The sequence below is a fragment of the Microbacterium sp. KRD172 genome (assembly GCF_017168295.1).
Taxonomy (GTDB): domain Bacteria; phylum Actinomycetota; class Actinomycetes; order Actinomycetales; family Microbacteriaceae; genus Microbacterium; species Microbacterium profundi.
Map to the genome: position 1 here is coordinate 1544101 of NZ_JABFAS010000002.1, position 114275 is coordinate 1658375.

The following is a 114275-nucleotide window of genomic DNA, read 5'->3' on the forward strand; positions in this document are numbered from 1 at the left end:
AGCCACGGCTCGATGGCGAACACGAGACCTGAGCGCAGTGGGAAACCGCGGCCGGCGCGGCCGTCGTTCGGGATGTGCGGGTCGCCGTGCATGATACGGCCGACGCCGTGTCCGCCGAAGTCGGTGTTGATGGAATAACCTTCGCCGTGCGACACCGCGGCGATCGCCGCGGAGATGTCGCCGATGCGGTTGCCGATCGTGGCGGCGGTGATCGCAGCATCCAGCGCCCGCTCGGTGGTCTCGATGAGGCGGAGATCCTCGTCGCGCGGCGTGCCGACGACGAATGACACGGCGGAGTCGGCGACCCAGCCGTCCACGGAGACCGCGAAGTCCAGTGTCACGAGATCGCCGTCGCGAAGCGTGTAGTCGTGGGGGAGTCCGTGCAGGACTGCATCGTTGATGGAGGTGCAGATGACCTTGCCGAACGGGCTGGCACCGAACGAGGGGTGGTAGTCGATGTAGCAGGATTCGGCGCCCTGCTTGCGGATCATGTCATGCGCGCGGCGATCGATCGAGAGCAGATTCGTTCCGATCTTGGTCTCATCGCGCAGCGTCGCCAGGGCCTCGGCCACGAATCGTCCGGCCGCTCGCATCTCGTCGATCTCGGCAGGGGTGCGCAATTCGATCATGGTGTTCCTCTCGTCTGTTCCATTCTCCCCGATGCGCGCAGCCTGTCCGATCCGCGCAGTCCATGCTCACAGCGAACACCCGCCGTGCGCGCAGGAGAGCGTCGTACGATCTCAGCATGTGGTTGCGACGCGCGTTCTATCGGTGGCTCATGCCTGCGGCTGTCGTGCTGCCGTTGTGGTTGCTGATCGGCTGGGGCATCTTCAACGCCGGCGGGTGGGCATTCCTCTGGGTGCTGTTCATCGCGATCCCCTCCGTGTTCATCGGTCAGCTCGCCCTCACTCTGCTGGTGCGCGCCCGTGCATCGGTGCGCGAGACCCGCATGCTCTCGTGGTGGGATGTGCTGGGCTTCGGTGTCTGGCACGCGTTGACGATCGCCGTCGGCTGCTATCCGCAGACGTGGTTCCCGCTGCTTCTGACCGCCGCCATCGCGGTGGCGCTGGGGCTGTTCTGGCTCGCGCTGCGACAGCTGTGGAACGAGGCGCGCGGTGCGGGCGGGGGCATCCGCGTCACGATTCCCACCGTCGGTGCTCCGCAGCCGGAGGCTGAGACCGAACGCCCCCGTCGCGCGCCCGCCGACAGCGAGGTGTTCGTGATCCGGGAGAAGCCCGCCTCCGAGCGCTGATGCGTGTTTTGGTGCCGTGCCGGATCCATGGCAGAATGGATCTTTGTGCCGTTACCGGCTCTGCCTCAGGGGAGCCCGCGGTCGCATCACGCGCCGTCAAGCACACATTCTCGTAATCCTTCCATCCCATGCATCCGACCTGAGGCGAGTGCAGAGAGAGACGATCATGCAGATCCTGGATGCCGTCGACGCGGCTTCGCTCCGTTCCGACATTCCTGACTTCAACCCCGGTGACACCGTCAAGGTGCACGTGAACATCACCGAGGGCACCCGCTCCCGTGTCCAGGTCTTCCAGGGCATCGTCATCGGCCGTCAGGGCGATGGCGTGCGCGAGACCTTCACGGTCCGCAAGATCAGCTTCCAGGTGGGCGTCGAGCGCACCTTCCCGGTGCACAGCCCGGTGATCGACCACATCGAGGTCGTCACCCGCGGTGACGTGCGTCGCGCGAAGCTCTACTACCTCCGCGAACTCCGCGGCAAGAAGGCCAAGATCAAGGAGAAGCGCGGCTGATCGCAGCTTTTCGCAGAGCACCCCGGGACACAGCGTCCCGGGGTGCTTTCGTTCACCCCGGAGTGTGCGAACCTAGATGGTGCCGTCAGAGCGCGGTGCGAAGACCCTCCTGAAGGAATGCGATGACGACTGAATCCGCCCCCGACGTGCGCCGCAAGAGGCGACGCGGATTCCTGATCTTCCTTCGAGACGTCCTGGTGATCATCGTGATCGCCGCGCTCGTGTCCTTCCTCGTGAAGACATTCGTCGTGCGCTCGTTCTACATCCCCTCTGCCTCGATGGAGCGCACACTCCTCGTCGACGACCGGATCCTGGTCGATGAGCTGACGCCGAACTGGACGGGGTACTCGCGAGGCGATGTGGTCGTGTTCGAGGATCCGGGGGGATGGCTGCCAGCGCGCGTGCAGGAGCCGGCCGGTCCGCCGCTGATGGAAGCGATCGATTCGGCACTCACCCTCATCGGACTCTCCGCCTCGGACAGCGAAGATCATCTGGTCAAACGCCTGATCGGCCTGCCCGGGGACAACGTCGTCTGCTGCAATTCACTCGGACAGATCGAGATCAACGGCGCCCCGATCGACGAGCTGTCGTACCTGAATCTGCCCGAGGGCGACACGGCGGCATCCAACGAGCCGTTCGATGTGACTGTGCCGGAGGGCTCGCTCTGGCTGATGGGTGACAACCGGGACCGTTCTCAGGATGCACGCGCGCACCAGGATCTGCCCAGCGGGGGATTCGTCCCTCTGGACAACGTGGTGGGCAAGACGTTCCTGACCACCTGGCCCCTCGACCGGATCGGCACGGTCGACGGCCATCGCGAAGTGTTCAACGGCGTACCTGATCCACAGTGATGACTGTCGTCGCGCCAACGCTCAGGCTCGAGCGCAAACTGCTCGCCGAGTTCGACCTCATCATCTCGCTCGACGAAGTCGGTCGAGGCGCGCTTGCAGGTCCCGTCGCGGTCGGCGCGTCGGTCATGGACGCTGCCGGCTGCCGTCGTCGCGTCCCGGAGGGGCTGCGCGACTCGAAACTCGTCACCGAGAAGCGCCGACCCGAAGTGGCCGCCCGCGCCGCGGCCTGGGTACAGGCATCCGGTGTCGGCTGGGCGAGCGCCGCCGAGGTCGATGACGGAGGCATCATGCGTGCGCTGGGACTCGCGGCATCCCGTGCGATCGATGCCGTCGTCGCACTGGGCGCCTCGCTCGACGGCGCTCTGGTGATCCTCGACGGCAACCACGACTACGTCTCGCGTGTGCACTCCGCGCCGCTGCAGGTGCGCTCGGTGATCAAGGGCGACCGCGACTGCGCCTCGGTATCGGCGGCATCGGTCATCGCCAAGGTCGCACGAGATGACCACATGAGCGCACTTCACGTCGATCACCCGGCGTATCAATGGGACCGCAACAAGGGCTACGCGAGCCTCGAGCACCGCGCGGCGATCCGCGAATCGGGGCTCTCGCCGTTCCACCGTGCGTCGTGGGCGATCGCCGATGCCCCCACTCTCTTCTGAACTCGTAGGATGGACTCATCATGGACGAAGAGGCATTCGACGATTACGACCGCGAACTCGAACTCGCACTGTTCCGCGAGTATCGCGACGTCGTGGGGCAGTTCCAGTACGTCGTCGAGACCGAGCGCCGGTTCTATCTCGCGAATGAGGTGAACGTGGTCCGCCGCGACACCGAGCACGACTTCTACTTCGAGATCTCGATGACCGATGTCTGGGTCTGGGACATCTACCGCGCCGATCGCTTCGTCAAGGCCGTGCGGGTGCTGACGTTCAAGGATGTCAACGTCGAAGAGCTGCAGCGGCGTGAGTTCGAGCTTCCCGAGGAGCTCTCGCTCGACGGCAAGTGACTCTGTCGGCACCGAAAATCATTCCCTTACCGGATCCCCAGGTCGCGTGAATCACGCTGATCACGGTTCTATCATCACGCGCATGCTGTCTCCATGGCAGCCAAAGACGACCTCGGACGTGCGGGTGAAGACCGCGCCGCACAGCACCTGGCGACGCACGGGTATCGCATACTCGACCGCAACTGGCGCTGCGCGCAGGGCGAGATCGACATCGTCGCCGAGCTCGACGGCATCCTCGGCATCGTCGAGGTCAAGACCAGGCGCAGCACCGGATTCGGCCATCCGTTCGACGCGATAGACGAGCGCAAGAGGCAACGGCTCTGGCGGTTGGGATACGCGTGGGCCGGTGAGCATCGTGATCTCGCGAGACATCGGATGCTGCGCCTCGAGATCATCGGGATCGTCGGCGCCGACCCCGCCACCGGCACGCTCGAGCACTTGGTGGATCTGCGATGAAGACGGCGCGAACCTGGGCAGTCGCTCTCACCGGTGTCGACGGGCACCTCGTCGAGATCGAGGCGGACGTGTCGAACCAGACACCGGGTTTCAAGATCGTCGGCCTGCCGGACAAAGCGCTGGGCGAGGCCGCGCAGCGCGTGCACAACGCGGTGACGAACGCGCACCTGGAGCTGACTCGTCGCAGGCTCACGGTGAATCTCTCGCCGGCGAGTCTGCCCAAGCACGGCAGCGGATTCGACCTCGGTATCGCGATCTCCGCGGTCGCGACCGGGGGAGTGCTCAACGCCGGGTCGATCGCGCGCACCGTGCATATCGGCGAACTCGGCCTCGACGGCAGGGTGCGTCCGGTGCCGGGCGTGCTCCCCGCCGTCTTCGCCGCTGCACGCGCGGGGTTCGAACAGGTGATCGTGCCCCACGCGAACGCGGCGGAGGCGCGACTCGTGCCTGGGATACGGGTGCGCGCCGCGACCACGCTTGCGGAGGTGGCGATGTGGCATGGTGCCGACCTCGCACCCGTCGAGGTCGAACCCGTGACTGCCGCGGTCGCGCCGCCTCACGAGCCGGAGAGCCTCGATCTGGTCGATGTCGTCGGACAGGACGAGGCAGTCGAGGCGCTGATCGTCGCTGCTGCCGGGGGACACCACCTGCTGATGAGCGGTCCGCCAGGGGCGGGGAAGACGATGCTGGCGCGCCGGTTGCCGGGCATACTCCCGCCGCTGGACGAGGATGCTGCGCTGGAGGTCGCGTCCATCCGATCGCTTTCCGGTGCAGCCGTCGACGTTCTCGACGCCCTGCCGCCGCTTGAGGCTCCGCATCACAGTGCCTCTGTGGCGGCGCTCGTCGGAGGGGGATCGCGGGCCGTCAGGCCGGGGGCGATCGTGCGGGCGCATCGCGGGATCCTGTTCCTCGACGAGGCGGCGGAATTCTCGCGCGTCGCACTCGATGCGCTGCGCCAGCCGTTGGAGACGGGGAGCATCGAAATCGACCGCGCCGGTTTCCGTGCGCGTTTCCCCGCACGGTTCCAGCTCGCTCTGGCGACCAACCCGTGCCCGTGCGGAAACTACGGCGTGCGCGGAGCGGAGTGCATCTGCCCGCCGATCGCGATTCGGCGATACTCGGCACGGCTCTCCGGACCGCTCAGGGATCGCATCGACATCGATCTTCAGGTCGCACGCGTCGCGGCCTCTCGGGCGACAGCGTCCGAGCGATCGGGGACGACCACGGCTGAAGCACGAGGTCGGGTGCAGGAGGCGAGACGGCGAGCCGGCTTGCGATGGGCGCAGACGCCGTGGACCGTGAACGCCGAAGTCGCCGGCTCGCATCTGCGGCAAGGGGCTCTGCGATTGCCGTCAGACGTGCGCGCACCGCTCGACCGGGCGCTTGAACGCGGGCTGCTCACGCTCCGCGGTTACGACCGTGCGCTTCGCCTCGCGTGGACCATGGCGGATCTCGCCGGAGTGGACCGCCCGGGACACGACGAACTCGGGCGAGCGCTCTTTCTGAAGAAGGGACTGATCTCATGATGGATGCTCTGCTGGGAGACGCCGAGGTCTGCGCCGTGGCACGCAGCGCTCGACCGGAGAGTGAGGCGGCCGATACCCTGGCACGGGTCGCATGGGGAGTGATCGCCGAGCCGGGTGACGGTGTGGCAGGGGCTCTGATCGCGCAGCTCGGCGCCGAAGAGGCGATGCGTGTCGCGCTGGACGACTCCCGTTTCGCCCTGTCGGACCGTGTCATCGGTGAAGCTCAGCGGCGGTGGCGACCACGCGCGCGACCTCGCGCCGTTTCGGAATCGCTCCACGGCGCACAAGAGGTGCGAGCGCGACTGCTGCTGCCCGGTGACGAGGAATGGCCCGAGTCGCTCGACGACCTCGGGGACCATGCGCCGGTGCTGCTGTGGGTCCGAGGCGATGCGAGCCGACTGATCACGCCCGAGCGCGTGTCGATCGTCGGAGCGCGGGCGGCGACCGGCTACGGCGAATCCGTCGCGGCCGAATTCGCCGGTGATCTGGCGGCATCAGGCACGCTCGTCGTCTCTGGTGGTGCGTACGGGATCGATGGCGCTGCCCATCGGGCAGCGCTCGGAGTCGGGGGCGGGACCGTCGCATTCCTCGCGGGCGGCGTCGACCGCGCGTATCCGGCCGGACATCAGCAGCTGTTCGAACGCATCCAGGCATCCGGTGCGATGGTGAGCGAGCTCCCGTGCGGCGCGGCTCCGACCAAGTGGCGCTTCCTCGCGCGCAACAGGCTCATCGCTGCTCTCGGGATGGCGACGGTGGTGGTGGAGGCGGGCTGGCGCAGCGGATCGTTGAACACCGCAGGGCACGCAGCCGCGCTCGGACGGCCGTTGGGATCAGTGCCGGGACCGGTGACATCCGCCGCATCTGCCGGCTGTCATCGGCTGTTGCGCGAATATGACGCGCGTTGCGTCACGAGCACCGCGGAGGTGCGCGAGCTGCTCGGCCTCGACGCGAACGGCAACGGTGGTCGTGGTGGGGGAGAAGGGGTGCGTATCGACCCCGACCAGACCCGTCTCCTCGATGCCATGAGCACCCGCACCGCACGCTCATCCATCGAGCTCGCCCGGATCTCGGGGTTGTCGGAAGAACGTGTCCGTGCGCTGCTGGGGCTGCTGTCGTTGGATGAGCGCGTGCGGAGCGATGAGGCGGGATGGCGCCTCGGCGTCGCATGATCTCCTCTGGTCCTCCGTGCCGGGCTCCGGCAGCGCCACGGCGAGGCGCGGCGCACCTGCGACCCTGGAGGGCATGCTGGTCTCATGGATCTGAACGCCGCTGCGGATGCGTTCACCGCACATCTGACGCAGGTGCGCAGGCTGTCGCCCGCGACGGTGCGCGCGTACCGGTCGGATCTGCATGATCTCTCGGATGCCGTCGGAGAGAGTTCGCTCGCCGACGTCGATCTCGAGACGCTGCGGGACTGGCTCTGGCGCGCGACCCGACGCGGCGACGCGCGCGCCACGTTGGCCAGACGAGCGGCGGCCGCTCGTTCCTTCTTCGCGTGGGCGAAGGACGAGGAGCTGATCGGTCTGGATCCGAGCCTGCGACTGGTCGCGCCGAAGCGCGGCCGCACGCTTCCCGCCGTCGCATCGAAAGACGGCATGCGCGATCTCCTCGACGCGCGTCGGGAGACGGCAGCGGATGGCGACCCCATCCAGCTCCGCGATCATGCGATCCTCGAGCTGCTGTACGGCTCCGGCATGCGGGTCTCGGAACTCTGCGGGATCGACATCGACGATCTGGACCTCGATCGCGCCACTGTCCGGGTAGTCGGCAAAGGATCCAAGGAACGGGTCGTGCCATACGGCATCCCCGCCCGCGACGCGCTCGGCGCGTATCTGACACGGGGTCGCTCCGTGCTGGTCGCCCGCGCCGAACGAACCGCGCCCGCCGTGTTCCTCGGCGCGCGCGGCGGACGCCTCGGCCCGCGCGCGGTATACACGCTGGTCGCCCACGCGCTGGGTCCGATCATCGGCGCCGAGGCCGTCGGGCCGCACGCACTCCGGCATTCCGCCGCGACGCACCTGCTCGACGGGGGGGCGGATCTGAGAGCAGTGCAGGAGATCCTCGGACACGCGAGCCTGGGAACCACCCAGATCTACACGCACGTCTCTTCGGAGCGACTCACAGCGACCTACCGACTCGCGCACCCGCGAGCCTGAGCGAGTCAGGCGCACCGGTCCCGGTGCCCGAGACGCCGGTCGGCCCGCAGCACGGCAGGAGGATCGCCCGCGGCACCTCCCCGAACAACAGCATGGGGTTGATGTACACGTCGCGGTACCGCACGCCGAGGTGCAGCTCGCCCGCTGGGGTGTGACCGCCCCGCGCGACCGTGCCGATCTCCTGGCCCGCGACGACCACCGCACCAGGTGAGAGCGTCGATTCGAGTGGCTCGAACGTCGTCACGAGCCCGTCGCCGGTATCGAGTGTGAGCAGCGGCCGATCCACGACCACTCCGCGGAACGCCACGACTCCGTCCGCCGGCGCACGCACGACGGTGCCGACCGGGGCCGACATGTCGATCCCACGATGGCCGGGACCGTACTCGTGCGCGGGTGCGCGGAACGGCGTCGTCACGGTGCGCGCGCCGTCGACGGGCCAGGTCCACGGCGGGTCCGGCGTCGGTGGCCCGACAGCGGCACCGGGCAGCATCACCAGCAACAGCAGGAACGCGATCGCTCGTGGGACAGTGAAGTTCCGCCGGTCGCAACTGCTCTGGGCTCGCATCGGACCATCTTGGAGCATGCGTGAGTGATGCGCAGTGGGAAACCCGCGTCCGGGGGATAACGCCGGAGGACTGCGGCCTGTGCAGGAGCAATCGATGGCGACTGATCCTGTACACTGGAGGTCGCACCTCGAACTTCGGGGTGACTACGCGTGCCCAGAGCGATCGACGTCTGCAAGGACAAGGTCGTGGCATCCACTCCCTCAGGTCCTGCTCGCAAGAGCGGGTGGGCGTGTGCCGGGCGCCAGGCATGCCGATCACCCGATCGGCGACACAACCTCAACGGCGCTGAACGCGCCAGAACCAGGAGACGACCATGGCTGTGGTCACCATCCGCCAGCTGCTCGACAGCGGCGTGCACTTCGGACACCAGACCCGTCGGTGGAACCCGAAGGTCAAGCGCTTCATCCTCACCGAGCGCAGCGGCATCCACATCATCGACCTGCAGCAGTCGCTGGGCTACATCGACAGCGCCTACGACTTCGTCAAGGAGACGGTCGCGCACGGCGGCACCATCCTCTTCGTCGGCACCAAGAAGCAGGCTCAGGAGATCCTGGCAGAGCAGGCCACGCGCGTCGGCCAGCCCTTCGTGAACCAGCGCTGGCTCGGCGGACTCCTCACCAACTTCCAGACGATCTCCAAGCGTCTCGCACGCATGAAGGAGCTCGAGGAGCTCGACTACGAGGTTCCGGCCAACAGCGGCTTCACCAAGAAGGAACTGCTGCTCAAGAAGCGCGAGCTCGACAAGCTGCACAAGTCGCTCGGCGGTATCCGCAACCTCACCAAGACGCCTTCGGCTCTGTGGGTCATCGACGCGAAGCGTGAGCACCTCGCCATCGACGAGGCCAAGAAGCTCGGCATCCCCGTGATCGGCATCCTCGACACGAACGCCGACCCGGACGACTTCCAGTACCCGATCCCCGGCAACGACGACGCGATCCGCTCCGTCTCGCTGCTGACCCGCATCATCGCCGACGCCGCGGCCGAGGGCCTGCAGCAGAAGCACAACCCCGAGTCGGGTGACGCTGAGCCGCTGGCCGAGTGGGAGAAGGAACTCCTCGAGACTCCGGCCGACGCTGCTGAGGCTCCTGCCGCTGAGGCGACTGAGGCTCCTGCTGCTGAAGCGACTGAGGCTCCGGCTGAAGAGGCTGCCGCTGAGGTTCCTGCTGCAGAGGCGACCGAAGCTGCTGCCGAAGAGGCTCCTGCCGTCGAGGCGACCGAGGCTCCGGCCGAGGCAGCCGAGGCCGACGCCGCCAAGTAATTCCGCGTACACACACATCACGAAGCAAGGAGCCACCACACATGGCCAACTTCACCATCGCTGACATCAAGGCGCTGCGCGAGCAGCTCGGCACCGGAATGGTCGACACGAAGAAGGCGCTCGAGGAAGCCGAAGGCGACCGCGAGAAGGCCGTCGAGATCCTCCGCCTCAAGGGTGCGAAGGGCAACGCGAAGCGCGCTGACCGTTCCACGAGCGAGGGCCTCGTCGTCGCACGTGAGCAGGACGGCAACGTCACGTTGATCGAGCTCGCCTGCGAGACCGACTTCGTCGCGAAGAACGAGCGCTTCATCGCGCTGGCGGACAAGGTCGCCGATGCTGCTGCCGCAGCCAAGGCGAACACGGTCGAGGAAGCCCTCGCGGCATCCGCGGGCGACCAGAGCGTCGGTGAGCTGATCTCGGACGAGGCAGCCGTCATCGGCGAGAAGGTCGAGCTGCGCCAGGTCCGCACGGTCTCCGGCGATTCCGTCGAGGTGTACCTGCACCGCACGAGCAAGGACCTGCCGCCGCAGATCGGTGTCGTCGTCGCCTACTCGGGTGACGATGCAGCGACCGCGCGCAGCATCGCGCAGCACATCTCGTTCGCCAACCCGTCCTACCTCGACCGGGGCTCCGTCCCGGCCGACGCCGTCGAGAAGGAGCGTGAGATCGTCACCGAGATCTCGCGCAACGAGGGCAAGCCCGAGGCTGCTCTGCCGAAGATCGTCGAAGGCCGCGTCTCCGCTTTCATCAAGCAGGTCGCACTGCTCGAGCAGGACTACGCCAAGGACAACAAGCTCTCTGTCGCCCAGGTGGCGAAGGATGCCGGTATCACCGTGACAGACTTCGCACGCTTCAAGGTCGGCGCGTAGCAACCTGGAAGGGGTTCGGATCATTGTGATCCGAACCCCTTCTTCATGCCCACAAGGCACTATCTTGAATCGGGACGAGAGGATCACCCACCCATGACCGAACGCACCGGACGCCGTCGCGTCCTTCTCAAACTCTCCGGTGAGGCCTTCGGCGCTGGACAGCTCGGCGTCAATCCCGATGTCGTCGGCCAGATCGCACGAGAGATCGCGGCGGCCGTCGACCAGGTGGAGATCGCGATCGTCGTCGGCGGTGGGAATTTCTTCCGCGGTGCGGAGCTCAGCCAGCGCGGGATGGACCGGGGACGCGCCGACTACATGGGCATGCTCGGAACGGTCATGAACGCGCTCGCTCTGCAGGACTTCCTCGAGCAGGCCGGAGCCGCCACTCGCGTGCAGTCCGCCATCTCGATGACGCAGGTGGCCGAGCCGTACATTCCGCGCCGCGCGGAGCGGCACATGGAGAAGGGTCGTGTCGTGATCTTCGGCGCCGGCGCAGGACTCCCGTACTTCTCGACCGACACGGTCGCAGCGCAGCGCGCCCTGGAGATCGGGGCCGACGAGGTGCTCGTGGCCAAGAACGGCGTGGACGCCGTCTACACCGCCGACCCCAACAAGGATGCCACCGCGACCCGCATCGAGCAGGTCACCTATCGCGATGCGCTGCAGCGCGGCCTCAAGGTCGTCGACTCGACGGCGTTCAGCCTCTGCATGGACAACAACATGGACATGCGCGTCTTCGGCATGGAGCCCGCGGGAAACGTCACCCGCGCGCTTCTCGGTGAGGCGATCGGCACGCGCGTCTCCGCCTGAGGCGCGCCACGCCGGGTCCGAGCGCATGCCCGGATAGAATTACCGGAACACCACGTTGCTGGAACACCCCGACGATAGGAGTCACCGTGATCGCGGATGTCCTCGCTGAAACCACCTCCCGAATGACGCGTGCGGTCGAAGCCGCCAAAGAGGACTTCGCCACGGTCCGTACCGGACGGGCGAACCCGCAGATGTTCCAGAAGGTGATGGTGGACTATTACGGTTCACCCACACCCCTCGCGCAGCTCGCGTCGATGGCGAACCCTGAGGCACGTTCACTCGTGATCACGCCGTATGACAAGACCGCGCTGAAGGCCATCGAGCAGGCGATCCGCGACATGCCGAACCTGGGCGCGAATCCCACGAACGACGGCAACATCGTGCGCGTGACGATGCCCGAGCTCACCGCCGAGCGCCGCAAGGAGTACGTCAAGCTCGTGCGTACGAAGGGCGAGGACGCGAAGGTGCACCTCCGCGGCATCCGTCGCAAGTCCAAAGACGAGCTCGACGCGCTCAAGAGCGACGTCGGCGAAGACGAGATCTCACGTGGCGAGAAGGAACTCGACGCGATCACGCGCCAGCACGTCGACCTCGTCGACGACGCCCTCAAGCGCAAAGAGACCGAGCTGCTCGAGGTATAACCCAGGATGAGCGCCGCAGCCGGCTCCGCCGACGAGCAACGCCCGCTGACGCGGCGCGAAGCACGTGATGGAGCCACCCCGGAAGTCGACCTCCCCGTCGTGGACGAGGGGTCGATTCCGCCGCGTCCGCCGCTGCCGGCCGGGTCTGCGCATCCTGTCGATCCGACCGCCGCGATGCGGGAGCAACTGCGCCAGGCCAGGGGCGAGTTCGAGACTCATGTGACTCAGGCCAGGGAGCATCTCGATCAGGCGAATGAGCGGATAAAGGCGCGCACCGGCCGCGACCTGATCCTCGCGATCCTGGTCGGGCTCGGATTCGGTGCGATCCTGCTGGCCTCGCTGATCTTCATCAAAGAGCTGTTCGTCCCGATCGCCCTGGCGATCGCGGTGCTCGGGATCTTCGAGCTGGCACGGGCGCTGAGCGCTGCGGGCCGCCGGATCGACCTCGTCCCGCAGATCATCGCCGGCGTCGCGCTGGTGCTCGCCGGCTACTTCGCACCGCCGTGGCTCATCTGGGTCGCTTTGCTGGTCGCCGTCGTGTTCGTCGTCGTGTGGCGTCTTCTTGCGCAGATGATGTCGAAGGACGGCCGTACATACGGTGACGTGCTCACCGATGCCCTCGTCAGTGGCTTCGTCCAGGTGTACGTGCCCTTCCTCACCGGCATCGCTCTGCTCCTGCTCGCCCAGGAGGGCGGGCAGTGGTGGGTGCTCGCGTTCGTCGCGATCGCCGTCGCATCCGACACCGGCGCCTATGCTGCCGGACTTGCCTTCGGCACGCATCCGATGGCGCCGCGCATCAGCCCGAAGAAGACCTGGGAAGGCTTCGCCGGCGCTGTGGTCGCTGCCGTCGCCGCAGGCGTGCTCCTCGCGATCTTCCTGCTCAACCTGCCGTGGTGGGCGGGCGTGATCTTCGGCGTCGCCATTCTGCTCACCGCCACCCTGGGCGATCTCGCCGAGTCGATGATCAAACGTGACATGGGCATCAAGGACATGAGCTCATGGCTCCCCGGCCACGGAGGGCTCCTGGATCGACTGGACAGCATCCTTCCCTCGACCATTCCGGCGCTGAGCCTGTACTTCCTGCTCTCGCCTTGGATGACGCTTCCATGACTTCGGATACGGTGAACGGTGTGACTGAGATCGACGACGACAAGGCGGCGCCCGCCTTCGGACTGGCGAGTGGTCGCGAGCGCGGATACCACCGCGTCGCGGTGGACACGTTCTTGGCTGCGGCCCGTGACAGCTTCGAGGACGACACCGACGATCTGTCCGCCGCCGACGTGCGCGTGGCATCCTTCCCGCTCGTCAAGGGCGGATACGACATCGCTGAGGTCGATGCCGCTCTCGGGCGTGTGGAGGATGCGCTGGCCGCACGGCAGCGTGAGCGCGCCGTGCGCGTCGAGGGTGCGCAGGCATGGGTCGAGCACGCGCGCTCGGATGCGCAGCTCATACTCGACCATCTGGCGCGCAGCCGCCGGCACAAGTTCGCACGCACGGGCTTCCTGTCATTCGGATACCGCGTCGACGAGGTCGATCACGTCGCCGCACGGATCGTACGGTACCTGCGCGATGGTGATGAACTGTCGGTCGAACAGCTGCGATCGGCTGCATTCCGGATGCAGCGCGGCGGCTACCGCGAAGAGCAGGTCGATGCGCTGCTGGATGCCACGATCGACGTGATCCTCGCGGTTCGCTGAACGACCGTCCCGGCATTCGGATGGAGGTCTCAGGCGCGGCTGGTTACACTGAAGCTATTGTGACTTCCGGCACCGAGATCGATCCCGCCATCGCCAGCGATGCGCCGGTGAGAACCGCACCCAAGAAATCACCCGCGCGCACTCCTCGTCGTTGGTCGCGCAGGCGTGGTGTCGTCGGCGGCTTCGCGGCGTTCGGCGTCGTCGCCTTCGCAGCCGCGATCGTGGCGCCCACAGGCATGGCGCTCGCGGATCCTCCGGTGGCAGACGTGCAGACGCCTTTCTCGCTCGCAGTCCAGGACACGCAAGATCTGACGGTCACGGCCGAGGGCGCTACCATCGCGCCGGTCTCCCGCGGCGCCTACGACGTCTATGTGACACCGACTCCCACGCCCACTCCGACGCCGGAACCAGAGGTCGCGTCGACCGATTCGGATTCCTCGGATTCCTCAGGAAGCGCCGGCCCGCTGTACTACACGGGCGGCGGTGCACCGGCGGAGTGGATGGCGGCGGCCGGCATCGCGTCGAGCGACTGGGGCTATGTGGACTACGTCGTCTCCAAGGAGAGCGGTTGGAATCCGAACGCCACGAACTCCTCGTCCGGCGCGTGCGGTCTCGTACAGGCGCTGCCGTGCAGCAAGGTGCCGGGCAACGGCTACGACCCGGTCGACAACCTGCGCTGGGCGAACGGCTACGCGACAGGACGCTACGGCAGTTGGGCCGGGGCTTACGACTTCTGGATCAACAACAACTGGTGGTAATGCTCCGACATGCCACGCTCGCACAGGCGGCGCCAGGAGCGCCCTGACACTGACGACTCCTTCGACCGGCTGCTCTCGGGCTGGAAGCGCGCAGAGACGCGCCAGGGCCGGGAATGGACTGTGCAGCCGGTGTCGGGGCAGCAGGCGCAGAAGGAATACATCTGCCCAGGATGCGGCGGTACGATCGTCGCCGGCACTGCGCACCAGGTCGTCTGGCGTGCCGACGGTGTGCTCGGCGATGCGGCCGACCTCGCCGCGCGGCGGCATTGGCACACACACTGCTGGAGGATGGCGTGAGCCTGGAGATCCGCGGACCGCTGGAGCTGCCGGCACGGCGGGAGGCGATCGAACTGTCCACGGCGGATGAGTTGACGCTGGTGGGCGAATTGGCACTCCCCGAGACCGATGCACCCGTTGCGACGCTTGTGACGCTGCACCCGCTCCCGACCGCCGGTGGGTTCATGGATTCGCACATTCTGCGAAAGGCCGCCGCGCGCCTCCCCGCCCTGGCAGATCTGGCCGTGCTGCGCTTCAACACGCGTGGGACGACGTCGCCGCGTGGCACGAGTCAGGGGAAGTTCGACGGCGGCGAAGCCGAGCAGTTCGATGTGGCCGCGGCGATGGACTTCGTCCATGAGAGGGCTCTGCCTCGTCCGTGGCTGCTGGGCTGGTCGTTCGGCACTGAGCTCGCACTGAAGTACGGGCGTGAGCACGACGTGGAGGGCATCATCCTGCTCTCGCCCCCGTTGCACAGGGCGACTGCGGATGATCTCTCGGCGTGGGCGGGCGATGAGCGCCGGGTGATCGCGGTCATCCCCGAGCTCGACGACTACCTGCGCCCCGAAGAGGCTCGGGAGCGCTTCGCGTCGATTCCCGACATCACGCTGATCGATGTCGAAGGCGGCAAGCACCTGTGGGTCGGAGAGGCCCAGACGCGCCGCGTGCTCACCGAGATCGTCGCCGTGGTGAATCCGGATGCGCTGCCGCTCCCGAACGAATGGCCGGTCATCTCTCGTTCATGCGGGGGATGAGCACCTGACGGTAGATGATCAGGATGCTCGCTGCGACCGGAATCGCGATGAGTGCGCCGAGCAGTCCCAGCAGCGACCCGCCGGCGAGCGCAGCAACGACGACGACGGCCCCGGGAACCGAGACTGCGCGACTCATGATGCGCGGTGAGATCACGTACGCCTCGATCTGCATGTAGATCAGGTAATAGACGCCGGCCGCAATCGCCGTTGCCGGGGAGCCGACACCCGGAATCAGGCACGCGAGCACGATGAGCGTGGAGCCGGTGAGGGTTCCCACGAGCGGGATGAGCGAGAAGAAGAACGCGACCACCGCGAGCACGGCGGCGAACGGGTGGCCGATGATGCTGAGGAAGATCGCGCTGAGCACACCGTTGATCACGCCGAGCGTGACCTGGCCCATGACGTAGTAGCCGACCGAGTCGGTGATCTGCTCGGCCAGGTCGACGAAGCGAGGGCGTCGGGATGCCGGAACCAGCTGATAGACCGAACGCTTCAGAGACGGCGTCGACGCGGTCAGATAGATGGTCAGGATCAGCACGATGAAGGCGCCGAACAGTCCGGTCACGAGGTTGAGGCTCACAGCGATCACGCCGCCGGTGATGTCACCCATGTTCGCGAGCAACCAGTCCTGCGACTCGGTCAGGATGCGATCGATGTCCAGTGCCGGGAACACTGCTCCCAGCCACTCCCGCAGATCGCCCCAGATGTCGTTGCTCGACTGGACGAGCGCGGTGATCTGTTCCACGAGCTGGCTCACCTGGTCGATGATGATCGGCAGGACGATGAGCACGATTCCGGCGAAGATGCCGAGGACACCGAGGATCGTGAGGATGACCGCGAGCCAACGCGGCAACCGACGGCGCTCCAGGAACGAGATGACCGGATCGAGCCCGAGGCTGATGAACAGCGCGGTGCCGACGTAGAGCAGCACGGTGGAGAGCGATTGCACGCTGCCGATGAGCAGGATGCCCAGTCCCACTCCGAGCGTCGCCACAAGGGCCGTGCGGAACGGATTGTGAACCTTCATGGGCCCTCCTCGACAAGACTGATCTCAGGGTAGTCGGCAAGCGGCGGACGCCATCGACGACGTGCCGCTCGGGGAACGTTGCCGCCCCCTCGTAGTCAACACTCAGCCTGTTTCGATAGTCTGAAACGTCGAGCGGAGATCTGGGCGAGGCGCCCGGGTCACGTAAGGAGACTTTTCGTGCGTTTCGTATGGGCCGTCGTGGCCTTCGTCCTGGCCACGCTTCTCATCGGAGCAGGCATCGCTCAGCGAACCATCTTCATGGGTCCATCGGCCCAGCAGACGGAGTTGAGCGTCGAGGAGCCCGCGCCCTTCACGCTCGTGGACGGAGCGGTGCTCCGTGAGAATCCGGGCCAGCAGACGCTGCTGGTCCGCGGAGAGGGCGACATCTTCGTCGCCTATGGTCGCACCGCCGATCTCAAGGCATGGCTCTCCGATGCCGAGTACAACGCGGTCGCACTCGACTCCGACGGCGAGAGCGTCTCCACTCTCATCGAGCCGGAGGTCGCACCGGAGGACGAGAGCGGTGCCGCCGAGGGTGACACCGCCGAGCCGGACGGCCGCAACCCAGTGGGGTCGGATCTCTGGCTCGATTCCTTCAGCGAGGCCGATCAGCTGATCACCGACATGCAGCTGCCGGAGGGCATGAGCGTTCTCATCGCGAAGGACGGAACCCAGGACGCACCCTCGGATGTCGTCGTCTCCTGGCCGCTCGATCGGTCCACGCCCTGGGTCGGACCGCTCATCGCCGCAGGCGGCGCCGTGCTGCTGTTCGGCCTCGTCATGTATGTGCTGGCGATCCGCCATCAGCGCAGGGGACGCGGTCCGCGCCGCAAGGGGCCAGGTCCGATGCCGGCCACCGAACCCATCGACCTCGCCGTCGAGTCGGCACCCGTTCGCGAGTCGCTCGAGGCCACTGGCGACGCCGAACCCGCATCCGACGGCGCACCGGAGGAGAAGAGCGCGCCGAAGAGCGAGCGCCGTGCGCACAGCGTGCGCCGCAGGCTGCTGGTGCTGCCCGCATTCGGAGTGGCCGCGTTGCTGTTCGCCGGCTGCTCCAGCGACTCGTGGCCGCAGTTCGCAGATCCTTCGCCGACGCCGTCGCCGACGCAGACCGTCATCACACCGGAGGATCAGAAGCCACCGGCAGTCACAGAGGCTCAGGCTTCCCGCATCCTCAAGAGCATCGCCGGCACTCTTGAAGAAGCTGACGCGTCGCTCGACATCGACCTCGCCGGCACTCGTCTGGCCGGTGCCGCGCTTGCAGCGAGGAGCACCGACTACACCCTGCGTGCGACGCTCACCGACCGTGCACTGCCCGCCACCATCCCGACCGATGTCATCGAGGTGCTCCTGCCTCAGGCGACGGACGAGTGGCCGCGCACCGTTCTCGCGCTCAGCAAGAGCAAGAGCGACGACACTGTGCCACCGGTCATCCTCACCATGACGCAGGCCGATCCGTGGTCGAACTACCAGGTCGCCAACGTCGCCGAGATGCAGGCTTCTGCCGAGGTGCCGGAGCTCGCCCCCGCATGGCTGGGGACCAGCCTCATCACGGAGAACGCATCCGCGTTCCTCGCACTCGCACCCGAAGAGCTCGCGACGGCCTTCGCGGATGTGGTGGACAGCGGCGAGAAGAGCGAGTTCCGTTCGCTGTTCGATCCGGTGAGCATCACGCTGGCGGACTCCATCTCGGCGAGCCGCGCGGCCGTCACGCAGTCGCTCGTGGACAACGGCGCCGCCGAGACCTCGAGCACAGCGTTCGACATCGTGCCGGCCGACCAGCCCGCCGTGGCCTTGGCGACGCTGGACAGCGGAGCGATCGTGGCCGTGTCGATGGTCGACAGCGAGACCATCGCGCCGACGTCGACGGACGCGGTGATCAAGTTCGGGGAGAACCCCGAAGCGAAGACGCTCACTGGGGTCGAGGAGGCTGCCAAGGGCGTCGTGACCACATATGGACTCCAGCTGTTCTTCTCGGTGCCCGCCCAGGGGTCATCGGAGCAGATCCGCCTCCTCGCCGTGCGTCAAGACATCCTCAACGTGGAAGTGATCCAATGAGCGACATCTCACCAGCCGCCCTTCGTGGCGCCGTCGACCTCTCGAGCCTGCGCAACCGACCGGCGCCTCCCGCCGACGCCTCGCCGGCACCGGCGGGCGCCGAGACTCCAGCCGCGGGCGGATTCATCGTCGATGTCACGGACGCCACGTTCGGCCAGATCATGGAGCTCTCGCGCACCGTGCCGATCGTCGTCGACCTGTGGGCCGAATGGTGCGGGCCCTGCAAGCAGCTCAGCCCGATCCTCGAGAAGGTCGTCACGGAGCTCGGCGGACGTGTCGTGCTCGCCAAAGTCGACGTGGATGCGAATCCGCAGCTCGCGCAGAGCTTCCGCGCGCAGTCCATTCCGATGGTCGTCGCCCTGATCGCCGGGCAGCCGGTACCGATGTTCACCGGCGCGGTTCCCGAGGAGCAGGTGCGTCAGGTGTTCGATCAGCTGCTGCAGGTGGCCGCCCAGAACGGTGTCACCGGATCAGTCGCGGGCGCTGCGGCCGACTCAGGGGAACCGGGTGCCGATGACGCGGAGGAGCCGCAAGAGGCTCCGCTGCCGCCTCTGCACGCGGAGGCGTTCGCGGCGATCGAGGCGGGTGACTTCCCGGCGGCCATCACCGCCTACGAGAAGGCGCTCGCGGAGAACCCGCGCGACGAGGACGCTCGCGCAGGACTCGGCCAGGTGCGGCTGCTCGATCGCGTGCAGGGCCTCGATCTTCAGCAGGCGCGGGCGGCCGCAGCTGCTGCACCGCTCGACGTGCAGGCGCAGTTCGCCGTCGCCGACCTCGATATCTCCGGTGGCCACGTGGACGATGCGTTCGGAAGACTGCTCGATCTCTTCGCGGCCCTGCCGTCCGACGAGCGCGCCCCGGTGCGGGAGCGCCTTGTCGAACTGTTCGGGCTCATCGGCACCGGCGATGCTCGGGTGATCGCGGCGCGCAACCGCCTCTCATCGCTGCTGTTCTAGTCGCTCCGCGCGGTATCGCAGCCAGATCGTCGACAGCGCAGGCAGGGTGATCTTCGTCGTCGGAGTGCCGTGCTCGCCGTCGACATGCGCGGCGACGCGGCCGTAGTTGCCGATCCCGGAGCCGCCGAACTCCACAGCATCCGTGTTGAGGATCTCGTCCCACACGCCCTGCACCGGCAGGTGCAGCGGGAGTCCGGCGCGTTCGACACCGGCGAAGTTGCTGATCACCACGATGCGGCCGCCGTGTTCGTCACGGCGTTCGAAGGCGATCACGTTCGGATCCCACGACGGTGCGCCGAGGCGACGGAAGCGCGTGCTGTCGCCGTCTCGTTCCCACAGCGGAGCGCTGGCGCGGTAGGCGCCGTTCATCTCGGCCACGAAGTGCTGCAGCTGCGCATGCGACGGTTGATCGAGGAGCCACCAATCCAGCTGCCTGGACTCGGACCACTCCGCGAGCTGTCCGAACTCCTGACCCATGAACAGCAGGTTCTTGCCAGGGTGCCCCCACATGTACGCGAGATAGGCACGCACGTTCGCGAGCTTGTGCGCGTGATCGCCAGGCATCTTCGACAGCAGACTGCCCTTGCCGTGCACGACTTCGTCGTGGCTGATCGGGAGCAGGTAGTTCTCGCCGAAGGCGTACACGAACGAGAACGTCATCTCGCCCTCGTGGTGCGCACGATACATCGGGTCGCGCGCGATGTACTGCAGCGAGTCGTTCATCCAGCCCATGTTCCACTTGAACCCGAACCCGAGCCCCGCGTGATCGGTGGGACCGGTGACCCCAGGGAAACTGGTCGACTCCTCCGCGATCATCACGATCCCAGGGTGGGCCCGGTACGCGGTCGCGTTGACCTCCTGAAGGAAGCGGATCGCTTCGAGATTCTCCCGACCGCCGTGGATGTTCGGCTCCCACTCGCCGTCCTGTCGCGAGTAGTCGAGGTAGAGCATCGAGGCGACTGCGTCGACGCGGAGGCCGTCGATGTGGAACTGATCGAACCAGTACAGCGCGTTCGCGACGAGGAAGCCGCGCACTTCAGGGCGGCCGTAGTCGAAGATCAGCGTGCCCCAGTCCTGATGCTCTCCGCGGCGCGGATCCGGGTGCTCGTACACGGACAGGCCGTCGAAACGGGCGAGTGCGAAGTCATCCTTCGGGAAGTGGCCAGGCACCCAGTCGAGGATGACACCGATGCCGGCCTGGTGCAGGCGATCGACGAGATAGCGCAGGTCGTCCGGGGTCCCGAAGCGCGCTGTCGGCGCATAGTATCCGCTCACCTGATAGCCCCAGGAGCCGCCGAACGGATGCTCGGCGAGCGGCATGAACTCGACATGCGTGAACCCGGTCTCCAGCACATGGTCGATGAGCGGGTCGGCGATCTCACGATATCCCAGTCCGTTGCGCCAGGAGCCGAGGTGCACTTCGTAGATCGACATCGGCTGTGCGACGGCATGCGTCGCCGCGCGCCGGGTCATCCAGGCGCCGTCCTGCCACGAGTACGCGGAGAACGGGACGACCGATGCCGTCAGCGGCGGGACCTGCGTGCGGCGCGCCATCGGATCCGCCTTGAGGATCCAGCGACCGTCACGCGTCAGGATCTCGTACTTGTAGAGCGCTCCAGGGCTGAGGTCCGGGATGAACAGCTCCCAGAGCCCGCTCACGCCCATCGAACGCATGCTGTGGCCCTCGCCACTCCAGCCGTTGTGCTCGCCCACCACCCGGACGGCCCGGGCATTGGGGGCCCAGACGGCGAACGACACTCCGATCTCACCGTCGAGCAGATGCACGTTCGCACCCAGAACCTCCCAGAGGCGCTCATGGCGGCCTTCGGCGATCAGGTGCAGGTCGAGGTCGCCGACGGTCGGAAGATGGCGGTAGGGGTCGCCTGCCACCTGCTCGTCCTGGCCTTCGTACACCGTGGCGATCCGATACGGAACGGGTGATCCGTCGTGCTGCCCCTCCCATATGCCGTGCTCGGCATGGACGAGCGTCAGGCGCGTGTCGTCGCTGAAGACGGCATCCACTCTCTCCGCCAGCGGACGTCGCACGCGGATCGTGGTACGGGTGCGGCCGGTCGCGTCCTTCATCGGGTGCGCCCCGAGCACGTCGTGCGGAGCGTGATGCGCACCTGCCGCGACGGCTTCCCAGTCGTGTGATGCGACGACGTCCTCGATGTAGTTCATGACCGCTCCTTCACCTTGAGGATGTGCACCGGCTCGACGAAGGCGTCGAGTCTGACGAAGTTGTGATCGGACCAGGTCCATACCGCGCCGGTGACGAGATCCTCGACCTCGTACTCGGTACCGCCGTCGACGCCCCACGCCGATGTGTCCACGTGCACGGTGGTCTCACGCACCGAGTGGGGATCGACGTTGACGACGACGATGATCGTGTCGGAGGACCCGGTGCCGGTGAACGCGGCGTCGAGATGCTTGGAGTACACCAGGATGCTGTCGTCGTCGCTCCAGTGCACCCTGAGGTTGCGCAGCTGCCGCAGAGCCGGATGGGCTGCACGGATCTCATTCAGTCGCCGGAGGAAAGGAGCGAGCGAATCGCCGGATGCCTCAGCAGCGGCGAAGTCGCGCAGCTTGTACTCGTACTTCTCGTTGTCGATGTTCTCCTCGGACCCCGGACGCGCGACGTTCTCGTACAGTTCGAAACCGGCGTACACACCGTAGGTCGGGGCTGCGGTCGCGGCGATGGCCGCCCGGATGCGGTACGCGGCCCGACCGCCGAACTGCAGATACTCGGTGAGGATATCGGGGGTGTTCACGAACAGGTTCGGGCGGAGGAAGTCCGCCGTCCCGGTGGCGAGCCCGATGAGGAAGTCCTCGAGTTCGCGCTTCGTGTTGCGCCACGTGAAGTACGTGTAGCTCTGCTGGAAGCCTGCCGCAGCCAGGCCCCGTAGCGGGGCCGGCCGGGTGAACGCCTCTGCGAGGAACACGACGTCGGGATGCGCCGCGGTCACGCGAGCGATGAGCCACTCCCAGAACCGGAGCGGCTTGGTGTGCGGGTTGTCCACGCGGAAGATCGACACGCCCTGCGACACCCAGTGCTCGACGATGCGCAGCACCTCGGTCGAGAGTCCGTCGGGGTCGCCATCGAAGTTCAGCGGATAGATGTCCTGATACTTCTTCGGCGGGTTCTCGGCGTAGGCGATGGTCCCGTCGGGAAGGGTCGTGAACCACTCGGGGTGGGAGGTGACCCACGGATGATCGGGGGAGGCCTGCAGCGCCAGGTCGAGAGCGACCTCGAGACCGACCTTCCGCGCCTCGCGCACGAAGAATCGGAAGTCCGCCGGAGTGCCGAGATCCGGATGCACTGCATCGTGTCCGCCCTCTGCTGCCCCGATCGCCCAGGGCGAACCAGGGTCTGCGGGCGCGGCATCCAGGGCGTTGTTCGGTCCCTTGCGGTGCGTTCTGCCGATCGGGTGGATCGGTGGCAGGTAGAGCACGTCGAAGCCCATGGCGGCGACGCCCGGAAGGCGCTTCGCCGCGGTGCGGAACGTGCCGCTCCTGATCGTGCCATCGGCCTTGCGCTTCGCTCCCTCCGAGCGAGGGAAGAACTCGTACCATGCGCCCACGCCCGCGGTGGTCCGCTCGACGACCAGCGTCTGCTCGGCGGAGGCCGAGGTGAGCGATGCGAGCGGCCTGGCGGCGAACAGCGCGGCGAGGCCTGGATCCATGGCGACCGACAGGGCGGTGGCGGCATCCGCCCCGGTGAGCGTCGCAGCGACCGCTCTGAGACGCGCGCGCTCTGCCGCGGGTCTGGCCTTCTCGCCCGCGGCGCGCGTGAACAGCTCCCGGCCGAGGGCGGCCATCACTTCCACGTCGACTTCTGCCGCGATCTTCACCGCAGCGGCGTGGGCCCAGGTGGCGTGATCGTCCGCGAAAGCCTCGAACCGATACCGCCACAGTCCCTGCACATCGAGGGCGATCTCGGTGCGCCAGGAGTCGGTGCCGTCGTGAAGTGCCGCCAGGCGGTGCAGACTCTCCTCGCCGTTCGGCGCCGTCAGACGCACATGCACGCCGATCCGATCGTGGCCCTCGCGGAACGCGACGACCCGGAAAGGCACCACTTCGCCGACGAAGGCCTTGGCAGGGAACCCACCCGGCGCGGCCGGGGTCGCATCCGCGAGCGGGATGCGCCCGGTGAGCGTCTGCGTGAGGTGCGCCGGAGTATCCTTCACCCCGGTGCGTACCGTGACCTCTCGTTCATCCGCGGCACGGGGCCGCAGGGGGATCTGTGCGGGGCTTCGAAGCGCCGCGGGACGATTGCCAGAACGTGCAGCCACACCCTGAATGTACCCCGCCGCGACGAGACTCGACACCCGCCACCGTGCCGTGTCCGGGCAGCGTCACTCGACGCGGAAGAGACGCATCGATGTTCCCGGCGTCGTGAGCACATCGCCAGGCGCGAACGTCTCCGATTCGCCTCCGGGATGTTCGTCCGAGCTCGACCACAGCGACACGAATCGGCTCGCATCCTCCAGCGTGGGCAGCGTGATCTCGACGGGGGATTCGATGCCGTGCACGACGAGCAGAATGCGATTGGCCGGCTCGTCCACCGGCGTGGAAGCGGCGACGTACTGCAGTGTGCGGTTGCCCGGATCGGTCCACTGCTCCTGCTCCATCGTCTCGCCGTTCTGGTCGTACCAGTCCATGACCGAGGCATTGGGCGTGTGCTCGCCGAGACGCGCATAGCGGCTCGGCCGGAGCGAGGGGTTCTCACGGCGGAGTCTGGTGAGCGCCGAGACATGGGCGCGGAGGTCCTTCTGCCAATCCTCGTCGTCCCAGCTCAGCCAGGTGAGGTCGGAGTCCTGGGCATAGGCGTTGTTGTTGCCGCTCTGCGTGCGTCCGCTCTCATCTCCGGCCGTCAGCATCGGGATGCCGGCCGACAGCAGCAGTGTGCCGAGAAGGTTGCGCATGGCCTTGCGCCGTGCGGCCTCGACCAGGGGGTCGGTCGTGGGGCCCTCGACGCCGTGGTTGAACGAGCGGTTCGTGTCGGCGCCGTCGCGGTTGTCCTCGCCGTTGGCCTCATTGTGCTTGACGTCGTAGGTGACCAGATCACGCAAGGTGAAGCCGTCGTGCGCGGTGATGAAGTTCACGCTCGCGAGAGGTCCTCGATCTTCGCTGAAGGTGTTCGATGATCCGGCCAGTCGGGTCGCGAAGCCGCCGATGCCCACAGGTGCGGATGCGCGGCGCGCGTAGTCGATGTCACTGAGCCAGAAATTGCGCACGCGGTCGCGATAGCGGTCGTTCCACTCCAGCCACCCGTCGGTGAAGTTCCCGGTCTGCCAGCCGCCGAGACCGACATCCCACGGCTCGGCGATGAGCTTGACGTCCTGCAGGGCCGGATCGTCGCGGATGGCGAGGAGAAGCGGATGCTCCGGTGTGTACTCGTGGTTCTCGTCGCGGCCGAGAGCAGCCGCGAGATCGAATCGGAAGCCGTCGATCTGCATCTCCTGCGCCCAGTACCGCAGAGAATCCAGCACGAGCCGTGCTGCGGCATCCTTCGAGGTGTCGAGCGTGTTGCCGCATCCGGTGGTGTCGATGTAGACGCCGTCGGGCTGCTGACGGTAATAGTTGGCATTGTCGATGCCGCGCAGACTCGAACGGGGCCCGCCGATGCCCTCTTCCGAGGTGTGGTTGTAGACGACATCGAGAATGACCTCAAGACCCGCCTCGTGCAACAGCTTGACCATGCCCTTGAACTCGGCGAGCACGGCCTCCGGACCCTCTTTGCGAGCGTCGTCCGTGGCGTAGGCGTTGTGCGGTGTGAAGAAGTTGAGGGTGTTGTAACCCCAGTAGTTCGTGAGCCCGCGCTCGAGGAGACGCGGCTCCGGGACGAAGGCGTGCACAGGGAGGAGCTCGATCGAGGTGATGCCCAGCGAATGGAAGTACTCGATCATCGCCGGGTGGGCGAGACCCGCATAGGTGCCGTGAAGCGCCGGCGGTACGTCCGGCTGACGCTTGGTCACTCCCTTCAGGTGCGCCTCGTAGATCACCGTGCGATCGAGCGGGATGCGGGGCTTGCGCGATTCAGCCCAGTCGAAGCCGTCGACGATGACGACCGAGCGCCATTCCTCGTATCCGTCGCCCTGGGCAAGGCCCTTGGCGTACGGGTCGAGAAGCAGCGTCTCGGGATTGAATGTGTTGCCGGGGCCGTGCGGACCGCCGACGCGGACGGCGTACCTGGTCCCGGGCTGCAGCAGGTCGGTGGTGACCTCCCAGACGTCGCCCGTGCCACGCTCGAGGTCGACCTCATCGGTGACCCAGTCGAGGTCGGTCTCGTCGAAGATCACGAGTTCTATCGACGAGGCGTTCTGCGACCAGACGCGCAGGGTCGCGACGCCGTCGTGCAGACGCACGCCGAGGTCGTCGAGGGCAGCGCCGCCGGGCGCAGTGAAGTCTTGGGACTCGGGCATGAGTACACATTAGGCGGGATGTGTTGCAGTCTCATGACAGCGCGTACTCAGTTCCATGTGCCGTGTCGCGAGAAATGGGGGAGAGTTGAGGGATGAGGTTCTATCTCGATCACGCTGCGACCACGCCGCTGCGCCCTGAGGCGCGCGATGCCTGGCTGGATGCCACGGAAGTCGTCGGCAACGCGTCATCGACCCACGGCGCGGGTCAGGATGCCCGCAGGCTGCTCGAAGAGTCGCGCGAGCGGATCGCCGCGGTGCTGGGGTGCGACCCCATTGAGGTCGTATTGACCTCTGGCGGCACCGAGTCGATCAATACGGCCCTGCGCGGGGTCTGGGATGCGCGGGAGGCGGATGCCGAGATCATCGTGCTGCCGGACGGCGAGCACCACGCGAGCATGGACACGGCCGGTGCTCTTGCGGCCGAAGGCGCCGTGTTGCGTCGGGTACCGCTGACCGCGGCCGGGCGCATCGAGGCGGATGCGTTCGCACGCGCCTTGGCCGGCGCAGCATACGAGCGGGCTGCACTGGCCACGGCGCTCGTCGCGAACAACGAAGTGGGCACGATCAACGATGCCGCCGCTCTCGCGGGCGCGGCGGCGGCGGCTCGTGTGCCGTTGCACTTGGACGCAGTAGGCGCCTTCGGACATGTGGCGCTGTCGTTCCGGGACCTTCGAGCGGATGCCGGCGCGGGAGTGGGCCTGGTCGCGATGAGCGTCGCGGGGCACAAGATCGGCGCACCGGTGGGCGTCGGTGTGCTCGTGGTCGCTCGTACGGCCAAGCTCACCGGTCTGCTGCACGGAGGTGCGCAGCAACGAGGGCTCCGCGCCGGAACGCAGGACGTCGCAGGTGCTGCTGCCTTCGCGGTCGCACTGGAGCTCGCCGAGGCGGAGCGCGAAACCGAGGGAGCGCGGCTCACGGCGCTGCGTGATCGTCTGATCGACGGCATCCGCACCGCTGTGCCGTCGGCAGAACTTCTCGGCGATCCGGTCGACCGTCTCCCGAACAACGTGCACATGCTTTTTCCGGGGGCAGTGGGAGAGAGCCTGCTCTTCCTGCTCGATGTCGCAGGGGTCGCGGCATCCACCGGCTCCGCCTGCCAGGCCGGCGTCGCCGAGCCGTCACACGTCGTGATGGCGATGGGCCGCGGTGAGCGGGATGCGCGCAGCGTTCTGCGCTTCACGCTCGGGCGCACCTCGACCGACGCCGAGGTCGACGCGGTGCTCGGGGCGATCGCCGATGCGTATGCGCGAGCATCCGGAAAACTGAGCGCTCACTGAGCCTGCCGAAGCATCACGCTCGTAGACTGGACCAATGCGAATTCTTGCGGCCATGAGCGGTGGCGTGGACTCAGCCGTTGCGGCGGCACGCGCCGTCGAGGCAGGACACGACGTCACCGGGGTGCACCTCGCGCTCTCCAGGGCCGGCGGCACGCTGCGCACCGGCAGCAGAGGGTGCTGCACGATCGAGGACGCCATGGATGCGCGCAGGGCGTCTGACAAGCTCGGCATCCCGTTCTATGTCTGGGACTTCTCCGAGCGCTTCCGCGACGACGTGATCGATGACTTCATCTCCGAGTACCGGGCCGGCCGCACGCCGAACCCGTGCATGCGATGCAACGAGAAGATCAAGTTCGCCGCCCTCCTCGAGCGCGCGATCGAACTCGGCTTCGATGCCGTGTGCACCGGGCACTACGCGACCCTCGTCGAGGGCGAGGGGGGGCTCGAGCTGCATCGGGCATCGGACAACGCGAAGGACCAGTCGTACGTGCTGGGCGTGCTCAACGCCGAGCAGCTCGCGCACACCTATTTCCCGCTCGGCTCGACGCCGTCGAAGGCGCTCGTGCGTGCCGAGGCGGCCGAGCGCGGCCTCAGCGTCGCGCAGAAGCCCGACAGCCACGACATCTGCTTCATCCCCGACGGAGACACGCGCGGATGGTTGGCCGAGAAGGTCGGTGCGGAGCAGGGCGAGATCCTGGACCGTTCCGGCACCGTGATCGGTTCGCACGAGGGCGCGCACGCGTTCACTGTCGGACAGCGCAAGGGACTGAAGCTCGGAATCCCTGCAGCCGACGGCAAACCGCGGTTCGTGCTCGAGGTGCGGCCGGTGTCGAACACCGTGGTGGTCGGTCCCAAGGAAGCGCTGGCGATCGGTGAGATCTCAGGAGAGCGGTACTCGTGGGCGGGCGCTGTGCCGACGACATCGGAGTTCGAGTGCCACGTGCAGATCCGCGCGCACTCCGAACCGGTGCCCGCTGCTGCTCACGTGACGGTCGACGGGGTTCGCGTCGTGCCGGAGGTGCCACTCGACGGCGTCGCCCCTGGGCAGACGGCAGTGCTCTACATCGGCACCCGCGTGCTCGGGCAGTTCACGATCGACAAGACGGTCTCGGCGGTTCCGGTCGACGCGTGAGCCGCTCTCGGGTGGTTGAGCGAGCGCAGCTCTCGGGTGGTTGAGCGAGCGCAGCTCTCGGGTGGTTGAGCGAGCGCAGCTCTCGGGTGGTTGAGCGCGCGTAGCTCTCGGGTGGTTGAGCGAGCGCAGCTCTCGGGTGGTTGAGCGAGCGTAGCTCTCGGGTGGTTGAGCGCGCGTAGCTCTCGGGTGGTTGAGCGAGCGCAGCGAGACGAAACGGGTTGAGCGAGCCGCAGGCGAGCCGAAACCGCGTCCGGCGCCGTTCGGCTACGCGCCAACGCAGGTCTTGCTGGGCGTCGGATTGATCCTTCAGCTGGAAAGGGCAGAACTCGCGCGGAATCCGAAAAGCGGCATTCCCTGGCATACGCCAGAGGTGACCCGCGAGCCTTTGTCGGCAGAGGCCTGGTGGAATGCGCTTTCGGCAGTCTTCATCTCGGCGTATGCAGAGTGCGGAGTGGACCTGATGAAAGCGCTAGCGCATGCCGGCGGAGGGCGCGAGCCGGCGCTGAACCCGGAGAACTGCAGCATCTTCGGACAGGGTTGGCCGTTTCGCTCCGAAGTTAGTGCTGTTCTCCGAGCGAGGCGTATGCGGGTCGTTGACCGAGGGCAGCTCGAAACGGGGGAGCGAGCCGCTTCTGATGTCGGCGCCCGCTCATAGACTGAGACGGTGCCGGAGAACATCTCGCTGGAAGACGCCCGCGTCGAAGCCGAAGAGCTGACTACTCGCATTCTCGAGGCGAAGGACGCGTACTACGGACGCGACACCTCGGTCGTCGATGATGCGACTTACGACGGATGGATGCACCGGCTCGAAGAGCTCGAGCGACTGCATCCCGAGCTGCAGGGGCAGGATTCGCCGACCCAGATGGTCGGAGCCGCCGAGGCGACGGGCCTCGCCACGATCGAGCATGCCGAGCGGATGCTGAGCCTCGACAACGTCTTCTCGATCGATGAGCTGCGCGAGTGGGCGGCGAAGACGCAGTCGTCGTCCGGGCGCGAGGTCGCATGGCTCACCGAGCTCAAGATCGACGGTCTGGCGATCAACCTGCGCTATGAGAACGGCATCCTGACCTCGGCGGCGACGCGCGGTGACGGGCGCGTGGGTGAGATCGTCACAGAGAACGCTCTGCGTTTCGCCGACGTCCCCGAGAAGCTGACCGGTGAGGGTCATCCGCCGATCGTGGAGGTGCGCGGCGAGGTGTTCATCCCGGTCGCGGCGTTCGAACGGCTCAACGCCGCGCAGGCGTCGTTCCGCGACCGCGCGTACGCCGACACGCTGTCGCGGTGGGACGCACGAGGCGGCACCAAGAAGCCGTTCGAGGACGAGAAGGCACGGGCGGCCGCCGCGCGGCGCTTTCCCGCGTTCGCCAACCCACGCAACGCCGCGAGCGGTGGCCTGCGGCAGCAGATCGACAAGAAGAGCGGACTCGAGCTCGAAGCCGGGCTGCTGCGGGTGAACTCGCTGTCGCTGTACGTGCACGGAATCGGTGCATGGCTGAACCCGCCGGTCGCGTCGCAGAGCGAGATCTACGACCTGCTGGCCGCGTGGGGGCTGCCGATGAGTCCGCACTCCAAGGTCTGCCACGACATCGACGAGGTCATCGCCTTCGTCGGGCATTTCGGCGAGCACCGTCACGACATCGAGCACGAACTCGACGGCATCGTGGTCAAGGTCGACGAGTTGGCGCTGCACGACGAGCTGGGCATGACCAGCCGCGCCCCGCGATGGGCTATCGCCTACAAGTACCCGCCGGAGGAGGTGCAGACGAAGCTCCTCGACATCGTCGTCTCCGTCGGACGCACAGGGCGCGCGACGCCGTTCGCCGTCATGGCGCCAGCGCATGTCGCCGGCTCGGTCGTAAGACAGGCGACACTGCACAACAAGGACGTCGTGAAGGCCAAGGGGGTGCTGATCGGCGACACTGTCGTGCTGCGCAAGGCCGGCGACGTCATCCCCGAGGTGCTGGGGCCGGTGGTCGACAAGCGCGACGGCACGGAGCGCGAGTTCGTCATGCCGGTCGGATGCCCCGAATGCGGCACACCGCTGCGCCCCATGAAGGAGGGCGACATCGATCTGCGGTGCCCGAACGCCCGCTCCTGCCCGGCGCAGGTGCGCGGACGCGTCGAGCACATCGGCTCGAGGGGCGCTCTCGACATCGAGGTTCTCGGCGAGGTGACCGCGGCCGCTCTCACGCAGGCCGAAGCACCGGCTGTCGCGCCGTTGGACACCGAGGCCGGTCTCTTCTCGCTCACGCTGGAAGAGCTCGTCCCTATTTCTGTCGTGGTCAGAGACGCGGAAACCGGTGAGCCGAAGGTGGATGACGAAACGGGCGAACTTGTCCGGCGTGCGCCGTTCCAGAAACTCGGCCCAGCGCAGTATCCGCCAGGGACAGAGGGCTTGGACTCTGCTGAACGCCGTAGAAGCGGAATTCGCAAGAATCACCGCGAGACATTGCCGTCAGAGGCTGCGACGAAGCTGCTCGCCGAGCTCGAGAAGGCCAAGAAGAAGGATCTTTGGCGCCTGCTCGTGTCGCTGAACATCCGCCACGTCGGTCCTGTCGCGGCCCGCGCGCTCGCCCAGTGGTTCGGCTCGCTCGATGCGATCCGAGCTGCATCCCGTGAGGAGCTCGCCGCCGTCGAGGGCGTCGGGGGGATCATCGCCGACTCGCTGCTCGCCTGGTTCGAGGTCGACTGGCACGTCGACATCGTCGATCAGTGGACAGCTGCAGGAGTGCAGTGGGCGACACCGGGGCACCCGGGTCCTGGGGCCGCCGTGGTCGAGGGCGGGGTGCTCGAGGGGTTCACGGTCGTTGCGACCGGCTCGCTCGACGGATACACGCGAGACGGTGCGCAGGAGGCGATCATCAACGCCGGTGGCAAGGCCGCCTCGAGCGTCTCGAAGAAGACCGATTTCGTCGCGGCAGGTCCCGGCGCGGGCTCCAAGCTCGGAAAGGCAGAGGAACTCGGCATCCGCGTCTTGGATGCTGCGCAGTTCCACATCCTCGTCACCGAGGGGCCCGACGCGCTGGACTCCTGACCTGAAACAGGACCGACCACACGAAACAGGGAGTGGCACAGCCCGTTTCGAGCGGAAAGACCTGTCTCAGATGGTCGCGCGGATCTCGAATCCTCCTGACGACGACGCCGGCACGTCGGTCACCGTCACTTCGTCGACCTGCGCACCCGCTGGCCCCTGCTTCAGCGCGTCGAGGACGGCCTGCACGTCAGCATCCGCTCCGTGCAACTCGGCTTCCACCGTCCCGTCGCGGCGATTTCGCACCCAGCCCGTGACGGCGTGAGCTGCGGCCGCGTCCTGTGCGAACCACCGGTACCCGACTCCCTGTACACGCCCACGCGTGCTCGTTCGCACCGACCTCATGGCTCAACAATGCCAGGATCTCCCTCGTCACGTCCTTTGTCGTACCTATGTTCTAATCTCGATCGCACACAGAGCCGAGGAGGGCACGATGACGAACAAGCAGCCGACAGAGGCAGAGATCGACGCGTGGCGTGAGGAGGAAGACAGGTTCACCGGGCAGGTGATCCGGCGGCATGGCGTATTCATACAGTCCGTGAGCGGCGAGCAGATGTTTCGGATGACGTGTTTCGCATACACCGTGGGGCTGTTCGGCATGGGCCATCCGGAACTCCTCGTGCTCGGCATCTGCGGGAAGACTGCGCAGCGTGTGCTGAACGACGTGTCGGCGCGGGTGCGTAGCGGCGCCGATCTGACGCCGGGACAGACGATCGAGTTCGACGACTGGAACCATCGTCTGACGGTCGAGGTGCTGCCGAACCCCGCGCACATCCTGTTCGCTGCGAACTCGTTCTACCGGCGCCCTGATGAATTCTCCGTCCCAGCGTTCCAGCTCACGTACGACGACGAACAAGGACGCTTCCCGTGGGACGACGGCTACGCCATTCCCGCGTGGGTACAGCCGCGGCCGGGGGAGTTTCGTGCATGACAAGGCTACAAACTGCTACACAGGGCTACACTGGCCGCATGGTCGACGTTGCAGCGCGGGATCTGCGGAACAACACCGCAGCGGTGCTGCGGCGCGTGCAAGACGGCGAAGACGTGACGATCACCGTGCATGGGCACCCGGTCGCCAAGGTTGTTCCGATCGCGCACGAGCGGCGGTGGTTGCCAGCACGCGAGTTCATCGCGCACCTGTCAGAGTTCCAAGCCGACAGCGGACTTCGTGGTGAGCTTGCCGAACTGATCGACGAGACCACGGATGATTTGGCGGACCCGTGGGAACGGTGACGAGCGGTCTGCTGGATACATCCGTTCTCATCGCTGCCGAGTCAGGACGATCCTTGGACACTGAGGCCCTGCCGGCGGAGCTCGCGGCTTCGATCATCACCTTGGCGGAGTTGCGCACCGGGGTACTCACCGCTTCGAGTCCGGCAGAGCGCGCCACTCGACTGCGTTCATTGGAGAACGTCACCCGCATGAAGATCTTCGAAGCCGACGATCGCGCTGCAGCGCAGTGGGCGCGGTTGCGCGTCGAACTTCGCGACCGCGGTCGCCGAATGAACGTGAACGACCTCTGGATCGCAGCGATCGGCGCGGCGAACGACCTGCCGATTGTCACCCAGGATGCCGACTTCGATGCGCTCGAAGGCGTCCCGGGAATCGAACTGATCCGCGTCTGAGACTCGATTCGTGGCGGTACCGGCGGTCAGCGAATGCTTGCCCGACCGTGCACTTGTGCGCTGCGCCGGTTTGCGGCGGAAACACGAAACGCCGTGTGAACGAGAAGTTCCACGGCGTTTCGTTCCTGACATCCGAAGCAGTGCTCGGGCCAGGCAAGGGTCTCAGTCCTTGTGACGCGGCTTCCGGGCGGGCCTGTCGTCACGAGCCGGACGGTCGCTGTACGAGGGGCGGTCGCGGCGCTCGTAGCCGCCTCGGGCTCCGCCGTCGCCACCGCTGCGTCGCCCGGGGGCTCCGCGGTCGGCCTTGATCTCGATCAGACGACCGGAGATGCGGGTGTCCTTGAGCTTGTCGAGAACCGAAGGGCTGAGGTTCGCGGGCAGCTCGACGATCGAGAAATCCGGGTTGATCTTGATCCCCCCGAAGTCATCGCGGCCGAGGCCGCCCTCATTGGCCAGCGCACCGACGATCTGTCGCGGCTCGACCCGGTGACGACGGCCGACCTCGATGCGGTACGGCGCGTAGTCGCTGCGACTGCGTCGCTCGGTACGTGGTCCTGTTCCTCGCTCGGCACGGTCGCCGGAGTCGCGACGCGGGCGGTTGTCCGCCTCGACCGACCTCGCGAGCGGATCGTTGGCGGGGTCGAGCAGCAGTGGCGTCTTGCCCTGCGCGACGACGGCCAGCGCCGCCGCGACATCGCCCTCCGGCACATCGTGGTTTCGCACGTAGTGGGCAACGATGTCGCGGAAGGCCTCAATGCGGCTGGTCTCTGCAAGTGCTGCAGTGATGCCGTCGTCGAAGCGCGCGAGACGCGTGGTGTTCACGTCGTCCGTGCTCGGCAGCGTCATCTGCGTCGGCGCCTGGCGGGTTGCCTTCTCGATGCTCTTGAGCAGGTAGCGCTCGCGCGGCGTGATGAAGCTGATGGCATCGCCAGTGCGGCCTGCGCGGCCGGTGCGGCCGATGCGGTGCGTGTACGACTCGGTGTCGGTGGGGATGTCGTAGTTGACGACGTGGCTGATGCGCTCCACGTCCAGACCGCGGGCGGCGACGTCGGTGGCGACGAGGATGTCGAGCTTGCCGTCCTTGAGCTGGTTGACGCTGCGCTCGCGCTGCACCTGTGCAACGTCGCCGTTGATGGCGGCTGCGGAATAGCCACGCGCACGCAGCTTCTCGGCGAGGGTCTCGGTCTCGTTCTTCGTGCGGACGAAGACGATCATGCCGTCGAAGTTCTCGACCTCGAGGATGCGCGTGAGCGCGTCGACCTTCTGCTGGTACGAGACGACGAGGTAGCGCTGCGTGATGTTCGTGCTCGACGCCGTCTTCGACTTGACCGTGATCTCCTCCGCATCGCGCAGGTACTTCTGGGCGAGGCGGCGGATCTGCGGCGGCATGGTCGCCGAGAACAGGGCGACCTGCTTCTCGGCAGGCGTCTGAGCAAGGATCTGCTCGACATCCTCTGCGAAGCCCATCTTCAGCATCTCGTCGGCCTCATCGAGCACCAGGTACTTCAGCGCCGAGAGGTCGAGGGTGCCTTTGGCGAGGTGGTCCATGATACGACCGGGGGTTCCGACGATGACGTGCACGCCGCGGCGCAGCGCGGAAAGCTGCACACCATAGCCCTGGCCGCCGTAGACGGGCAGCACGTGCACGCCCTTCATCTTCGCTGCGTACGACTCGAACGCCTCACAGACCTGGAGCGCCAGCTCACGGGTCGGCGCCAGTACGAGTGCCTGCGGCGTCTTCTGCGAGACGTCGAGGCGTTCCAGCACCGGCAGCGCGAACGCGGCCGTCTTGCCCGTTCCCGTCTGTGCCATACCCACGACGTCGCGGCCGCCGAGAAGCGTCGGGATGGTGGCCGCCTGGATGGGCGATGGGGTCTCGTACCCGAGGCCGCGGATGGCGGCGAGGACGGGTCCGGTGATGCCGAGTTCCTCGAATCCGGGGGTCGCGGGGGATTCTTCGGTGGGCTCGTTCAAATCTGCATCTTCAGGGGTCACTACCTAAAGGTAGCGCGTCGGGTCGCCCCGCGCCTGTGAAGACGCGGCGTCAGCCGCCGTTCGTGAGAGTTTCGAGCTTCTCCTTGACCTGACGACGCAGCACCTTGCCGATCAGAGACTTCGGTAATTCGTCCACGACGAAGATCCTGCGCGGCACCTTGTAGGCCGTCAGGATGCTGCGGGCGAACTGTCTGATCGCCTCCTCATCGAGCTCCGCACCGGGATCGAGGACGACGGCAGCGACGACCTCCTCACCGGAGTGGTCGCTGTGCAGCCCCACAACGGCGGCGTCCGCCACGGATGGATGCTGCCGCAGCGCGTTCTCGACCTCGGTCGGTGCCACATTGAAGCCGCCGGTGACGATGAGCTCCTTGATGCGATCGACGATCCGCACGAACCCGGCGTCATCGATGGTCACGATGTCTCCCGTGCGATACCAGCCGTCGACGAAGGACTCCTCGGTCGCCTCAGGCTTGCCGTAGTACCCGCCGAACACCTGCGGTCCGCGGACGACGAGCTCGCCGGGCATACCGGGCTCCACGTCCTGAACTGGATTCTCGGGATCGACGACGCGGCATTCGGTGCCGGGGAGCGGCAGCCCGACGCTTCCCGGCACGCGGTTCTGCGCGACGGGGTTCGCGATCAGCACGGGCGAGCACTCGCTGAGTCCATACCCCTCGACGAGATATCCGCCGGTGGCCTCCTCGAACGGCACGACGAGCTCGTGCGGCAGCGCCATCGCGCCGGAGATCGCGACCTCCGTGCCGGCGAGCGAGATGCCCCTGGCCTCGGCGGCCTTGAGCAGCCGCTCGGCGATCGGGGGCACGAGCGGCAGGAAGGTCGCCGGATGCTTCTTCACGACGTCGAGCACCAGGTCGGGGTCGAACTTCGGGAACAGCACGAGCCGGGCGCCCATCGACATCGCGAATGTCAGACACAGAGTGAGGCCGTAGGCGTGGAACATCGGCAGCACGGCGTAGACGACGCATCCGTGCCCGCGTTGGATCGACGGCACCCAGGCCTTGGCCTGCCCCGCGTTCGAGAGCAGATTGCGGTGGGTCAGCGCCGCGCCCTTGGGAGTCCCGGTCGTTCCTGAGGTGTATTGGATGATCGCAAGGTCGTCGGTGGCCGGCTTCGGGTGCGACGCCGGCAGCGGAGCGGAACCGACGATCTGCTTCCAGTCGATCGCGCCGCGCACCTTCTCGGTGAGGGCAGCTCGTGATTCCCGCGCCTTCGCGATCGGCAGCGTCAGAGCGATTCGCGTGAGCAGCGGCATCGCAGTGGTGACATCCACCGATACCAGTGACGTGACGGCGAGGTCTGCGGGGAACTCCTGGACGGTCCCCACGACCTTGCTCCACACGATGGCGTGCTTCGCCCCGTGGTCCTCGAACTGCTTGCGCAGCTCTCGCGGCGTGTACAGCGGATTGTGCTCCACGACCACGGCGCCGAGGCGCAGGACAGCGTAGAAGGCGATGATGTGCTGCGGACAGTTCGGGAGCACGATCGCGACCGGGTCGCCGGCGCGAACGCCCAGATCGCGCAGCCCGGCGGCCGCGCGATCGATCGCGCTCTGCATGGCGGCGTACGTCGTCTCCTGCCCGAAGAACTGCAGGGCGACAGCATCCGGATAGTCGCGCGCGGATGCTGCGACGATATCGATCAGCGAGCCGTCGACGGCAGGGAGGTCTTCCGGAACGCCCTCGGCGTAACTGGCGACCCAGGGGCGAGGGGGATCGAACATCGTCATGTCGACAGCCTATTCCGAGAGTGCGGCGCCAGACGGAGCGGGGGAGTTGATGCGGCGAACTAGACTGATGTCGTGTCTGAAATCACCCCTGAGCTCGTGCGCCATCTCGGCGTACTCGCGCGCATCCAGCTGAACGACGACGAGGTGACGCGGCTCACGGGCCAGCTCGACGCCATCGTCGACAACATCGCGAAGGTGTCGGAGGTGGCGACGTCCGACGTGGCGGCCACCAGCCACCCGATTCCGCTCGCGAACGTGTTCCGTGCCGATGTGGTCGGCGAGACGCTGACCCATGAGCAGGTGCTGCAGAACGCACCGGATGCCGCGGACGGCCGTTTCCGCGTGACCGCGATCCTTGGTGAAGAACAATGACGGAGCGAGGAGCAGTGAGCGACATCATCCGCTGGACAGCCGCGGAGCTCGCGGACAAGCTCACCGCCGGCGAGGTTTCCAGCCGTGAGGCCACGCAGGCGCATCTCGACCGGATCGCCGCCGTCGACGGCGACGTGCACGCGTTCCTGCATGTGAACGACGGTGCTCTCGCCGCGGCCGACGCGGTCGACGACGCTCGGGCAGCGGGGGAGCGACTGCATCCGCTCGCCGGTGTGCCGCTTGCGATCAAGGACGTCCTGGTCACGACCGACCAGCCGACCACGAGCGGATCGAAGATCCTCGAGGGCTACATGTCGCCCTACGACGCCACCGTCGTCGCGCGTGCGCGCGCTGCCGGCCTCGTGCCGCTGGGCAAGACCAACATGGACGAGTTCGCGATGGGCTCGTCCACCGAGCACTCCGCGTACGGTCCGACCCGCAACCCGTGGGATCTCGACCGGATCCCCGGCGGTTCGGGCGGAGGCTCGGCGGCTGCCGTCGCCGCCTTTGAAGCGCCGCTCGCCCTCGGCTCCGACACCGGTGGATCGATCCGTCAGCCCGCACACGTCACCGGCACGGTCGGAATCAAGCCGACTTACGGCGGTGTGAGCCGCTACGGCGCGATCGCCCTGGCCTCGAGCCTCGACCAGGTCGGACCTGTCACGCGCACGGTGCTCGACTCCGGTCTGCTGCACGACATCATCGGCGGCCACGACCCGAAGGACTCCACCTCGCTCACCGACGCGTGGCCGTCATTCGCGGATGCCGCCCGAGAGGGCGCGCGCGGCGACGTGCTCAAGGGACTCAAGGTCGGCGTCATCAAGGAGCTGCCCGATTCGGGCTTCCAGCCCGGAGTCGCAGCATCCTTCCGTGCATCGCTCGACCTGCTCGAGGCGAACGGCGCCGAGATCGTCGAGATCTCCACACCGCACTTCGAATACGGCGTCGCGGCGTACTACCTGATCCTCCCGGCCGAAGCATCCAGCAACCTGGCGAAATTCGACTCAGTGCGTTTCGGTCTGCGGGTCACTCCCGACGGAAACCCCACGGTGGAGGACGTCATGTCCGCCACGCGCGAGGCGGGGTTCGGCGACGAGGTCAAGCGCCGCATCATCCTCGGCACCTACGCACTGTCGGCGGGTTACTACGACGCCTACTACGGCAGTGCGCAGAAGGTGCGCACGCTCATCCAGAAGGACTTCGACGATGCGTTCGCGCAGGTCGACGTCATCGCGACGCCGTCGGCGCCGACCACGGCGTTCAAGATCGGCGAGAAGATCGACGACCCTCTGCAGATGTACTTGAACGATGTCACGACGATCCCGGCGAACCTCGCCGGCGTCCCCGGCATCTCGATCCCGTCCGGCCTCGCGGAGGAGGACGGCATGCCCGTCGGCATCCAGTTCCTCGCGCCGGCGCATGAAGATGCCCGGCTGTACCGCGTCGGAGCTGCCCTGGAGGCCGCACTCGTCGACTCCTGGGGAGCTCCGCTGCTCAATCTTGCCCCCGCTTTGAGATCGGTTGCTGAGCCTGTCGAAGCACAGGAACCAGCAGGAGGAACCCGCTGATGGCTGCCGCAGCAAAGCTGATGGACTTCGACAAGGCCCTCGAGCTGTTCGAGCCGGTGCTCGGATTCGAAGTGCACGTCGAGCTCAACACGAACACGAAGATGTTCTCCGATGCGCCGAACCCGGCCAACGAGAAGTATCACGCCGCCGAGCCGAACACGCTCATCGCTCCGGTCGACATGGGCCTTCCCGGTGCCATGCCCGTCGTGAACGAAACGGCGATCCGCTCGTCGATAAGCCTCGGACTCGCACTGGGCTGCTCGATCGCGGAGTCCAGCCGCTTCGCCAGGAAGAACTACTTCTACCCGGATCTCGGCAAGAACTACCAGATCTCGCAGTACGACGAGCCGATCGCCTACCGTGGATCCGTCGTGGTCGAGCTCGAGGACGGCACTCTCGTGACCGTGCCGATCGAGCGCGCCCACATGGAGGAGGACGCCGGAAAGCTCACCCACATGGGAGGAGCGACCGGCCGCATCCAGGGTGCGGAGTACTCGCTGGTCGACTACAACCGCGCCGGCGTCCCACTGGTGGAGATCGTCACAGACATCATCTTCGGCACCGAACATCGTGCGCCGGAGGTCGCGAAGGCGTACGTCTCCACGATCCGCGACATCGTGCGCAGCCTCGGCATCTCCGAGGCGCGCCTCGAACGCGGCAACCTGCGCTGCGACGCGAACGTCTCACTGCGGCCGCGCGTCGCCGAGGGTGAGCAGCCGGCGCCGCTCGGTACACGCACTGAGACGAAGAACGTCAACTCGATGCGCTCGGTCGAGCGCGCTGTGCGTCACGAGATCCAGCGTCAGGCGCAGATCCTCGCCGACGGCGGCACGATCATCCAGGAGACCCGTCACTGGCATGAGGACACCGGCACGACCTCACCCGGCCGGCCGAAGTCGGACGCCGACGACTACCGCTACTTCCCGGAGCCCGACCTGCTGCCCGTGCAGCCGACCAGCGCCCTGATCGAGGAGCTGCGGGCGGAGCTCCCCGAGCAGCCCGTCGCGCGCCGCCGCAGGCTCAAGGCGGAGTGGAACTTCACCGACCTGGAGTTCCAGGACGTGCGCAACGGCAACCTGATCGACGAGGTCGAGGCGACCATAGCCGCAGGCGCCACGCCGGCCGCTGCACGCAAGTGGTGGACCGGTGAGATCTCCCGCCTCGCGAACGCGCAGGACAAGGATGCCGCGGGCCTGATCGCTCCCGAGAACGTCGCCGCATTGCAGAAGCTCATCGACGAGGGCACCCTCACCGACAAGCTCGCGCGCCAGGTGCTCGAAGGCGTCATCGCAGGCGAGGGTACACCGCAGGAGGTCGTCGACGGTCGAGGACTGGCCGTCGTCTCGGACGACGGCGCGCTCATCGCCGCGATCGATGATGCTCTCGCCGCGCAGCCCGACGTCATGGCCAAGATCAAGGACGGCAAGGTGCAGGCCGCAGGGGCCGTCATCGGCGCCGTCATGAAGGCAATGAAGGGCCAGGCGGATGCTGCTCGCGTGCGCGAACTCATCCTGGAGCGTGCAGCGCAGTAGGTGCCGCTGAAGCGCGGATGTCCGCGGCCTGCGCGAGAATGGAATCATGGGGCGCGGTGACGGACGAGGCAGACTCGTCTCTCCTGACGGTGCGGACGACACCGGTACACGCATCCTGCACGTCGACATGGATGCCTTCTATGCCGCGGTCGAGGTGATGGATGACCCCTCGCTGCGCGGACTGCCGATCATCATCGGGGCTCCTGACGGACGCTCCGTGGTCTCCAGTGCCTCGTACGAGGCGCGACGATACGGGGTACGCGCCGCGATGCCGGTCGGCCAGGCCATGCGGCTGTGCCCGACCGCCAAGATCGTCATGCCGCACTTCGACCGCTACCAGGCGGTGTCGCGCCAGGTGATGGCGGTCTTCGAGTCGATCACGCCCCTGGTCGAGCCGCTCTCGGTCGACGAGGCGTTTCTCGATGTGCAGGGCGTCAGGCGCCTGTGGGGGAGCCCGGGGCAGATCGCGCGACTGGTCAGGGAGCGCGTGCAGGCCGAGGTCGGCATCAGCTGCAGCGTCGGGGTCGCTGCGACGAAGCACGTGGCGAAGATGGCGTCGACCATCTCCAAACCGGACGGGATGCTGATCGTCGCCGCCGCCGACACGCTCGACTTCCTGGCGCCGCGCTCCGTCCGCACGATGTGGGGCGTGGGGCCGAAGGCGTCGGATGCGCTGGAAGCCCGCGGCATCCGCACGATCGGCGACATCCGTGATTCGCCGCAGGACATGCTCGACCGCGCCGTCGGTCAGGCGCTGGGTGCGCGCATCGCACAGCTCGCGCGCGGAGAGGACGCCAGGTCGGTCGAGACCGAGCGGGTCGAGAAGAGCGTCGGCCACGAGGAGACGTTCGACATCGATGTGAGCGATCGCGAGTTCCTCCGTGCAGAGCTGCTCAGGCTCGCGGATCGAGTCGCGGTGCGACTACGGAAGGCAGGGTGGGAGTGCGCTACCGTCGCGATCAAGATCCGCTTCGACGACTTCACCACCCTGAGCCGGTCCCAGACGCTTGCAGAGCCGACGTCCGTCGGGCAGAGGATCGGCGAGGCGGCGCAGAAGCTGTACGAGTCGATCGACCGGCGTGACCCGGTGCGGCTGGTGGGAGTGCGCGCCGAGAAGCTGCGGCCGGCCGGGGGAGCGGCGTTCGCGCTGTGGGACGATGACGAGCACTGGCGCAAGGTCGAAGGTGCTCTCGATGACGCTCGCGCACGTTTCGGCAGCGCCACGATCACGCGTGCCAGGCACGTGGCGCGCGGCGACGGTCGCGGCGCCGCGCGACATCCGAAGGATCACGGCGTCGATTGATCTCCCGAGCTGCCCGTCTGTCGACTAGCGTGGAGTCATGCCGAACATCGCACTGGACCTCGGAAAGCAAGTCGCCTCTTTCGGCGTGAAGAGCGCCTATGGCGAGCCTCAGGATGTCGATGGGGTGAGCATCACGCCGGTCGCCCTGACGTGGGCGGGCTTCGGCGGCGGCGCGGATCAGGAGGGCAACGGCGGCGGCGGTGGCGGTGGGGTGTCCATTCCGGTCGGCGTATACGTCCGTCGTGAAGAGGGTCTGCGCTTCGAGCCGAACCTGGTGGCTCTGCTGGCGGTGGCGATCCCGTTCGTGTGGGTCGCAGGCCGCGCGCTCTCGCGCGTGATCCGTGCCCTCAAGAAATGACGACCCGGTCGCGCAGGCTCTTCAGCGCGCGGCTGTCAGCATCATCGACGCGATCGTCGCCGTCGAAGCATCCAACCCTGTCGTCCTGATCGATGGCCGGGCCGGGGCGGGAAAGACGACCCTGTCACGCATGGTGGCTGCGAATTGGCCCGTGGCCGGACGACCGCAGCTCATCGCGCTGGACTCGCTTTATCCCGGATGGGACGGGCTCGACGCCGGCGTCGAACGCGCGCTGCACGACATCCTGCGCCCGCATGCGCGCGGTCTGCTCAGCACGTGGCGCCGCTGGGACTGGGAATCGGAGACCGACGCCGAAGCACACGCGGTGACGCCTGCCCTCGGAGTCATCCTCGAAGGCTGCGGCGCGGTGAACCCGGCGACCGCACGCCTCGCCGACGTCGGCGTGTGGGTGGAGTCTCCGGATGCTGCGCGCAAGCGACGCGCGCTCGACCGAGACGGAGAAGGGTTCCGTCCGCACTGGGACGGGTGGGCTGCACAGGAGGAGCGGCATCTGGAGCGCGACGATCCGCGTGCGCTTGCGACGTTGCGTGTCGCAGTCCCTTAACCGGCCACACCCGGTCGGTCTGGTGATGAGCTTCTCTACTGCGCGGAATACTCGTCGTGCGCATCGGCGAGGGCGATGAGGCCGTCGAGGCGGAAGCCCAGCCAGTCGTAGACACCGAAGCGCGGGTCTTCCAGATCGTGTTCATCGTCTTCCGCGGTGATGTCGAGGCGGGTGGCGATCACGAGGCGGAGTGCGGTGAGCGTGCGAAGCCAGGCATCGATATCGGATGCCGGGATCACGACATCCTGTCGGGCGAGCGCGTCGTCCTCGGCGAGGTCTTCGGCAGCGATGGTGAGAAACGGTGTCAGTCCGTTCCGCACCACGGCGGCGTCGGCTGTTCGCCGGTCGAGAAGATCGTCGTGGGTGGCTGCCGCGAATTCCGCGGAGGCCTCGGCGTCCTCCGGGTAGGGGTCCGGCGTGAGCCGGGTCAATCCTGGATCAGGCTCGCCGTCTGAGCCGGCGAGGACGTCGGTGAATTCCTCGACGAGACCCGCCAGATGAATCCCCTCGACGACGGCGAGCGGGAGGCGGATCACGGCGTCGGTCATTGCGGAGCCTTTCGAACAGTCGCCCACAGGCCGTAGTCGTGCATGGCCTGCGCATGCACCTCCATGGTCTCGCGGGGACCGGTGGCGACGATCGCGTGGCCGTCGTTGTGCACGGCGAGCATGAGGGTCGTGGCCTGCTCGGCCGAGTAGCCGAAGTAAGTCCGGAAGACGCGCGCGACGTAGCCCATCAGGTTCACCGGATCGTTCCAGACGACGACCTCCCACGGCTCCAGCGGAGTGGCCTGCAGGTCGGTGGCCTCGCCGAGATCGGGCGTGGCGATCGGAGTGCTCATGCCCATCCCATCTCGTGCAGCTGCGTGTCGTCGATGCCGAAGAAGTGTGCGATCTCGTGTACGAGAGTCGTGTGGACCTCTTCGCGGAGTTCCTCTTCATCATCGCACTCGGCGAGATGGGATTCTCGGAACAGGATGATGCGATCGGGCAACTCGCCCATGCCGTACTGGCCGCGTTCTGTCAGTGCGAGTCCGTCGTACATTCCGAGCAGATCGAGGCTCCCGTCCTCAGGACGGTCTTCGACGACGAAGATCAGATTCTCCAGGCCGTCGACCATCTCGTCGGGCAGTCTGTCGAGCTCGTCGACGACGAGCTGTTCGAAGGTCGCGGCATCCATTTCCATCATCGATCAGCCTATGGCCAGGGCGGCGTCAGTGGACGAACAGCAGCAGTGCGGCGACGGCGAGGAACAGCACCCCGAACACGGTGTTCAGGATGCGCTGGCCACGTGCGGTTCCCGTCACGCGCTGGAACGGCCGTGCCGCGGTCGCGAAGAAGCCCCACATCACGAGCACGTCCACTGTGACGACAGTGGCGATCAGGATCAGGTACTGGGGGAGGGCGGGCTGGTCGAGCCGGATGAACTGCGGGATGAAGGCGAGGAAGAACACGATCGCCTTCGGATTGAGCAGGTTCACCCAGAATCCGCGCCTGATCATCGACCAGCGGCTCGTCGGCGGCCGCGGTCCGTCTGCCGCTTTCTCACCGGCATCGCGGACGCGCGTCAGGATCAGCCTGATCCCGAGATACGCGAGGTAAGCCGCACCCGCGTAGCGGATCAGAGCGAACAGCACGGGCGATCGCGAGACGATGAGGCCGACTCCCGCCGCGACGATCACGACGTGCACGATCAGGGCCAGTTGCAGGCCGATCACGCCCCAGATCGAGCGCCGCCATCCTTCGGCGAGCGACGTCGACATCGTGTTGATGGCGCCGGCCCCGGGAGTGAAGCTGATGACGGCGGATGCCGCGAGCAGGGAGAGCCAGACCGTCAGTGACACCAGGCAATCCTATGGCGGCATTCACGCGTGCATTCGCGCACCCTTGAGCAGACGATCCACCACGTTCTTCGGGCTGCGCGGCGCGATGCTGTCCGATGCACGCGCACGGTGACTGGACCGTGCTGCTGATCGACATTCGTCTGATTGGCCCGGGAACCGCGGGTTGACCGATCGGCGATGGCCTTTCGCCTGCGGGGAGACCTACAGGTATCGGCAGACCTGGTCCGCGCTGCACGTGTCAGGGTCCGGGTGCGCGGCGTCGTGCCTGAGGTCGGCGATGGTGCCTTGCAGGGCGGTGAGCTGGGAGATCTGCTGCTCAATCTCGTTCAGGCGCGCGTCGAGGAGGTCGCGCACGTGCGCGCAGGGAGCGTGGCCGCTATCGCGGATGTCGAGGATCTGGCGGATCTGGGCGAGGGTGAGGCCCGCGGCCTGGCCACGGTGGACGAAGTCAATCCGGACGACAGCGTCGGGCGCGTAGTCGCGGTACCCGGACGGCGTCCGGTCGGCCGGGGGCAGCAGGCCCTGCTCTTCGTAGAACCGGAGAGTCTTCGAGGTGGTGCCCGCGCGTTCGGCGAGTTCTCCGATGCGCATAGCGGCCTCCGATCTCTTCGCAGGGGCCGCGCTTGACCTTCCTCTGCACTGGAAGGTCCAGTATGGCTGAAACGGAACAGAAGTCCAAACATTGACAGGAGCAGCAGCGATGCCGACGAAATACGACCTCGCCATCATCGGATCGGGCGGCGGAGCGTTCGCCGCCGCGATCCGCGCGACCACGCTCGGGAAGTCGGTGGTGATGATCGAGCGCGGAACGCTCGGCGGCACCTGCGTGAACACGGGCTGCGTGCCGTCGAAGGCCCTCATCGCCGCCGCCGATGCACGGCACGTCGCCGCCGACGCCGCCGATCGGTTTCCGGGGATCGCGACAACGGCGGGCCCGGTAGACATGCCCGCGCTGATCGCCGGAAAGCAGGCGCTGGTCGAGACGATGCGGGGCGAGAAGTACGCCGACGTCGCCGACTCATACGGGTGGCGGGTGCAGCGGGGAGACGCCACGTTCGCTGGCACCCCGGACGCGCCGATCCTCCACGTCGCCGGGAACGACGGGAGCGTCGAGACGATCGAGGCCGAGCACTACCTGGTCGCGACCGGTGCCCGGCCGTGGGCCCCGCCGATCGATGGCCTGGACGAGACCGGGTACCTGACCTCGACGACGTCGATGGAACTGACCGAGGTCCCCGAGTCACTGCTGGTGCTCGGCGGCGGTTACGTCGCCCTGGAGCAGGCGCAACTGTTCGCCCGCCTCGGCTCCGGGGTCACCGTGCTGGTGCGGTCCCGGCTCGCGTCGAAGGAGGAGCCGGAGGTGTCCAGGACGCTGCAGGAGGTGTTCGCCGACGAGGGCATTCGGGTCGTCCGCCGCGCGGTGCCGACCCTGGTGTCCCGAGACGCGGCGACCGGGCAGGCCGTGGTCTCCGCGGACGTGTCCGGCGGCTCGCAGGAGTTCCGCGCCGATCAGCTGCTCGTCGCTCTCGGACGCCGTCCCGTCACCGACGGCCTGAACCTCGACGCGGTCGGAGTGAAGACCGGGGAATCCGGCGAGGTGGTCGTCTCCGACCGGCTGCAGTCGTCCAATCCGCGGGTCTGGGCTGCGGGTGACGTGACCGGACACCCGGAGTTCGTGTACGTCGCCGCCCACCACGGCACCCTGGTCGCCGAGAACGCGTTCGCCGACACCGACCGGTCCGTCGACTACACCAAGCTGCCGCGGGTGACATTCACCGGACCGGCGATCGGCGCGGTCGGGATGACCGAGAAAGAGGTCGTCGCCGCGGGGATCCGCTGCGACTGCCGTGTCCTGCCCCTACATCACGTGCCCCGCGCCTTGGTGAACCGCGACACCCGCGGGTTCATCAAGATCGTCGTGGACGCCGACACGAGCGAGATCCTCGGCCTCACCGCCGTCGCCAAGGACGCCGGTGAACTCGCCGCCGCAGGAGTCCACGTGCTCGGCAAGACCATCGCTGAGGTCGCCGACGCGTGGGCCCCTTACCTGACCATGTCCGAGGGCATCCGGATCGCAGCGAAGGCCTTCACCACCGACCCGTCGCTGCTCTCCTGCTGCGCATGAAGGGCAATGCACATCGTCGCGCACACAGAATCGGAGTAACCCGCAATGTCTGACCTCAGCAGTACGAGCGGCAGTTCGGGTCGCTCTGCAACGCGCAGGAGCAGACGAACGCGTTGACTGGGCGGCTGCGGCACGCTCCAGGAAAAAGAAAAGTGGTGAGGTTCAGACCTTCGCGAGAGTGGAGACTCTCGCGAAGGTCTGAACCTCACCACATCAGGGTGGCTAACGGGGCTTGAACCCGCGACCCCCGCGACCACAACGCGGTGCTCTACCAACTGAGCTATAGCCACCATGTGCCGGCCGGAGCAGGCAACCAGACGATTCTATTACACGTCCGGGGTGAACGACGACACGGTGCGTTCCGAGATGGCGCGGGCCTCATCACTCGATGGCCCAGGCTCGGCCACGAACACCGCTTCGCGGTAGTACTGCAGCTCGCGGATCGACTCGAGGATGTCTGCCAGTGCGCGATGCCCGCCGTCTTTGGCCGGCGCCTGGAAGAACACGCGCGGGTACCAGCGGCGCGAGAGTTCCTTGAAGCTGGAGACGTCGACGTTGCGATAATGCAGCCACTGATCGATCTGCGGCATGTACTTCGCCAGGAACATGCGATCGGTGCCGATCGTGTTGCCCGCCAGCGGTGCCTTGCGCTCGAGCGGCACGAACCGCTTGATGTACTCGAGCGTCTGAGCCTCGGCATCCGCCAGCGAGACGCCGTCGGGGATCTCATTGATCAGACCTGACGACTCGTGCATCTTCGTGACGAAATCGTTCATGTTCGCGAGTGCCGAGGCGTTGGGTTTGATGACGACCTGGAACCCGGGGTCGAGTGGGCGGAGCTCGAAGTCGGTGATGACGACGGCGATCTCGACGAGTTCGTCAACCGAAAGATCGAGTCCCGTCATCTCGCAGTCGATCCAGACGAGTCGATCATTCTCGGACGCAGCTACCATGCGTTCAGTCTACTGAGCGCATGGACATCGCCCGGATCACGGTACCGTAGAGGTATTCCGCCTCCGTAGCTCAGTGGAAGAGCATCGGTCTTCTAAGCCGTTGGTCGCAGGTTCGAACCCTGCCGGGGGCACCACGCACCGCTATCAATGAAGAAGGGACTGCACCGCGTCGTCTGGTCGCCAGAATTCGCCCACGATGCGGAATGCGCCCGTCGCGAGATGCAGACGCTCAGCGCGATAGCGGAGCCCGAGCGGGTCGGCGACGATGCGCAGGTGACCCAGGATGCGGCCGGTGGCGTCTTGAACTCGCCACAGCTGTTCGGAGGCTCTGACGAGCTGCTCTCGTTTCGATTCGAGCTGCGGCGTGGCGTATCGCACCTCTGGCAGGTGCAGGATCTGTGTATCGGACATCTGGTTCTCCTTCCGATTCGAACATATGACCGACCACGGACATTGCGATGACAGGAGCGGCCGCATCCTTTCCTCCACTGATCAGGCTTTCGTCCCCTCTCTCCACCGAACGTGGGTTCTGCGCTGCGCGCGATGCGCGCGACGAGGCACTCTGGGGCGATCCGGGCGCGTCCCGGGCACTTGATGGAAGAGGAGATTGACATGAACGACAACGTGACGATCCTGGGGCGCGTCGGCGCCGATCCGAAACGAAGTGAGACCGCGAACGGGGTCGCGGTGGTGAACTTCCGCGTCGCCAGCCCGCAGCGCCGCTTCGATTCGAAGACGCAGACGTGGATCGAGACGGGCACCAACTGGTACAACGTCTCCGCGTTTCGCCAGCTGGCCGATCACGTGAAGTCCTCGCTGCACCAGGGCGATGGCGTCATCGTGACCGGGAAGCTGAAGCTTCGCGAGTGGGAGAACGCCGAACGCAAGGGGATGAGCGCCGACATCGACGCGGAGGCCATCGGGCACGATCTGCGTTGGGGCGCCAGCGCCTTCGCGAAGGCGAGCCGTCCCTCTGCTGCGGCGCACGACTCGACTCCGACCGATGTCGACCCCGCAACGGGAGAGGTTCTCGGTGCCGAGCCGGATGCAGAAGCCGATGACTCCGACAGCGAGCACGCGTCGTCGACGGAGCCGGCGATGGCACTCGTCGGTGGGCCGTGGTCGACCGAGGATTGACGCAGCCGGGCAGTCGCACTGCCTGAGCGCCCTCGCCACGCGGCGAGGTGGGGAGCACGACGGGAAACCTTTAGAATCAGAGCGTGCCCCGTCGACTCCCCGCCCTCCGTCTGCGTGGGCTGATGGGAGTGGTGCTCCTGATGGCAGGGCTCGCGCTGGCGGGCTGCGCCCCCGAATCGACCGTGACGCCGACGGCGAGTCCATCGGCGAGCGCGGAGTCGACGCCATCGGCCTCGACGACACCGGATGCGCCGGTCATCCAGCCGGATGGCTCCGCCGAGGACAACCTGCCGATCTTCTCCGCGATCACCGGCCAGGTCTGGGCATCTGAGAACCGCGCTTCCGATCGCGCTTACATCGACGCACTGATCGCGTCGGGATTCGACCGGACCGCGATGCAGGTGACGCAGGACCTGACGACGGTCGGCAACCCGGTCGAGAGTCTGCAGTTCTCGGTGCGGTGGGGTGAGGACGAATGCCTCATCGGTCAGGTCGGGCCATCCACAGGAGAACCCGTCACGGTGGTCGTCGACCAACTCGCTGAGGGACGCTGCCTGGTCGGCAACACCCGCCCGATCGACTGGTGATCCTTAGCCGGTAGGCTGGAGTGTCGATCTTCGACGCCTACAAAAGGAGCGGTTCTCAGTGGCTGAGTACATCTACTCGATGGTTCGTGCGCGCAAGGCGGTGGGCGACAAGCTCATCCTCGATGACGTGACGATGTCATTCCTCCCGGGGGCGAAGATCGGCATGGTCGGCCCGAACGGCGCTGGTAAGTCGACGATCCTCAAGATCATGGCCGGCCTTGACCAGCCGTCGAACGGTGAAGCGAAGCTGTCGCCCGGGTACACCGTCGGCATCCTCATGCAGGAGCCCGTGCTCGACGAGACGAAGTCGGTGCTCGAGAACATCCAGGAGGGCGTCGCGATCAAGCCGAAGCTCGACCGGTTCAACGAGATCTCCGCACAGATGGCGGATCCTGACGCCGACTTCGACACGCTGCTCGCCGAGATGGGCGTGCTGCAGGAGGAGATCGACGCGGCAGACGGCTGGGACCTCGACTCCCAGCTCGAGCAGGCCATGGATGCGCTTCGCACCCCTCCCGGAGACGCCGAGATCGCCCCCCTCTCCGGCGGTGAGAAGCGCCGTGTGGCACTGGCCAAGCTCCTGCTGCAGAAGCCGGACCTGCTGCTGCTCGATGAGCCAACCAACCACCTCGACGCCGAGAGCGTGCTGTGGCTCGAGCAGCATCTGCAGGCGTACAAGGGCGCTGTCATCGCCATCACCCACGACCGGTACTTCCTCGACAACGTCGCGGAGTGGATCGCCGAGGTCGACCGTGGCCGCCTGATCGGCTACGAGGGCAACTACTCGACCTACCTGGAGAAGAAGGGCGAGCGCCTCGCGATCCAGGGCAAGAAGGACGCCAAGCTCGCCAAGCGTCTCAAGGACGAACTCGAGTGGGTGCGCTCCAGCGCCAAGGGCCGCCAGACGAAGTCGAAGGCGCGTCTGGCTCGCTACGAGGAGATGGCGACCGAGGCGGAGCGCACCAGGAAACTCGACTTCGAGGAGATCCAGATCCCTGCGGGTCCGCGTCTCGGCAGCGTCGTCATCGAGGCGAAGAATCTCAAGAAGGGCTTCGGCGATCGCACGCTCATCGATGGGCTGAGCTTCAGCCTCCCACCCAACGGCATCGTCGGCATCATCGGTGCCAACGGTGTGGGAAAGACCACGCTGTTCAAGACGATCGTCGGTCTCGAGCCACTGGACAGCGGAGATCTCAAGATCGGTGAGACGGTCAAGATCAGCTACGTCGACCAGTCGCGCGCCAGCATCGACCCCGACAAGAACCTGTGGGAGGTCGTCTCCGACGGGCTCGACTTCATCACTGTCGGCAAGACCGAGATCCCCTCGCGCGCCTACGTGTCGAAGTTCGGCTTCAAGGGACCGGACCAGCAGAAGAAGGCGGGCGTGCTCTCCGGTGGTGAGCGCAACCGCCTGAACCTCGCTCTGACGCTCAAGGAGGGCGGCAACCTGCTCCTCCTCGATGAGCCGACCAACGACCTGGACATCGAGACCCTCGGTTCACTCGAGAATGCACTGCTCGAGTTCCCCGGCTGCGCCGTGGTCATCACTCACGACCGGTGGTTCCTCGACCGCATCGCGACGCACATCCTGGCCTACGAGGGCACGGACGAGAACCCGGCCCAGTGGCACTGGTTCGAGGGCAACTTCGAGTCCTATGAGAAGAACAAGATCGAACGCCTCGGCCCGGATGCCGCCAACCCGCACCGCTCGACGCACCGCAAGCTGACGCGTGACTGACGCTCCCACCGCGGTCGCGTCGAGGCTGCACGTTCCCATCCACCTGCGGTGGGGCGACCTCGACGCGTTCAATCACGTCAACAACACCTCGATGCTCAAGCTTCTCGAGGAGGCGCGCGTGCGCGCCTTCTGGAAGGCCGAGGAGGGGGAGACTGCGCCGCCCACGGCCGTGCTCAACTCAGGCATCGAGGCGGGGACGCTGACGCTGATCGCGCGGCAGGAGATCGAGTACCTCGCACCGGTGCCGTATCAGCGGCGCCCCCTCGAGGTGCAGATGTGGTTCGGCAAACTCGGCGGGTCAAGTCTTGAGGTCTGCTACGAGGTGTACACCGACCCTGCGAACGAGACGCGCGTGCTCTACGCGCGCTCGACCGCCGTGATCGTGCTCGTGGATGCGCAGAGCGGACGCCCGAAGCGCATCACTCCGGAGATGCGTGAAGCATGGACGCCGTACATCGGCGAACCGATCACCTACGCGCACCGCTGACGTTCGCGCCGACGGCGTGATCAGCAGGTGAGTTCGATCAGGCGTCCGGGACCCTGATCATGATCTCCTGCGTCACACTCGCCGCGAGGTCGCCGTCGTGCGTATAGATGCGTCCGGTGGCGAGTCCGCGACCGCCACGGGCATTCGGTGACTCCTGCACGTACAGCAGCCACTCGTCGACGCGCGCCGGACGATGCCACCACATCGCATGATCGAGGCTGGCCACTTTCAGCCCGGGCATCGCCCACGGCACGCCGTGGGCGCGCAGGATCGACTCCTGGATGCTCATGTCACTGAGATACGCGAGCGCGGCCCGGTGGAGGCGGGGATCCTCCGGCATCGGAGCGCGCATCCGCATCCACACGGCCTGCTGCGCCTTGCGTTCGCCGTCGGCCACGAGATACAGCGGGGACTCGACGTGACGCATGTCGACCGGACGGTCCGTCAGCATCCGCAGTGCCTGCGGGTGCCCGCCCTCGACGCGTGCTTCATCCGATGGGATGTCATCCGGTGCGGGGACGCCCCCCGGCATCGGCTGCGCGTGCTCGACGCCCGGCGCTTCGTCCTGGAACGACGCGATCATCGAGAAGATCGGCACGCCGTTCTGGTAGGCCTGCGAACGCCGTGTCGAGAAGGAGCGACCGTCATGGATGCGATCGACGGCGATCGTGAGTCCCTGCGTGGAATCGCCGGGGCGGAGGAAGTAGCCGTGCATGGAATGCACCGCGCGATCCTCCGGCATCGTCCGCTCGGCCGCGATGAGGGACTGACCCAGCACCTGGCCGCCGTAGATGCGTCCGGTGGGCATGCTGTGCGAGCGTCCGGTGAAGATGTCTTCTTCGGTGCGCGCCTGCGTCTCGTCCAGATCCAGCACCTCGAGCAGGTTGTCGACGGATGCCTGAGCCCGTGCCGCTTCGCTCATGGCTCTCCTCACTGCGACCGCACGGCCGCCTCGTTGGTAGTTTAGAACGCGTGCCCCCTCGTCTCGTTCTCTCCGATTCCGACACGGCTCGAGACGTTCTCACGTTCCTCGGCCGCGCGATGCGGGTCTCTGACGACGGCATCCGCCTGCAGGGCAGAAATGGCGTTCTCGCACTGACGGCGTCTGCGCTCGCGCCCAAGGGGCTGTTCGATCAGACGCCGACGGTCCTCGCGATGCGGATCGTGCATGCCGACCCCGAACTGGAGTGCGACATCGTCGTCGACGAACTCGCGCAGGATCAGGACGAGCGGATGCTGACACTGCCGGAGACCGGGCGTTCACCCGCGTGGGCCGGGGTGGCGCCGCCGCGCGGCGGGTGGGAGCCTGCCGGCCGACTGGACTCCGCGACGATCGCCCGCCGCGCGCAGTGGGGGATCTCCGCCGTCGCCCGTGGCGCGACGCCTGGTGCGGGCGAAGAGGCCGTCAGGGCGCTCAGAGCGGCGATCTGGGGTGAATCAGACGAAGACCTCGGGGGTCTCGTGCGCGGCATCGCGTTCGCGGCGCACGCGTTCGGATTCATCTCCGGAGAAGAGCAGATCCCGGTGACCACGTCGGGACGGTGGACACGACTGGCGTTCCGCCGGGGCCACGTGCTCGCCCGCGGTCCGATGGCCAGCGGACTCACCGCCGTGCGCAGCACGGGGACGCAGAACTAGAGCGTCCGCGCAGCCGCCCGGCCGGCCTGCCGCCCGGAGAACAGGCACCCGCCGAGGAACGTGCCCTCCAGCGCCCGGTATCCGTGCACGCCGCCGCCACCGAATCCGCTCGCCTCGCCCGCAGCGTACAGGCCGGAGACGACCGATCCGTCGGCTGCCAGAACGCGTCCGTCGAGATCCGTCTCGATCCCGCCGAGCGACTTGCGTGTGAGCACGTGCAGCTTCACCGCGATCATCGGGCCGGCGGACGCGTCCTGGAGCCGGTGCGGGCTCGCTGCGCGGATGAGCTTGTCCCCGCGGTAGGCACGCATGGATCGCAGCATCCCGATCTGCGCGTCCTTGGTGAAGTCGTTCCCGATCTCGCGGTCTCGGGCGATCACTTCGCGCCGTACCAGCTCCAGATCGAGCAGATCGCCTCCATCGGCCTTTCCCATCTGCTGCAGCAGCGAGTCGAGGTCGTTCTCCACGATGAAGTCCTCGCCTTCGTCGAGGAAGGACTGCACAGGGCCGGTCGGACCTTTCGCGAGACGTGACTTCAACAGCAGTGCGACGTCCTTGCCGGTGAGATCCGGGTTCTGCTCGCTGCCCGACAGCGCGAACTCCTTCTCGACGATCTGGCGCGAGGTGACGAACCAGGAATGGTCGTGTCCGGTCGCACGCAGATGCTGCAGCGTGCCGAGCGTGTCGAAACCCGGAAACAGCGGCACAGGCAGACGCTTGCCCGTCGCGTCCAGCCAGAGCGACGACGGTCCAGGCAGGATCCGGATGCCGTGCGCCGGCCACACAGGATCCCAGTTCTTGATGCCCTCGACGTAGTGCCACATCCGATCGCCGTTGATCAGGTTCGCCCCCGCACCCGCCGCGACCGGATACATCGACCCGTCGACGTATGCGGGGACTCCGGTGAGCATGTGCCCAGGCGGAGTGCCCAGCCGGTCCGGCCATGCCGCACGCACCAGGTCGTGGTTGCCGCCGATACCGCCGGAGGACACGATCGTCGCACCCGCGGTGATCTCGAAGTCGCCGACGACATCGCGCGCCGATGCCACTCCCCGTGCGGCCGGGTCTTCGACCAGCACGTCGCCTCTCGCACCGACCACCGCACCGTCGGTGACGATCAGTTCGGTGACGCGATGGCGGGGGAGGATCGTGAGGGATCCGGAATCCTCGGCGCGATGCGCGGCATCAGCGAACGGAGCGACGATGCCGGGGCCGGTACCCCAGGTGATGTGGAACCTCGGCACCGAGTTGCCTGGGCCGATCGCACCGTAGCCGCCGCGCTCCGCCCAGCCGACGACGGGGAAGAACCCGACGCCGCGTTCTCGCAGCCACGCACGTTTCTCGTCTGCGGCGAACTGCAGGTAGGCATCGGCCCATGCGCGTGGCCAGCGGTCCTCCTCGCGGTCGAACCCCGCATTGCCGAACCAGTCCTGCGTGGCGAGCTCGAGGGAATCCTTGATGCCGAGCCGGCGCTGTTCGGGCGAGTCGATCAGGAAGAGCCCGCCGAACGACCACCACGCCTGTCCGCCGAGGTTCGAGCGCGGTTCCTGATCGATGAGGATGACGCGTCTGCCTGCGGTCGTGGCCTCAACAGCGGCGACGAGGCCCGCCAACCCCCATCCGATCACGAGAACGTCTGCGGAAAGGGGCGTGGTGGTCATGGGGTCTCCGTTGAATCCTGACTGCTGCTGCGGGTCTCGAGGGTCGATCGCCCAGCGGGCGCCGGACCGATGCCCGACGGCTCCGTGGTGTTCACCATGGCATAAGCGGCGCGCTCCAGGTAGTCCCAGAGGGTGGCATCGTGCAGCGGGGACAACTGCACCTCGTCGAGCGACGTGCGCATGCAGCGAAGCCAGCGGTCGCGTGCATCCGGATCGACGTGGAACGGCATATGACGCATCCGCAGGCGCGGATGGCCCCTCGTCTCGCTGTACGTGGACGGACCGCCCCAGTACTGGGCGAGGAACATCGTGAACCGCTCTGCGGCCGGCCCGAGATCCTCTTCGGGATACATGGGGCGCAGCACCGGATCGAGCGCCACCTCTCGATAGAAGCCGTTGACGATCGTCTCGAATGTGGCGTATCCGCCGACCTCGTCGTAGAAAGTCATGACTCGTCCTCCGGCTTGTTCTTCGGGGCTGCCCTGGTGTCCTTCTTGCGCCAGATGCCGCGAGAGACCGGCGGCACGCCGGTGACGGCATTGGGCTTGGTGGTGGGCGGATTCGCGCCGCGCACGCGCCGTGCACCCTCTGGACCTGTGGGGACGACCGATTCGAGGCTGGGGATGGCGAGCCCCATGTCCTCGATCGCGACCTTGAGCCGCATGCGCAGCTCGCGCGCGACATCATCCTTCGCGTTCGCGCGGGTCTTCAGCACCACGCGGATGACGAGGGCCTCACCCGAGATCGATTCGAGCCCCCACACCTCCGGACGCTCTACGATGCGGGTGCGCCACTTGGGATCCTTCGAGAGACCCAGTGCGGCTTCCAGGAGGGCGGCCTCGACGTCTGGCACGACGGCATCCACCGGCACGCCGAGATCGATGATCGCGCGGGCCCAGCCCTGCGACATGTTCCCGATGCGCAGCATCTCGCCGTTGCGGACGTACCAGAGCGTTCCGTTCACATCGCGCACCTGCGTGACGCGTACGCTCACGTGCTCGACGACGCCGCTGGCGAGTCCGGTGTCGACGACGTCGCCGATGCCGATCTGATCCTCGGCGACGATGAACAGGCCGTTCAGCACGTCCTTGACGATGTTCTGCGCCCCGAAACCGAGGCCGGCGCCGATCGCGGCGGTGAGCAGGGTGAGAGACGTGATCAGATCAGGGGCGATCACCGCCATCACCATCAGCAACGCCACGATCACGACGGCGACGTTGATGATGTTGTGCAGGATGCTGCCGAGCGTGCGGGTGCGCTGGATCAGGCGCATGTCGGCGAGAGGGGATCGCTCGAGCGCCTGCGTGTCCTCGACGTTCGCCTTCGACTTGGCGGTGTCGACGATGCGGTGCACGACCCGGCGGACGACGAAACGGAGTGCCAGTCCGATGAGGAACGCGACCACGATGATGATCGCGATGGTGATCGCCTTGCCGCCGATCACCTTGAGGATCTCGAGGAATGACACCCACACCTCGTTCGCCGTGTCCGGCGCGGTGTCGGTCTCGAAGGGAAGCATCAGCACCCTCCGATCCTAGCGATCGGGCCTCTGCACCGGCTGGACGGCAGCGCGGCAGAGGCCCGATCGAAAGGGTGGGTCAGTTGTGCTCCTCGTCGCCTTCGGCGTCACGCGACTGCGCGGCGAGGGCACGTTCGACGTCGGCGAGTCCTTCGCTGACGAGGCGACGCAGAGCAGGAGCGGCGTCACCGTTCGCCGAGAGCCAGGACCGCGTCGCGTCACGCAGATCGGCGTTCGCCAGCGCCGTCGGGTACAGCCCGACGATGAGGTAACTGGCGATCTGGTAGGTGCGCGACTCCCATACCGGGAGCAGCATGTCGAAGTACTCCGGCACGAATTCGCCGAGTACTGCCGTGCTGTTCGGGTGCCCGAAGCCGAGCGCTGCGGAGCGCACGATCGTGTTCGGCAGGTTGTCGTCGTCGATGAGCGAGGTCCACGCCGCGCGCTTGTCCGCCTGGGTCGGCAGCGCGGCCCTGGCCTGAGCGGCGAACTCCCCACCCTTGGAGGTGTTGTCCGCGGCGAGGGCGGCGTCGATGGACGCGGCATCCGTCGCACCGATCGTGGCGAGGCCGACGAGCAGCTGCCAGGAGAGATCGGTGTCGATCTCGAGGCCCGGGAGCGTCTCCTCACCGGAGCGAAGGCGTCCGACGATACCGGCGTGCTCCGAGTTCACGAGAGTGTTCGCGAAGGCCGTGACGAACTGCAGCTGGCTGTCGCTGCCGGCCTCGGCGCCGTGCGCGAGATCCCACAGGCCGTCGGCGATCTTCAGACGCGCGGCGTCACGCTCGGACGGTGCGACGTACAGCGTCGCGGCCGTGCGCAGCTGCGCGAGCGTGGTGCGCACCGTCGTCGACTCGGACTCCCTGCCGATGTTGCGCAGCACGAGCTCGATGTAGTCGGATGCCGTGCTCTCGGCGTCGCGGGTCTGATCCCAGGCCGCACCCCATACGAGCGAGCGTGCGAGGGGATCGGCGATCGCGTCGAGATGATCGATCGCGGTCGCCAGCGAGCGCTCGTCGAGCCGGATCTTCGCGTACGCGAGGTCGTTGTCGTTGAGCAGTACGAGGTCGGGACGCCTGCGGCCCTGCAGCTCTGGGACCTCGGTGCGATCGCCGTCGACATCGATCTCCGCGTAGTGCGTGCGAGTGAGGGTGCCGTCTGACAGGTCGTAGAAGCCGATGCCCAGGCGGTGGGGGCGGATCGTCGGGTAGTCGGCTGGTGCCGTCTGAGTCACCGCGAAGCGCGTGATGACGCCGTCGGAGTCCTCGGCGATGACGGGGGAGAGCGTGTTCACACCGGCGGTCTCGAGCCACTTCTTGGACCAGGTGCTGAGATCGCGGCCGCTGGTGGCCTCGAGCTCGGTGAGCAGGTCGCTCACCTCGGTGTTGCCCCACGCATGCTTCTGGAAGTACTGCCCGACACCGGCGAAGAACGCGTCGATGCCGACCCAGGCCGCGAGCTGCTTGAGAACCGACCCGCCCTTGGCGTACGTGATGCCGTCGAAGTTGACCTGCACGTCTTCGAGGTCGTTGATCTCGGCGACGATCGGGTGCGTGGACGGCAGCTGATCCTGGCGGTACGCCCAGGTCTTCTCCATGGCGTTGAACGTGGTCCACGCCTCGGTCCACTCGGTGGCCTCGGCCGTCGCGATGGTCGACGCCCATTCGGCGAACGACTCGTTCAGCCACAGGTCGTTCCACCACTTCATGGTGACGAGATCGCCGAACCACATGTGTGCGAGTTCGTGCAGGATCGTGACGACCCGGCGCTCCTTGACGGCATCCGTCACCTTGCTGCGGAAGACGTATGTCTCCGTGAACGTGACGGCGCCCGCGTTCTCCATCGCACCCGCATTGAACTCGGGCACAAACAGCTGGTCGTACTTCGCGAACGGGTACGGGACGCCGAACTTCTCCTCGTAGTAGGCGAAGCCCTCACGGGTCTTGTCGAAGATGTAGTCGGCGTCGAGGTGCTGCCACAGGCTCTTGCGGCCGTAGACACCGAGCGGGATGACATCGCCCGAGGCGCTGGTCAGCTCGGAGAACGTGGACTCGTACGGTCCTGCGATCAGGGCCGTGATGTACGAGGAGATGCGCGGGGTGGGCTCGAAGCCCCAGGTGGCGGTGGCGTTCTCGTCGTGGTTGATCGGCTCCGGCGTCGGCGAGTTCGAGATGACCTTCCACGCCTCGGGAGCAGTGACGGTGAACTGGAACGTCGCCTTCAGGTCGGGCTGCTCGAACACCGCGAAGACGCGGCGCGAGTCGGGCACCTCGAACTGCGAGTAGAGGTACACCTCGCCGTCGACAGGATCGACGAAGCGGTGCAGGCCCTCGCCCGTGTTGGTGTACAGGCAGTCGGCGTCGACGACGAGGACGTTCTCCTCCTGCAGACCCGACAGTGCGATACGCGAGTCGTCGAAGACCTCGCTGGGGTCGAGCTGCTCGCCGTTGAGCGAGATCTCACGCACGTCGCGCGCGATCAGGTCGATGAAGGTGAAGCTTCCGGGAGTCGCACGGAAGTGCACGACGCTGCGGGAACCGAAGACCTCTTCGCCCTTCGTCAGATCGAGCGAGATCCCGTAGGACTGCGTGTCGATGAGAGCGCGTCGCTCCTGAGCTTCGATTCGAGTGAGATTCTCTCCAGGCACAGCTGATTCTCCCAGGGGTTCGGGGTCGGCACCGAGATCCGACGCGGCTGGCGCCGACGGCAACCATGACAGCCTACGCCAGGACCCGGGCGTTGTCGGTGCGCGGTGGTGGAAAGATGGACGTGTGACTGCATCCGCTCCTGACCTCGTTCCATTCGCATCCGCCGCTGCCGCAGACGGCCCCGAGTTCGTCGAGACGCCGGTGGCGTACGACGCCCTGGTGCTGGCCAGCTTCGGCGGGCCGGAAGGGCAGGATGACGTGATCCCGTTCCTGCGCAACGTGACGAGAGGCCGCGGCATCCCGGACGAGCGGCTCGAAGAGGTGGCGCACCACTACCGGCACTTCGGCGGGATCAGCCCGATCAACGCCCACAACCGCGAGCTGAAGACCGCACTCGAGGCAGAGCTCGCGCGCCGCGGCATCGATCTGCCGGTGTACTGGGGCAACCGCAACTGGGCCCCCTATCTCGACGATGCCTTCACGGCAGCCACCGATGACGGGCACTCGACGCTGCTCGTGCTGGCCACCAGTGCATACAGCTCGTACTCCAGTGACCGGCAGTACCGCGAGGACATCGCCCGCGCGATCACGGACGCGGGCCTCGAAGATCGTGTGACCGCCGACAAGGTGCGTCTCTACTTCGACCACCCCGGTTTCGTGCAGCCTTTCCAGGAGGGTGTGGATGCCGCGGTCGCCGGGTTCCTCGAGCAGGGGGTCGCGGCATCCGACATCCACGTACTGTTCTCGACCCACTCGATCCCGACCGCAGACGCCGAGCGCTCAGGCCCGCGGGATGTCGACTGGGGCGAGGGCGGCGCGTACGTCGCACAGCACCGTGCCGTCGCCGCCCACATCATCGAGAATGTGGCCGCGGTCACCGGTGGCACGACAGTGCCCTGGCAGCTGGTGTTCCAGTCGCGCTCCGGTCCTCCCACGCAGCCGTGGCTCGAGCCCGACATCAACGACGTGATCGCCGAGCTGCCGGCAGCAGGTGCGAAGGCGGTCGTGATCGTGCCGCTCGGGTTCGTCAGCGACCACATGGAGGTCATGTGGGATCTGGACACCGAGGCCATGGAGTCGGCCGCAGAGGCGGGCCTGCTCGCCACGCGGACGCAGACGCCGGGCGTGCACCCCGCGTTCGTCGCCGGACTGGTCGACCTCGTGATCGAGCGCGTCGAGGGGACACCGGCATCCGAGCGCCCGCACCTGACCGACCTCGGGCCCTGGTACGACGTGTCGCGCGCCGGGGACTGCGAGAACGTGCGGCTCGGTTTCAAGCCGGCCGCGGCCGGTCTCACGCCCTGACGCGGGCCGGCATGCAGACGCTTCTAGGATGGTGAGCATGCGCATCCACATCGCCACCGACCACGCGGGACTGGAATTCTCCACGAAGCTGCAGGACCACCTGCGAGCCGCGAATCACGAGGTCATCGACCACGGTCCGCTCGAGTACGACGCCGTCGACGACTATCCGGCGTTCTGCATCCGTGCGGCGCAGGGCGTCGTCGCCGATCAGGTTGCGGGCGTCGTGGCACTGGGCATCGTGTTCGGCGGCTCGGGCAACGGCGAGCAGATCGCTGCGAACAAGGTGCAGGGCATCCGCGCGGCACTCGTATGGAATCTGTCCACCGCCGAGCTCGCCCGTGAGCACAACGACGCGAACGTGATCTCGATCGGTGCGCGCCAGCACACGTTCGACGAGGTCACCGCGTTCATCGACCGTTTCATCTCGACGCCGTTCTCGGACGAGGAGCGCCATGTGCGTCGGATCGGCCAGATCGCGGATTTCGAACGCGACGGCTCCTTGCTCCCTGACCCCCGCGAGCTGTCAGACCCGCAGGCCTGACATGCCAGAGGGTCACTCCGTCCACCGGATCGCTCGGCAGTTCGAGCGCAACTTCATCGGCAAGCGGCTGCACGCCTCCAGCCCCCAGGGCCGCTTCGCGGAGGGAGCGGCGCTGCTCGACGGACGAGAGGCCGTCAGCGTCAAGGCCGTCGGCAAGCAGATGTTCCTCGAGGCCGAGGGCGACCTGTGGCTAAGGGTCCACCTGGGCCTCTACGGCGCATGGGACTTCGCGGGCGAGATCCTCATCGACCCGACCATCGCGTCCGCGAACGGACGCATGGGGCAGACGAATCAGCGCGGCACGGATCTGGACGCTCCGATCCTCGATGACGCCCCGATCCTCGACAGCGCGGGCGAGAACTCGCTGGCGTCGATCGGCGCGCCCAGGCGCGCGCGGGTGCACGTGCGCATGTCCGAGCAGACCAAGGGTCTCGCGGACGAGGGTTCGGAGTGGCCCCCGCCGATCGTGGGTCAGGTGCGGCTTCGCCTGATGACCGACATCACGGCGGCCGACCTACGCGGACCGACGGCGTGCGAGTTGCAGACGCCGGATGAGATGCTCGCCAGCGTCGCCAAACTCGGCCCTGACCCTCTCGTGGGCGACCCGATCGAGAACGAGGAGCGCTTCGTCCGAGCGGTGCGCAAGAAGCAGACCCCGATCGCCCTGTTGCTGATGGACCAGACGGTGGTGAGCGGCATCGGCAACGTGTACCGCGCCGAGATGCTGTACCGGGCGCGTCTGAACCCGCACACGCCTGGCCGCGACGTGCCGGAGGAGATCGTTCACCACCTCTGGCAGGACTGGGTGCGGCTACTCGCCATCGGCGTCGAGACCGGCCAGATGATGACCATGGACGACCTGTCACCGACCGGCTATCGTGCGGCCATGGCGAGCCGTGACGATCGGCACTGGGTCTACCACCGTGCCGGCCTGCCGTGCCGCGTATGCGGTACCGAGATCGCACTCGAAGAACTCGGCGCGCGGAAGCTCTACTGGTGTCCGAGGTGCCAGGCCTGACTAATGTGGTCCCATCGACTGCACCGACGCAGACAGGAGCATCATGGACCTCACGGGCTTGCAGAGCGCGTTAGAGACAATCAGCGGCTGGATCTGGGGACCATGGTTCCTCATCCCTCTTCTGCTGGGAACCGGACTGTATCTCACGATCCGCCTCGGCGGGCTGCAGTTCATCCGCCTCGGCTCCGCGTTGCGGCTGGGACTGTTCACGCGGAAGGATCCGGGCTCTGACGGCGACATCTCGCAGTTCCAGGCGCTGACGACGGCCCTCGCGGCCACGGTAGGAACCGGCAACATCGTCGGCGTCGCCACCGCCATCGGCATCGGCGGACCCGGCGCCTTGTTCTGGATGTGGGTGACCGGCCTTCTGGGCATGGCGTCGAAGTACTCCGAAGCTTTCCTCGGCGTACGGTTCCGCGTGACCGATGAGGCCGGCGAGAAGAACGGCGGGCCCCAGCAGTATCTCGAGCGCGGCATCCGCGGATGGTTCGGTAAGACGCTCGCGTTGTTCTTCTCGGTCGCCGCGTTGATCGCCTGCTTCGGCATCGGCAACATGACCCAGGGCAACTCGATCGCGACGAACCTCGAGTCGAGCTTCAGCGTGCCGCCGTGGGTCTCCGGGATAGTGCTGACCGTGTTCGCGCTGGTCGTGCTCGTAGGCGGCATCAAGTCGATCGGCCGGGTCACGGCAGGTCTCGTGCCGATCATGATCATCTTCTACGTACTCGGTGCGCTGTACATCCTTATTGCGAACGTCGGAGGCATCCCGGCGGCCATCGCACAGATCTTCACAGACGCCTTCACCGGAACCAGCGCCGTCGGCGGATTCGCAGGATCAGCAATCATCATCGCGGTGCAATACGGCGTTGCCCGCGGCATCTTCTCCAACGAGTCCGGCATGGGTTCAGCAGCGATCGCAGCCGCCGCCGCGAAGACGAGCCACCCCGTCCGACAGGGCCTGGTATCGATGACTCAGACGTTCATCGACACGATCATCGTCGTGACGTGCACAGGACTCGTCATCATCACGACCGGCGTGTGGAACCAGACCGACCCGGACACCGGTGAGCAGATCAGCCCGGCGCTGATGACTGGCGAGGCCTTCTCGAACGGACTACCCGGCGAATGGGGGCACTACATCGTCACGATCGGCTTGGTGCTCTTCGCCGGATCCACCATCCTCGGCTGGTCGTACTACGGTGAGCGCAATGCCGAGCGCCTGTTCGGACGCCGGGCGGTGGTACCGTTCCGCATCCTGTTCTCACTCGTCGTGTTCATCGGCTGCACGGTGCAGTTGGGGGTCGTGTGGGCCTTCTCGGATGTGATGAACGGCCTCATGGCGCTGCCGAACCTCATCGGCCTGCTGATCCTTTCCGGTCTCGTCGCCCGCGAGACGAAGAAGTACCTCGACAACGACCCGAAACTGCGGGCGACTCCGGAGGAAGTCGACGCGTTCATGGCGGGAGACAAGGCCTTCGAAGACTGGAAGACTCAGTCCATTCCGGTCGTGAAGACCGAGTGAGCGCAGGCATCTAGGCTGAGAGCATGCGTCAGAACCCCAGTTTCACTCTCGCCGACGTCGCCGAGATGCGACGTGTCATCGAGCAGAATCCGTGGGCGACGATCGTGAGCGGCGCGGCGGACGGACAGGTCGCCTCGCACTACGTGATGATGCTCGACGAGGACCGCGATGACCTCACCATCGTGGGGCATGTCGGGCGCCCCGATGACCTGATCCACGGCATGGGGGAGCGCGAACTCCTGGTCGTGTTCCAGGGCCCGCACGGCTATGTGTCTCCCGGCTGGTACGGGCCCGACACGCAGGCCGTGCCGACCTGGAACTACATCGCGGTGCACCTCTCGGGCGTGCCGGAGATCCTCAGCGACGACGAGAACCTGAGGGTGCTCGACCGGCTGGTCGAACGTTTCGAGGGACGTATGCCGGATCCGCGGCTCATGTGGGAGCGGCCGAACGACGAGGCCTTCGTGCGCAGGCTCGCCTCGGGCACGGTCGGATTCCGTCTGACGCCGACGCGAGTGGTGGCCAAGCGCAAGCTCAGCCAGAACAAGGAAGCCGCGACCGTCGAACGCGTCATCGCCGAACTGCAGGGCGATGGCGTCTATGCGAACCCCGCCTTGGCCGGCGAGATGCGCAGGGCTCAGGACGCTCGCCCCGGTCGCACGGCATGACGGAGGTCGGCACCCACGTCTCGGTGATCCGGAATGCTCGGGTCGCGGGGCCAGGGCGTGAGTTCCTCGTCGACGACGAGCCGGTCGACATCCACATCGATGGCGGCCGGATCGTCGACATCGCCCCTGCCGGCGCCCTGCCAGTAGGGGGCGAGACCATCGATGCCGACGGTGCATGGGTCGTACCCGGGTTGTGGGACAACCACGTTCACACCGTGCAGTGGGCTCTGGCTTCCGAACGGGAACAACTGGGCGCCGCTGTCTCAGCCGTCGACGCGGCCTCGCGGATGGCTGGCGTCGCACCGCTGGCCGACGGCCGACGCGTCGGCACAGGTTTCCGGGACGCGTTGTGGGCGGACTCCCCGTCTCTGCAGGTTCTCGACGCAGCGACGGGAGATGAGCCCACGTACCTGATCAACGCGGACGTGCACAGCGTGTGGCTGAATTCCACCGCACTCGCGCGAGAGGGATTCGTCTCTTCCGACGGGATGCTGCGCGAAGAAGACGCTTTCGAGATCTCGAAGCGCGTGAACGTGGTGGAGCCTGTGCACGGCGATCTCGCGGTGCGTGCAGCAGGCCAGGCCGCCGCAGCCAGGGGAGTGACGGGGATCGTCGACTTCGACATGGCCTGGAATGCGGATGCGTGGGCACGCCGCGCCAGTGCCGGCTTCAATACGCAGCGGGTGGAATTCGCGGTGTACCCGGCGGACCTTGCGCGCGCCATCGCGAGTGGTCTTCGAACCGGTGAGGTGCTGCCGGAGACCGGCGGGCTCGTGCGCGTCGGATCCCTCAAGATCATCACGGACGGGTCGCTCGGAACGCGTACAGCCGCGTGCTCGCACGCCTACCCCGGCGACGCCGCCGACTTCGGCGTGCTGAACATTCCGCCCGCCGAACTGATCGGACTTCTGACGGAGGCGGTCGGCTCCGGACTCGCCGTCGCCATCCATGCGATCGGCGACCGCGCGGTGTCGTCCGCTTTGGACGCGGTGACCGTGACCGGCGCATCCGGAACGATCGAGCACGCGCAGCTGGTGCGCCACGCCGACCTCGCCCGTCTCGCCCGACTCGGCCTCGCAGTCAGCGTGCAGCCGCAGCATGCGGTCGATGACCGCGACCTGGTGAAGCAGTACTGGGCGGTTCAGACGGCCGTGGGGTATCCGATGGCGTCGTTGCTGCGGGTCGGGGCCGAGCTGAGACTGGGTTCCGATGCGCCAGTGGCGCCGCTGGAGCCATGGCAGGCCATCGCGGCGGCGGTGCATCGGACGAACGACGAGCGCGAGCCGTGGCATCCCGAAGAACGGCTGAGCGTCGACGAGGCGCTCGCTGCGAGCGTCCGCAGCGCCGTCCGTCCTGGCGAGCCCGCTGATCTGGTGCTGTGCGCTGCCGATCCGCAGGATGCGGACCCGTCGATGCTGCGCGCGATGCCGGTGCTGGCGACACTGCTCGGCGGCTCGATCACGCACTTGACGTGATCGAGGGGCACCCGTCACCGCTTGGCGGTGCGCGTGATCTCAGCGTGCGCACGATACCGTTGTAGCCGTGAACTCCACAGCGCAGACTCCGGCTCCCACTCGGTCCCAGCGTCGACGAGACCGCTCACCGGAGCATGCGGCAACCTCGCGGTTCATCCCGCACGTGCAGGGACTCAGGGCGATCGCCGTCCTCTTCGTCGTGCTGTACCACTTCTGGCCCGCCCGCCTCAGCGGCGGCTACGTCGGCGTCGACATCTTCTTCGTCATCTCCGGCTTCCTTATCACCGCGCATCTCGCGAGGGAGCTCACCTCCACCGGAACGGTCAAGCTCGGACAGTTCTGGGCGCGCCGAGCGCGCCGTCTGCTGCCGGCCTCGCTACTCGTGCTGCTGTTCTGCGCGATCGTCGCGGCGGTCCCGTTCCTCACACCGACCTCGGCGCTGCCCGCTGAGGTCAAGGAGATCATCGCCTCCACGTTCTACGTGGAGAACTGGTACCTGGCTTTCAACTCCGCCGATTATCTGGCGCAGGCCGGAGACCCCACGACGGTGCAGCACTACTGGTCGCTCTCGCTGGAGGAGCAGTTCTACGTGCTGTGGCCGCTGATCATGCTGCTTGCAGCATGGGTCGCGGTCAAGTGGTTCCGCGGGGATCGACTGCGCGCCGCGGCGATCGCGATCGGCCTCGTCTCGGTGGCGTCATTCGTATTCTGCGTCGTATACACGATCACCGATCCTGCACCGGCGTACTTCGTCACCATGGGGCGCATGTGGCAGTTCGGCGTCGGTGCGGTCATCGCCCTCGTGCCGATGCTGCGCGTGCGCAATGCCGTTGTGAGCTTCGTGCTCGGCTGGGCTGGAATCATCGCGCTGCTGTACACGGCGTTCCGCTTCGACGGGCAGACCCCGTTCCCCGGATATGCGGCGTTGCTGCCGACGCTCGGGGCCGCCGCGATCATTGCCGCGTCGAACACCGATCGCTGGTGGTATCCGACCCGCCTTCTGTCGATACCGCCGATGCGCTTCACCGGTGACATCTCGTACAGCCTGTATCTCTGGCACTGGCCGCTGATCATCATCGCTCCGTCTGTGCCGTTCTGGGGCCTGACGATCTACCACCGTGTCGCGCTGCTGGTGATCTGCTTCGTGCTCGCGTGGCTCACCAAGCGGTTCGTCGAGGATCCGGCGCGCACGTGGAAGCCGTTGACGACGCGTCCACCGAAGGTGACGCTGTGGGCGGCTCTTGCCGCGATGATCCTGGTCGGTGCGGTGGCGGCCGGAGGCTGGGCGATCAACGCGCCGGCGTATCAGCAGGGCGTGCAGGCGATCGAGGACGTCCGTGAGAATCCGCCGGCCTGCTTCGGCGCGGCATCGGTGCTGGATGAGTCGTGCGCAGGTACTGAGCTCGACACGATCCTTCCCGCCCCGGGGTTCGCAGGCGTCGATCGTCCCTCGGATGAGCAGTGCTTCATCCAGTTGAACGACTCGCGGGCCAAGTCGTGCGAGTTCGGCTCTGACGACCCTGACGCCCCCCAGGTTGCCCTCATCGGCGATAGCCACGCCTTTCAGCTGCTGTCGACGTTCCAGGGGATCGCCGAGCGGGAGGGCTGGCACCTCACGACGTACTTCAAGGGCGCATGCCCGTGGAACGCCACGCCGCTGGCGACGGGCGGCTCCTTCGGTGCCGCGTGCTCCGACTGGAGAGCGGGTGTGGACGCCCAACTCGCGGACCGTGACTTCGATGTCGTCTTCACGTCTGCGATCTCGAACACGCCCTACTCGTCTGCCGGGTTCGAATCCGCTCACGAAGCCGCGGTGGCCGGGTATCAGAAGGCATGGTCGACCATGACCGATCGCGGCATCCCGGTGATCACGGTCGTCGACAACCCGGTGTTCGAAACCGACCCGAACAAATGCCTGCGTACACGCGATCAGGCGGAATGCTCAGGGGCACGCGCGGATGTGCTGCTCGAGGACGATCCGCTGCGTGATGCGGCCGAAGGCGCCGAGGATGTGACCCTGCTCGACTTCACCGACGTCTTCTGCGACGAGGATACCTGCAAGACGGTCATCGGTGGCGCGAACGTGTATCGCGACCAGGATCATCTGACGGTGACGTTCGTCGACACCCTGGCACCGCAGTACACCCAGGCGATGAAGGATGCGATGGTGGCCGCGGGCTGAGCTGCTGCATCCCGCGTGGGAACGAAGAAAGGCACCGGACGGATCCCGTGCCTTTCTTCGTGTGTCGTCCGACTACTCGGCGACGTGAGCGACGAGGAACCAGCGGTCCTTCTCGAGGCCGCGCATGATCTCGATCGCGACGTCCTGGCTCGTGAGGTCGATTTCGTCGAGACCGTCGATCGCGGCCTTCGTGTCGACGAGGATCGCGTCGATGTCGGCGACGATGTTGCGGATCAGCTCGGTCGACTGCGTGAACCCTGCCGGCACTGCCGATGCGGCGACCTTGGCGGCGACGGTGCTGAGCCGCGCGTCGATCGGCAGGCCCAGAGCGACGATGCGCTCTGCAGCGGTGTCGGCGAACGCGCCCGCGTGTGCGACGACCGAGTCGAGCAATTCGTGGACGCCGATGAAGTTGGCGCCGCGCACGTGCCAGTGCGCCTGCTTGCCGTTGACGGTCAGAGCCTGCAGCCCGAGTACGACGGGGGAGAGGAACTGTGCCGCGGCCGCGGCGACCGTCGGGTCGCTGGCGGTGGTGGAGATGGTCTGTGCCTTGTTCATGTTTCTTCCTCCAGAACGGCGAATTCGAACCTGATGGAGACAACGCTACTCAGACTGAAACATTCCGCAAGCAAGCTGAGGCTCGGCTCACTTCCGCGGAATGACGCGGAATTGAGGATAGTCTCGCCTCATGAGCATCTCGTCATCAGCATCCGTTCTCGCCCTCGGCACCAAGACGCCGCGCATCGCGGACGACGCCTTCGTCGCCGACGGAGCGCGCATCGTGGGCGACGTCACGCTGGAGCCCGGCGCGAGCGTCTGGTACAACGCGGTGCTGCGTGCCGATTCAGCGGGGATCACGGTCGGGGCCGGAAGCAACGTGCAGGACAACGTCTCGGTGCATGTCGACAGCGGCCATCCCGTCGTCATCGGTGCGAACGTGTCGATCGGTCACAACGCGGTCGTGCACGGATGCACGATCGGCGACGGCTCGTTGATCGGGATGGGTTCGGTGATCCTCAGCGGCGCGGTGATCGGCAAGGGCTGCCTGATCGCCGGTGGTGCGGTCATCCTCGGAGGCACCGAGGTGCCGGACGGATCGCTGGTGGCCGGCGTGCCGGCGAAGGTGCGCCGCGAACTCAGCGAGGACGAGCGGGCAGGGATCATCGCGAACGCCGAGATCTACCACTCGCACCTGGAGACGCACCGGAGCGCCACGGCGCTCTGACGCCGACCTGCACCGCTAGGCTGTTAACTCTGCGGGGCGGTGGCCAAGTTGGTTAAGGCAGCGGGCTCATAACCCGACGATTCGTGGGTTCAAGTCCCACCCGCCCTACTCTCATCCGCCGTCACAGCGGACGCGCGGTGATGGCCTCGTTGCCCAGATCCTTGCGGGCCGTGCGCAGGCACTTCGTGCACAGCAGCTCCACCGTGCGCGGATGGTTCTCGCCGCACGTGCAGTCGATCGTCACTCGCCACTTGGCGCGGCGTCCGCACGCTGCGTACGCCTCTTCGTCGCCATGGTCGCATTCGCACTCCAGCGGCACATCCGCGTCCCATCCGAGCGAGATGTCCTCGAATGCCTGGTCGACCGGATCGGCGGCCTTCGGCGTGGCCGGCGCATCGGTATGAGTCTTCTGTCGCATCACATCACGTTCCCGATGTAGGAGTATTTCACGAACACCTCGGCGGCGATACCCGATTCCTCCAGCACGCCCTGCAGCGCGCTCATCATGTAGTTCGAATCCCAGCCCATGTAGAGGAAGTTCTCGTCGTCCAGAGCATCCCACTGTCCCTTCCACGCCATCTCGTCGTAGATGGGACCGCCGTGGCTCCTGCTGTACGCGAGTGCAGACGGGCGGGCGTCGGTCCATGCGCGGCGGAAGACCCGGTTGAAGAGCGCACGCACGTCCTTCACCTCCCAGTGCTCGCCGCGGTACTCGACGTAATCGAACTCCCGGTCCCAGCCTGCGGGCCAGCCGCGCCGACGCACGGCGTCGAGCACAGGGGTGAGGGCGTCGTCGTCGATCTCAGGGAGGGCCGGTCGAGCCCAGATGCGCACCAGCCGTTCGGTGAGCCGCACCGTGCGCGCCGATATGGTCGCTGTGCCCCAGGAATCGGTGTCCACGAGGGCGCGCGTCTCCTCGACCGCGCTGCGTGCATACGCATCCCGCCGCTTGTCGTCATAGGAGGCGCCGAAGACGCGCTCTGTGAGGGACTGCTCGAGCAGCGTGAGGTTGCCGAGCGTCGGTGCGAGCGCCCTGTGGCTGTTGCGCTCGTCCTCCGAGTAATCGATCCAGGGCCGGGTGCCGTCGCCTGACCAGGAATCGCTGGGCACGAGCGGAACGATGTGCTCGACGTCGTGATCCGAGGTGTCCTCCACCTGCTCGAGGCGGCCGAGCACGTACGCCGCGTGGGGGAGTTCTGCATACTTCAGCACCGCGCTGACACGCTCGTCCGACGGGGTGATGCGCGCGAACGCCCGCATCAGTGCTTCGCGTCCTTCGGCACGTGCCCGGCAGAGCCGTGCGATCAATCGCTCAGCCGGCAGCCCGACCAGCGCGCGTCGCAGATAGAGGGCCTGAATCCACTCGAGCGTCTCGATCAGCTCTGCGCGCGGGATGAGGCCGCGCACGTGGTCGCTGTACGCGCTCATGGCCAGGGGATATGCTGCGCGTCCGAACGTGTTGATGTACCGGAGCTGCGTCCGGATCTCGGCATCCTTCTCGGAAGAAGGATCGAGCAGGACGGCGTAGATCTCGGCGTAGTGACGCCAGATGTCGGCATCCGCCTGCAGATGCGCCACATCCACGCGCGGGAAGGAATGCCGGAACGCGCTGTACACGCCGTGCTCGCCGTTCGCGGCGACCTCCCGGCCTGTGGTCATCACGAGGTAGTGGCGCCAGAATGCCCCGATCGTCTCGCCCGTGTGACGCTCGATCGGAAGCCAGTAGCGCTCCTCGACGTCGAGCTGCTCAGCGTGGGTGAGGCCCATCAGGATGTAGTTGTGGATGAGCTCGTGATCGCGCAGCGGCTCGCCGGTGGAGTTCAGGCTCTCGAAGATCTGCTGCGCGTTCGCCGCAGGTCCGAGTGTGATCGACACATGCTCGATCCTCTGCAGTCCGCGCCAGATCGTCGGAGCCTCGTCAGCATGCACCTGGCTGCGGAAGAAGGCGTAATTGTCGTCGAAGCGCGATTCGCGGTCGGCATCGTCACGCTGATCGAGAACGACCGACTCGTAGAGCTCGGCCCACGCATGGTGCGGGCGCAGCTTGGTGCGCGACGGGTCATCCGCTCGCACCAGTACCCGTTCGAGGTCCGCGGCCATGGCGGGGTCGGAATCACGGACCGCGTGATGCAGAGCGGCGACGAGCAGCATGAGCGTCGTGATGCGCTGCTGTCCGTCGATGAGGATCAGGTCGATCTCCGAGGCGTCCTGTGCGGAGAGGATGGAGCCGATGAAATGGCGGTGCGTGTCGCCTTCCTTGGCGACGGCGCGGATGTCGGAGAGCAGGCGCTCGCATCCGCCGATGTCCCAGCGGTACTGGCGCTGGTAGACCGGGACGACGATGGTCGTGTCCGGAGCAGAGAGCCACTCGATCGTGTTGACGGCGGTCGCTTCGACATTCGTGGCGGTTGCCATGTTCTTCGCTCTTGCTCCTCACGGCGGTGCGATCCCGCTACCCGCCGTGAAAGAGTCTAGTCGCCGGCGAATCGCCGGCGGTGGGCCACGCTGGTGCCGCAGAACACGCTGTTAGGCTTGCCTTATCAGGGCCTGTTAAAACGTGCTGGCCCCCGATGAAAGGACATGACCTAGATCATGGGATACATCAAATCCGCAGCCCTCGAGGAAAAGGGCTTCGTCGTCCTCGACAGCTACAACCAGGACCTCGATCCCAAAGAGTGGCTGGACATCGAGTACAACGACTGGAAGTCGTCGGGTGACACCCGTTTCGCTCCGCTGGCCAGTGCCTTCGGCGACATCGAGTGCAACGGCTTCTGGAACCACAAGCCGCCGCGCACCGACAAGGACGGCGTGTGGATCGACTCCCAGGTCGCTAAGGCCCCGAACCTCACGCGTCGCGCGCAGGAGCCGGGTGCCAATGTCGGCCGCTGCCGCGTGATCGAGCTGCAGCCCACGCCGTACGGCGAATGCCTCTACAACCTTCACCAGGACGACAACAACCGGTTGAACCCCGACGGCACCGGATGGGTCGTCCGCGGATTCTTCAACCTCAGCGATGACAAGGACAGCTTCTTCGTCCTGCGTGAGAACCGCACCGACCCGGCGGGCGAGGTTCGGATCGCGCTTCCCGCCGGGGCTCAGCTCATCATCGACACGCAGCGACTGTGGCACGCCGCGACCCACGTCGGATCCGAGCCCCGCTACAACCTCATCACGTCGTGGACGTCGGGTCCCGAGCTCGACGCCTACATCGACAAGTACAACGGTACCGACCAGGTCGAGAACTTCGAGGTCCCGCAGGACGTTCTCGAGGCCGGCTACGCGGAGCAGGCGCGCAAGGATGCTGCACGCGCCGCCTACTACGCCGCCAAGGGCCAGCAGGTCAAGCAGGCGATGAGCGAGGCGTAGTCCGCCTGATCACCGTCCTGAGAAAGCCCCGGCCCGAAGGCCGGGGCCTTCTTCATAATCACACGCTTGTGATTTCTGTCCGTCTGGGCGATAATCGGCGTATAACCGCATATTCTCGCCACACTTCGTTGGCTCAGGTCGTTGGGGAAGACGCACCTGAAGAAACGGAGAGATCATGGCGACGGCTTACGCACGCGGAGTGGTGTACATCCACTCTGCGCCTCGCGCGCTTTGCCCGCACCTGGAATGGGCGGTCGGACGCGCTATCGGTCGTGCGGTGAACTTCGAGTGGGCCGAACAGCCTGTACTCGAGGGATCTCGTCGTGCCGAGTTCTACTGGGACGGCCCCGTCGGCACCGGCGCTGCACTCGCGACCGCGATCCGCGGCTGGGAGCACCTGCGCTTCGAGGTGACCGAGGATCCGACGCCGCGCAGCGACGGCGGTCGTTGGCTGCACACCCCTGATCTCGGCATCCACTATGCGCAGGCCGACGCGGCCGGCAACATCGTCATCGGCGAGGACCGCATCCGCTACGCCATGGAGATCGCGGCCGGAAGCGCGCTCGAGTTGCAGCGTGAGCTCGATGTCGCTCTCGGCTCGGCCTGGGATGAAGAGCTCGAGCCATTCCGCCACGCCAGCGACGATTCCACGGTCGTGTGGCTTCACAAGGTCGGCTAGCCTCCGACCTCCTTCAGACCCGGGGCGCAGGAGGCGTCAGTATCGGATGCCGGTGAACCATCCCGGACTCCGAGAACGCGAATCCCGCCCCCGCACGACGAAGGCCTCGCTCCGAGATGATCGGAGACGAGGCCTTCGTCATGCGGACCTGAACGTGCTCAGTCCTCGTAGGACGCGAATGCGGCGACGGCGTTGTGCCCGCCGAAGCCGAACGAATTGCTGATCGCGAGCTGCGGGCCTTCACCCAGAGGCTGTGCATCGCCGGAGACGAGCAGCGGGATATCCGGATCCTGCGTCGTGAGGTTGATGGTCGGGGGTGCGACGCGGTTCTGGATCGCGAGGATCGTGAAGATCGCCTCGAGTGCGCCGGTGCCGCCGAGGAGGTGACCGGTGGATGCCTTGGTCGCCGACACCGGGATGTCGTGCACGCGGTCGCCGATGACGCTCTTCAGCGCGGCGTACTCATTCGGGTCGCCGACCGGCGTCGATGTCGCGTGCGCGTTGATGTGGGTGATCTCATCCGGTGTGCGGCCAGCGGCTTCGAGCGCGAGCGTGACGGCACGCGCTGCGCCCTCCGGAGCGTTGGCGGTGATGTGGAACGCATCGGCCGTGACGCCGCCGCCGACGAGTTCGGCGTAGATCTTGGCGCCGCGCGCCTTGGCGTGCTCTTCGGTCTCGAGGATGAGCACCGCTGCGCCTTCACCCATCACGAAGCCGTCGCGGTCCTCCGAGTAGGGGCGGGAGGCGGTGGCGGGGTCGTCATTGCGACGCGATAGGGCCTGCATCGATGCGAACGACGCGATCGTGATCGGGTGGATGGCCGACTCGGTGCCGCCGGCGATGACGACATCCGCGAGCCCTGACTGCAGGTGCTCGTAGGCGTTGACCAGCGACTCAGTGCTGGATGCGCAGGCGGACGCGACCGTGCGGGCGAAGGCGCGCGCCGTGAAGTGGAGGGACAGATTGCCCGCGGCCGAGTTCGGCATGAGCATGGGCACCGTCATCGGCATGACGCGGCGAGGGCCCTTCTCACGCAGCGTGTCCCATGCGTCGAGCAGGGTCCACACGCCACCGATGCCGGTCGCGAAGTCCACGCCGAGACGCTCGGGATCGACATCGGGCGAACCCGCGTCCTCCCACGCCTCCATGGCCGCGATCAACGCGAACTGGGAGGACGGGTCGAGGCGCTTGGCGACCGGACGCGCGAGGACCTCTTCAGGGCGCACGATCGCCTCAGCGGCGAATGTCACGGGGAGCTGAAGCTCTTCGACCCACTCATGTTCGAGGGTGCGGCCCCCGGACATACCGGCCAGCAGGTTGGTCCAGTTCTCCGGAGCCGTGCCGCCGATTGCGGAAGTGGCGCCGATACCGGTGACGACGATGCGCTTGGTCATTGGGTGTGGTTCCTGTCGAAGGGGACGAGAGCAGTCTCTGGAGAGGGAAGGCAGAGGATGCCACGCCTCGCGGTTCGCGAGGGTGGCATCCGTCAGGTCTTACGCCTGGCCGGCGACGATGAAGTTCACGGCGTCACCGACGGTCTTGAGGTTCTTGACCTCGTCGTCGGGGATGGTGACGCCGAACTTCTCTTCTGCGTTGACGACGATCGTCATCATCGAGATCGAGTCGATGTCGAGGTCATCGGTGAAGGACTTCTCGAGCGCGACCGCGGAGCCGTCGATGCCGGTCTCGTCGGTGATGAGCTCGGAGAGGCCGGCGAGGACCTCATCGTTGGTGAAAGCCATGTGGTTTTCCTCTTTCTTGCGGGTTGTATTCGGAACCGATGAACAGTTTAGGAGGTCGGCGGACGTGTTCAGGGGAGGACGACGACTTGAGCTGCGAATACCAGACCGGCGCCGAAGCCGATCTGCAGTGCGAGTCCGCCGGAGAGTTCAGGATGCTCGGCCATCAGCCGGTGGCTCGCGAGCGGGATGGACGCCGCCGAGGTGTTGCCGGTGGTCTCGATGTCGCGCGCGATCACCGTGGTCTCCGGCAGCTTCAGTTGCTTCGCGAACTCGTCGATGATGCGCATGTTGGCCTGGTGCGGAATGAATGCGGCGAGGTCTGCCGCTTCGATGCCGGCGACGTCGAGTGCCTCACGTGCGACCTTCGCCATCTCCCAGACCGCCCAGCGGAACACCGTGGGGCCCTCCTGACGGAGCGTCGGCCACGGCACCTCGCCGTCGCGGAACTGGGTGAGGGTGCCGTTCATGCCGACGGCATCCGCCTTCGAGCCGTCCGAACCCCAGACGGCCGGCGCGATGCCAGGCGTCTCGCTCGGCCCGATCAGGGCGGCGCCTGCACCGTCGCCGAGCAGGAACGAGATGCTGCGGTCGGCGGGGTCTACGACGTCGGAGAGCTTCTCCGTGCCGATCACGAGGGCGTAGCGCGCGGCGCCGGCGCGGATCAGCGCGTCGGCCTGCGCAATGGCGTAGGCGTAGCCGGCGCATGCGGCGTTGACGTCGTATGCCGCGGCCGGGTTCGAGCCGACGCGGTCGGCGACGATCGCCGACACCGAGGGCGACTGCTTCGGATTGCTGATGGTCGCCACGATCACGAGGTCGACTTCGGATGCTGCGACACCGGCCTTCTCGATGGCCTCGGCGGCCGCGATGGTGGCGAGATCGATCGCGTCGGTCTCCTTGACCGCGCGCGCACGGGTGATGATGCCGGTGCGCTGGCGGATCCACTCGTCACTGGAATCGATCGGCCCGATGAGGTCGTCGTTCGGGACCGCGTTCTCGCCGCGCGCAGCGCCGAACGACAGGATGCGGGTGAACTGCGGGCCGGTGGCCTGCTTCAGCGTGGCGGTCATGCGGCTGCTCCGTTCAGCAGCTCAGCCGCTGCGTCGAGGTCTTCTGGTGTCTTCACGGCTACGACCGGCGTGCCGCGCAGGCCCCGTTTGGCGAGGCCGGCGAGGGCTCCTGCCGGGGCGAGTTCGATGAGCCCGGTGACGCCGTTGTCGGCGAAGGAGCCCATGCAGAGGTCCCAGCGCACCGGCGAGGAGACCTGGTTGACGATCAGATCGAGGGCCGCGGCGCCGGACGTGACGACCGAGCCGTCCTTGTTGGTCCAGAGCGTGATCTGCGGGTCGCCGGGAACGACCGCGCCGATCGCCGCGCGCAGCGCCTCGACGGCCGGCGCCATGTACGCGGTGTGGAACGCGCCGGCGACCTGCAGCGGGATGACGCGGGTTCCCTTGACCGGCTCCTCGGCAAGTGCGGCCAAGGCTGGAAGAGCACCGGCGACGACGATCTGGCCGCCGCCGTTGTAGTTGGCCGGTGAGAGTTCGAGCTCGGCGAGACGCGCGAGCACTGCGTGCTCGTCGCCGCCGATCACCGCACTCATTCCGGTCGGGGTCTGTGCCGCGGCATCCGCCATCGCACGTCCGCGGACGCCGACGAGACTCATCGCCTGCTCTGCGGAGACGACACCGGCGCCGACGAGTGCGGCGAGCTCACCGACCGAGTGGCCCGCAGTGCCGTCCGGGGTGCGTCCGGCGCGCTCGGCGAGTGCTGCGGCGGCGATCAGTGACGCCGCGACGATGAGCGGCTGCGCGATGCGCGTGTCGCGGATCGTGTCGGCATCGGACTGCGTGCCGTGCAGGACGAGATCGACTTCGGCCGCCTCGGAATAGGCTGCGAGGCTGTCGGCGACGCCGTCCAGTTCGAGCCAGGGGGAGAGGAAGCCGGGGGTCTGTGAGCCCTGTCCAGGGCAGCAGGCGACAATCACCTACTCAGTCTGCCAACGTTCGAGCCAGAACGGTGGATGAACCATCACAAGATTCCGAGATTCCCTTGTGTGTGGCGCACAGCGTTCACCGGCTTGTCAGCGTGCGCGGCGGTTGGTCGGACGGCGACGCACCGGATCCGTGGCGCCGATCGAGCCGATGATCAGCGCCGTCTGCAGGATCAGCGCCTCTCGCGGACCCGTGGCATCCCAGCCGATGACCTCACTCACGCGCTTGAGGCGGTAGCGGACCGTGTTCGGGTGCACGAACAGTTCTCGCGCCGTCGCTTCAAGGGAGCGACCGTTGTCGAGATAGCTCCAGAGCGTCGTGACCAGGTCTGTCGAATGCGCCTGCAGCGGACGGTAGATGCGTTCGATGAGGGTCTGCTTCGCCAGCGGGTCGCCGGCGAGTGCGCGCTCGGGCAGCAGGTCGTCGGCCTCGACGGGACGCGGAGCCGTGCGCCATGCGCGGGCGACGGCGAATCCGGCGAGCGCGGCGCGTGCGCTCTGCCCTGCGTCCACGAGAGCCGCGACGGGCGGGCCGAGCACGACGTAGCCGGGGCCGAACGACGGCTCGAGACGCGCCGCGATGTCTTCGAACGCGAGTTCATCCGCGACATCTTCGCGACCGGGAACGCGCGCACGGCCGAGCACCAGGACGAGCCGCGAGCCCTGAACGCCGATGAGCACGTCGACCGCGAGTTTGCGCGCAGTGCGGCGCACGTGATCGACGTCGAACTGCGGGGGAGTCGTACCGACCAGCACGCACACCTCGCCATGACCGTGCCACCCGAGTGCCGCGATGCGGCTGGGCAGCTCCTCGTCGGCCTCACCGGTGAGGATGGAGTCGACCACCAGAGCTTCGAGCCGCGCATCCCACAGCCCGCGCGCCTCTGCGGCGCGGGCGTACACGTCTGCGGCGGCGAAGGCGACCTCACGCGAGTAGAGCAGGATGGCTTCGCGGAGCGCTTCGCCCTTGCCGGCGACCCGCTCCTCTGTGACTTCCACGGTCACCCTGATGAGCTGCAACGTCTGGGTCAGGCTGACGCTGCGCAAGAGCTCGCGCGGGGCTGCGGCGAAGATGTCCGCCGCGATCCACGGCGTGGAGGTCGGATCGTCGAACCACTGGATGAACGACGTGATGCCCGCCTGGGCCACCAGCCCGACCGCAGAGCGGCGGGCCGGTGGCATGTCGGCGTACCAGGGCAGCGTGTCATCGAGACGCTGGATGGTCGCCGTGGCGAGATCGCCGGAGATCCGGCGCAGCCAGGCGAGCGTCGTCGTCTTGTCCATCGATGCCACAGGCGATCCGGTCACACCGGGCTCAGCTCTCGCCGCCGGCGTTTCCGCTCGTGCCGGCGTTGACGTTGTGCAGGTCGTACTTCGAGATCGCCTGTGCGATCACGGAGCGCTCGACCTGGCCCTTGTCTGCGAGGCCCTGAAGCGCGCGGACCACCATGGAGGGACCGTCGATCTTGAAGAAACGACGGGCCGCCGCACGGGTGTCCGCGAAACCGAAGCCGTCGGCGCCGAGCGTGTAGTACTCGCCGGGAACCCACTGACGGATCTGGTCCTGCACCGCGTGCATGAAGTCGCTGGTCGCGACGAACGGACCCTCGGCTCCCTGCAGCTTCTGCGTGACGTATGCGACCTGCGGCTCTTCCTCAGGGTGCAGGAAATTGTGCTCGTCGGCGGCGAGGCCGTCGCGGCGCAGCTCGGTCCAGCTGGTGACGGACCACACATCGGCGGTGACGCCCCAGTCCTTCGCGAGCAGTTCCTGAGCCTCGAGAGCCCACGGCACACCGACGCCGGAGGCGAGCAGCTGGACGCGCGGTCCGTCGCCCTGGCCCTCGGAGACGCGGTGCAGACCCTTGAGGATGCCCTCGACGTCGACGTCCTCCGGCTCAGCGGGCTGCTTGAACGGCTCGTTGTAGACCGTGAGGTAGTACATGACGTCCGGGTCGGGGTGCGTTCCGCCGTACATGCGCTCGATGCCGGCCTGCACGATGTGGGCGACCTCGTAACCGTAGGCCGGGTCGTACGTCACCGTGGCCGGGTTTGTCGACGCGAGCAGCGGGGAGTGGCCGTCAGCGTGCTGCGTGCCCTCTCCGGTCAGCGTCGTACGGCCGGCGGTCGCGCCGATCACGAAACCGCGGGCCATCTGGTCGGCGGCCGCCCAGAAGGCATCGCCAGTGCGCTGGTAGCCGAACATCGAGTAGAAGATGTAGATCGGGATCAGCGGCTCGCCGTGCGTCGAGTATGCGGTGCCGGTCGCGGTGAACGCCGCGGTGGCGCCCGCCTCGTTGATGCCGACGTGCATGATCTGACCCTGCGGGCTCTCCTTGTAGGCGAGGAGCAGTTCGCGGTCGACAGCGGTGTAGTTCTGGCCGTTCGGGTTGTAGATCTTCGCGGTCGGGAAGTACGCGTCCATACCGAACGTGCGCGCCTCGTCCGGGATGATCGGGACGACCCGCTCTCCGAAGCCCTTGACCTTCATGAGGTCCTTGAGCATGCGGACGAACGCCATCGTCGTGGCGACCTCCTGGTTGCCAGAGCCCTTCTTGGGGAACGCGTAGTCCTTGTCCTCTGGCAGCGTGAGCCCCACGTGGGTGGTGCGCCGCTCGGGCAGGAATCCACCGAGTGCGTGACGGCGGTCCAGCATGTACTGGATCGTCTCGTCCTGCGCGCCGGGGTGGAAGTACGGCGGCTGGTAGGGGTTCTCCTCGAGCTGCGCATCCGTGATCGGGATCTGCATCGTGTCGCGGAAGAGCTTGAGGTCTTCCAGCGTCATCTTCTTCATCTGGTGCGTCGCGTTGCGCCCCTCGAAGTGCGGGCCGAGGCCGTAGCCCTTGACCGTCTTCGCGAGGATGACGGTCGGCTGGCCCTTGTGCTCCATGGCGGCCTTGTACGCGGCGTACACCTTGCGGTAGTCGTGGCCACCACGGCGCAGCTTCCAGATCTGGTCGTCGGTGTAGTCCTTGACCAGAGCGGCGGTGCGCTCATCGCGACCGAAGAAGTTCTCGCGGACGAAGGCGCCGCTCTCGGCCTTGTAGGTCTGGTAGTCACCGTCGGGGGTGACGTTCATGAGGTTGAGCAGTGCGCCCTCGGTGTCGCGGGCGAGCAGGTCGTCCCACTCGCGGCCCCAGACGACCTTGATGACGTTCCAGCCGGCGCCGCGGAAGTACGACTCCAGCTCCTGGATGATCTTGCCGTTGCCGCGCACCGGTCCGTCCAGGCGCTGCAGGTTGCAGTTGATCACGAAGGTGAGGTTGTCGAGACCCTCGTTGGCTGCGACCTGCAGCTGACCGCGAGACTCGACCTCGTCCATCTCGCCGTCGCCGAGGAAGGCCCACACGTGGGAGTCGGCGACGCTCTTGATGCCGCGGTTCTCGAGGTACTTGTTCGCCATCGCCTGGTAGACCGCGTTGATCGGGCCGAGGCCCATCGAGACGGTCGGGAACTGCCAGAAGTCGCGCATCATGCGCGGGTGCGGGTAAGAGGGGATGCCGTTCGGTGCGCCGGACTTCTCCTGGCGGAACGCGTCGAGCTGTGATTCGTTCAGGCGTCCTTCGAGGTAGGCACGGGCGTACATGCCGGGGGAGGCGTGACCCTGGTAGAAGATCTGGTCGCCGCCGGACGAGTCGTCCTGTCCGCGGAAGAAGTGGTTGTGGCCGACCTCGTAGAGCGAGGCCGCCGACGCGTAGGTCGAGATGTGACCGCCGACGCCGATGCCAGGACGCTGCGCGCGGTGCACGGTGATCGCCGCGTTCCAGCGGATCCAGTGGCGGTAGCGGCGCTCGAGTTCCTCGTCGCCGGGGAAGTCCGGCTCGTTCTCGGAGGCGATGGTGTTGATGTAGTCCGTCGTCGGAACCATCGGCACGTTGAGGTGCAGCTCCTTCGAGCGCTTGAGCATGCTGAGCATGATCTCGCGGCCGCGGCCGTGACCCTTGGAATCGACCAGCCCGTCAAGTGACTGCTGCCACTCGCCGGTCTCCTCCGGATCGCTGTCGAGGGGGCCCTGGGAGTACGGATCCTGGTCGTGAACGGTCACAAGGAGCCTTTCGTCAAGCTGGCAGGTCTTGCCAAGGAAACGGGAAGCGACGCGGGGAGCCTTGTCGGCTCGGCACAACGCGCGCCGCATTCAGCCTAGCCCTCTTCACAGACTGCGTCGCGCATCCGCGACATGGATAGACTGAAGACACCAGGGCCTTTAGCTCAGCTGGTAGAGCGCCACGTTTACACCGTGGATGTCGTCGGTTCGATCCCGGCAGGGCCCACTTCATGGTCACTCTCCGCAACGCGGATGAGCACTTTCCCGATCGCCCCGTGCTGAACCGCGTCGTGAGCGGCGGCCGTCTCCTCTAGCGGAAACCAGGTGAGGGGAAGCCCGGCCTCCTCTCCGACAGGAAGCGCGTCGTCCTCCAGTGCGGCTGTGATGTCTGCGACCGCCGCGGCGAGAGCATCCTCACCGACCGTGTAGAGCAGCAGCCCCTGCCACCGCACGTTCTTCGCGAAGGTGGCGATGATCGGGATGGTGATCGTGTCGCCCTTGTCGTTCGCGTAGAACGCGATCGAACCATGATTCGCGACCACGGCCACGTCCAGTGCCGCGTTCATCGCGGGGGAGACCTCGACGATGTGGTCGACGCCCGAAGGAGCGACCTCCAGGATCCGTTCGGCCAGCCGATCGTCGGGATAGCGGAACACGTGCTGCGCGCCGGCGGCACGAGCGAGGGCCTCCTTCTCGTCGCCGCTCACGGTCGTGAGAACCGTCGCTCCGGCCCAGACAGCGAGTTGGATCGCCGCATGCCCCACCGCTCCTGCTCCGCCCTGCACGAGCACTGTCCTGCCGGACAGAGCGCCGGGGGCGAGGCGCGACGGGCCGAATTCGTGCACGGTCAGCGCGCGATGCGCCGTCATGGCCGGCACGCCGAGGCTCGCGGCGGTGTCGAAGCCGATGCCGTCCGGGAGGCGCACGGCACGGATGGCAGGAACGATGGTGACGTCCTGTGCGGTTCCGGTCGGACGCTCATGTGCCGCAAGGTACAGCCACACGCGATCGCCCACCTGCAGGTCCGCGACATCATCGCCAACGGCATCCACAACGCCGGCGCCGTCCTGATTCGGCACGATCTGATCGAACGGCATTGGTGTTCCCTCAGAGGCGCGCGCCTTCCAGTCGGTCGGATTCACTCCCGACGCGTGGATGCGGACGCGCACCTCTCCGGGACCCGGCTGCCCCGCGTCGCGCTCGATCATCGTGAGCGTCTCGGAGCCGCCCTTGTCCGTGTACACGATTGCTCTCATGTCGGATGCAAGGCAGAGCGGTCTGCGGGTATTCCGTCTCGTCAGCGAACCACGCCGGGCCGCCAGCCCTCGTCTTCTCGGATCGCGCCGAGGATCCGACGACTGATCTGCTTCAACTGCTTCAGCTGCGCAGGGCTCAGCGGGTCGACGACCAGTCGGCGCACCGTTTTCACATGGCCTGGCCCCGCCTGCTCGACCTTGGCGAGCCCGGCATCCGTGAGGATCGCGAGCGTGAAACGACCGTCGGCCGGGTCGGGACTCCGGCGCATCCAGCCGCGTTTCTCCAGACGCGCGGCCGCCCGCGAAAGCCGTGACAGTGAGCTGTTGGCGAAGCCGGCGAGCACACTCATGCGAAGGGTCGCCTCCGGAGCGTCGGCGAGGGCGTACAGGATGCCGTACTCGAAGTGCGTCACCTCCGAATCGCCGAGCAGTTGTGCATCGAGTGCGGTGGGCAGCCATTCCAGGAGAGTGGCCAGAGACGACCAGGTCTCCAGTTCATCGCCGTCGAGAACTGCGCGGCCAGAAGGATCGGACATGCCAGCAGACTACTCGAATGACTTGCGCAGTCAAGTCAAATGATGCAACATGACTTGACTGAGAAAGTAAAAGGAGTGTCATGGAGTTGAATCTGGGCGGCAGAAGAGCATTCGTGAGCGGGTCGACGCAGGGGATCGGCTTCGCGATCGCGAGAGCATTGCTCGACGAAGGCGTGTCGGTCGTGGTCAACGGCCGCAGCGGGGAGAAGGTCGACGACGCGGTCCGTCGATTGAAGGCACCGGATGCTGACGCGGCTGTCACGGGAATCGTCGCGGACCTCGGCGACGAGCAGCAGACGGCACAGTTGGTCCAAGAGCTCGGTGCCGTCGACATCCTGGTCAACAACGTCGGACTCTTCGAGCTCGCCTCCTTCAACGACATCAGTGACGATGACTGGCAGCGTTATTTCACCCTCAACGTCATGAGTGGTGTGCGCCTCTCGCGTCACGCCTTGCCGAGCATGCTCGAGAGGGGCTGGGGCCGCATCGTCTTCATCGGCAGCGAGTCCGGCGTGAACATCCCCGCAGACATGGTGCACTACGGCGTCACGAAGGCCGCGATGCTTGCGCTGAGCAACGGTCTCGCGAAACTCACCCACGGCACCGAGGTGACGGTGAACACGATCCTGGGCGGACCGACCTACTCCGACGGTGTGGCCGACACCGTGGCCGTGCTCTCGCAGGCACAGGGCATTCCGGCCGACGGACTGAAGAGGGCGATCATCGGCGAGAACAGGACGTCGCTGCTCGAACGGTTCATCGAACCCGAAGAGATCGCCAACCTCGCGCTCTACCTCGCGAGCCCGCTCTCGTCCGCGACGAACGGTGCGGCGCTGCGGGCAGATGGCGGCGTGCTGACGACCATCCTCTGATCGCCGGGTGGCCGGCGCTCAGGACTCCTCGTGCGTCCTCGGGTCGGCGTCGAAGAGGCGGCCGTCCGGCCGACCCAGAGCAGTGATCGCGGCGACCTCGGCGTCTTCCAGGACGACGGATGCTGCGGCGAAGTTCGCGCGCTGGTGCTCCAGCGACGACGCCTTCGGGATCGCCACGCTCTCACGCGCGACATGCCAGGCGAGCACGGCCTGCGCGGGCGAGATGTCGTGGGCCGCTGCGACCTCGACGATCACCGGCTCCTCCAGCAGTGCCTTCGCGCGGCCGAGGGGACTCCAGGCCTCGGTGATGATGCCGTGCTCCAGGTGATAGGCGAGCTGCTCCTCCTGCGGGAAGTACGGATGCAATTCGATCTGGTTCACGACCGGGCGCACGCCCGTCTCGTGCTCGAGCCGCTCGAGGTGCTCCGGCAGGAAGTTCGACACGCCGATCTGTCGCACCACGCCGCGCCGCTGCGCATCCACGAGCTCGGCCCACGCCTGCACATACTCGTCCTGACTGGGGTTCGGCCAGTGGATGAGGTGCAGATCGGTGGCATCGAGCCCGAGTCGGAATCGGCTCTCCTCGATGCTCGTTCGTGCCTTCTCCGCCCGGTGGTGCCGGCCGGGCAGCTTCGTGGTGACGATGACCTCTGCGCGGTCCGTCGCAGCATCCGCCACGCCACGGCCCACCGTGCCTTCGTTCTCGTAGTTGAACGCGGAATCGACCAGGCGATAGCCGGCGTCGATTCCTGCGGCGATCGCGGCCGCACCCTCGGCGCCGTTGAGGCGGTACGTTCCCAGCCCGATGGCGGGAAGGGTGAAGCCGTTTTGGGCTGTGCGCGTGGGCAGAGCGGTCATCGAGGTCTCCTTCGAGGTCTGGAATCAGCGTACGCGGCACAATGGACTCATGCGATGTCCCTGCCTGTCCGGCGACACATTCGAGACGTGCTGCGCTCCGCTGCTTGCCGCAGAAGCGACCGCGCCGACTGCAGAGCGCCTCATGCGGTCGCGATTCACGGCGTTCGCGGTCGGCGATGCGCCGTACCTGCTGCGCTCATGGCATCCGTCGACCAGGCCGAGAGATCTCGAACTCGACACCGACATCCGCTGGACGCGGCTCGACATCCTGGAGACCGAGGCCGGCGGTCCGTTCGACACGAGCGGGATCGTGTCGTTCGAGGCGTTCTACCGCGAGGGCGGAGTACAGGCGTCGATGAAAGAGCGCAGCCGCTTCGTGCGTGAGGACAGGATGTGGTCGTACGTCGACGGCGCGCCCGTCGAATGACGCGATCGTCGGATGTCCACGGGCGCGGGTAAGTTGGAGATGTGAACGCCACCCCCGAGCATCAGCGCCTCCTTCTCGACGTCGCCGACCTGGATCGCCGCATCCAGCAGGCCGAGCGCGCGCGCACGACGCCGGCGCAGGGCCCCCGCATCAACGAGCTCGCGAAGGAGCGCCAGGAGCAGCTTCGAGAGCTGACGATCCTGACGGGTGCACGTGACGACGCTCGCACGGAGCTCGCCCGGTTGGAATCCGACGTGAAGCTCGTCGAGCAGCGCCGCACTCGCGACACGGAGCGGTTGGCTGCGTCCTCGAACGCGAAAGACGCCCAGGCCCTCGAGCACGAGCTCGCGAGCCTCGCCAAGCGCGTCAGCGACCTCGAGGACATGGAGCTCGAGGTCATGTCGCGCGTGGAAGAAGCCGAGGCTGCCGTCGCCACGCAACAGGCGCTCATCGACGTGACCACGGCAGAGGGAACCGAGCTCACCACGCAGGCGAAGGCCGCGGTGGCGGCTGCCGCGACCGAGGTCGAACACCTGACCCGCGATCGCGCTGCGATCACCGCAGACATGCCTGCAGAGCTGGTCGCGGACTACGATCGTCGCGCCTCGCGCGGCATCGGTGTCGGTCTGCTGCTCCGGGGCACGTGCGAGGGCTGCCGCATGATGTTGTCGGGAACACACCTCAAAGAGGTCCGCCAGGCCGCGCCCGACGCGGTCGTGTCGTGCCCTGAGTGCGGCGCCATCCTGGTGCGCACCGACGAATCAGGCCTGTGAAGGCGGCGTCCGCATCGGACGCGAGATTTCTGCTGGCGTCCGTCGGCGGCGGTGACTACGTCGCCATCGAGCTCGACCCCGGCGGCGAAGAACGAGAACGTGTAGAGCTCGCGGGTTCTGACCTCGTCGATTGGGTGCGCGGGGTCGAGCAGAGCAGATCGCCGCGTTGGGTGATCCGCAGCGCGAGAGAGCTGTATCCCCGGATGCTGGCGGCCGGCGTCTTCCTGACGAGGTCGCATGACCTGCTGCTGTGCCATGCGATCCTTCGAGACACCGATCGTGTCGCACGCCCGCTCGCACCGTCAGAGGACTGGCTTCCGCGCGAACCCGATGCCGGAGAACCGGCGCTGTTCGACCTGCTCGCGCGGCCCTCCGGCGATTCCGTGGACGACCTCCTCGAGCAGTACCGCGAGCAGTGCCGCGTGATCGCCGCTGACAAGACGGGGCGACTGCCGCTGCTGTGCGCGGCAGAATCCGCCGGCGGGCTGATCGCCGAGGAGATGCGAGCGGGCGGACTGCCGTGGGATGGCGAGGCGCACGACCGCATCCTCGTCGACGTGCTCGGTCCGCGGCAGCCGGGCGGCGAACAGCCCGCCCGCATGGCCGAGCTCGCAGAGAAGGTGCGCTTCCACCTCGGTGACCCTCAGCTCCATCTGGACAGTCACGTGAAACTCCTCCGAGCCCTGCACCGTGTGGGCGTGAACGTCGAATCGACGAGCCAATGGGAGCTGAGCGACGTCACGCACCCGGTGATCGAGCCGCTGCTGGCGTACAAGAAGCTCTCGCGCCTCATGAGCGCGAACGGCTGGGCGTGGTTGTCGGAATGGGTGCACGCCGGCCGATTCCGTCCCGTGTACATCCCAGGAGGGGTCGTCACCGGCCGCTGGGCGTCGTCGGGTGGGGGAGCGCTGCAGATCCCGCGGATCCTCCGCCCTGCGGTGCAGGCGGACGAGGGCTGGATGCTGGTCGTCGCGGATGTCGCTCAGCTCGAGCCGCGCATGCTGGCGGCGATGGCCGGCGACAAGGCCATGGCAGAGGCGGCGCGCGGTCGCGATCTGTATGCGGGTGTCGTCGCATCAGGGGCGGTGGCGACGCGCGAAGAGGCGAAGTACGCGGTGCTCGGAGCGATGTACGGAGCGACGACGGGCGACAGCGGTCGCTTGGTTCCGCGACTGCGCAAGGTCTATCCGCGAGCGATGCGCCTCGTGGACGACGCGGCGCGCACAGGAGAGGACGGCGGTGTCGTGTCGACGAACCTCGGCCGTTCCTCGCCTCGCCCCGATGCCGCATGGCAGGCGGCGCAGAGCGAGGCCAGCGGCGCCGACGCCGATCCGGTCGAGGTGAAGCGCGCGCGGCAGAGTGCGCGCGAGCGCGGCCGTTTCACCCGCAACTTCGTGGTGCAGGGCACCGCAGCCGAGTGGGCGCTGATCTGGCTGGCGGAGATCCGTCATCGGCTGCGCAGCCTTCCCGAAGCGACGACGGCGGCCGCGGCATCCGGTCCCTTCGCTCGCAACGCGCACCTCGCCTTCTTCCTGCACGACGAGGTGATCCTGCATGTGCCGGCCGAGTCGGCGGATGCCGCGGCAGAGGCCGTGCGCCAGGCGGCGGCCGTGGCCACCCGGCGTCTATTCGGCGAATTCCCGATCGATGTTCCTCTCGACCTGCAGATCGTGCAGACGGCGGAGAAGTAGACTGAGCATGCGAATGGGTCGGCCAGACGGTCGCGTTGCGGGAGACCGCACCGAGGAACGTCCGGGCTCCACAGGGCAGGATGGTGGGTAACACCCACCCGGAGCAATCCGCGAGAAAGTGCCACAGAGAGTAGACCGCCGCGTCGATCCCTGAGCTTGTCGAAGGGGTCGAAGCGGTAAGGGTGAAAGGGTGGTGTAAGAGACCACCGGGGGTCATGGTGACATGACCCGCCAGGTAAACCTCGTCCGGAGCAAGGTCAGACAGAGGATGTTGACGCGGCTCGCCGAGTCCTCGGGTAGACCGCTGGAGCGGCACGGCAACGTGTCGCCGAGAGAGATGGCCGTCGAAGGGATCCCTCGAGAGAGGCCCCGGAACAGAACCCGGCGTACAGGCCGGCCCATTCGTGCTTCGACAGGCTCAGCAACCGAACGGTCACTGAGCCTGTCGAAGTGTCAGTCGGCTGCGAGCGACGCGGCGCCGATGATTCCCGACGAGTTGCGGTGGATGGCCGGGATGATCGGCGTGTTCAGTTCGAGCAGCGGGATGAACTTCTCCGGGTGCTTGGACACGCCTCCGCCGACGACGAACAGATCAGGGCTGAACAGGAACTCGACGTGCGAGAAGAACACCTGCAGGCGCGCCGACCAGTCCTCCCAGGACAGCTTCTCGCGCTCCATCGCCGAGTACGCCGTCCACGTCTCGATGGAGGCGTCCTTGATGGTCGTGCCGTTGTAGAGCAGGTGCCCGAGCTCCGTGTTCGGCAGCAGCACGCCGTCGTAAAGGAACGCCGAGCCGATGCCGGTGCCGAGCGTGGCGAGGATCGTGAGGCCGTCGACGTCTCGCGCAGCACCGTGTCGCACCTCGGCGACGCCGGCGGCATCCGCGTCGTTCACGAAGGTGATGTGACGGCCGAGACCGTCCTCGAAGAACTTCTCGGCCTCGAAGCCGATCCACTTCTCGGAGACGTTCGCTGCAGACAGGGTCTTGCCGTTCTTCACGATCGCGGGGAAGGCCACGCCGAGAGGAAGATCCGAATCCCGTACTTCGAGCGTGTCGAGCACCTCGTTGACGGCCTTGAGCACGTCTTCAGGCGCTGCGCCCTTGGGTGTGTCCACCCGGACGCGATCCGAATCGAGCGCACCCTTCTTGAGGTTGACAATGCCTGCTTTGATGCCTGTGCCGCCGATGTCGACGCCGATCGCTTTTGCCATGGTCAATAGCCTAGCGAGCACGCGAGACGACAGTAGGATCGTGACAGAAGCTTACGAAGGGAGCGGCCATGTCTCGCGGTGAGGATTCATACATGTCCAGCGGGGAGCGCAAGTACTGGTACAACACCAGCACCGGCCAGGTGGAGCACGGCTACGAGTCGCCCGCTGTCGACCGAATCGGTCCCTTCGACACCGCCGAGGCGGCTGCGGGTGCGCTGGACCTGCTGCGCGCGCGCTCGGAGGCGTGGGCGGTGGAGGAAGCCATCGACGAGGACTGGCGCAAGGCGACCGACGTGCACAAGGCGACCGACGCGGATGGGAAGCACTAGTCATATGGGAATGGACAAGCAGCGGGACTTCGTGCTGCGCACGATCGAAGAGCGCGGCGTGAAGTTCGTGCGCCTCTGGTTCACCGACGTGATCGGCACGCTGAAGTCCGTGGCCATCGCTCCCGCCGAGGTCGAGGGCGCGTTCGCCGAGGGGATCGGATTCGACGGCTCCGCGATCGAGGGCCTCACTCGCACGTACGAGTCCGATCTGCTCGCGCAGCCCGACCCGACGACCTTCCAGACGCTGCCGTGGCGCGGCGAGGTCGACCCGACCGCTCGCATGTTCTGCGATCTCACCACCCCTGACGGCCAGCCCGCTGTCGCCGACCCGCGGCACGTGCTCAAGCGCACGCTCGCCAAGGCCGCCGATGCCGGCTTCACGTTCTACACTCACCCCGAGATCGAGTTCTACCTGCTCAAGTCATCGGTGATCGGGCCCGAGGGCCCTGTTCCCGTCGACTCCGCAGGATACTTCGACAACGTGCCGGGTGGGACGGCGCACGACTTCCGCCGACGTTCGGTGCGGATGCTGGAAGACCTGGGCATCTCGGTCGAGTACAGCCACCACGAGGGCGGGCCTGGTCAGAACGAGATCGACCTGCGTTACGCGGACGCGCTCACGATGGCCGACAACATCATGACGTTCCGCACGGTCGTCAAGGAGGTCGCGATCGAGCAGGGCGTGTACGCCACGTTCATGCCGAAGCCGATGAGCGACCAGCCAGGCAGCGGCATGCACACGCACATGTCGCTCTTCGAAGGCGATCAGAACGCCTTCTGGGAGGAGGGTGCGCAGTACCAGCTCTCCAAGACCGGGCGGCACTTCATCGCCGGCCTCCTCAAGCACGCCAACGAGATCGCCGCCGTCACGAACCAGTTCGTGAACTCGTACAAGCGGCTGTGGGGCGGCGACGAGGCGCCCAGCTTCGTGACCTGGGGCCACACCAACCGCTCCGCCCTCATCCGCGTGCCGATGTACAAGCCGCACAAGAGCCAGTCCTCGCGTGTCGAGTACCGGGGCCTCGACTCGGCAGCCAACCCGTATCTCGCGTACGCGCTGCTGCTCGCCGCCGGCCTCAAAGGCATCGAGGAGGAGTACGAGCTGCCGCCCGAGGCCGAGAACAACGTGTGGTCGCTGAGCGACGCTGAGCGCCGCGCGCTCGGTTACTCCTCGCTGCCCGCCAGCCTCGACCACGCCCTCGAGTACATGGAGTCATCCGAGCTCGTCGCCGAAACGCTCGGCGAGCAGGTGTTCAACTACGTGCTGCTCAACAAGCGCAAGGAGTGGGAGGCCTACCGCGGCCAGGTCACCCCGTTCGAGCTGAAGAGCAACCTCGAGCTTCTCTGAGCCGATGGCTCGATCGGGCTCCACCTCTTCACTGTCGTCACTGGCACGGGTCGGTTTCACCGGCCTGAGTGCTGCCGCCGAGGTGCTCGACGAGTTGTCGACGCTGACCGGCATCGAACGCTCGACACTTGTCGACGGCGTCGTCGCTGCCGATCCCGACGGCGCTGCCGGTGGGATGCTCAAGGTCGCGCGCCGCGATCCTGACGCACTGAAGCGGGTGCTGCGCGATGAGGAAGCCCGTGGCGTCTGCTGGCGCGTCTTCGGCGCATCGAGTGGTCTGGCCGACTTCTTCCTCCGGCATCCGGACCAACTGTCCGTGCTCACCGAGGTCGGACCACTCGTGCCGAGCGCGGCAACGCTGCAGGAACGCCTGCTCGACTCAGTGGGCGCGAAGGACGGTTTCGCCGATATCGCGGACGATTCCGCAGTTGTCGCGCTGCGGATCGCATACCGCCGCTCGCTGGCGGAGATCGCCGCCGTCGATCTGTCAGCGCCCGAACCCGCGTTGCGGATCGCTGCGGTGTCCGCTGCGCTCGCGGATGCCGCCGGCGCGGCACTGGAGGCGTCGCTCGCTGTCGCACGCACCAGGGTCGCCGTCACCCGTCCGCGCGAGGAGGTCGCTCTCACCCGCCTGTCGATCATCGGGATGGGTAAAGCCGGCGCACGCGAACTCAACTATGTGAGCGACGTCGATGTGATCTTCGTCGGTGGCACGGCAGACGAAGAACGCCTCGAAGAGGGACGCTCGATCGACATCGCCACGAAGCTCGCGATCGAGACGATGCGCGGGCTGGAGGGCGTCGAGGTCGAACCTCCGCTGTGGGAGGTCGACGCGAACCTCCGGCCGGAGGGCAAGCAGGGCGCGCTGGTCCGCTCTCTCGGCTCGCACCTCGCGTACTACGACCGGTGGGCGAAGAGCTGGGAGTTCCAGGCCCTCCTCAAGGCTCGGCCACTCGCAGGAGATGCCGGCCTCGGAGACGCATACATCGAGGCCGTGCAGCCGAAGATCTGGTCGAGCGCCGCTCGCGAGAACTTCGTCGACAGTGTGCAGCGGATGCGTGAGCGCGTGACTGAGCACATCGGTCCTGAAGACGCCACGCATCAGATCAAGCTCGGCGTCGGCGGGTTGCGGGACATCGAGTTCACCGTGCAGCTTCTGCAGCTCGTGCACGGTCTCACCGATCCGAGTCTGCGTACGCGAGGAACCCTGGAGAGCCTGGACGCTCTCGTGGCGGGCGGCTACATCGGCCGGGAGGACGCCGCGACCTTCGCATCCGACTACCGGACGCTCCGGCTGCTGGAGCACAGGCAGCAGCTGCGCGAGCTTTCCCGCACGCATCTGATGCCGAGGACGCCAGACGGATTGCGCATCCTCGCCAGGGCCACCGGACTGGCCGACACCGGCGACGGCATCTGGGCGCTCTGGGAGAGTGTGCGCCGTGAGGTGCGCGACATCCACACCCGCCTGTTCTACCGACCGCTGCTGAGCGCGGTCGCCGCGCTGCCGGAAGAGGAGCGCACGCTCTCGACAGCGCAGGCTCATGATCGTCTCGCCGCCATCGGCTTCCGCGACGCCGCGGGCGCTCTGCGTCATATCGGCGCGCTCACCTCCGGGATCAGCCGCAAGGTCACGATCCAACGTCATCTCATGCCGATCATGGTGCGCTGGTTCGCCGACGGCAGCGACCCCGACTACGCGCTGCTCGCCTTCCGCAGGATCAGCGAGAGGCTGGGAGACACCTCCTGGTTCCTCCGGATGCTGCGCGATTCCTCAGGCGCAGCCGAGAGCCTCACGCGGCTGCTTTCGGCATCGCGGTACATCGGCGAGCTCATGGAGTGGATCCCGGAGTCTGTCGCGTGGTTGGACAGCCCCGAGCGGCTGCGCCCGCGCGCCGCGTCTCAGCTCTACGAAGAGGCTCGGGCGATCCAGACGAGGCACAAGTCGGTGGCGCCCGCCCTGAAGGCGGTCCGTGCGCTGCGGCGCCGCGAGCTGCTCCGCACGGCGATGGGCGCCGTGCTCGATGTGCTGACGATCGAAGAGATCGCGACCTCTCTCACCGCGATCACCGACGCGACCATTCAGGCAGGACTGCGTGCGGTACGGCGCGAGGTGGTGCCCGCGGAGGACGACGACCTCGACTTCGCCGTCATCGGCATGGGGCGTTTCGGCGGAGCCGAACTGGGCTTCGGGTCGGATGCCGACATCCTCTACGTGTACGACGCGAACGGCATCGATCCGCAGCGCGCGCAGACATTGTCGACGCAGCTGGTCTCCGGCCTCCGCGAGCATCTGACCGACCACCGTGTGCCACTCGATCTCGACGCCGACCTGCGTCCTGAGGGACGCCAGGGCCCTGTGGTGCGATCGATCGCCGCGTATACGGAGTACTACCGGCGTTGGTCCGTGTCGTGGGAGGCTCAGGCGCTGCTGCGCGCACGCGGTGTCGCCGGCAGCGGGCAGCTGATCACGAAGTTCATGAGTCTGGCAGACAGCATCCGCTATCCGGAACAGGTCGACCAGCAGGGGCTGCGCGAGATCAAGCGGATCAAGGCCCGCGTCGAAGGGGAGCGGCTTCCCCAGGGTGCCGACCCCCATCGACATCTCAAACTGGGCCCGGGTTCGCTCAGCGACGTCGAGTGGCTGGTTCAGCTCGTGCAGCTGCAGCACGCTCACGCCGTGCCTGCGCTGCGAACGACATCCACTCTGGACGCCCTTCACGCGGCGGTGGATGCGGAGCTGGTGCCGGCCGACGACGCGGAGAAGCTGCGTGAGGCGTGGCTGCTGGCCAGCCGGCTGCGTTCCGCGATCACGCTGCGCACCGGGCACACCGCCGACATGCTCCCGGCCGACCGTCGGGAACTGGATGCACTCGGCCATCTGCTCGGCTATCCGGACGGCTCGGCCACGGCCGTGGAAGAGGACTATCTCGGCGTCACCAGACGCGCTCGACGAGCGTTCGAGAACCTCTTCTACGGCTGAGTTGCGCAATCACCTCCGCTGGCTCAGGCTGAGCACATGACAGCGACGAAGATCGGCATCATCTGGAACCCGTCGAAGATCGATGAGGACGTACTGCGATCGGCAGTCGCTGAGGCGCTGGACAGCGACGTGCAGTGGTGGGAGACCAGCGAGGACGACCCTGGACTCGGGATGGCGAAGGAAGCCGTCGCCGCCGGATGCGGCACCGTGATCGCGGTCGGCGGAGACGGCACCGTGCGTGCGGTCGCCGAGGCGCTGGCCGGCACAGAGGTCGTACTCGGCATCGTGCCTCAGGGCACAGGCAACCTGCTCGCCCGCAACCTCGAGGTGCCGTTGGACGACATCCCCGCGGCGTTGGCCCGGATCAGCCGTGGCGAGCCCCGCACGATCGACCTCGGCTGGGTGAGCATGAACGGCGAGGAACGCGCCTTCACCGTGATGGTCGGATTCGGCATCGACGCGCAGATGCTCGTGGAGACGGACGACGATCTGAAGGACCGCGCCGGCTGGCTCGCGTACGTCGAGGCGATGGGCCGCGCCATGGCCGGCACCGAGATGACCGGGATCACGCTCGCGCTGGACGGGGGAGACGCGCAGGAGGTGCGCGGTCACACCCTGCTGATCGGCAACTGCGGCATGGTGCAGGGCGGGGTACGCCTGCTGCCGGACGCCAAGCTCGATGACGGTCTGCTCGACCTGCTGCTGGTGAGCGCCGACGGCGCACTGCAGTGGCTCGACACCGTGCGCTCAGTCGTCTGGGACAACGGCATCCGTCGCCTGCTCACTCGTGACGAGACCGCGGTCAGCACCGAATCCACTCGTCACCTGACCGCTGAGCGCATCAGCGTCGAGCTCGAGCAGCCGCTGGCCTTCGAGGTCGACGGCGAGGAACTGGGTGACGTGTCATCATTCGAGGTGCGCATACAGGCGGGCGCACTCAGGGTGCACTGAACGCCGTCATTCGACCTCCACACGGACGAGATGGTCGAGGACCAGCTCGCCGGTGGCGTTGGTCGCGTGCATCGTCTCTTCCAGTCGCTTCGGGTCGATCGGGGGCAGTTCAGCGCTGTCGAAGATGAACAGCAGAGGGACTGCGGGGTGGATCCACGCGCTCATCCGTCCACTGGGCTTGCCGTCGAGGGGCAGCCACGTCATCATGAAGCTCTCCTGGCGACGCAGCTTCGTCGCCACGACGACCTTCAGGTGTGCCAGTGTCTCGTCTTCGATGCCGATCGCCTCGGCGGTGTGGTCGTACTTGAGTCTGCCCATACTGCACCTTAACGCGCGCCCGTGAACATCAGAAGAGCCCATTCCGCGATGGTGCGGAATGGGCTCTTCTGGACGTGCTGAGCGGTGTCAGACCCCGTAGTACAGCTCGTACTCGAACGGGTGCGGGCGCTGCGCCATCGGCAGGATCTCGTTCTCGATCTTGTACGAGATCCAGGTCTCGATGAGCTCGGGCGTGAAGACCCCGCCTTCGAGCAGGAACTGGTGGTCGTCGCGGAGCGCGTCGAGCGAGTCCAGCAGCGAGTTCGGCACCTGCGGGATGTTCTTGGCCTCCTCGGGGGGAAGCTCGTAGAGGTCCTTGTCGACCGGCTCGTGCGGCTCGATGCGGTTCTTGATGCCGTCGAGGCCGGCCATCAGCTGCGCCGCGAACGCGAGGTACGGGTTGCCGGAGGCATCCGGAGCGCGGAACTCGATGCGCTTGGCCTTGGGGTTCGAACCCGTGATCGGGATGCGGATCGCAGCCGAGCGGTTTCCGGCCGAGTAGACAAGGTTGACCGGTGCTTCGAAGCCCTTGACCAGGCGGTGGTAGCTGTTCAGCGTCGGGTTCGTGAAGGCCAGCAGCGCCGGTGCGTGCGCGAGGATGCCGCCGATGTACCAGCGGGCGATGTCGCTGAGCTGACCGTAGCCTGCCTCGTCGTAGAACAGCGGCTTGCCGTCGCTCCACAGCGACTGGTGCGTGTGCATGCCTGAGCCGTTGTCGCCGTAGAGCGGCTTCGGCATGAAGGTAGCCGACTTGCCCCACTGCTCTGCGGTGTTCTTGATGATGTACTTGAACTTCAAGATGTCATCCGCCGAGTGCACCATGGTGTCGAAGCGGTAGTTGATCTCCTGCTGGCCGCCAGTGCCGACCTCGTGGTGCGATCGCTCGAGGATGAAGCCTGCCTCGATGAGCTTGAGGGTCATGTCATCGCGCAGGTCAGCGGTCTTGTCGACCGGGCTGACGGGGAAGTAGCCGCCCTTGTACGGGGTCTTGTTGCCGAGGTTGCCGCCTTCTTCTTCGCGGCCCGTGTTCCACGCGCCCTCTTCGGAGTCGACGCTGTAGAAGCTCGAGTTCGAGGTCACGGAGTAGCGGACGTCATCGAAGATGTAGAACTCCGCTTCGGGAGCGAAGAAGGCGGTGTCGGCGATGCCGGTCGAGACGAGGTACTTCTCGGCCTTCTTTGCGACCTGACGCGGGTCCTTCGAGTAGATCTCGCCGGTGCGCGGGTTGTAGATGTCGAAGATCATCACCAGCGTGCTCGCCTCGCGGAACGGATCCATGTATGCGGTCGAGACATCGGGGATGAGCTGCATGTCGGACTCGTGGATGCTGGCGAATCCGCGGATCGACGAGCCGTCGAACAGTTGGCCGTCTGTGAAGAACGCCTCGTCGACCGTCGACGCAGGGATGTTGAAGTGCTGCTGGACACCGGGCAGATCAGTGAAACGGATGTCAAGGAACTTGACGTCGTTCTCCTTGATATAGCTCAGAACCTCGGACGAATCGGTGAACATTTATCACTCCAGATGATGCGGATCGGGGCCTTGAAGGCTGCAAGCAGGCTATGTCCGAGGGGTTACCCGGCCATGTCCTCTATGTTTCCGCCATGTTACAGACCGCCGATACACTGGATGTGTGACGGATGCTGAGAACACGTACCCCGGCGAACGTCTAGGGCTCCCTGTGAGCGGTACGCGCAGCATCGCTCGCGCCGGCAGGCGCATCGGCGCTCTCGTCATCGACTGGGCCGCAGCGGTGATCATCTCGATCGCTTTCTTCCAGTACGACGCGATCGCCACGCTGGTCGTCTTCGCCGTCGTGCAGATCGTGTTCATCCCGACGATAGGCGGCAGCCCCGGGCACCGCATCCTGGGTATGCGCCTGGTCATGCTCGGTGGCGGATGGGTGGGGCTGTGGCGTCCGATCGTGCGGACACTGCTGCTCGTGCTCGTGATCCCGGCCGTCATCTGGGATCCGGATCAGCGCGGCCTGCACGACAAGGCCGTCGGCACGGTACTGATCCGCGCCTGAACTGATCCGCGCCTGACGCTCGGGCGCTGTCAGCTGCGCCCGCGATTGCGCCGGCGGGTCTCTTTCGGCGCACGACCGCCGAGGAACGAGCGTGCCGGGTCCACGATGAAGCCGCGTCGCAGCGCCTCGCGACCGATCAGCATCCGAAATCCCATCTCGTCACGATTGCTGAGCGTGACCTCCGAGATGACCAGCTGGTCGACGATGCGGATCGCCAGCAGCACGACCAGCCGGTGCTGCGCGTGTCCTGAGGAACTGCGCACCGCCCGTCTGTCATGGACGGGACATTCGACGATCGTGGCGTCCGCGTTGGTGTGCTGCCAGGGGTTCACCCTGAATCGCACCCATGCCTCGCCCTCTCGCTCGAACTCTTCCACGTCGAACGCGTGCAATGACGACGTACGCGCGCCGGTGTCGACCTTGGCTTTGATCCAATCGACGCCGGCGTCGGGCAGGCTCACCCATTCACGCCACCCCGTAAGAGTGTTTGAATGAGATGTCTTGGTCACTCGATACATCTTGGCAGGAAACATACGTGAAGCTCGCAGTTCTCTCCCGCGCTCCGCAGGCGTATTCGACGCAGCGCCTCCGCGCGGCCGCTCTTCAGCGCGGCCACAACGTCAAGGTGCTGAACACGCTGAAGTTCGCGATCGATCTGACCGCGGACGAACCCGACCTGCATTACCGCGGCCGTCCGCTGAGCGACTACGACGCGATCCTGCCCCGTATCGGCAGTTCGATCACCTACTTCGGCACCGCCGTGGTGCGCCAGTTCGAGCAGATGGACGTCTACACGCCCAACACGGCGAACGGCATCTCCAGCGCCAGGGACAAGCTTCGCGCGAATCAGATCCTCTCCCGCCACAACATCGCGATGCCGGCCACCGCTTTCGTGCGCAACCGCGCTGACGTGCGTCCGGCCATCGAACGCGTCGGCGGCGCACCAGTGGTCATCAAGCTTCTGGAGGGAACGCAGGGCATCGGCGTGATCCTCGCCCCGCAGGTGAAGGTCGCCGAGGCGATCATCGAGACGCTGCATTCCACGAAGCAGAACGTCCTCATCCAGAAGTTCATCGCCGAGAGCAGGGGCCGCGACATCCGTGCGCTCGTCGTCGGCGACCGTGTCGTCGCAGCGATGCGCCGCGTCGCCGCCGGCGACGAGTTCCGATCCAACGTGCACCGAGGCGGCAGCGTCGAGCGTGTGCAACTCGACCCGGCCTACGAGCAGGTGGCGGTGCGATCTGCGCAGATCATGGGACTGCGGGTCGCCGGCGTCGACATGCTCGAGGGCGACGACGGACCGCTGGTGATGGAGGTCAACTCCTCGCCCGGCCTTCAGGGCATCGAGCAGGCGACGAATCTGGATGTCGCCGGCGCGATCATCGATCACATCGCAGGCCAGGTCGCATTCCCTGAGATCGACGTGCGCCAGCGATTGACGGTCTCGACGGGGTACGGAGTGGCCGAGCTGCTCGTTCACAACGCCGCCGAGCTCGTCGGCAGGACTCTGGGGGAGTCAGGCCTGTGGGAGCGCGACATCACGGTGCTGACGCTGCACCGCGGGGTCAGCGTCATCCCGAATCCGCGCAAGCACGTCGTGCTCGAGGCCGATGACCGGCTGCTCTGCTTCGGCAAGCTCGAGGAGATGCGCGGAATGATCCCCGAGCGCCGCCGTCGCAGGGCCAAGGTGCGTCGTCTGCCCAAGGAACCGCTGAGCTGACGGCCGCAGTCGATCCTGAGCTTGGGCCGGTCCCTGAGCCGGGGCCGCTCCCTGAGCCGGGGCCGCTCCCTGAGCTTGGGCCGGTCCCTGAGCCGGGGCCGGTCCCTGAGCCGGGGCCGCTCCCTGAGCCGGGGCCGCTCCCTGAGCCTGTCGAAGGGAAGGCGCTTCGACAGGAGGCTCAGCGCGGACGCTGAGCGCGGACCTTCGTCGGGTCGATGCCCTTGGGGATCGGCAGTGACGAGACCGACTGCGAGACGGAGTCGATGCGTCGGATCACGGCGGCCATCGTCGTCTTGTCGATCTTCTTCGGCAGCTTCTTGATCGTCTTCGAAAGATCGGCGATCGTGACTTCGTCCTCGCCGTGGCCCACGTAGAACACATGCACGGGAACGCCGTTCGCGACGCGCTGCGCCTTGCTGCGCTCCTCGTTCACGAGGCGGGTGAGGCGGCCTCTGGCGCCCTCGCCGACGACGACGATGCCACCTCGCCCGATCGCCCGGTAGACCGCTTCCTGCGTCTTGGGGTTGATGCCGACGGGGGTGTCGGAGGACTGCCAGTTGCGGCCGAGGCTCGTGCTGAGCACGTGCCCTGAAGCGCCGGGCATGCCGTCGATCTTGGCGTACATCGCGCTGGTCGACAGGCGGGTCATCAGGAACAGCGAGCCCAGCACACCGAGCATGAGGCCGGTGATGGCCCAGAGTACGAGAGTCCACACCTGGAACGGTGGGATGAGGTAGCCGACCACGAGACCGAGCAGGATGCCGGCGACGAGGATGGCGATCTGCGCCCACGGAAGCCAGCTGTACACCTCACGTGTGAACCTGAAGAGGGACTTGATCTGGGAGAAGAACCCCGGTCGCTTCTCGGGTTCTGGAGCACGCTTAGCCATGGAGACAAGACTACCGAGTCCGTGCGCTCCTCACGTGCGCGTTCGCGGGCGGCGCACTCGTTCTGCACATCGGCGAAATCCTCGAATCTGTCCACACTCGCCCTACGTCGACGCTGCGCGCGGCCGCGTTGCGCTGTGATGGTTCGATGACCGAGACGGATGCTTCTGCCGACCGTGCCTCCCTTGTGCCGGGGGTGCATCGCCTGATCAGAGCGATCGACGGCAAGGAAGGCCCGTTCCCCGGCGCCCTCGTCGCATACGACGACGCGGTCGCCGTATGCGTCGATATCGAGCGGCTCGGCGACTGGGACGGCTGGGCCTTCTCAGATGCCGAGCACGTATGCGGCGCGCTCGACATCAGACGACGTGCCGATGGGCATGACGTTCTGCTGCCGTGGTGCACGCAACGCGTGGAGGCCTTCCTCGGGCGCAGAGACGCCTCTGATTCGCCCCTCACCCCCGGGGAATTGGGCACGCTCGTCGTCAGCCTGCTGCGTGGAGTGCGGGAGCTCGGAACGGATGCTGAAGCGGTGGGCGAGTGGTGGTTGACCGTCGACGGTCGCCCGCTGTTCGTCCATGGCGACGGCGGGAGCGCGCGTGCGCGCACGGCTGCACTCGTGGAGCGCATGCTGCGACAGCAGTCCGATCGCGGCACGGTGCGCATCCTGCAGGAGGCTGCGTCCGCGCTGCGCCAGCCGCGCCACCCCGCCGACGACGATCGCCGCTGGGAGCAGGAGCTCTTCGCGCGCGCCGCGCCGCGAGCTCTGCAGATCGACGTGTTCGCACCGGAGCGCGTGAGCGCCATCTCTCCGAGGCTCGTCGCTGCAGATGCGGCGTCAGACGACACGGGCCGATCGCATCGCCGCGATGTGGCCGGTGAGACCCGGAGCAGGCGATCGAAGAGGAAGGAGCGGCCCGAGCGGCCCGAGGCAGGTGCCGTACGCGTGCTGCGCTCTCTGTCGGAGATCGTACGCATGCGCATGGAGCGTATGCGTGAGCGGCCGCCCAGGCGAACGCTGCTGCATGCGAAGGCGGAAGAGACCGGCAAGCCGAAATCCTCGCGCCGCCGCGCCTTACTGCTCGCCGGCGCACTCGGCGCGATCGTGCTGATCGTCGGACTGCTCTGGCCTGGTGACGATGGCGATGCGCCCGCCGAAGCGGCATCGCGGAAGGCGCCGGCGGTATCGGAACAGGACGAAGGGGCTGATCGCGCGGCAGAGGACCTCAGCGATGCCGACGAATCGAAGACGTCGACGCCCGGCCCGACGCCGACAGGGCCGGTATCGGACGAGGGCACTGCGCCGGATGCAGGTACGGCGCTGGATGCGGTGCCGCGACTGCTCGATGCGATCAGCGGGTGCGTAAAGGACATCGCGGAGGACTGCGCCGGTGCGGTCGCGGAAGGTGGCAGGATCCCCACCGAGGGCGTTGCGAGCCTTGGTGCGTCCGAGAGTACGGCCGCACTGGTGGACGACTACGGCGATGTGGCCGTGATCCGGCTGACTCCGGTGGACTCCGCGATGATCGAGCAGATGATGGTTCTCGAGCGCCGAGACGACATCTGGCTGGTGCGCGACGTGTATGACGTCGCGCACCAGCCAGACTAGGTGCGAGCGGTGCTCAGGCGCCGAGGTTCGCTGCGAAGTCCGCGCCCTCGAGGCGGGTCTTGATCGCTCCGAGGAAGCGAGCAGCATCCGCTCCGTCGATGATGCGGTGATCGTACGACAGTGCGAGATAGACGTACGAACGGACGGCGATCGCGTCGATGCCGTCGACCTTGACCAGCCCTGGGCGCTTGACGACCGTTCCGGTGCCGAGGATGGCGGACTGCGGCAGGAACACGACAGGCGTGTCGAACAGCGCTCCACGAGAACCGGTGTTGGTCAGCGTGAAGGTGCCGCCGGCGAGCTCGTCGGGCTTCAGCTTGTTGTCGCGAGAACGTGCAGCCAGATCAGCGATCTCGTGCGCGATCTGCGCGAGGTTCTTCGTCGCGGCGTCGCGCAGCACGGGGGTGAGCAGTCCACGCTCCGTGTCGACGGCGATCGAGACGTTCTCGGTGTCGGGGTAGACGATGCTCTCACCGTCGACCGTCGCGTTGATGATCGGGAACGCCTGCAGCGCTTCGGCTGCGGCCAACGCGAAGAACGGCAGGAAGGAGAGCTTGTCGCCCGTCTTCTGGTTGAACTCCGCCTTGACACTGTCGCGGTAGTTCGCGACGTTCGTCACATCGACCTCGACGACCGTGGTGAGCTGAGCCGTCTGCTGCATCGACTCGACCGCACGCTTGGCGACGACCTTGCGCAGGCGCGACATCGGCTGCGTGGTGCCGCGCAGGGGCGACACTTCGAGCGGTGCGGCTGCGGGCGCTGCAGCGGCGGCAGCCGCGGGGGCGGCCGGCTTGGATTCTGCGGCCTTGAGGACATCCTCCTTGCGGATTCGTCCTCCCACGCCGGAGCCCTTGACGCTCGAAAGGTCCACACCCTGCTGTGACGCGAGACGGCGCACGAGCGGGGTGACGTAGACGTTGTCACCGTCGGTCGAGGCCGGCGCCGACTCGGCGGATGCCGGGGCCTGAGCCGGGGCCTGAGCCGGGGGGGCAGACGGAGCCGATGCGGCGGCGGGTGCTGCCTCAGGGGCAGGTGCGGGCGCAGCTTCTGCCGGTGCCGGAGCGGCGGGAGCCTCGGCAGCCGGTGCCGGCGTAGCCGGTGCGGGAGCCTCGGCAGCCGGTGCCGGCGTAGCCGGTGCGGGAGCCTCGGCAGCCGGTGCGGCCTGCGGTGCAGGAGCAGCCGGAGCCTCAGCAGCGGGCGCTGCCGAAGGCGCGCCGGAACCGACGCGTGCGAGCACGCTGCCTACGGCGATGGTCTCGTCTTCGGCCGCGAGGATCTCCTGCAGCACGCCGGCGACCGGGGAGGGGATCTCGGTGTCGACCTTGTCGGTCGAGATCTCCAGCAGAGCCTCGTCGACGGCGATCTCGTCGCCGACCTGCTTCAGCCAGCGGGTGACGGTGCCTTCGGTGACGCTCTCGCCGAGCTCAGGGAGCACGATGTCCGTGGCGTCGGAGGAAGCGGCAGGTGCTGCTTCGGCGGCAGGCGCTGCTTCTGCGGCGGGCGCTGCTTCCGCGGCAGGCGCTGCTTCTGCGGCGGGCGCGGCCTCTGCCGCAGGTGCGGCCTCTGCGGGAGAGGCTTCTGCCTCCTCAGGTGCGGCGGCCTCGGGGGCATCCGCAGCCGGTGCCGAAGCGCTGCCGTCGCCGATCCTGGCGAGCAGAGCGCCGACCTCGACGGTCTCGTCCTCGGCGACCAGGATCTCCTCGATCACGCCTGCGACGGGCGAAGGGATCTCGGTGTCGACCTTGTCGGTCGAGATCTCGAGCAGGCCTTCGTCCGCCTGTACGGTGTCTCCCACCTGCTTCAGCCAGCGGGTGACCGTACCCTCTGTGACGCTCTCACCGAGAGCGGGGAGGACCACGGATGTGCTCATGACGGAGTCTCCTTCAAGAATGTTTGTGACATGTTCAGCTTAGTGACCCTGACACCGGTTGGTGTTCAGAGGGCGTGCAGTGGTTTTCCGGCGAGGGCGAGGAATGCCTCGCCCAGGGCCTCGCTCTGCGTCGGATGCGCATGGATGAGCGGGGCGATGTCTTCGGGGTGGGCCTCCCAGGCGACGGCGAGCTGACCCTCTGTGATGAGCTCGCCGACTCGATCGCCGAGCAGATGCACACCGATCACCGGTCCGTCCTTCAGCCGCACGACCTTCACGAGCCCGGCGGTGCCGATGATCTCGCTCTTGCCGTTGCCCGCCAGGTTGTACTCGTACGAGACGACGGCATCCGCACCGTGCGCGGTGATCGCGGCCTGCTCGGCCACGCCGACGGACGCGACCTCCGGGTTGCAGTACGTGATCTTGGGAATCTGGGATTCGGGGATCGAAGCGGGCGAGAGGCCGGCGATCCGCTCCGCGACGTCGATGCCCTGCATGAAGCCGCGGTGCGCGAGTTGCAGACCGGGGACGATGTCGCCCACCGCCCAGAGACCGGCGACGCCCGTGCGCAGTTCCTCGTCGACCGTCACGAAGCCGCGATCGAGTGTGACACCGGCTTCCTCGAAGCCGAGATCGGCCGTGACGGGACCGCGTCCGACGGCGACCAGCAGATAGTCGCCGGTGAACGTCTTGCCGTCCTCCAGTGTGACGGTGACGCCCTGGTCATCCTGCGTCGCCGTCTGGAATCGGGTGCCGAGCGAGTACGCGATACCGCGGCGTCGGAACGCGCGCTCGAGACCCTTGCTCATGGCGATGTCCTCGTTCGGGACCAGATGCTCCAGCGCCTCGATGATCGTCACCTCGGCGCCGAACGAGCGCCACACGCTCGCGAACTCGACGCCGATGACGCCGCCGCCGAGCACGAGTACGCGCTCGGGGATGACGTCGAGTGCGAGTGCCTGCTCACTGGTGATGACGCGGCCGCCGATGTCGAGTCCCGGCAGCGAGCGGCTGTACGAACCGGTGGCGAGCACCACGTCCGCACCGACGTAGACGTCATCGCCGACGCTCACACTGCGGTCGGCGTTCAGCCGTCCGAAGCCCGCGACCGTGGTGATGCCCCTGGCCTTGATGAGGCCCTCGAGCCCCTTGAACTTCTTGGCGACGATGTTCTCGCGGTAGGTGCGCACCCCGGCCGCATCGACACCTTCGAACGTCGCGGAGACTCCGACGGATGCCGCATCGCGCACATGCTCTGCGACCTCGGCGGCGTGCAGCAGCGCCTTGGTCGGGATGCATCCGCGATGCAGGCAGGTCCCGCCGACCTTGTCCTTCTCGATCAGCGCGACGGTCTTGCCCAGTTCAGCAGCGCGCAGCGCCGCGGCATAGCCGCCGCTGCCGCCACCGAGTACGACGATGTCGAACGTGTGCGTGGTCATCATGCCTCCTGTGCGCGTGCCTCGGCGAACGCGACGAGCGAACGCACCGTCGCACCCGTCGGGCCCTTGTCTGTGAATCCGTACGGTGAGCTGGCGTGCTCGGCGGAGCCGGCGACGTCCAGATGCACCCAGGGGATGCGCGGCGCATCGTCCTCGTCGCTGGTGCGGCCGATGAACCGCTGCAGGAAGAGTCCTGCGAACATGGTGCCACCGGCGCGGTCGCTCATATTGGCGTTGATCATGTCGGCGATGGGGGAGTCGAGCGAGTCCTGCATGTACTCGGGCAGCGGCAGCGGCCAGGCGAGCTCGCCCGCCTGCTCCGACACCGTCAGGTACTCGGCCACCGCCTCGTCATCGCCCATGACACCGGTGTGCCGGTGGCCGAGCGCCACGAGCACGGCGCCGGTGAGCGTCGCGACGTCGAAGATCACATCAGGATGCTCGCGGCTCGCGGCGACGAGGCCGTCGGCCAGCACGAGGCGCCCCTCGGCATCCGTGTTCAGTACCTCGACGGTCGTGCCGTCCAGCATCCTGAGCACGTCTCCAGGGCGCGTCGCCTTTCCGGAGGGCATGTTGTCGGTGATGCACATCCATGCGGTGACGCGCATGGGCAGCTTCAGCGTCGCGATCGCGCGCAGTGCGGCGAGCACGGTGGCCGACCCCGCCATGTCGAACTTCATGCCGACCATGGATGCCGCGGGCTTCAGCGAGAGCCCGCCGGTGTCGAACGTGATCCCCTTCCCGACGAGGGCGATGTGACCTGTGGCGTCGGCTGGTGCATAGTCGAGGCGGACGACACGTGGCGGCCGATCAGAGCCCTGAGCGACGCCGAGCACTCCACCGAAGCCCTGCTCGGCGAGAGCCTTCTCGTCGAGCACGTCGACCGTGACATCGAGATCTGCGACGGCGTCGACCGCGCTCTGCGCGAGCTCTGCAGGGCTCTGCCACTCGGCGGGCACCGAGACGAGGTCCTTCACGAGCGCGAGCGCGTCCCCGAGGATCCGGGCTCGGGAGACGTCCTCATCCGAGAGCGACGCACTGTGCACAATGACTTCGCCCGCACGCGACTTGCCGGGCTTGGCGCGATACCCCTCGAAGCGGTAGCCGCCGAAGACGGCGCCCTCGGCCGCTTCGGCGGAGAACTGATCGAGATCGCCCGCGAGGCCGAGGGCGACGTGATCGAATCCGGTCAGCGTGCGAAGCGCAGCCCCGGCGGCATCGCGCACCGCAGCCCCGTCAGGGGTGCTTCCGGCGCCGACGACGGCCAACGGAAGCGACGTCAGCGCAGGAAGATGAATGCGGGCGAACGCCGCAGCCGATCCGGTGAAGCCGATCGCGGCGAGCACCTCAGCCAGGCCCGGATAGTCCTCCAGCGCTTCCGGGAACGCCGCGGTGTCCGGAACGACGAGCACTGCAGCGTCGGCAGCGCTCCCGGGGAATCGGTCAACGGTGTGCGAGAGCGCAGGAAGCGTCATGGTCCCATCCTAGGCTCGACGCGACAGCCGCTCCTCGATTCTGTTCGCTGTGAGCATGACTCCGCCGCCCCTGGCACCATCCGCTCCTCGTAGCATGGAAGCATGCCCGTCTCCGGAGAGCTGTACGAACGCGTCGCCAACGCCCCTGCCGTCCCTCAGGGGCTGCCCCTCGTGATCCTGCTCACCGGATTCACGGATGCCGGTAACGCCGTTTCCGGGCTCATCGATCATCTGCGGGACGTGTCCGATCCGCAGCCAGTGATGGTCTTCGACAACGATCTGCTGCTCGATTACCGGGCGCGTCGTCCGATCGTCGTGTTCGAGCAGGACCACCTCACGGAGTTCCGTCCGTCGAGGCTCGAGCTGTCGCTCGCGCACGACACCCTCGGACAGCAGTTCCTCCTCCTTGCCGGGTACGAGCCCGACTTCGCGTGGAACGCGTTCAGCGACAGGGTTCTCGGCCTGGCCGAGGAGTTCGGCGTCTCGGGCGTCAGCTGGGTGCACTCGATCGCGATGCCGGTGCCGCACACCAGGCCGATCAGCACGACGGTCAGCGGGAATCGCAAGGAGCTCACCGCGAGCCTCTCGGTCTGGCGCCCTCGCACCCAGGTGCCCGCGACAGCCGGCCATCTGCTGGAGTACCGCTTCGCCGAGCGCGGCGACCGCATCGTCGGCTTCGTGCTGCTCGTGCCCCATTACCTCGCTGAGACGGAGTATCCGGATGCCGTGATCGCTGCGGCTGACCGCGTGATGGGCTCGACCGGAATCGTGCTGGCGCTCGATGATCTGAGAGAGAGCCGCGAGGAGTACCTCACCAAGGTCAACGAGCAGGTCGCAGGAAACGACGAGCTGCGACAGATGGTGCACACGCTTGAGAATCGCTACGACGCATACATGGCCGGCCGTGATCCCGAGGACATGGATCGCTACGACGAGGGCGGTTTCGACGAACGCGATCTGCCCAGCGCGGACGAGCTCGCCGCAGAACTCGAACGCTATCTGGCGACTCGTCGTCCGGGTGACGAGGACAAGCGTCCTCGAACCTGAGCGGCGTGATCACCGGCAGGGCAGAGCGAGGGGCGCGAGTTGCATCCGCACCCCCATTGGTGTGCGATACTGGTAATCCGACCCGTTGTCAATCATTCGCCGCAAGGCTGATGACTTGACAAGGGTCTTACTAGTGTCCGAAATGTCCCGGGGCGGGCGCGCTGCCCCGTGAAAGGCGAAACGTGACTCCTGCCGCGACCAAGAACTCCCGGACGACGAAGACGAAGACCGCAGCCGAGGCTGCTTCGACCGACGCCGTCGAGCCGGAGACCACTCCTGCCGCAAAGAAGCCGGCAGCCAAGAAGGCTCCCGCAGCACAGAAGGCTCCCGCAGCCAAGAAGGCCCCTGCTGCCAAGAAGGCGCCGGTACGGCGTAAGAAGGCCGACGACGTCGTAGAAGAAGACACTCCCGACGGACTCGTCGCCGACGATGCGGACGACGACGACAAGAAGCCGGCATTCACCGAGCCGCTCCCGACGGGTGCCATCGTCCTGACGTCCAAGGACGAAGACGATGTACCGGTCTACTCGACGCAGATCACCGGCGCCACCGCCGACCCGGTCAAGGACTACCTGAAGCAGATCGGCAAGGTCGCACTCCTGAACGCGGCCGAAGAGGTCGAGCTCGCGATGCGCATCGAGGCTGGCCTGTTCGCCGAGGAGAAGCTGTCGAACATGACGGCTGCCGAGAAGACCGGCCAGCTCGGTCTCGACCTGCAGTGGGTCGCCCGTGACGGACACCGCGCGAAGAGCCACCTGCTCGGCGCCAACCTCCGCCTGGTCGTCTCGCTCGCCAAGCGCTACACCGGCCGCGGTATGCAGTTCCTGGATCTCATCCAGGAGGGAAACCTGGGTCTGATCCGTGCGGTCGAGAAGTTCGACTACACCAAGGGCTTCAAGTTCTCGACCTACGCCACCTGGTGGATCCGTCAGGCGATCACTCGCGCTATGGCCGATCAGGCCCGCACGATCCGCATCCCGGTGCACATGGTCGAGGTCATCAACAAGCTCGCCCGCGTGCAGCGGCAGATGCTGCAGGATCTCGGTCGCGAGCCCACGCCGGAAGAGCTCAGCCGCGAACTCGACATGACGCCTGAGAAGGTCGTCGAGGTGCAGAAGTACGGTCGCGAGCCGATCTCGCTGCACACACCCCTCGGCGAGGACGGCGACAGCGAGTTCGGTGACCTCATCGAGGATACCGAGGCTGTCGTCCCGGCCGACGCCGTGGGCTTCACGATGCTGCAGCGTCAGCTCGAGCAGCTGCTCGACTCGCTCTCCGAGCGCGAGGCAGGAGTGATCCGCATGCGCTTCGGTCTCGGCGACGGTCAGCCCAAGACACTCGACCAGATCGGCGACACGTTCGGCGTCACGCGCGAGCGCATCCGCCAGATCGAGTCGAAGACGATGGCCAAGCTGCGTCACCCGAGCCGCTCGCAGTCGCTGCGGGACTACCTCGAATGACCCAGGAGAACGCGGGCACGGAGAACGACGGTAGGGCGAACGGCGGCAAGACTCTCGAGACGAGCGTCGACGGCAAGAAGTACGCCCGCATTCCGCTGCGCACGCGCGTGGTCATGCCCGAGGACGACATCGACCAGATCGTCACCGAGTACGCGACGGATGCCGTGCAGCCAGGCGACCTGCTTTTCGTCACAGAGAAGATCGTCGCGATCACGCAGGGACGCTCCTACCGTCTCGACGAGATCCAGCCGCGCAAGCTCGCGCTGTTCCTGTCGAAGTACGTCACCCGCACGCCGTACGGCATCGGTCTCGGCATGCCCGAGACGATGGAGATGGCGCTGCGGGAGTGCGGCACCCCGCGCATCCTGCTCGCGGCCGCCGTCGCAGCGGTGACGAAGGCGTTCGGGCGCAAGGGCGACTTCTACCGCATCGCCGGTGACAAGGCTCGAGCGATCGACGGACCGACTTCGCACACGATTCCGCCGTATAACGAGGCCGTCGTGCTGGGCCCGAAGAACCCGCGCCAGGTGGCGTCGCATCTCAAGGCACTCATCGGAGGCAAGGCCGATGTCGCGGTCGTGGACATCAACGACCTGGGTGGGAACATCCTGGGATCCACGCTCGACAAGGCCGGCGAACTGCGTCTCGTGCGTATCCTGAAGGACAACCCGCTCGGACAGGGACGCGAGTCCACCCCGATGGGCATCATCCGCACCGTCTGAGATCGCACCGTCTGACGTCGGATCACCGACGACGGTCGCGGAGGGGAATCACCACACGCATGGGACTCGGTCGCGCCAGCGCCATGATCGCGGCGGGTACGCTCACGTCGCGCATCACCGGGCTGCTGCGCACAGTCGTGCTCGTTGCAGCGGTCGGTTCTCTCGGTCGGGTCGGCGATGCTTTCGCGACGGCGAACGCGCTGCCCAACGGCATCTACCAGGTGATCTCGGCAGGAGTCCTCACCGGCGTCATCGTGCCTCAGGTGGTGCGGGCCACTGCGCAGAAGGACAGCGGGCACGCGTTCCTGGCGAAGCTGCTCACCCTCGGGTTCGTGCTCGTCGCGGGCGTCACGGTTGTCGCGTTCTTCTGTGCTCCGCTGCTCGTGAGGCTGTTCGCATCGGCCGGGTTCACGCCGGAACAGCTTGATCTCGCGACACAATTTGCGTATTGGTGCATCCCGCAACTGTTCTTCTACGGAATGTTCGCGCTGCTCGGCGAGATCCTCAATGCCCGCAAGATGTTCGCCCCGTACGCCTGGGCGCCGATCATGAACAACGTCGTCTCGATCGCCGGATTCCTGGTCTTCATGACGCTGTTCGGATCTGACCTCAATGAGATCTCGGCATGGAATTCGACGATGGTGATGGTCCTCGCAGGCACCGCCACCCTCGGCATCGTCGCGCAGACCGTGGTGCTGATCTTCTTCTGGCGCAAGGCCGGCATCCCGCTGCGACTCGATTTCCGCTGGCGGGGCATGGGTCTCGGACACATGCGCACGCTGGCGACGTGGACCTTGCTGACCACCCTCATCGGTCAGCTCGTCGGCATCGTGCAGACGCAGACGCTCTCAAAGGCTTCCGGAGATCACGCATCCGTGTTCGCCTCGCAGAACGCCTGGCTGGTATACATGGTGCCCTACTCGATGATCATCCTCGCGATCGGTACGCCCTATTTCACGCGCATCAGCGAGCACGCCGCTGCCAAGCGCGACGTGGAACTGCGCGGTGACATCGCGCAGTCGATCCGCATCCTCGGGCTGTTCATTCTCGTCGCGACTGCGGCGGTCGCGGCGGCGGCAGCGCCTGCGTCTCGGGTGTTCAGCAACAGTGCGGACGCGGCACTGGCCGTTGCTCCCGTGCTGCTGGCCTTCCTGGTGAGCCTGTTGCCGATGGCAGTGCTGTTCATCGTGCAGCGAACGTTCTACGCCTACGGCGATGCGCGTACGCCGTTCATCTTCACGGTTGTGCAGGCCTCTTTGGTACTCATCTTCACGATCGTGGTCGCGTTCACGGTCCCAGTTGAATGGCGGGCCGCGGCAGTTGCGCTGGTTCAAGCGTGTTCTGGGATCGTGCAGACAGTGCTTGCGACGATCCTGCTTCGTCGTAAGATCGGTCCGCTCGGACTCGGCAGTACGTGGAGGGCGCTTGTCCGCTTCGCTCTTATGGCGATTCCCGCGGGTGCCGCCGGCTACGGGGCGTACCTGCTGAGTGGGGGAGCGGACGGCTGGATGCTCCAGGACAAGCTCTGGGGAGCGCTCGGCGCTGTCGTGATCGCTGCCGTAGCTGGCGCGGTGTACCTGCTGCTGTTGTTCCTGTTCCGCGTTCCGGAGCTGAGGGTTGCGATCGACACGGTGCGGAACCGTCGCAGCTGATCCGAGTCGGGGTACGTTGCGACTCGCCTGCGGCTCGCTCAACGCGTTTCGTCACCTCGACTCGCTTCGCTCGCTCAGTACACCGCTCGCTCAGCGACCCGTGGGGATGCGATCGCTCAGCGCTTGTTGTCGACCACGTCCGCGCCGATCGCGTCGCGGTAGCGGTACAGCAGGCCGGTGCGGATGCCAGAGGCCGAAGGCTTCATCTGGAAGACGCTCGAGTTGTGGTTCGCCTCGATGAGTGCGGGCCCGTCGGGCGTGATCGCGATGTCCCAGCCGACGTACGGCACCGTCGGCAGCCGCTTCGCGGCCTCGGCGATCATCGCCACGACCTCTGGGTAGAACGGCACCTGCAGACCCGTGATGGTCGTTCCGGTGGCCGGATGCCGCTGGTAGATGTTCGACTGCTTGTCGACGCCAGGATAGAGGGCGACGCCGTCGTCGTCGAGCATGGTGAACATGCCGCCGGAGGCGAAGTTGTCGATCACGGCGCCATTGCCGATGCGCAGCACGGATGCGATCACGTGCAGCTCGCCCGCCGGGTCGCGGTAGGTGATCATCCGCACGGTGTTCACGCTGTCGGGGTAGAGGGCATTCAGATCGTCGTGCTGGGTCAGCACCTCTTCGAGCAGGGTCTGGTCGCGCTCGACCAGCAGCGCCCGCCACGCTGCGACGTCTGACACCTCCGCGGTCTCGTAGATGCCGATGCCCGCGCCGCCCTCACCAGCGGCCGGCTTGGCGATCACACGAGGGTGCCGGTCGATGAAGGCACGCAGTTCGTCGTCGCCGGCCGCAGCCGCATCGATCCACTCGCGGCCGGTGAGATCGGCGAAGTCGGTGAGGAAGCGTATCTTGTCGCCGAGGATGATCTTGGAATCCGGCCCGTTGAGGGTGCGATTGAGGCGGAACGCCTTGGGGTGCGTCATCCACGTCGCCCGCTCGCGTGCGTTGAGGATGCGGATGTCCCACACGACGTAGTCGCGGAAGCCCATCTCGTAGCGCACGGAGCACCACAGCATGTCGCCGACGATGACGGGGAGAGGTGCCTTCGACACCTTCTTCACCTGGTGCGCCAATTCGAACAGCTGGGTCGGATTGAGCCGCCGAGCCCGGTCGAAAAGGTACCGGATGCGCAACCGCTTCTGATCCACCGACCCAGGCTAACACGCAGATCTCAGCGGATCCGGGCAGGCGGAGCGAGTAGCATGAGACGTTCTGACATGCCCCCGCCGAAAGGTCTTTGCCCTTGTCTCGAGACGTCGCACCCGCTGCGCGCCTGAAGTACCTTCTGAGGCGCCTCACCTCGTTCGATCCGCGTCGGGTGTGGGGGTTCGCGTCCCAGATCGCCAAGGAGCAGGGCAAGTGGGCACCGAAGGTGTTCGTCGACATGCTCGTCTGGGCGGCATTGCACGACACGGCATACATCGACTACTACGAGGCCGACTTCGCGCTGCTGACCAAGAGCGAGCGCAAGACCTTCATGACCTCGTTGATCCAGCATCATCTGGCCCAGGCGGTCAACGACCGCACCGACGTGCTGCAGTTCGAGAACAAGATCACCTTCAACCGCCGCTTCGCCGAGTACCTCGGCCGCGACTGGCTCGACCTCGATGAGGTGGATGCTGAGGGTCTGCGCGCGTTCGCTGAGAAGAACCCGATCTTCATCGCCAAGACGCCTGTAGGCCGCGAGGGCAAGGGCGTCTTCCGGTACGACGCAGCGGAGATCACTGACTGGAACGCGTTCCGCGACGAGCTGCGTGACAAGGGTCAGCGGCTCATCGAGCAGCGCATCGAGCAGCATCCGTATCTCAATGAGTACTGCGAAGGAACCGTCAACACCACCCGCGTGGCGACGTTCTTCGACGGCTCGAAGGTGCACGTGCTGATGGCAGCGCAGAAATTCGGCCGAGGCGCAGTGAGCGATCAGTTCACCTGGGGCGGCTTCTTCACGATGATCGACGAGAACGGCAAGTCCTTCGGACCGGGCCACACCGGCAAGCACAAGTCACGGTACGAGACGCACCCGGATTCGGGCAAGTCGATCGTCGACTTCGAGGTGCCGATGTGGGATCGCGTCGTCGCCCTCGTCACACGCGCCGCGCAGGAGGTGCCCACCGTGCCGTACATCGGGTGGGACGTCGCTGTCGGACCTGACGGTCCGATGCTGATCGAGGGAAACTGGACGCCGGGACTCTACGAGACCCGCGTGAGCGCCACCGGCATCCGCACCGGCAGCCGAGCGAGGCATCTTCCGGTGATCGAGGCCAGCAGGCGGTGACCCAGACCGGGAGCCTGCCGCGCGCACTCGTCTCGGCGGGAGCGTTGCGTGAGGGCGCCCGCGAGGCCGTCGCGCTCGGCGGCGAGCTGGCCGACCTTCGAGGCGACGCGCTCGGACACGGCGTGCTCGAAGTCGCCGCGGTGGTTCGCGACGCCGGAGTGCAAGCGGTCCTGGTCGACGATGCGCACGTCGCCGACCTCGTGCACGCACTGGGCGTGCGCGCTGTGACGACCGGAGAGGCGAACATCGACAGCGGCCTCCTCTACGGCCTTCCCGGCGCCCGGACCGTACCGGCGATGCGGCTCGTGGGCCGGATCGTCTCGACCAAGCCGCTGCGGGCCGGTGAAGCGGTCTCGTACGGCTACCGCCATCGCGCCGCTGTCGATACGACCGTGGCACTGGTGACCGGCGGGTACGCGCAGGGAATCGTCCGCGCGCTCGGCAGCTCGGCTCACGTCGAAGTCGACGGCGTACTGCGACCGATCGTCGGACGAGTGGCGATGGACGTATGCGTCGTCGACCTCGAGGACGCGGCGGCAGGCGACGTCGTGGGTGCGGACGTCGTCTACTTCGGTGGCACGGGTGTCGTCCGCGATGCCCTGACGGAATGGGCGGACATCACGGGGCTCGGCATCACCGAGCTCATCACCGTCGCAGGCTCCAAGGCGGTGCGCGAATGGACGCCTTGATGACGCCCTCGCTCGAGATCTCACGCACGCGCTTCCAGCAGAACCTCGCCGCGGTGCAGGAGCGGATCGGCCCCGCACAGCTCATGCTGGCGATGAAGGACGACGCATATGGTCACGGCGTGGAGTGGGCCGCCTCCGCTGCGACAGATGCGACGCGACCCGTCGAATTGTTCGGCGGCTACGACGTGCACACTTCTTTGCGCATCCGCGCGCAGGCAGAGCACGCCACGGTGTTCGCCTGGGCCGATTCGAGCGACGACGAGATCGAACGTGCATTGCGAGCCCGGATCCAGGTGGGCGTCGGAGCCGCCGAATATCTGAGACGGGTGACCGACGTCGCCGGCCGCGTCGGGCTCACCGCGCGGGTGCATCTGAAGATCGACACCGGGCTGCACCGCAACGGCATCCGGCCGGAGGACTGGCCCCGGGTTGTCGCGGATGCGATGGCCGCGCAGCGGGCGGGCCTGATCGAAGTGGTCGGCGTGTGGAGTCATCTCGCCGAAGCGAGTGACGCGGAAGACGACGAGTCCGCACGCGCGTTCCGTGACGCCGTCGAGGTGGTGCGAGCCATGGGCGCCGCGCCGCGGTCGTTGCACCTGACCGCCTCGGCGGCATCCTGGTGGCGCCCGGAGTTGCGCGGCACGGTGTGCCGGATCGGTGCGTTCTGCTACGGCATCCGCTCGGCGGACGGACCTGAGATCCCCGGTGTCACGCCGATCGCAGCGTTGCGCGCTCGGGTCATCGAGGAGCGCGCGAGTGAAGTCGTCATCGGGCTCGGCGCGTTCCACGGACTTCCCTCGAACCTCGTGGGCGCGAGCGTCGGAACCCCGGGAGGCCTGCGAGAGATCGCGCGGATCGACGCGACGAGCACGCTGGTCCGAAACTGGAGCGGCGCCCGCGTCGGTGACACGGTGACCGTGTTCGGACCGGGAGAACAGGGCGAATCGGATGCGACGACACTGGCCGAGCGCATCGACACCGTAGGCGAAGAGATCATCACCCGCCTCACCTCAGCGGTGCGGCGGGTGATCGTGGACTGACGAATCAGTCAGGCGACGGACTGTGTCACACAGCGTCGACGAGACGAGCGGTCTCATCGTGCCATGACGTCGCGACGTCGCGGAGCTTCTCTTCGTACTTGCGGCCGTGGTGGGCGCAGAAGAGCAGTTCGGAGCCGTTGACCTCGGCTGCGATGTAGGCCTGCGCGCCACATGAGTCGCAGCGGTCCATCGCGGTCAGACGGTACTCGACGGTGGAGGTCTCACGTTCGGTTGTAGCGTTCATCTCGGTGCCTCCTCGGGTATCGGCATCTCCAGTGGGAATGTCCTCAATACAACCACGGCTGGCTGATAGTCATGCCCGATGGACGGCGTGTTTCGCTCAGCGCGTAC

Annotated in this window: 109 protein-coding genes, 4 tRNA genes and 1 other RNA gene (1 of these 114 running past the window's edge); 70 read left to right on the plus strand and 44 right to left on the minus strand. The window is 66.8% G+C overall.

All coding sequences use genetic code 11. The features are described 5' to 3' along the window. Positions 1-629, minus strand: partial view of a type I methionyl aminopeptidase gene (gene map / locus J1M43_RS07775; protein ID WP_033107237.1) — the 5' portion only. 154 nt of this gene lie to the left of the window's left edge; only the first 629 of its 783 coding nucleotides appear in the window; the start codon lies at positions 627-629; its stop codon lies off the left edge, out of view. A gap of 116 nt (positions 630-745) precedes the next feature. Here map and J1M43_RS07780 point away from each other — a divergent pair, with 116 nt between their 5' ends. From J1M43_RS07780 to J1M43_RS07820, 9 genes are all read left to right on the plus strand, one after another. Further along, the gene (locus tag J1M43_RS07780; protein WP_033107361.1) at positions 746-1252 is read left to right on the plus strand and encodes a hypothetical protein; all 507 of its coding nucleotides are present in this window, start codon (positions 746-748) and stop codon (positions 1250-1252) included. 166 nt (positions 1253-1418) lie between these two features. Continuing rightward, positions 1419-1763 carry a 50S ribosomal protein L19 gene (rplS, locus tag J1M43_RS07785; RefSeq protein ID WP_033107360.1) on the plus strand — a complete coding sequence of 115 codons (345 nt, stop codon included), beginning with the start codon at positions 1419-1421 and terminating at the stop codon, positions 1761-1763. Between the two features lie 122 nt (positions 1764-1885). Next, positions 1886-2614 carry a signal peptidase I gene (gene lepB, locus J1M43_RS07790; RefSeq protein WP_033107236.1) on the plus strand — a complete coding sequence of 243 codons (729 nt, stop codon included), beginning with the start codon at positions 1886-1888 and terminating at the stop codon, positions 2612-2614. Next, a complete protein-coding gene (locus J1M43_RS07795; protein ID WP_206476425.1) occupies positions 2614-3273 on the plus strand; it encodes a ribonuclease HII in 660 nt (219 codons plus the stop codon). The genes lepB and J1M43_RS07795 overlap by 1 nt, the downstream gene beginning before the upstream one ends. Positions 3274-3293: 20 nt before the next feature. Further along, positions 3294-3620, plus strand: a complete 327-nt coding sequence (locus J1M43_RS07800) for a DUF2469 family protein (protein WP_033107234.1) — start codon at positions 3294-3296, stop codon at positions 3618-3620. A 93-nt stretch (positions 3621-3713) separates the two neighbouring features. Then, positions 3714-4076, plus strand: a complete 363-nt coding sequence (locus tag J1M43_RS07805; RefSeq protein ID WP_033107233.1) for a YraN family protein — start codon at positions 3714-3716, stop codon at positions 4074-4076. Continuing rightward, entirely contained in the window at positions 4073-5602 is a 1530-nt protein-coding gene (locus J1M43_RS07810) for a YifB family Mg chelatase-like AAA ATPase (protein ID WP_206476426.1), read from the plus strand. The genes J1M43_RS07805 and J1M43_RS07810 overlap by 4 nt, the downstream gene beginning before the upstream one ends. Further along, positions 5599-6771 (plus strand): DNA-processing protein DprA, encoded by a 1173-nt coding sequence (dprA, locus tag J1M43_RS07815; protein ID WP_033107231.1) that lies wholly within the window; start codon positions 5599-5601, stop codon positions 6769-6771. The genes J1M43_RS07810 and dprA overlap by 4 nt, the downstream gene beginning before the upstream one ends. 84 nt (positions 6772-6855) lie before the next feature. Beyond that, positions 6856-7758, plus strand: coding sequence for a tyrosine recombinase (locus tag J1M43_RS07820; protein WP_206476427.1), 903 nt, complete (start codon positions 6856-6858; stop codon positions 7756-7758). Here J1M43_RS07820 and J1M43_RS07825 read toward each other — a convergent pair. Further along, positions 7721-8323 (minus strand): murein hydrolase activator EnvC, encoded by a 603-nt coding sequence (locus J1M43_RS07825; protein ID WP_084595869.1) that lies wholly within the window; start codon positions 8321-8323, stop codon positions 7721-7723. The genes J1M43_RS07820 and J1M43_RS07825 overlap by 38 nt on opposite strands. Positions 8324-8637: 314 nt before the next feature. Between J1M43_RS07825 and rpsB the strand changes: the two genes are divergently transcribed. The 9 genes from rpsB (at position 8638) to J1M43_RS07870 (ending at position 15388) form a co-directional block, all read left to right on the plus strand. Continuing rightward, complete coding sequence (gene rpsB / locus J1M43_RS07830) at positions 8638-9582, plus strand: 30S ribosomal protein S2 (protein WP_033107229.1); 945 nt, start codon at positions 8638-8640, stop codon at positions 9580-9582. Positions 9583-9623: 41 nt separating this feature from the next. After that, entirely contained in the window at positions 9624-10451 is an 828-nt protein-coding gene (gene tsf / locus J1M43_RS07835) for a translation elongation factor Ts (protein WP_206476428.1), read from the plus strand. Between the two features lie 93 nt (positions 10452-10544). Continuing rightward, positions 10545-11261 carry a UMP kinase gene (pyrH, locus tag J1M43_RS07840; RefSeq protein ID WP_033107227.1) on the plus strand — a complete coding sequence of 239 codons (717 nt, stop codon included), beginning with the start codon at positions 10545-10547 and terminating at the stop codon, positions 11259-11261. An 86-nt stretch (positions 11262-11347) separates the two neighbouring features. Next, a complete protein-coding gene (gene frr / locus J1M43_RS07845) occupies positions 11348-11902 on the plus strand; it encodes a ribosome recycling factor (RefSeq protein ID WP_033107226.1) in 555 nt (184 codons plus the stop codon). A gap of 6 nt (positions 11903-11908) precedes the next feature. Then, complete coding sequence (locus tag J1M43_RS07850; protein ID WP_052167056.1) at positions 11909-13012, plus strand: phosphatidate cytidylyltransferase; 1104 nt, start codon at positions 11909-11911, stop codon at positions 13010-13012. A 20-nt stretch (positions 13013-13032) separates the two neighbouring features. Beyond that, a complete protein-coding gene (locus tag J1M43_RS07855) occupies positions 13033-13599 on the plus strand; it encodes a DivIVA domain-containing protein (RefSeq protein ID WP_372460287.1) in 567 nt (188 codons plus the stop codon). Positions 13600-13658: 59 nt separating this feature from the next. After that, positions 13659-14357: a transglycosylase SLT domain-containing protein gene (locus J1M43_RS07860; protein WP_235272448.1), complete on the plus strand. Its 699-nt coding sequence runs from the start codon at positions 13659-13661 to the stop codon at positions 14355-14357. A 9-nt stretch (positions 14358-14366) separates the two neighbouring features. Further along, positions 14367-14654, plus strand: coding sequence for a hypothetical protein (locus tag J1M43_RS07865; RefSeq protein ID WP_033107224.1), 288 nt, complete (start codon positions 14367-14369; stop codon positions 14652-14654). Positions 14655-14656: 2 nt separating this feature from the next. Beyond that, positions 14657-15388, plus strand: coding sequence for an alpha/beta hydrolase (locus J1M43_RS07870; protein WP_052167086.1), 732 nt, complete (start codon positions 14657-14659; stop codon positions 15386-15388). Here the strand turns inward: J1M43_RS07870 and J1M43_RS07875 are convergent. Next, complete coding sequence (locus J1M43_RS07875; RefSeq protein WP_033107222.1) at positions 15363-16415, minus strand: AI-2E family transporter; 1053 nt, start codon at positions 16413-16415, stop codon at positions 15363-15365. The two genes, J1M43_RS07870 and J1M43_RS07875, sit on opposite strands and share 26 nt — an antisense overlap. Before the next feature lie 177 nt (positions 16416-16592). Here J1M43_RS07875 and J1M43_RS07880 point away from each other — a divergent pair, with 177 nt between their 5' ends. Together J1M43_RS07880 and J1M43_RS07885 are read left to right on the plus strand one after the other, a co-directional pair. Further along, positions 16593-18473 (plus strand): glycosyl transferase, encoded by a 1881-nt coding sequence (locus J1M43_RS07880; RefSeq protein ID WP_206476429.1) that lies wholly within the window; start codon positions 16593-16595, stop codon positions 18471-18473. Further along, on the plus strand, positions 18470-19429 hold the full coding sequence (locus tag J1M43_RS07885) for a tetratricopeptide repeat protein (RefSeq protein WP_033107221.1): 960 nt from the start codon (positions 18470-18472) through the stop codon (positions 19427-19429). The genes J1M43_RS07880 and J1M43_RS07885 overlap by 4 nt, the downstream gene beginning before the upstream one ends. Here the strand turns inward: J1M43_RS07885 and glgB are convergent. From glgB to glgX, 3 genes are all read right to left on the minus strand, one after another. Continuing rightward, complete coding sequence (glgB, locus tag J1M43_RS07890; protein ID WP_206476430.1) at positions 19412-21610, minus strand: 1,4-alpha-glucan branching protein GlgB; 2199 nt, start codon at positions 21608-21610, stop codon at positions 19412-19414. The genes J1M43_RS07885 and glgB overlap by 18 nt on opposite strands. Continuing rightward, a complete protein-coding gene (locus J1M43_RS07895) occupies positions 21607-23571 on the minus strand; it encodes a maltotransferase domain-containing protein (RefSeq protein ID WP_234001259.1) in 1965 nt (654 codons plus the stop codon). Before J1M43_RS07895 ends, glgB begins: the two co-directional genes overlap by 4 nt. Positions 23572-23784: 213 nt before the next feature. After that, on the minus strand, positions 23785-25854 hold the full coding sequence (gene glgX, locus J1M43_RS07900) for a glycogen debranching protein GlgX (protein WP_206476432.1): 2070 nt from the start codon (positions 25852-25854) through the stop codon (positions 23785-23787). A 92-nt stretch (positions 25855-25946) separates the two neighbouring features. Here glgX and J1M43_RS07905 point away from each other — a divergent pair, with 92 nt between their 5' ends. The 3 genes from J1M43_RS07905 to ligA all read left to right on the plus strand — a co-directional run bounded on the left by J1M43_RS07905 (position 25947) and on the right by ligA (position 31297). Further along, complete coding sequence (locus J1M43_RS07905) at positions 25947-27131, plus strand: cysteine desulfurase family protein (RefSeq protein WP_206476433.1); 1185 nt, start codon at positions 25947-25949, stop codon at positions 27129-27131. A 34-nt stretch (positions 27132-27165) separates the two neighbouring features. Next, positions 27166-28263, plus strand: a complete 1098-nt coding sequence (mnmA, locus tag J1M43_RS07910; RefSeq protein ID WP_084595868.1) for a tRNA 2-thiouridine(34) synthase MnmA — start codon at positions 27166-27168, stop codon at positions 28261-28263. A gap of 664 nt (positions 28264-28927) precedes the next feature. Continuing rightward, positions 28928-31297 (plus strand): NAD-dependent DNA ligase LigA, encoded by a 2370-nt coding sequence (gene ligA / locus J1M43_RS07915; protein WP_206476434.1) that lies wholly within the window; start codon positions 28928-28930, stop codon positions 31295-31297. 66 nt (positions 31298-31363) lie between these two features. Here ligA and J1M43_RS07920 read toward each other — a convergent pair whose 3' ends face one another. Then, a complete protein-coding gene (locus J1M43_RS07920) occupies positions 31364-31639 on the minus strand; it encodes an acylphosphatase (RefSeq protein WP_033107215.1) in 276 nt (91 codons plus the stop codon). Positions 31640-31727: 88 nt separating this feature from the next. On the opposite strand from J1M43_RS07920, the gene J1M43_RS07925 reads away from it, so the two are divergent. From J1M43_RS07925 to J1M43_RS07935, 3 genes are read left to right on the plus strand one after another with little or no spacing between them, the layout of a single operon-like run. Continuing rightward, positions 31728-32225, plus strand: a complete 498-nt coding sequence (locus J1M43_RS07925) for a DUF4262 domain-containing protein (RefSeq protein WP_206476435.1) — start codon at positions 31728-31730, stop codon at positions 32223-32225. 38 nt (positions 32226-32263) lie between these two features. Continuing rightward, positions 32264-32527 carry a type II toxin-antitoxin system Phd/YefM family antitoxin gene (locus J1M43_RS07930; RefSeq protein ID WP_033107213.1) on the plus strand — a complete coding sequence of 88 codons (264 nt, stop codon included), beginning with the start codon at positions 32264-32266 and terminating at the stop codon, positions 32525-32527. Then, positions 32524-32919 carry a PIN domain-containing protein gene (locus J1M43_RS07935; RefSeq protein WP_307823533.1) on the plus strand — a complete coding sequence of 132 codons (396 nt, stop codon included), beginning with the start codon at positions 32524-32526 and terminating at the stop codon, positions 32917-32919. Before J1M43_RS07930 ends, J1M43_RS07935 begins: the two co-directional genes overlap by 4 nt. Positions 32920-33081: 162 nt before the next feature. Here J1M43_RS07935 and J1M43_RS07940 read toward each other — a convergent pair whose 3' ends face one another. After that, complete coding sequence (locus J1M43_RS07940; RefSeq protein WP_152594909.1) at positions 33082-34893, minus strand: DEAD/DEAH box helicase; 1812 nt, start codon at positions 34891-34893, stop codon at positions 33082-33084. A gap of 70 nt (positions 34894-34963) precedes the next feature. Then, complete coding sequence (locus J1M43_RS07945; protein WP_206476437.1) at positions 34964-36664, minus strand: long-chain-fatty-acid--CoA ligase; 1701 nt, start codon at positions 36662-36664, stop codon at positions 34964-34966. Positions 36665-36736: 72 nt separating this feature from the next. On the opposite strand from J1M43_RS07945, the gene gatC reads away from it, so the two are divergent. From gatC to J1M43_RS07975, 6 genes are read left to right on the plus strand one after another with little or no spacing between them, the layout of a single operon-like run. After that, positions 36737-37036, plus strand: a complete 300-nt coding sequence (gene gatC / locus J1M43_RS07950; protein ID WP_033107210.1) for an Asp-tRNA(Asn)/Glu-tRNA(Gln) amidotransferase subunit GatC — start codon at positions 36737-36739, stop codon at positions 37034-37036. 14 nt (positions 37037-37050) lie between these two features. Then, on the plus strand, positions 37051-38604 hold the full coding sequence (gene gatA / locus J1M43_RS07955) for an Asp-tRNA(Asn)/Glu-tRNA(Gln) amidotransferase subunit GatA (RefSeq protein ID WP_052167084.1): 1554 nt from the start codon (positions 37051-37053) through the stop codon (positions 38602-38604). Beyond that, positions 38604-40136 (plus strand): Asp-tRNA(Asn)/Glu-tRNA(Gln) amidotransferase subunit GatB, encoded by a 1533-nt coding sequence (gene gatB / locus J1M43_RS07960; RefSeq protein WP_033107209.1) that lies wholly within the window; start codon positions 38604-38606, stop codon positions 40134-40136. Before gatA ends, gatB begins: the two co-directional genes overlap by 1 nt. A gap of 46 nt (positions 40137-40182) precedes the next feature. After that, a complete protein-coding gene (gene dinB, locus J1M43_RS07965) occupies positions 40183-41439 on the plus strand; it encodes a DNA polymerase IV (RefSeq protein WP_033107208.1) in 1257 nt (418 codons plus the stop codon). A 37-nt stretch (positions 41440-41476) separates the two neighbouring features. Continuing rightward, positions 41477-41797, plus strand: a complete 321-nt coding sequence (locus J1M43_RS07970; protein ID WP_033107207.1) for a hypothetical protein — start codon at positions 41477-41479, stop codon at positions 41795-41797. Beyond that, positions 41781-42362 carry an aminobenzoate synthetase gene (locus J1M43_RS07975; protein WP_033107206.1) on the plus strand — a complete coding sequence of 194 codons (582 nt, stop codon included), beginning with the start codon at positions 41781-41783 and terminating at the stop codon, positions 42360-42362. The genes J1M43_RS07970 and J1M43_RS07975 overlap by 17 nt, the downstream gene beginning before the upstream one ends. Before the next feature lie 35 nt (positions 42363-42397). Here the strand turns inward: J1M43_RS07975 and J1M43_RS07980 are convergent, their stop codons facing one another. The 5 genes from J1M43_RS07980 to J1M43_RS08000 form a co-directional block, all read right to left on the minus strand. Beyond that, positions 42398-42910, minus strand: coding sequence for a DUF2017 family protein (locus J1M43_RS07980; RefSeq protein ID WP_206476438.1), 513 nt, complete (start codon positions 42908-42910; stop codon positions 42398-42400). Then, a complete protein-coding gene (gene clpS, locus J1M43_RS07985; RefSeq protein ID WP_033107352.1) occupies positions 42907-43203 on the minus strand; it encodes an ATP-dependent Clp protease adapter ClpS in 297 nt (98 codons plus the stop codon). The genes J1M43_RS07980 and clpS overlap by 4 nt, the downstream gene beginning before the upstream one ends. Beyond that, positions 43200-43547, minus strand: coding sequence for a metallopeptidase family protein (locus J1M43_RS07990; protein ID WP_084595867.1), 348 nt, complete (start codon positions 43545-43547; stop codon positions 43200-43202). The genes clpS and J1M43_RS07990 overlap by 4 nt, the downstream gene beginning before the upstream one ends. 28 nt (positions 43548-43575) lie before the next feature. Then, a complete protein-coding gene (locus J1M43_RS07995; protein WP_033107203.1) occupies positions 43576-44205 on the minus strand; it encodes a LysE family transporter in 630 nt (209 codons plus the stop codon). Between the two features lie 201 nt (positions 44206-44406). Beyond that, entirely contained in the window at positions 44407-44796 is a 390-nt protein-coding gene (locus J1M43_RS08000; RefSeq protein WP_033107202.1) for a heavy metal-responsive transcriptional regulator, read from the minus strand. A gap of 109 nt (positions 44797-44905) precedes the next feature. Here J1M43_RS08000 and merA point away from each other — a divergent pair, with 109 nt between their 5' ends. After that, a complete protein-coding gene (gene merA, locus J1M43_RS08005; protein ID WP_033107201.1) occupies positions 44906-46330 on the plus strand; it encodes a mercury(II) reductase in 1425 nt (474 codons plus the stop codon). 217 nt (positions 46331-46547) lie between these two features. Here merA and J1M43_RS08010 read toward each other — a convergent pair. Together J1M43_RS08010 and orn are read right to left on the minus strand one after the other, a co-directional pair. Continuing rightward, positions 46548-46620, minus strand: a tRNA-His gene (locus J1M43_RS08010). A 36-nt stretch (positions 46621-46656) separates the two neighbouring features. Beyond that, a complete protein-coding gene (gene orn, locus J1M43_RS08015) occupies positions 46657-47283 on the minus strand; it encodes an oligoribonuclease (protein ID WP_033107193.1) in 627 nt (208 codons plus the stop codon). Between the two features lie 59 nt (positions 47284-47342). Between orn and J1M43_RS08020 the strand changes: the two genes are divergently transcribed. Further along, positions 47343-47417, plus strand: a tRNA-Arg gene (locus J1M43_RS08020). Between the two features lie 10 nt (positions 47418-47427). Here the strand turns inward: J1M43_RS08020 and J1M43_RS08025 are convergent. Continuing rightward, positions 47428-47694: a hypothetical protein gene (locus J1M43_RS08025; protein WP_052167053.1), complete on the minus strand. Its 267-nt coding sequence runs from the start codon at positions 47692-47694 to the stop codon at positions 47428-47430. 201 nt (positions 47695-47895) lie between these two features. On the opposite strand from J1M43_RS08025, the gene J1M43_RS08030 reads away from it, so the two are divergent. The 4 genes from J1M43_RS08030 (at position 47896) to J1M43_RS08045 (ending at position 51232) form a co-directional block, all read left to right on the plus strand. Then, positions 47896-48420, plus strand: coding sequence for a single-stranded DNA-binding protein (locus J1M43_RS08030; protein ID WP_033107192.1), 525 nt, complete (start codon positions 47896-47898; stop codon positions 48418-48420). Between the two features lie 83 nt (positions 48421-48503). After that, the gene (locus J1M43_RS16720; protein WP_307823328.1) at positions 48504-49007 is read left to right on the plus strand and encodes a hypothetical protein; all 504 of its coding nucleotides are present in this window, start codon (positions 48504-48506) and stop codon (positions 49005-49007) included. 58 nt (positions 49008-49065) lie between these two features. Further along, positions 49066-50745: an energy-dependent translational throttle protein EttA gene (ettA, locus tag J1M43_RS08040; RefSeq protein WP_033107190.1), complete on the plus strand. Its 1680-nt coding sequence runs from the start codon at positions 49066-49068 to the stop codon at positions 50743-50745. Then, on the plus strand, positions 50738-51232 hold the full coding sequence (locus J1M43_RS08045) for a thioesterase family protein (RefSeq protein WP_033107189.1): 495 nt from the start codon (positions 50738-50740) through the stop codon (positions 51230-51232). The genes ettA and J1M43_RS08045 overlap by 8 nt, the downstream gene beginning before the upstream one ends. 37 nt (positions 51233-51269) lie before the next feature. Here J1M43_RS08045 and J1M43_RS08050 read toward each other — a convergent pair whose 3' ends face one another. Continuing rightward, positions 51270-52154 carry an acyl-CoA thioesterase II gene (locus J1M43_RS08050; RefSeq protein ID WP_033107188.1) on the minus strand — a complete coding sequence of 295 codons (885 nt, stop codon included), beginning with the start codon at positions 52152-52154 and terminating at the stop codon, positions 51270-51272. 50 nt (positions 52155-52204) lie between these two features. Here J1M43_RS08050 and J1M43_RS08055 point away from each other — a divergent pair, with 50 nt between their 5' ends. Next, positions 52205-52870: a hypothetical protein gene (locus J1M43_RS08055; protein ID WP_033107187.1), complete on the plus strand. Its 666-nt coding sequence runs from the start codon at positions 52205-52207 to the stop codon at positions 52868-52870. On the opposite strand, the gene J1M43_RS08060 is transcribed toward J1M43_RS08055, so the two are convergent. The 4 genes from J1M43_RS08060 to pepN all read right to left on the minus strand — a co-directional run bounded on the left by J1M43_RS08060 (position 52867) and on the right by pepN (position 58697). Continuing rightward, a complete protein-coding gene (locus J1M43_RS08060) occupies positions 52867-54531 on the minus strand; it encodes an FAD-binding dehydrogenase (protein ID WP_206476439.1) in 1665 nt (554 codons plus the stop codon). The two genes, J1M43_RS08055 and J1M43_RS08060, sit on opposite strands and share 4 nt — an antisense overlap. Beyond that, positions 54528-54980 (minus strand): globin, encoded by a 453-nt coding sequence (locus tag J1M43_RS08065; RefSeq protein ID WP_033107185.1) that lies wholly within the window; start codon positions 54978-54980, stop codon positions 54528-54530. The genes J1M43_RS08060 and J1M43_RS08065 overlap by 4 nt, the downstream gene beginning before the upstream one ends. Continuing rightward, entirely contained in the window at positions 54977-56050 is a 1074-nt protein-coding gene (locus J1M43_RS08070) for a mechanosensitive ion channel domain-containing protein (protein WP_084595887.1), read from the minus strand. The genes J1M43_RS08065 and J1M43_RS08070 overlap by 4 nt, the downstream gene beginning before the upstream one ends. A 79-nt stretch (positions 56051-56129) precedes the next feature. Then, entirely contained in the window at positions 56130-58697 is a 2568-nt protein-coding gene (pepN, locus tag J1M43_RS08075; protein ID WP_206476440.1) for an aminopeptidase N, read from the minus strand. A gap of 124 nt (positions 58698-58821) precedes the next feature. Between pepN and J1M43_RS08080 the strand changes: the two genes are divergently transcribed. The 7 genes from J1M43_RS08080 to J1M43_RS17085 all read left to right on the plus strand — a co-directional run bounded on the left by J1M43_RS08080 (position 58822) and on the right by J1M43_RS17085 (position 67409). Beyond that, entirely contained in the window at positions 58822-60003 is a 1182-nt protein-coding gene (locus J1M43_RS08080) for a ferrochelatase (protein WP_206476441.1), read from the plus strand. Between the two features lie 37 nt (positions 60004-60040). Then, positions 60041-60544, plus strand: coding sequence for a ribose-5-phosphate isomerase (locus tag J1M43_RS08085; protein ID WP_033107182.1), 504 nt, complete (start codon positions 60041-60043; stop codon positions 60542-60544). Between the two features lies 1 nt (position 60545). Next, positions 60546-61562, plus strand: a complete 1017-nt coding sequence (locus J1M43_RS08090) for an Fpg/Nei family DNA glycosylase (protein WP_206476442.1) — start codon at positions 60546-60548, stop codon at positions 61560-61562. 43 nt (positions 61563-61605) lie between these two features. Next, positions 61606-63084: a sodium:alanine symporter family protein gene (locus J1M43_RS08095; RefSeq protein ID WP_033107180.1), complete on the plus strand. Its 1479-nt coding sequence runs from the start codon at positions 61606-61608 to the stop codon at positions 63082-63084. A gap of 23 nt (positions 63085-63107) precedes the next feature. Beyond that, positions 63108-63752, plus strand: coding sequence for an FMN-binding negative transcriptional regulator (locus J1M43_RS08100; protein ID WP_033107179.1), 645 nt, complete (start codon positions 63108-63110; stop codon positions 63750-63752). After that, positions 63749-65227 carry an amidohydrolase gene (locus tag J1M43_RS08105; RefSeq protein ID WP_206476443.1) on the plus strand — a complete coding sequence of 493 codons (1479 nt, stop codon included), beginning with the start codon at positions 63749-63751 and terminating at the stop codon, positions 65225-65227. Before J1M43_RS08100 ends, J1M43_RS08105 begins: the two co-directional genes overlap by 4 nt. Before the next feature lie 67 nt (positions 65228-65294). Beyond that, positions 65295-67409: an acyltransferase family protein gene (locus tag J1M43_RS17085; protein WP_206476444.1), complete on the plus strand. Its 2115-nt coding sequence runs from the start codon at positions 65295-65297 to the stop codon at positions 67407-67409. A 72-nt stretch (positions 67410-67481) separates the two neighbouring features. Here J1M43_RS17085 and J1M43_RS08115 read toward each other — a convergent pair whose 3' ends face one another. Next, the gene (locus tag J1M43_RS08115) at positions 67482-67967 is read right to left on the minus strand and encodes a Dps family protein (RefSeq protein ID WP_033107176.1); all 486 of its coding nucleotides are present in this window, start codon (positions 67965-67967) and stop codon (positions 67482-67484) included. A 130-nt stretch (positions 67968-68097) separates the two neighbouring features. On the opposite strand from J1M43_RS08115, the gene J1M43_RS08120 reads away from it, so the two are divergent. Further along, positions 68098-68634: a gamma carbonic anhydrase family protein gene (locus tag J1M43_RS08120; RefSeq protein ID WP_033107175.1), complete on the plus strand. Its 537-nt coding sequence runs from the start codon at positions 68098-68100 to the stop codon at positions 68632-68634. A gap of 33 nt (positions 68635-68667) precedes the next feature. Continuing rightward, positions 68668-68742, plus strand: a tRNA-Ile gene (locus J1M43_RS08125). Positions 68743-68755: 13 nt separating this feature from the next. Here J1M43_RS08125 and J1M43_RS08130 read toward each other — a convergent pair. Next, positions 68756-69052: a hypothetical protein gene (locus J1M43_RS08130; RefSeq protein ID WP_033107174.1), complete on the minus strand. Its 297-nt coding sequence runs from the start codon at positions 69050-69052 to the stop codon at positions 68756-68758. Further along, on the minus strand, positions 69052-71049 hold the full coding sequence (locus J1M43_RS08135; RefSeq protein ID WP_206476445.1) for a DUF262 domain-containing protein: 1998 nt from the start codon (positions 71047-71049) through the stop codon (positions 69052-69054). The genes J1M43_RS08130 and J1M43_RS08135 overlap by 1 nt, the downstream gene beginning before the upstream one ends. 177 nt (positions 71050-71226) lie before the next feature. Here J1M43_RS08135 and J1M43_RS08140 point away from each other — a divergent pair, with 177 nt between their 5' ends. Further along, positions 71227-72000 (plus strand): hypothetical protein, encoded by a 774-nt coding sequence (locus J1M43_RS08140; protein ID WP_033107172.1) that lies wholly within the window; start codon positions 71227-71229, stop codon positions 71998-72000. Positions 72001-72175: 175 nt separating this feature from the next. Beyond that, the gene (locus J1M43_RS08145; protein WP_033107171.1) at positions 72176-72679 is read left to right on the plus strand and encodes a DUF3145 domain-containing protein; all 504 of its coding nucleotides are present in this window, start codon (positions 72176-72178) and stop codon (positions 72677-72679) included. A 158-nt stretch (positions 72680-72837) separates the two neighbouring features. On the opposite strand, the gene J1M43_RS08150 is transcribed toward J1M43_RS08145, so the two are convergent. From J1M43_RS08150 to aceE, 6 genes are all read right to left on the minus strand, one after another. Next, positions 72838-74073: a beta-ketoacyl synthase gene (locus J1M43_RS08150; RefSeq protein WP_033107170.1), complete on the minus strand. Its 1236-nt coding sequence runs from the start codon at positions 74071-74073 to the stop codon at positions 72838-72840. A gap of 99 nt (positions 74074-74172) precedes the next feature. Then, a complete protein-coding gene (locus J1M43_RS08155) occupies positions 74173-74421 on the minus strand; it encodes an acyl carrier protein (RefSeq protein WP_033107169.1) in 249 nt (82 codons plus the stop codon). A gap of 68 nt (positions 74422-74489) precedes the next feature. Further along, positions 74490-75491, minus strand: a complete 1002-nt coding sequence (locus J1M43_RS08160; protein WP_033107168.1) for a beta-ketoacyl-ACP synthase III — start codon at positions 75489-75491, stop codon at positions 74490-74492. Then, positions 75488-76408 carry an ACP S-malonyltransferase gene (locus J1M43_RS08165; RefSeq protein ID WP_206476446.1) on the minus strand — a complete coding sequence of 307 codons (921 nt, stop codon included), beginning with the start codon at positions 76406-76408 and terminating at the stop codon, positions 75488-75490. The genes J1M43_RS08160 and J1M43_RS08165 overlap by 4 nt, the downstream gene beginning before the upstream one ends. A 96-nt stretch (positions 76409-76504) precedes the next feature. Continuing rightward, positions 76505-77698, minus strand: coding sequence for a CdaR family transcriptional regulator (locus tag J1M43_RS08170; RefSeq protein WP_152594915.1), 1194 nt, complete (start codon positions 77696-77698; stop codon positions 76505-76507). Positions 77699-77729: 31 nt separating this feature from the next. Further along, entirely contained in the window at positions 77730-80456 is a 2727-nt protein-coding gene (aceE, locus tag J1M43_RS08175) for a pyruvate dehydrogenase (acetyl-transferring), homodimeric type (RefSeq protein ID WP_033107165.1), read from the minus strand. A gap of 153 nt (positions 80457-80609) precedes the next feature. Here aceE and J1M43_RS08180 point away from each other — a divergent pair. After that, positions 80610-80682: transfer RNA gene (locus tag J1M43_RS08180), tRNA-Val, on the plus strand. Here the strand turns inward: J1M43_RS08180 and J1M43_RS08185 are convergent. Both J1M43_RS08185 and J1M43_RS08190 read right to left on the minus strand, forming a co-directional pair. After that, entirely contained in the window at positions 80642-81712 is a 1071-nt protein-coding gene (locus J1M43_RS08185) for an NADPH:quinone reductase (protein WP_052167081.1), read from the minus strand. The genes J1M43_RS08180 and J1M43_RS08185 overlap by 41 nt on opposite strands. A 41-nt stretch (positions 81713-81753) precedes the next feature. Continuing rightward, a complete protein-coding gene (locus J1M43_RS08190; protein ID WP_033107164.1) occupies positions 81754-82248 on the minus strand; it encodes a MarR family winged helix-turn-helix transcriptional regulator in 495 nt (164 codons plus the stop codon). Between the two features lie 80 nt (positions 82249-82328). Here J1M43_RS08190 and J1M43_RS08195 point away from each other — a divergent pair, with 80 nt between their 5' ends. Continuing rightward, entirely contained in the window at positions 82329-83120 is a 792-nt protein-coding gene (locus J1M43_RS08195; RefSeq protein WP_033107163.1) for an SDR family NAD(P)-dependent oxidoreductase, read from the plus strand. Between the two features lie 18 nt (positions 83121-83138). Here J1M43_RS08195 and J1M43_RS08200 read toward each other — a convergent pair whose 3' ends face one another. Further along, on the minus strand, positions 83139-83978 hold the full coding sequence (locus tag J1M43_RS08200) for an aldo/keto reductase (protein ID WP_033107162.1): 840 nt from the start codon (positions 83976-83978) through the stop codon (positions 83139-83141). Positions 83979-84027: 49 nt separating this feature from the next. Here J1M43_RS08200 and J1M43_RS08205 point away from each other — a divergent pair, with 49 nt between their 5' ends. From J1M43_RS08205 to rnpB, 4 genes are all read left to right on the plus strand, one after another. Continuing rightward, on the plus strand, positions 84028-84405 hold the full coding sequence (locus tag J1M43_RS08205) for a YchJ family protein (protein ID WP_033107345.1): 378 nt from the start codon (positions 84028-84030) through the stop codon (positions 84403-84405). Positions 84406-84446: 41 nt separating this feature from the next. Beyond that, positions 84447-85178, plus strand: a complete 732-nt coding sequence (locus J1M43_RS08210; RefSeq protein WP_033107161.1) for a zinc ribbon domain-containing protein — start codon at positions 84447-84449, stop codon at positions 85176-85178. Continuing rightward, the gene (locus tag J1M43_RS08215; RefSeq protein ID WP_307823337.1) at positions 85175-86869 is read left to right on the plus strand and encodes a bifunctional 3'-5' exonuclease/DNA polymerase; all 1695 of its coding nucleotides are present in this window, start codon (positions 85175-85177) and stop codon (positions 86867-86869) included. The genes J1M43_RS08210 and J1M43_RS08215 overlap by 4 nt, the downstream gene beginning before the upstream one ends. Before the next feature lie 14 nt (positions 86870-86883). After that, positions 86884-87274: RNase P RNA component class A (gene rnpB / locus J1M43_RS08220), an RNA gene on the plus strand. A gap of 48 nt (positions 87275-87322) precedes the next feature. Here the strand turns inward: rnpB and ppgK are convergent. Beyond that, positions 87323-88081, minus strand: coding sequence for a polyphosphate--glucose phosphotransferase (ppgK, locus tag J1M43_RS08225; protein WP_033107159.1), 759 nt, complete (start codon positions 88079-88081; stop codon positions 87323-87325). Between the two features lie 92 nt (positions 88082-88173). Here ppgK and J1M43_RS08230 point away from each other — a divergent pair, with 92 nt between their 5' ends. The 4 genes from J1M43_RS08230 to J1M43_RS08245 are packed head-to-tail and all read left to right on the plus strand — an operon-like array spanning position 88174 to position 93689. After that, on the plus strand, positions 88174-88410 hold the full coding sequence (locus J1M43_RS08230; protein ID WP_206476448.1) for an SPOR domain-containing protein: 237 nt from the start codon (positions 88174-88176) through the stop codon (positions 88408-88410). Between the two features lie 10 nt (positions 88411-88420). Beyond that, entirely contained in the window at positions 88421-89758 is a 1338-nt protein-coding gene (locus J1M43_RS08235; protein WP_033107158.1) for a glutamine synthetase family protein, read from the plus strand. A gap of 4 nt (positions 89759-89762) precedes the next feature. Then, entirely contained in the window at positions 89763-92738 is a 2976-nt protein-coding gene (locus J1M43_RS08240; RefSeq protein WP_206476449.1) for a bifunctional [glutamine synthetase] adenylyltransferase/[glutamine synthetase]-adenylyl-L-tyrosine phosphorylase, read from the plus strand. A gap of 36 nt (positions 92739-92774) precedes the next feature. Then, complete coding sequence (locus J1M43_RS08245) at positions 92775-93689, plus strand: diacylglycerol kinase family protein (protein ID WP_206476450.1); 915 nt, start codon at positions 92775-92777, stop codon at positions 93687-93689. Positions 93690-93695: 6 nt separating this feature from the next. Here the strand turns inward: J1M43_RS08245 and J1M43_RS08250 are convergent, their stop codons facing one another. Further along, positions 93696-94007: a hypothetical protein gene (locus tag J1M43_RS08250; protein WP_033107155.1), complete on the minus strand. Its 312-nt coding sequence runs from the start codon at positions 94005-94007 to the stop codon at positions 93696-93698. Between the two features lie 87 nt (positions 94008-94094). Then, positions 94095-95519, minus strand: coding sequence for a type I glutamate--ammonia ligase (gene glnA, locus J1M43_RS08255; RefSeq protein ID WP_033107154.1), 1425 nt, complete (start codon positions 95517-95519; stop codon positions 94095-94097). Between the two features lie 121 nt (positions 95520-95640). Between glnA and J1M43_RS08260 the strand changes: the two genes are divergently transcribed. Beyond that, on the plus strand, positions 95641-96036 hold the full coding sequence (locus tag J1M43_RS08260) for an RDD family protein (protein ID WP_206476451.1): 396 nt from the start codon (positions 95641-95643) through the stop codon (positions 96034-96036). Positions 96037-96065: 29 nt separating this feature from the next. On the opposite strand, the gene J1M43_RS08265 is transcribed toward J1M43_RS08260, so the two are convergent. Further along, positions 96066-96554, minus strand: a complete 489-nt coding sequence (locus J1M43_RS08265; RefSeq protein WP_033107343.1) for an ATP-dependent zinc protease — start codon at positions 96552-96554, stop codon at positions 96066-96068. 17 nt (positions 96555-96571) lie between these two features. Here J1M43_RS08265 and J1M43_RS08270 point away from each other — a divergent pair, with 17 nt between their 5' ends. Next, the gene (locus J1M43_RS08270; RefSeq protein WP_033107152.1) at positions 96572-97756 is read left to right on the plus strand and encodes a RimK family alpha-L-glutamate ligase; all 1185 of its coding nucleotides are present in this window, start codon (positions 96572-96574) and stop codon (positions 97754-97756) included. A gap of 178 nt (positions 97757-97934) precedes the next feature. On the opposite strand, the gene J1M43_RS08275 is transcribed toward J1M43_RS08270, so the two are convergent. Then, a complete protein-coding gene (locus tag J1M43_RS08275; RefSeq protein WP_033107151.1) occupies positions 97935-98645 on the minus strand; it encodes a DUF4191 domain-containing protein in 711 nt (236 codons plus the stop codon). A 146-nt stretch (positions 98646-98791) separates the two neighbouring features. Here J1M43_RS08275 and J1M43_RS08280 point away from each other — a divergent pair, with 146 nt between their 5' ends. Next, positions 98792-100252, plus strand: a complete 1461-nt coding sequence (locus J1M43_RS08280) for a hypothetical protein (protein ID WP_033107150.1) — start codon at positions 98792-98794, stop codon at positions 100250-100252. 13 nt (positions 100253-100265) lie between these two features. On the opposite strand, the gene sucB is transcribed toward J1M43_RS08280, so the two are convergent. The 3 genes from sucB to J1M43_RS08295 form a co-directional block, all read right to left on the minus strand. Further along, complete coding sequence (gene sucB, locus J1M43_RS08285) at positions 100266-102122, minus strand: 2-oxoglutarate dehydrogenase, E2 component, dihydrolipoamide succinyltransferase (RefSeq protein ID WP_206476452.1); 1857 nt, start codon at positions 102120-102122, stop codon at positions 100266-100268. 65 nt (positions 102123-102187) lie between these two features. After that, the gene (lpdA, locus tag J1M43_RS08290; RefSeq protein ID WP_206476453.1) at positions 102188-103561 is read right to left on the minus strand and encodes a dihydrolipoyl dehydrogenase; all 1374 of its coding nucleotides are present in this window, start codon (positions 103559-103561) and stop codon (positions 102188-102190) included. Further along, complete coding sequence (locus tag J1M43_RS08295) at positions 103561-105036, minus strand: leucyl aminopeptidase (protein WP_033107147.1); 1476 nt, start codon at positions 105034-105036, stop codon at positions 103561-103563. The genes lpdA and J1M43_RS08295 overlap by 1 nt, the downstream gene beginning before the upstream one ends. A gap of 102 nt (positions 105037-105138) precedes the next feature. Here J1M43_RS08295 and J1M43_RS08300 point away from each other — a divergent pair, with 102 nt between their 5' ends. The 4 genes from J1M43_RS08300 (at position 105139) to murJ (ending at position 109917) form a co-directional block, all read left to right on the plus strand. Then, entirely contained in the window at positions 105139-106083 is a 945-nt protein-coding gene (locus tag J1M43_RS08300; RefSeq protein WP_206476454.1) for a proteasome assembly chaperone family protein, read from the plus strand. A gap of 182 nt (positions 106084-106265) precedes the next feature. Continuing rightward, entirely contained in the window at positions 106266-107543 is a 1278-nt protein-coding gene (locus tag J1M43_RS08305) for an RNA polymerase sigma factor (protein WP_206476455.1), read from the plus strand. Further along, positions 107540-108265, plus strand: coding sequence for a coenzyme F420-0:L-glutamate ligase (locus J1M43_RS08310; protein WP_206476456.1), 726 nt, complete (start codon positions 107540-107542; stop codon positions 108263-108265). The genes J1M43_RS08305 and J1M43_RS08310 overlap by 4 nt, the downstream gene beginning before the upstream one ends. A gap of 59 nt (positions 108266-108324) precedes the next feature. Then, positions 108325-109917: a murein biosynthesis integral membrane protein MurJ gene (gene murJ / locus J1M43_RS08315; RefSeq protein ID WP_033107143.1), complete on the plus strand. Its 1593-nt coding sequence runs from the start codon at positions 108325-108327 to the stop codon at positions 109915-109917. Between the two features lie 116 nt (positions 109918-110033). Here murJ and J1M43_RS08320 read toward each other — a convergent pair whose 3' ends face one another. After that, entirely contained in the window at positions 110034-111068 is a 1035-nt protein-coding gene (locus tag J1M43_RS08320) for a sugar-transfer associated ATP-grasp domain-containing protein (protein ID WP_206476457.1), read from the minus strand. 95 nt (positions 111069-111163) lie between these two features. On the opposite strand from J1M43_RS08320, the gene J1M43_RS08325 reads away from it, so the two are divergent. The 3 genes from J1M43_RS08325 to J1M43_RS08335 are packed head-to-tail and all read left to right on the plus strand — an operon-like array spanning position 111164 to position 113924. After that, positions 111164-112195: a sugar-transfer associated ATP-grasp domain-containing protein gene (locus J1M43_RS08325; RefSeq protein ID WP_033107141.1), complete on the plus strand. Its 1032-nt coding sequence runs from the start codon at positions 111164-111166 to the stop codon at positions 112193-112195. Then, positions 112192-112884 (plus strand): alanine racemase C-terminal domain-containing protein, encoded by a 693-nt coding sequence (locus J1M43_RS08330; RefSeq protein WP_234000267.1) that lies wholly within the window; start codon positions 112192-112194, stop codon positions 112882-112884. The genes J1M43_RS08325 and J1M43_RS08330 overlap by 4 nt, the downstream gene beginning before the upstream one ends. Beyond that, positions 112884-113924: an alanine racemase gene (locus tag J1M43_RS08335; protein ID WP_241245208.1), complete on the plus strand. Its 1041-nt coding sequence runs from the start codon at positions 112884-112886 to the stop codon at positions 113922-113924. Before J1M43_RS08330 ends, J1M43_RS08335 begins: the two co-directional genes overlap by 1 nt. A gap of 25 nt (positions 113925-113949) precedes the next feature. Here the strand turns inward: J1M43_RS08335 and J1M43_RS08340 are convergent, their stop codons facing one another. Continuing rightward, on the minus strand, positions 113950-114168 hold the full coding sequence (locus J1M43_RS08340; RefSeq protein WP_033107139.1) for a hypothetical protein: 219 nt from the start codon (positions 114166-114168) through the stop codon (positions 113950-113952). Positions 114169-114275: the final 107 nt, after the last annotated feature.

Bases quoted from the DNA above. Each gene is read 5' to 3' on its own strand.
- J1M43_RS07865 (WP_033107224.1), top strand. From the start codon at position 14,367: ATGCCACGCTCGCACAGGCGGCGCCAGGAGCGCCCTGACACTGACGAC.
- J1M43_RS07930 (WP_033107213.1), top strand. From the start codon at position 32,264: ATGGTCGACGTTGCAGCGCGGGATCTGCGGAACAACACCGCAGCGGTG.
- J1M43_RS07795 (WP_206476425.1), top strand. From the start codon at position 2,614: ATGACTGTCGTCGCGCCAACGCTCAGGCTCGAGCGCAAACTGCTCGCC.
- dinB (WP_033107208.1), top strand. From the start codon at position 40,183: ATGGGGCGCGGTGACGGACGAGGCAGACTCGTCTCTCCTGACGGTGCG.
- J1M43_RS07825 (WP_084595869.1), bottom strand. From the start codon at position 8,323: ATGCGAGCCCAGAGCAGTTGCGACCGGCGGAACTTCACTGTCCCACGA.
- lpdA (WP_206476453.1), bottom strand. From the start codon at position 103,561: ATGACCACGCACACGTTCGACATCGTCGTACTCGGTGGCGGCAGCGGC.
- clpS (WP_033107352.1), bottom strand. From the start codon at position 43,203: ATGAGCACTCCGATCGCCACGCCCGATCTCGGCGAGGCCACCGACCTG.
- J1M43_RS07805 (WP_033107233.1), top strand. From the start codon at position 3,714: ATGGCAGCCAAAGACGACCTCGGACGTGCGGGTGAAGACCGCGCCGCA.
- J1M43_RS08065 (WP_033107185.1), bottom strand. From the start codon at position 54,980: ATGACTTTCTACGACGAGGTCGGCGGATACGCCACATTCGAGACGATC.
- J1M43_RS08130 (WP_033107174.1), bottom strand. From the start codon at position 69,052: ATGCGACAGAAGACTCATACCGATGCGCCGGCCACGCCGAAGGCCGCC.
- J1M43_RS08230 (WP_206476448.1), top strand. From the start codon at position 88,174: ATGTCCAGCGGGGAGCGCAAGTACTGGTACAACACCAGCACCGGCCAG.
- J1M43_RS07970 (WP_033107207.1), top strand. From the start codon at position 41,477: ATGCCGAACATCGCACTGGACCTCGGAAAGCAAGTCGCCTCTTTCGGC.
- J1M43_RS08200 (WP_033107162.1), bottom strand. From the start codon at position 83,978: ATGACCGCTCTGCCCACGCGCACAGCCCAAAACGGCTTCACCCTTCCC.
- J1M43_RS07920 (WP_033107215.1), bottom strand. From the start codon at position 31,639: ATGAGGTCGGTGCGAACGAGCACGCGTGGGCGTGTACAGGGAGTCGGG.
- J1M43_RS08135 (WP_206476445.1), bottom strand. From the start codon at position 71,049: ATGGCAACCGCCACGAATGTCGAAGCGACCGCCGTCAACACGATCGAG.
- glgB (WP_206476430.1), bottom strand. From the start codon at position 21,610: ATGAACTACATCGAGGACGTCGTCGCATCACACGACTGGGAAGCCGTC.
- J1M43_RS07925 (WP_206476435.1), top strand. From the start codon at position 31,728: ATGACGAACAAGCAGCCGACAGAGGCAGAGATCGACGCGTGGCGTGAG.
- J1M43_RS08185 (WP_052167081.1), bottom strand. From the start codon at position 81,712: ATGAGAGCAATCGTGTACACGGACAAGGGCGGCTCCGAGACGCTCACG.
- J1M43_RS08250 (WP_033107155.1), bottom strand. From the start codon at position 94,007: ATGGGCAGACTCAAGTACGACCACACCGCCGAGGCGATCGGCATCGAA.
- murJ (WP_033107143.1), top strand. From the start codon at position 108,325: ATGGGACTCGGTCGCGCCAGCGCCATGATCGCGGCGGGTACGCTCACG.
- sucB (WP_206476452.1), bottom strand. From the start codon at position 102,122: ATGAGCACATCCGTGGTCCTCCCCGCTCTCGGTGAGAGCGTCACAGAG.
- J1M43_RS07980 (WP_206476438.1), bottom strand. From the start codon at position 42,910: ATGACCGACGCCGTGATCCGCCTCCCGCTCGCCGTCGTCGAGGGGATT.
- J1M43_RS07800 (WP_033107234.1), top strand. From the start codon at position 3,294: ATGGACGAAGAGGCATTCGACGATTACGACCGCGAACTCGAACTCGCA.
- J1M43_RS07875 (WP_033107222.1), bottom strand. From the start codon at position 16,415: ATGAAGGTTCACAATCCGTTCCGCACGGCCCTTGTGGCGACGCTCGGA.
- gatB (WP_033107209.1), top strand. From the start codon at position 38,604: ATGGCTGCCGCAGCAAAGCTGATGGACTTCGACAAGGCCCTCGAGCTG.
- J1M43_RS08190 (WP_033107164.1), bottom strand. From the start codon at position 82,248: ATGTCCGATCCTTCTGGCCGCGCAGTTCTCGACGGCGATGAACTGGAG.
- J1M43_RS07885 (WP_033107221.1), top strand. From the start codon at position 18,470: ATGAGCGACATCTCACCAGCCGCCCTTCGTGGCGCCGTCGACCTCTCG.
- J1M43_RS08240 (WP_206476449.1), top strand. From the start codon at position 89,763: ATGGCTCGATCGGGCTCCACCTCTTCACTGTCGTCACTGGCACGGGTC.
- J1M43_RS08030 (WP_033107192.1), top strand. From the start codon at position 47,896: ATGAACGACAACGTGACGATCCTGGGGCGCGTCGGCGCCGATCCGAAA.
- J1M43_RS07850 (WP_052167056.1), top strand. From the start codon at position 11,909: ATGAGCGCCGCAGCCGGCTCCGCCGACGAGCAACGCCCGCTGACGCGG.
- tsf (WP_206476428.1), top strand. From the start codon at position 9,624: ATGGCCAACTTCACCATCGCTGACATCAAGGCGCTGCGCGAGCAGCTC.
- J1M43_RS08310 (WP_206476456.1), top strand. From the start codon at position 107,540: ATGACCCAGGAGAACGCGGGCACGGAGAACGACGGTAGGGCGAACGGC.
- J1M43_RS08140 (WP_033107172.1), top strand. From the start codon at position 71,227: ATGGGATACATCAAATCCGCAGCCCTCGAGGAAAAGGGCTTCGTCGTC.
- J1M43_RS08340 (WP_033107139.1), bottom strand. From the start codon at position 114,168: ATGAACGCTACAACCGAACGTGAGACCTCCACCGTCGAGTACCGTCTG.
- J1M43_RS08095 (WP_033107180.1), top strand. From the start codon at position 61,606: ATGGACCTCACGGGCTTGCAGAGCGCGTTAGAGACAATCAGCGGCTGG.
- J1M43_RS08050 (WP_033107188.1), bottom strand. From the start codon at position 52,154: ATGAGCGAAGCGGCACGGGCTCAGGCATCCGTCGACAACCTGCTCGAG.
- J1M43_RS08300 (WP_206476454.1), top strand. From the start codon at position 105,139: ATGCCCGTCTCCGGAGAGCTGTACGAACGCGTCGCCAACGCCCCTGCC.
- glgX (WP_206476432.1), bottom strand. From the start codon at position 25,854: ATGCCCGAGTCCCAAGACTTCACTGCGCCCGGCGGCGCTGCCCTCGAC.
- J1M43_RS08295 (WP_033107147.1), bottom strand. From the start codon at position 105,036: ATGACGCTTCCTGCGCTCTCGCACACCGTTGACCGATTCCCCGGGAGC.
- J1M43_RS08245 (WP_206476450.1), top strand. From the start codon at position 92,775: ATGACAGCGACGAAGATCGGCATCATCTGGAACCCGTCGAAGATCGAT.
- J1M43_RS07905 (WP_206476433.1), top strand. From the start codon at position 25,947: ATGAGGTTCTATCTCGATCACGCTGCGACCACGCCGCTGCGCCCTGAG.
- J1M43_RS08145 (WP_033107171.1), top strand. From the start codon at position 72,176: ATGGCGACGGCTTACGCACGCGGAGTGGTGTACATCCACTCTGCGCCT.
- J1M43_RS08170 (WP_152594915.1), bottom strand. From the start codon at position 77,698: ATGGACAAGACGACGACGCTCGCCTGGCTGCGCCGGATCTCCGGCGAT.
- glnA (WP_033107154.1), bottom strand. From the start codon at position 95,519: ATGTTCACCGATTCGTCCGAGGTTCTGAGCTATATCAAGGAGAACGAC.
- J1M43_RS08060 (WP_206476439.1), bottom strand. From the start codon at position 54,531: ATGACCACCACGCCCCTTTCCGCAGACGTTCTCGTGATCGGATGGGGG.
- J1M43_RS08160 (WP_033107168.1), bottom strand. From the start codon at position 75,491: ATGACCGCCACGCTGAAGCAGGCCACCGGCCCGCAGTTCACCCGCATC.
- J1M43_RS08085 (WP_033107182.1), top strand. From the start codon at position 60,041: ATGCGCATCCACATCGCCACCGACCACGCGGGACTGGAATTCTCCACG.
- ppgK (WP_033107159.1), bottom strand. From the start codon at position 88,081: ATGGCAAAAGCGATCGGCGTCGACATCGGCGGCACAGGCATCAAAGCA.
- J1M43_RS07945 (WP_206476437.1), bottom strand. From the start codon at position 36,664: ATGACGATGTTCGATCCCCCTCGCCCCTGGGTCGCCAGTTACGCCGAG.
- orn (WP_033107193.1), bottom strand. From the start codon at position 47,283: ATGGTAGCTGCGTCCGAGAATGATCGACTCGTCTGGATCGACTGCGAG.
- J1M43_RS07820 (WP_206476427.1), top strand. From the start codon at position 6,856: ATGGATCTGAACGCCGCTGCGGATGCGTTCACCGCACATCTGACGCAG.
- J1M43_RS07990 (WP_084595867.1), bottom strand. From the start codon at position 43,547: ATGGAAATGGATGCCGCGACCTTCGAACAGCTCGTCGTCGACGAGCTC.
- J1M43_RS08265 (WP_033107343.1), bottom strand. From the start codon at position 96,554: ATGTATCGAGTGACCAAGACATCTCATTCAAACACTCTTACGGGGTGG.
- J1M43_RS08105 (WP_206476443.1), top strand. From the start codon at position 63,749: ATGACGGAGGTCGGCACCCACGTCTCGGTGATCCGGAATGCTCGGGTC.
- J1M43_RS08155 (WP_033107169.1), bottom strand. From the start codon at position 74,421: ATGGCTTTCACCAACGATGAGGTCCTCGCCGGCCTCTCCGAGCTCATC.
- merA (WP_033107201.1), top strand. From the start codon at position 44,906: ATGCCGACGAAATACGACCTCGCCATCATCGGATCGGGCGGCGGAGCG.
- J1M43_RS07810 (WP_206476426.1), top strand. From the start codon at position 4,073: ATGAAGACGGCGCGAACCTGGGCAGTCGCTCTCACCGGTGTCGACGGG.
- pyrH (WP_033107227.1), top strand. From the start codon at position 10,545: ATGACCGAACGCACCGGACGCCGTCGCGTCCTTCTCAAACTCTCCGGT.
- J1M43_RS08280 (WP_033107150.1), top strand. From the start codon at position 98,792: ATGACCGAGACGGATGCTTCTGCCGACCGTGCCTCCCTTGTGCCGGGG.
- J1M43_RS08275 (WP_033107151.1), bottom strand. From the start codon at position 98,645: ATGGCTAAGCGTGCTCCAGAACCCGAGAAGCGACCGGGGTTCTTCTCC.
- J1M43_RS08235 (WP_033107158.1), top strand. From the start codon at position 88,421: ATGGACAAGCAGCGGGACTTCGTGCTGCGCACGATCGAAGAGCGCGGC.
- J1M43_RS08335 (WP_241245208.1), top strand. From the start codon at position 112,884: ATGACGCCCTCGCTCGAGATCTCACGCACGCGCTTCCAGCAGAACCTC.
- J1M43_RS08070 (WP_084595887.1), bottom strand. From the start codon at position 56,050: ATGCTTCCCTTCGAGACCGACACCGCGCCGGACACGGCGAACGAGGTG.
- J1M43_RS07780 (WP_033107361.1), top strand. From the start codon at position 746: ATGTGGTTGCGACGCGCGTTCTATCGGTGGCTCATGCCTGCGGCTGTC.
- J1M43_RS08090 (WP_206476442.1), top strand. From the start codon at position 60,546: ATGCCAGAGGGTCACTCCGTCCACCGGATCGCTCGGCAGTTCGAGCGC.
- J1M43_RS08205 (WP_033107345.1), top strand. From the start codon at position 84,028: ATGCGATGTCCCTGCCTGTCCGGCGACACATTCGAGACGTGCTGCGCT.
- J1M43_RS08100 (WP_033107179.1), top strand. From the start codon at position 63,108: ATGCGTCAGAACCCCAGTTTCACTCTCGCCGACGTCGCCGAGATGCGA.
- mnmA (WP_084595868.1), top strand. From the start codon at position 27,166: ATGCGAATTCTTGCGGCCATGAGCGGTGGCGTGGACTCAGCCGTTGCG.
- J1M43_RS08115 (WP_033107176.1), bottom strand. From the start codon at position 67,967: ATGAACAAGGCACAGACCATCTCCACCACCGCCAGCGACCCGACGGTC.
- J1M43_RS08000 (WP_033107202.1), bottom strand. From the start codon at position 44,796: ATGCGCATCGGAGAACTCGCCGAACGCGCGGGCACCACCTCGAAGACT.
- rpsB (WP_033107229.1), top strand. From the start codon at position 8,638: ATGGCTGTGGTCACCATCCGCCAGCTGCTCGACAGCGGCGTGCACTTC.
- J1M43_RS08025 (WP_052167053.1), bottom strand. From the start codon at position 47,694: ATGTCCGATACACAGATCCTGCACCTGCCAGAGGTGCGATACGCCACG.
- J1M43_RS08150 (WP_033107170.1), bottom strand. From the start codon at position 74,073: ATGACCAAGCGCATCGTCGTCACCGGTATCGGCGCCACTTCCGCAATC.
- J1M43_RS08120 (WP_033107175.1), top strand. From the start codon at position 68,098: ATGAGCATCTCGTCATCAGCATCCGTTCTCGCCCTCGGCACCAAGACG.
- rplS (WP_033107360.1), top strand. From the start codon at position 1,419: ATGCAGATCCTGGATGCCGTCGACGCGGCTTCGCTCCGTTCCGACATT.
- lepB (WP_033107236.1), top strand. From the start codon at position 1,886: ATGACGACTGAATCCGCCCCCGACGTGCGCCGCAAGAGGCGACGCGGA.
- J1M43_RS08195 (WP_033107163.1), top strand. From the start codon at position 82,329: ATGGAGTTGAATCTGGGCGGCAGAAGAGCATTCGTGAGCGGGTCGACG.
- dprA (WP_033107231.1), top strand. From the start codon at position 5,599: ATGATGGATGCTCTGCTGGGAGACGCCGAGGTCTGCGCCGTGGCACGC.